The following is a 113,623-nucleotide window of genomic DNA, read 5'->3' on the forward strand; positions in this document are numbered from 1 at the left end:
GCCCGCGACGTGCTCGACCGCGGTGGTCTCCCAGCTCGTCAGTTCGTCGAGGTGGTCTCGGGCCCACGGATCGAGGTCGTCGGGCGTGTCCTTGGCGAGACGTCGCCAGGCGGCCAGTCTCGCCCACTGTTCCGCCAGGGACGGCGCGTCGACGGACACCGTGCTCAGGCCGGCTGCCATCGTCGTAACGACGTCCCGCACCGGTCCCAGGTCGGTGGATCCCGGCGAGAGGTCGACGTGGTGGCCGGGAGAGTGCTCGAAGCCGAGCAGAAGCCAGCCGTCGGCCTCGACGTGCCACAGCAGCCGAGGAGCGACCTCGCGCGGGAGGACCCGGTTGACCGCGGCTTCGTGGCGGTGCATGCGGCCGCGCTTGCCATCCGCGTCGGCGATGCCCTTGCAGAATATGGTGCCGGTCTCGGTGTGAAGGGTGGCGGAGAAGTCGGAGTTGCGGCCTGCGTCGGGGAGTGCGGAGCTGTGTACATGGCCGGTTTCGCGCTCGATCGCGGTTCGCGCCGCAACGGGCAAGGCTTTCCAGGTACTGCGCGGCATCGCCGTCCGTCCTCTTAGGCCGCGACCGGCGGCGGGTCCTCGTGGCAGCCATTGTGACAGCCCGTGCAGCTGCCGAGCGCGGTACGTGGCCACAGCGCCTCGTCGAGGCAGAAGCCGAGCCGCCGCATGGCCGTGGTCGTTCGGGCGAAGACGGCCGCGGGTGACTCCCCATCGTTCCGGCCGTCGGTGGGCACGTGGTGGAGGAACCTGCCGGCGACGCGGTCGCAGAAGGCGGCGTACTCGTGGGTGTCGAGGATGAAGGTGTGCCAGCCGATGTCGACGAGCTCGCTCGGGGCGAGCGGGGCATCGACGTTGGAGCCGCACGCGGCGAGGAACGCCAACGCCTGGCCCAGGATGCGTTCGGCGAGGTCGCGTTCGAAACGTTCGGCCGTGATGATGCGGCTGGTCAGGCGTTGGAAGAGGTCTGCGGAGACCAAGGACCGCCCGGTTCGGTGCGTGCTGATGGTGATCGACATCGAGTTCTCCTCGGGTTCGGAGCGCTGGACAAACCCAGCTTCGGCGGCTCCGCTACTGGGAGGGAGGCCAAGCTCAGGGGCGTCGCAGGGAGGCGCGGGGCAGACCGGGGCAGATCAGCTTCACGCGGTGACTCAATGCACAGGCGTGGCTACACTCGGCGTGACCGGGGAGGGCCCATGCCAGAGCCGAATCGCCTCTTGAGGGCAGCGCGGGAACGACTGCCTTCGCCCAGCATGCCTGGTGAACGCGCGTCCCGGGCCGATGTTGCCGACGGTGTGACCCGCTGGTTGTGGGAGACGACCCGCACTCGGTATCCCTTCGGTCAAGCCGGACAACGCGACCGAGTTCGACAGTTTGATCGCCACCGCGAGCGTCCACACGATGCCGTTCGCCGAGTCGAACCGCGACGCCTACATGGCCGCCAGCGAACACGTTCTGTCCATCGTGGACAAGATGATCGCGGTCTGGGACGGCGGGCCGTCCGGCGGCCATGGCGGCACCGCGGATGTCGTCGAGGCCGCAAGGGATCAGGGGCTGGACGTCACGGTCGTCTGGCCGGAGCACGCTGCCCGAGTCTGAAAGTCCTTCAGCGGCGACCGATCCGATCGCGCCGTGACGGGATTCCCTTCCGTTGCCGGAGGACATCGTCACAGGGCTCGCATTGCTGGTGGACGCGGTCGTTTCGACCCTCACCAGAGAGCTTGAACTCCGCCTCGCCGGATTCGCCGCAGAGCATGGTGACAGCTTCTCCCGGCTGCGGCACCGCGGTGAGGTCCATTCGATGCCACTTGCCGTTGAGAACCGGCTGGATCGTCTGCGGGTCGACGTAGATGACAGCGGCGACCATCACGACGCCCGAGCTTGGAGAGAATCGAGCCAGGACTCGATCGTGACCGGCTTGGCGGAGGCGCGCCCCAGCAGTGCCCTCGCGGTGTCGTGGTACTTGTTCAGCACGTCCTTGTCCGTGCCGTACGTCGTGCAGTGGCTGTGCTTGAGCGCGACGGCGATCGGCCTGGGGCCGTCCTCGAAGAGCGTGAAGGCGGCCGCGGAATCGGGACCGGAGTGGACGATTTGGATCGTGACGTCGAGGCGGCGCCCTGCTTCGCGGAGCTGCCTGATCTGCTCTGCGCCGTCGGGTTTGTCGCGGGCCATGCGCAGGGCCTCGTCGCCGATCAAGAAGACGTACCGGCGTCCACCCTGCTCCATCGTCTGCCGACGACACTGGCGGTGAAACAGCTCCTGGTCATGGCGTTCGGACTGCTCCGTGGCCTCATCCTGAGCCGCGACGGGCGGCGGTGATGGCAGCAGGAGATCCGGGATGCGGAATGGCGCCCACTCCACGATTCGGCTTGAAAGCTGCTCGTATGTCCACAACAGATCGATCAGCGGTGCCGCGGACTGGTCGACGAAGTTCGGGACGTCGACCTGCTTGGCGATCTTCATGATCTGGTCGAATTCGGTACGGCTGACTCGGAGGCAACCGAGGATATGGGCGACCAGCGTGGGCTCGGGGACGTTCGTCCCCAGTTCCACGTTCGACAGCTTCTGTGCGCTGATTCCCAGCATGCGAGCCAACTCGCGGAGTCCGATGTTCCGGCGCTCGCGCGCATCGCGCAGTCCGACGCTCACGGCGAGTACCGCAGGTTTGCGAGTTGCGTTCATCGTTCGGTCCTTGCTTTCACGTTGGCCAGCTGAATAATCTTCGGGAAGGTGACGAAGTCCGTGCAGTACTCGGCTGAGTAACACGTACAGAGCCAGGTCTTCCTCGTTCGGCCATTCGGGACCGCACGCTGGCTCGTCTTTCGATTTTTGTTTCGAGGTCATGGTTTTCAGTTGCCGCCGGTCTTGGGTGGCACCCCTGGTGACCGGGGCTCGCATCGGAGGGGAAGCGAGGCGGTCGACCAGCCACCGGGGTGCCGAAATCGACTTTCGCGGGTCGTTCAGCTGAATCACCAGGGCGTACATCCGGGGCGAATCTGTAGGAGATCTTGCGTACAGCCATCTGACCTGCGGTAATCTAATGACCTCAGGCGGTGATCTAGGGAGTGAATCATGGGAACGCGGCGCCACGGGCTCATCCGGGCTCGTAAGGCAGCTGGCTACACCCAGGAGACGCTGGCCATCGAACTGGGCCTCGACACGACTACCGTCGGGCAGTGGGAACGCGGCAAATCGGAGCCGCTGCCTTACAAGCGGCCGAAACTCGCAAAGGCGCTCGGCGTCACGTCGCGCGGCCTCGAAGAACTGTTGGCCGAAGGCGCCGCCGTGGTATCGCGTCCGAGCGCTGACTACGAAACCTGGGCCGACGACCTTGACCGAGTCGCCGTCTGCCTCGGCCGCCAGGAGTTCGACCTGGCGAAGCTCCTGCTGGATCGCTGGACCGGCCGGCTGGTCCCCAGCGGCGATGACCGCGGGCTCTACCTCTACGGCCGGTCGCTACGGCTTCTCGGTGATCTGCGTCAGGACCAAGGCGTCCTCACCGGACCGATGTCCGCCCGGCAGAGCTACGGACGCGCCATGGCGGTCTTCCGCGAGCTCGGTGCCGACCGGCGGGTCGCGCAGCTCGAACTCCAGCTGGCGGTCCTCGACGAGATGGGCGGCAACCACGAGCCTGCTGCCGAGCAGTACCGGCAGCTGGCCACGGACACCCGCCTCGACGCCCGCGACCGCACCCGCGCCCAGCTCTGGGTCGGGACCGCGCTCAGCAAGGCGGGCCGGAACGTGGACGCCATCACCTTCATCAAGCCCGCCATCCGGCAGTTCGAGGCTCTCGAAGAGCCGCAGGACTGGTCTGTGGCGTTCCAGAAGCTGGCCTTGGCGCACCGTGGTGATGGCGACCTACGCCAAGCCGGCGTCGCCTTCCAGGTGGCGCTCGACCACCGGCCCGGCGACGCACCCATGCAGCGCGTTCGCCTCGATACCGCGCACGGCCACCTCCTGCTGTCCGACCCCGCCACGGCCGATAACGGGCTCAAGCTGCTGGAGGGCGCTGCCGCGACCTCGACGCAGTACGGGATGATGCATCAGTTACAGGCCATCTCGGGCATTCGCCGCGCGTACGAACGCCAGGCGTAAGCCCGCGCACGCGACCCGAGGGAGTACGAACGCGCCGTGACGCGGCAACTTACCGATGTGGAGTGGCACGACGCCGAGCTCGTGTGGGACTTCCACCAGGTCCACCACGAGTTTTCTGCGTGCGACGTCGCCATCGCGCTGGGATGCAACGACATCGGCGTCGCTGAGTACGCGGCCGAGCTGTACCACCGCGGCCTGTTCCAGACCGTCGTCTTCACCGGTGCGACCAGCCGGGACACCGCCGCCATCTTCCCGCGCGGCGAAGCCGTCCACTTCCGCGAGCGCGCCTTGGAGCTGGGCGTGCCGGACACCGCCATCCTGGTCGAGCCTGAGGCCGCGAACACCGGCGCCAACATCTCGCTCTCCCGCGACCTGCTCATCGGGGCCGGGCTGACACCGGACTCCGTGCTCCTCATCTCGATGCCGTACATGGAGCGGCGGGCGTTCGCGACCTGCCGGCGCCTGTGGCCTGAAGTCGCGGTGACGTGCACGTCGGCGCCGCTGACGCTGGAGGAGTACGTCAAGTCGATCGGCGACGCCGCCGAGGTCGTCGACATGATGATCGGCGATCTGCAGCGGGTGATGATCTACCCCGAACGTGGCTTCGCCATCGAGCAGCCGGTGCCGCCCGCCGTGGCCGACGCGTTCAATCGCCTGGTCGCGGCGGGATTCAACAGCCGCCTGCTCTGATCGGCGGAAGTCGATCAAGTCAGTAGCGGACCGTCACGGCCGTGCTGCGATTGGGTGATCTGTCGCTACTTGTGTCCACATGGACACGGAGCGGGCATACCGTGGTTCTTCCAGGTAGGGGGCCTGCCGGGCGAGTTTCGACGGCGGTGGGGAGGGCCGATGACCGAAACCGGATCCCGCGGTTTTGCTGCGGCGCTGCGAGGTCGTGAGTTCCGCGCGCTGTGGCTCGCCGAAGCCTTGTCGGTCTTCGGTGATCAGGTTGCGCGGGTGGCGCTCGCGCTGCTGGTCTACGCGCGCACGGACTCCGCGGCGCTGACGGCACTCACCTACGCCCTGACCTTTGTGCCGGCGATCCTGGGCGGCTTCTTGCTCTCCGGTCTGGCGGACCGCTATCCGCGCCGGACGGTGATCGTCGTGACCGACGTCGTGCGCGCCGTGCTGGCGGCGGCGATGGCTGTGCCGGGGATGCCGCTCTGGATCCTTTGGGCGTTGATCGGCTGCCTGACCATGGCTGCGGCGCCGTTCAAGGCCGCTCAGCTCGCGCTCCTGCCGGACGTGCTTCCGAACGGGCTGTACCAGGCCGGTCTCGGCCTCCGGCAGATCAGCACACAAACGGCCCAGGTGGCCGGCTTCGGGCTCGGCGGCCTGCTCGTGACGAGCTTGAGCACCAGCGGCGCGCTGCTGGTGAACGCCGCGACGTTCCTGGTCAGCGCCGTTGTGGTCGCCGCGGCGGTCCGAACTCGTCCCGTCAGCCGAGCCGAGACCAAGACGACGACGCGGTCAGCTTCGGCGGCCACCGACCCGCGCATGGTCGCCATCTACATGCTGGCCGCGATGATCGGATTTCTTGTCGTACCTGAAGGCTTGGCGGCGCCGTATGCGAAGGCGGTGGGCCTGACGTCGATCGGGGTCGGCGTCCTGATGGCGGCCGATCCCGTCGGCAGCGTGCTCGGCGGCTGGCTGGCCAGCCGGCTCGGGCCCGATATTGCGATCACGGCGAAGCTGGTCGTCGTGCCCGCGGCGGCGTCCGGCCTGCCCTTGATCGCTTGCCTCGCGCTACCAGGCGCTTGGTGGGCCGCAGGGCTCTGGGCGGTTTCGGGTGCGCTGTCGACCATCTACTTGATCCGGCTGCAGGCGGTCGTTGTCGAGTTGGTGCCGGACGCGCGCCGGGGCACCACGATGGGGCGTCTGAGCACCTGCCTCTACAGCTCGCAGGGCATTGCGATCCTCGGCGCCGGCGTGGTGGCCGAGCGGCTTGATCCCGTCTTCGTCGTCGCCGCGTCGGGCGTGGTGGCGTCACTCTCCGCGGTCGCGGCCGGGTTCGTCTGGTGGGCGGCTCGACCTCGGCAGGCGAGAACTGTCGAGGACGAGCCCGCACCGGTGGATTCAGCGCGCTCAGAAGTCCTTGTTACGCATAGTGACCCCCTCCCGGAGCGTCCGGCGGCGGGAGGTGCCGAGGTGCGGCAGCCGGAGCTCGAGGACCTCGGGTCCTCCCCTGGGAACGGAAGCGAGATCAGTATGCCGAACGAGGGGGTCGCTGAGCGCTCCGGTTGGTCACGATGGGCTATCTGGTTGCTACCGCGACCCGCGGCGGGGTTTTTGCTGGTCATCGACGCCATCGCGGTAGCGGCCATCGTCTTCGACGCGAGGGCCCCGATGGCCTGGCGAGATGTCGTGTCCTGCGGGTTGATCGTCGGGCTCGGCATCCTGGCCGCGGAGATGACGCGACGGGTCGAGCGGCGGCGACGGCGGTTTTCGGACACCCCGCACGTCAACTTCTCGTCCGTGTGGACCCTGGCCGCCGCGCTGACCCTCCCGACCGCGTTGGCAGCCCTCGTCGCCGTGCTGCTGTACCTGCACCTGTGGCTGCGCAGCTGGCGAGGCGTCGCCGGGATCCACGCGCACCGAGTCATCTTCAGTACGGCGAACGTGATCCTGTCCTGCCAGATCGCAGGGTGGGCTGCTCGGCAGCTGAACGTCGTGCCGCCCGGTCAGGAAGCCGGTGTCTGGACCGCGGTCGGCTTGGCCTTGGTGATCGCGATCTACTTCGCCGCGAACTCGACGATCGTCGGGGTGGCGATCGCCCTCGCCAGGCGAAGCCTTTCGTTCAAGCGGCTGCTCGGCGCGCTCAACGAGAACATCCTCGAGCTGGCGACGTTGTGCATGGGCGCCCTGACGGCGGTCCTGCTGACGCTGCGCCCATGGCTCGTGATCGTGTTGTTCCTGCCGCTCTATGCGCTGCACCGGAGCGTCTTGATCCGCCAGTTCGAGCACGCTTCGACCACCGATTCGAAGACCGGGCTGCTCAACGCGGCGACTTGGCATGCGATCGCGGCGAAGGAGATCGACCGCGCTCGCCAGCACGGCTTCGACGTCGGTGTCCTGATGATCGACATCGACCACTTCCGCGACGTGAACAACGTTCACGGGCACCTCACCGGGGACAAGGCGCTCGTCCTGGTCGGCAACGCCATTCGCAACGAAGTCCGGAGCGACGACCTCTGCGGGCGCTTCGGTGGCGAGGAGTTTGTCGTCCTGCTGCCGGGCAGCTCGCCGGATGCGATTCACGCCATCGCGGACCGCATCCGGGAGCACGTCGAGCGCACCGTCATCGAGCCGGATTCCGGACCGGGCTTCCACGTCAGCGTGTCGATCGGCGCAGCTGCGTTCCCCGCGGCGGGCAGTTCGCTGGAAGAGGTCCTGATCTCCGCTGACAACGCGCTGTTCGCGGCCAAGGACGCCGGGCGCAATCAGGTCCGAGTCGTCAAGTCGACCGCCTAGCGATGGCCGCGGCTGTCCGCTCGTGTCTGGTCGCGACGCTTGCGACCACGTGGCCAAGGGACGCAACGCGCGCAGAAGCGCACGGCCGTCGGGTGACAGCTTGTACCAGACATTGGAGAAGGCGCTGCCTTCCGCGCGTCGTTCGACGAGCCCGTCCTGCTCGAGCCGCCGGAGGGTGTCGGTCAGCGTGCGAGCCGTCAGCGGCTTCGAATGCGACGTCCAGCCGGAGCGTTCCTCGGCTTCATTCACCTCGTTCCGCAGCTTGGTGAATTCCAGCTCGCCGAGCGCCAAGGTCGCGAGGACGGCGACGGTCCAGTCACCGCGCAGCAGGGCAAGTACCTCGTGCACGCTCTGCCGGTATGGCATGTCCCAGTCATCCACATCAGGAGACCTATCACGAAGTGCCTCCCGGCTTGCCCCAGTCGAGTCCTTGACGTCCTATCGACCGGACACCTTCGTCCGAACGAGTGAAGATCTGCCGACTGAGTCCAGACTCACCCGTCGACTTACCTTGCACTCAGCCGAGGTCAGGCCGCTAAACCGGAAGTCACCCGGGCTCCGGCGCCTGGGAACGGAAGAGGAATCGAAGAGGACGGTGGCCGGCCGTGTCTGGCGAGAAGGCCGGCCGGTCACCGAGATTCACAAGGGGAGGGAAGCTGCAATGACGTCTTGCTCGCTTGAGCCGATCAGTCGGCTACCCGTTCGCGAGGAGCATGGCCGCCAGCGTGCCGGCGATCAGGAATGGCCCCATCGGGATCACGGTCCGACGCCGAGCGAAACGCATGATCGCCACCGCGATTGCGGCGGCCAGCCAGGGCAGCAGACTGCCGAGAGCAAGCGTTTGCCAGCCGAACCACGCAAGCGCCGCCCCGAGAGGAACGGCCAGCTTCACGTCGCCGCCGCCGAGTTGGCCGGGCGCCACGAAGTACACGGCGAGGAAGAACGCGGCGGTCACGGCCGCGCCGGCGACGGCGCGAGCCAGCGAACCGGCCTCGCGGTTGACGACGGCGGTCGTGACGATCGCGGCGCCGACCGAACCGGCGAGTCCGAGAACAAGCAGGTTCGGCAGGCGACGCTGTCGGGCATCGACAAAGGCGAGCGGCACGCCGAACGCCGCCACGCTCGCGGAAACCGCGAACTGCGCCACGTCGGGAACGCGCCAGGCGAGAGCGCCGACGAGTGCGGCCGCGATCACCAGCTGCGCCGCGACCTGCCGGCGGGGAGTACGGAACACGAGCGCACCGCCGATCACGACCGCGATGGCGGCCGTGATGCCGGTCAGGATGGACAGGGGTAGCGGAATGATGTCGACTCCGTCAGGTGCGGTTCGTCCATCATGGACGAAGGTGTCAACCCACGCGATCTTGCTGAGCTTCGCCGCGCTCACGCTCAGCGCGTGCTCCAGCGGCGGTTCTTCAGCACCGTCAGCCTCTGCGTCGAACCCGCCGGTGACCAGCTCGACCTCGGTTCCGCAGCCGACTCCCGCGCCCCAGCTGGCGACCGATGCCTACGTCGGCATGTGGCGGGCGATGGCAAAGGCCGGCGAGACGGCGGACTGGCAATCACCTGAAGTGGCGAAGTACGCGACCGGTGACGCGCTCGGCGTGATCAACCGCAGCCTCTACACCGACCACCTCAACGGCGTGGCGTCGAAGGGAGCGCCGGTGACGAGCCCGAAGGTCACCGAGGAGAAGCCGCCGAGCAAGCCCACGACGATCATGATCTCCGACTGCGGGGACAGCACGAACTGGTTGAAGTACAAGAAGGACGGTTCGCCTTTCACCGACTCGCCGGGCGGGCACCGCGCGATTACCGCGGAGTCAAGAAGCAGGCGGACGGCTCGTGGAAGGTCACCAGGTTCGCGGTCGAGGGGGTGGGCACATGCTGAACCGTGCGGCGCCCGCGGTCGTGCTGGCGGTGGCCATCGTGGTGATCGGCGCCGCGCCCGCGCTCGCCGACGGCTACGGCTACACCGACTGCAGCCAGTACCCGAATCCCGGCTGTGAACTCGGAGCGGGCAAGGGCGGGCAGCAGGGTGGCGACCACGGCAACCAGCCGAACAAGCCCGGAGGCCCAGGGCATCACAACTCCGGCGGCGGACCTTCGGATCCCGGCGGCGACACGATCATTGGCGGCGGCAACCTGGCCCAGTGCGGCTACGAGCGCAGCGGATACGAGGGGCCGCCACCTGGAAGCGCTCAGCCGGTAGCGTTCCATGTCCCGCCGAGGATTGGACCGGCCACGGCGGTGCCCGCTGCCTATCGGCGACTGGCGGGCGCACAGCCGCCGTCCGGCGCCTGGTACGTCTACAAGTGCATTGGGGCCGGCTTCCGGGACACCCTGTACCGGCCACCCGTCTGGATCGCGGACGGTGAACCCGGTCCGGCGCCGCAGCCATCGCCCGCTGAGCTCGCCGCGCAGGCGCGGAACCAGCTGCGTCTGCCCGCACCGAAGATCAAGGCGAATCCGGCTGGCGACCAGCTGGTCACCCTGCCGACCTGGTTGTGGCTGGACCGGAGCAGTTGGGGAGACGTCTCGGCCACCGCGTCGGTGCCGGGGGTCTCGGTGACCGCGGTCGCCAAGCCGACCTCGGTGACCTGGTCTATGGGCGAAGGTGGCTCGGTGACCTGCACCGGCCCCGGCTCGCCGTTTCCCGGAGGCGGTGATCCGAAGGGCGCGTCGCCGGACTGCGGCTACACGTACAAGACGTCGTCGGCCGGCCAGCGCTCGGACGCGTTCCCGGTGACCGCCACGGTGAACTGGACCGTGACGTGGTCGGGCGCAGGCACGGGCGGCGCGTTCCCGAACATGACGACCTCCGCCTCGGCGGCGTTCCGTGTGGCGGAGAGCCAGGGAATCGCCACCGGCTGAGATCCGGCACGCACAACACAACCCCCCGTTGAGAAAGGCACGTCGAACACCCGAGTCGACGCGTCGCGATGGCGTCATGCCTTGAGGAGGTCGGTGGTGACAACTACCGCAAGTTCAACCAGCACGGACGCGAAACCCGCGTCGCTGAACTCGTGGGCGAGCCGTGATGGCAAGACGCCCGCACGCCTGAGTGGCGGGGGCCGGCGCCGCAGCGTGCCCCACCTGCTGCTCGGTGTCCTGCTGGTCGCCGTTTGCTCTGCCGGAGGCGTGTTCGCCGGGATGCAGCTCGGCGACCGCGAAAGCGTCGTCGCGCTGGCTCGTGCCGTTGCCGTGGGCCAGCTTCTCGAGGTTCAGGATCTCAAGCAGGTCAGCATGGCGGTGGACTCTGGAATGGACGTGCTGCCCGCGTCGGCAGCGTCCACTGTGGTCGGCCAGCCGGTGGCATTCAGCCTGCCCGTCGGCTCGTTGGTGACGCGCTCGGTCCTTGGCGTTCCCCAGATTCCTGCGCCCGGCAAGGGTGTCGCGGCGGTGGGGCTGAAGCCGGGACAGTTTCCGCCCGACCTGGCGCCCGGGACTACGGTGGCCGTCCTCGCGACGCCGGGGCAAAGCCCAGCTGTCGGGACGTCGGTCGGCCAGACGTCGTCATGGACCGCGGTGGTGGCCGCCGTCGCTGCTCGGGAGACCGAGCAGATCACCGTGGTCTCCTTGCAGTTGGCCGAATCGGACGCTCGCGCGTTGGCTTCGGCCCCGGCGGGCCAGCTCAGCCTCGTGGCGATTGCCGGGGGAGGACGCTGATGCTGATCGCCGTTTGCTCCCTCAAAGGCTCGCCCGGTGCGACCACCCTGGCGACCGCACTCGGAGCCTGCTGGCCGACCCAGCAGAGTCCGATCGTCGTCGAAACCGACCCGGCCGGCGGCGACCTGATGGCCCGCTTCCGGCTGCCCGACACACCGGGCCTGGTCAGCTTGGCCGCAGCCGCCCGCGGCCGTGGATGTGCCGGCCCGAGCCTGCTCGTCCAGCATTCCCAGCCTCTGCCGGGCGGCTTGCGGGTCGTGCCTGGCCCGGTCGGCGCTGAACAAGCTCGTGCAGCGCTCGCGGTGCTGGCCTCCGGAGTCTCGTCGCCGCTGCGTCGCGCGGCCGACCAGCCGGACACCGTGGTCATCGCCGACTGCGGCCGGGTCGATCCCGGTTCTCCCGCGCTGCCGATCATCCGCGGTGCGGACGCGATGCTGCTGCTTGCACGCCCGCACGACGACGAGCTCGCGCATGTCTCGCTCAAACTGCAAGCCGCCCAGCAGTGGTCACGCCGACCGTGCCTCGTCCTGGTGGGCGACGGCTACCCGACTGCGGAGGTCTCGCAGACGCTGCAGATCCCGGTGATGGGCCGGGTGCCTGCCGACACCAAGGGCGCGGCGATGTTCAGCGGCCAGGGCACGAGCCGGCGAGGGGCGGACAAGTCGGCGCTTGGTCGGGCCGCGGCAGCGATCGCGCTGAACCTCCACTCGCACGGACGCCAGCCGATCCTCACCGAGGGAAGCCGGCCACCGCACCTGCGGCTGGCGGTTGTCAGCGAGTCGATCCCAGGCGTAACCCCGCAGCAGGTCGGCCCGCACATCCGGAACGGTGCGACGCCATGACGCGCCCCGACCTGGCCGTGCCGGTCAACGGCCGCCCGCACGTGCCTGGGCCGACAGACCTTCCGCACCGGCCCGCCGGTGAGACCGCGGCGGTGGAACGGCTGCGGCAGCACCTGCGCGACGAGCTGTCCAGCCAGCTCAGCCACCGCGTCCGAGCCGACGAGTCCGCCGGCCGGCCACCGTTGGACGCACCGGCACGCCGTCGCCTGGCCGAGGCCATCCTGACCAACGCGGCCGAAGCGCACGCACAGGCCGAGCTGCGCAACTCCGCGGCTGGCGGGATGCTCGTGGCCGCCGAGGTCGAGCAGCGCGTGATCCGCCAGGTCCTCGACGAGGTCTTCGGCCTGGCCGGCCTGGAACCGCTGCTCGCCGACACCGATGTCGAGAACATCAACATCAACGGCGACCGCGTCTTCGTCAAGCGCGCTGACGGCGGTCGCAAGCGTTTGCCTCCGGTGGTCGGCTCCGACACCGAGCTGATCGAGCTCATCCGAGACCTGGCGACCCGTTCCGGTGTGGAGGAGCGACGCTTCGACCGCGGCAGCCCGATCGTGAACTTCCAGCTGCCTGGCGGCGAGCGCGTCTCGGCGGTTATGGCGGTGACCGCGCGGCCGTCGGTGTCGATCCGCCGGCACCGGTTCACGAAGGTCACCTTGGCCGACCTGCGCAAGAACGGGACGATTGACCTCGCCCTCGAGAGCTTCCTGAAAGCCCTCGTGAAGGCGAAGCGCAACATCCTCGTCACCGGCGGCACGGCGATCGGCAAGACGACCATGCTGCGCGGCCTGGCCTCGGCGATCCCGCCGTGGGAGCGCCTGGTGACCATCGAGGACGTCTTCGAGCTCGGCCTCGGCGAGGACGCCGAGGTCCACCCGGATGTGGTGGCGCTGCAGGCCCGCGAACCGAACATCGAGGGCCAGGGCGAGATCTCGCTGTCGGACCTCGTGTGGCAGTCCCTGCGGATGAGCCCGGACCGGGTCATCGTCGGGGAAGTCCGCGGCCCCGAGGTCATCCCGCTGACCAACGCGATGTCCATGGGCAACGACGGCAGCATGGGCACCCTGCACTCCTCCAGCAGCCAGGGCGCGTTCACCAAGCTCGCCGCCTACGCGGTGCAGGGGCCCGAGCGGCTGCCGATGGAGGCCACCAACCTCCTGGTCGCCGCCGCGCTGCATTCCGTGGTTCACCTGGAAAAGCCCCGCGACGACCCCAGCAAGCGTGTTGTCTCCTCGATCCGCGAAGTCGTCGGTGCCGACGGCGCCCAGATCATCAGCAATGAGGTCTGGCGGCCCGGCCCAGACCTGCGGGCGGTGCCCGGCGCGCCGCTGCGCACCGACACCGTCGACCTGCTCGTCGAAGCGGGCTATGACCCGGACCTGTTCGAGCGGCGCGAAGGCTGGTGGACGCCATGACCATCGTCTTGCTGGGCGTGCTCGGAGGCGGTGTCGCCGTCGGGGCCCTGCTCATGGTCGCCGGCCTGCGCGGTCGGCCCGCGCGTGTGGTGACGTCGTCGCGGCTGAGCACCTGGCTGGCCGCACGGCACGACCGCAAGCAGGTCGGCCTGCTCGTCGCGGCCGTGCTCGTCGGCCTGGCGGTCGGTGTGGTCACCGGCTGGGTGGTCGGCGGGATCCTGACCGTGGTCGCGGTGGTCGGCCTGCCGCGGATCCTCGGCTCGAACGTCGACCACCAGCGTCAGCTCGAACGCATCGAGGCGATCGCCGGGTGGACGGAGATGCTGCGTGACACCCTCGTCGCCGCGGCTGGCTTGGAACAGGCCATCCTCGCCACCGCCGCGGCCTGCCCGGAGGCGGTCCGCGAGGAGATCACCGAGCTGGCCGTCCGGCTGGAACGCGGCGAACGCCTCGCGCCCTCCCTGCGGCACCTTGCCGACCAGTTTCGCGATCCGACCGCCGATCTGGTGATCTCCGCGCTCGTGCTGGCCGCCGAGCACCAGGCCCGGCAGCTGGCCGACCTGCTCGGCGAACTCGCCGGCGAGGCACGCGAGCAGGCGTCCATGCGCATGCGGGTTGAGGCCGGCCGTGCTCGCACCCGGACCAGCGTGCGGGTCGTCGTGATCACCACGTTGGTCTTCGCGGTTGGGCTGGTGCTGCTCAACCGTGGCTACCTCGCCCCCTACGACTCCGCGTTCGGGCAGATCATGCTGCTGCTCGTCGGCCTGCTGTTGGCGGTCGCCTTCACCTGGCTCGGCCGGATCGTGCGCCAGCGTGACCCCGAGAGGTTCCTGACCGAGCTGAGCGCGATCCGGCAGCACGATGACCTGCTCACCGGGAAGGGAGCGTCATCATGATCGAGGCGTTGCTCTGGGGAGCCGGGCTCGGCGTCGGTTTGTGGGCGCTCGTGGTCTACGTGTTCCCGCCGCGGCCGCCGCTGCGGGCCCTGGTCGACCGGCTGCACGCGGCGCCAGCGCCGCCGCCGATCCTCACCGCGGAATCCGACGGTTGGGCGCTGCGGGTGGGCCGCCCGTTCGTCAAGCCGCTGGCTGCCCTCGGGTTGCCCAACAGCGAGCTACGCAACGACCTCGCGGTCACCGGTAAGGGCATCGAGCACCATCTGGCCGAGAAGGCGTCGCTGGCGCTGGCCGGGGTGCTGTTGCCGACCCTGATGCAGGTGCTGCTCGTCGTGGCCGACATCGGCCTCTCCTGGGGAGCTCCCGCGATCGCCGGGCTGCTCTTCGGGCTCGGCGGATTCCTTCTCCCGGACATCCGCGTTCGAAAGGAGGCCGAGCGGCGCCGTTCCACCTTCCGGCACGCGTTGTCGGCCTACCTGAACCTCATCCGGGTTCTGCTGGCCGGCGGCGCCGGTGTCGACGGCGCGCTGTCGGATGCGGTCGGGATCGGCAAGGGCTGGGCGTTCCAGCAGCTTCGTCGCGCGCTGGTCACCGCCAAGCTGACCCGCACCACGCCGTGGGCCACCCTCGGTCAGCTTGGTGGCGAACTCGACGTGCACCAGCTCGCCGAGCTCGCCGCGTCGGTCAGCCTCGCGGGTACCGAAGGCGCCCGGGTCCGCGCGAGCCTCGCGGCCAAGGCGGCGGCATTGCGTACTCGCGAACTCACCGACGCCGAAGGCGATGCCCAAGCAGCCACCGAACGGATGAGCCTACCCGTGGTGATGCTGTTCATCGGCTTCCTCGTCTTCATCGGGTTCCCCGCCCTTGCCAGCGTGCTGGCTGACTTGTGAGTCCACTTCAGACCGTCGTACCTTGAAGGAGAAGCTGATGCTGAACGAAGTTCAGATTCTGATCGCCCGCGTCCGTGCCGAGCTGGAACAGCTCCGTCATGACGAAGGCGGCTACTCAACCGAAGCCGTCGTGGTGACCGCTGCCTTGGTCCTCCTGGCGATTGCCGTGGTCGCAATCATCGTCGCCAAGGTGACCGAGAAGGCCAATGGCATCACCCTTTAGGCCGGCGACCACGATGCCTCGAAACGTCCTGCGCCGACTTCGCACGGATGAGCGCGGCGCCGGCACGGCCGAACTCGTCATCGCCACCCCGCTGTTGTTGCTGCTGGTTCTGCTCATCGCTCAATTCGCGCTGTACATGCACGCCGCCCACATTGCTCAAGCCGCTGCGTCCCAGGCACTGTCCGCGGCACGAATCTCTGGCGGCAGCTCAACCACGGGCGACACCGAGGGACAACGAGTCCTCACACAACTGGGCAACGGACCGTTGCGGGAGACCTCAGTGGACGTCCAGCGTGGAGCTGCCCAAGTATCCGTGACGGTCACAGGAACCGTGACCAGTCTGATCCCGTTCACCGCCCTCGCGGTCCACGCAGAAGCCGTTGGGCCAGTGGAGAAATTCACCCCGCCGAGCGGAGCCGGGGCGGTGACACCATGACCGCGGCCCGCAGCCTCCTTGCGCTACGGCGGGACGACCGGGGGTCTGCCGCGGCCGAGCTAACCCTCCTGACCCCGGTGCTGATCCTGCTCTTGCTGTTCGTCGTCTTCTGCGGCCGGCTGGCCGATACCAAGCTGCGGGTCAACGACGTCGCCCACCAGGCCGCCCGCGCTGCCACTCTGGCCCGCAGTCCATCGCAAGCCACCGCCAACGCCCAGGCCACCGCCAGCGCGGCCTTGCGCTCGGCCGGGATCGCATGCCAGTCGCTGTCGGTGTCTGCCGAAACCCAGGGGCTCAAACCTGGGGCCACGGTGACCGTCACCGTGACGTGCAGCGTCGGACTCGGCGACCTGACCTCGCTCGGTGTGCCCGGCAGCCGGACGTTCGAGTCCACCTTCTCCTCGCCGGTCGACGTCTGGCGCGGTGTCTCGGAGTCGGGTCATGAGCTGCGGTAGGCGCGCTGCGCTACCGCGGTGGACAGGGTGGCGCAGGTGGTCGCAGACGCGACGCGACTGGTGGCGGCCTGTTGATAAGCAGGCGACCACGCCCGTATCTGTGCTTGCAACCGACATCCTCGCGCTGACGCGAGAGGCCCTCGACGGCGCCCTCGCGCTCGTGACCAAGCTGAAGATCGGCGGGCAAACCAATGCCGACCTTCACGTGCTGCCTTCTGAAGCTGGCGCGGACGCCCAGTGCTACCTCGCCGCCCTCGGCGCATTGGGTGCCTTCACGATCATCCGTGACACACTAAGTCTGATGATCGCCGTCTTCGAGCAAACGCGGAAGACACCGTGTGGAGGGAATCTATTGGTCGCTGGGCGGCCAAAGGTTGGACAATTCCAACTCTTGGCGGGCGCTTATAAGGAATTTGAGCTGGGCTTGCCACATCTTGTCGAAGAATTCTGTTGGAATATCCTGTTCGGTCTTTGTGGCTCGTGCGGCAGCTATTCGTCGAGCGGAATCGACGAGTTCCTTGGCGACGTCAGCTGTTTCGCGGCGCGCCGATACAAGTCGGACGGCCATAATCGTTGCTTCGAGCTTCTCTCGGTAAGGTCGACCGACTTCATCGAAGTAGGGCATCATCTCGTCAGGCTTCCGCGGATGCGGGGAAGCAGAGATGTTGGCATTAGAGTCGAGTGCAAATGCGACGTACTGACGGTATGCGGAGACGAAATCATTGTAGGTCGACAGTCGAATATCGCGCCACTGGCGAGCGTGGTCTCGCTGCCACAATATTTTCTGGTTGCGAGTGGTCAACCATCCGCCCAGCATGACACCCAACAATGTAACTACCGCCGTGGTAGCGCTCGCCACGAAGTTCACAGCCACCGTCCTTGTCGGATCGCCCACTTGGTCTTGAGGACGTTCTGGCAGTCAACAACTATCAGGGGTCACGGATCTACGCGCAATCGAGTGAATCCGCCCCGACAAGTCATTGTGTGCGATCTCGACTTCCGCGATCAGAGAAGACGCGGCTGTTCGGGTAACCGCGTCGCAGGTATTGGCGGGAGGTGTGCAATGGGATTGAGCATGGCGCTGCGCCGCTGGGTGCATCGCCTGCGCAAAGACGAAGGCGGTCGGGTGACGGCCTTCGTTGTCACCATCGTGCTCGCGGCCCTCCTCTTCGCCGGCCTCGTACTCGATGGCGGGCTGGCACTGGCCGCCAAGGTCCGCGCCATCGGCGAAGCGCAGGAGGCCGCACGGGCCGGCGCCCAGGAGATCGATCTGGCTGCGTACCGCGCCGACGGCTCGCTGCGCCTGGTCCCGCAACGTGCGGGCGCCGCGGCTCGGAGCTACCTCGCCGCCGCGGGGCACACCGGCAGTGTGACGGTCACCGGAAACAAGGTCGCCGTAACCGTCACCATCGACCAGCCCACCCAGCTGCTCGGGCTCGTCAGCATCGCCTCGATCACCGTAACCGGAGCCGGACAAGCTGAACCACAGCGCGGAATCTCCGGCGTACTTCCATGAGAGGACACGAAAATGGTTACTACCGAAGAGATCGAACGCCGCATCGAGGAAGCTGACGCAGCCCGCAGCGCGAAGAGGACCGAGGCCGCGCGGCGCCTCGGCGAGCTCGTTCAGCAGCGGACTGAACTGGCCGAGAAGCTCAGCGAGATCGACCGGAAGCTCGGGGACGTCCTCGTCGGAGCGAGCGACGTCATCGGCATCGACGAGCTGGCCAAGTTCACCGATGTCCCGGCTGCCGACCTCGCCCAGTGGCGCGACGGCCGCAAGACGACCCGGGCCAGGCGCAAGCGGCAGACCGCGAGCACGCCTGCTCCAAAGATCAGTCCGAGCGCGCCACCGACGCTCGCCGGACCGCGGACGTCGGCCGCCGATGCGTCCACCCGGGCTCCCGTACCAGTGCCGTGACCGTGCCGGCCCTTTTTCGCCGGCCGCGGGTGTTCGTCGCAGCACTCCGGTGCGCCCGCGGACTGCTCGCGTCCGGCGCCCTGCTCGGCCTCGTGGTTGGCCTGCCCTGGGCTCTGGTGCACTTCGTGGGCTGGCCGCTGCCCGAGCAGCTGCCGACCTGGGACGAGATCCAGGCGACCCTGCTCAACCCGATGAGCGTCCGCTTCTTGCTGGACACCTTGGCGGTGGTCTGCTGGATCGTCTGGTTCTTCTTCGTTCTGGATGTCCTTCGCTGCTCCGTCGACGCGGTGCGCGGTATGACGTGGCCGAGTCGCCGTCCCGGCCCAATGCGCGGGGTCGCCGCGGTCCTCGTCGGGACCATCGTGCTCACCCTCCTCGGCAGCCGAAGCTCGTACTCCGCGCCACTTGCGGGCACCGCGGCGCTCACCGTCGGCCTCCGGCCGGTCACCGTCGTCACATCCCCGGACCCAGGTCCGGCACCACAGGCGACCAGCGTGGTTATCGATCCCGCTGCGCCTGCTCCGGCCGGCATGGTCCAGGTCACCGAGGAAGTCCGACTCCCACACGACGGGGTCTACGACAGCCTGTGGCGCGTCGCCGAGCGCCTCTACGGTGCCGGTGGCGGCAGCCGTTGGCCCGAGCTCTTTCAGCTGAACCGCGGCGTGGAGCAGCCCGACGGACGTGCGCTGACGAACCCCAATCTCGTGCGGCCCGGCTGGAAGTTCACCGCGTGCATCCCGGCGCCCAACCAGGAGCACCCGCCAGTGCCGCCCCGACAACCACCCCCTCCCACGACCACGGCGCCCACCCAGCCCGCTCCGGACCCAACCGCGGCCGGGGAGCACCGCGAAGACCATCCCGACTCTGCCGTGGACCTGGTGACGGGCGTGTTCGTCAGCCTCGGCCTCGCCGGAGCGATTGCCGCGGCCGTGGCGTCGACCAGGACGTGGCGCCGGCGGCGCTATCGGATCGGAAGCGGCTACCGTGCTGACCTCCAGCGCCCGATCGCCCCCGTGGTCCGCGCCCTCTCCGCCGCGCACGACGACGGCGACCTGCGTCCTGCTGAAGTTGCGGAGCTCGTCGACCTGGCATCACCAGGGGAGCCGGAACCTAGCGGCAAGCTGGCCCAGGTACCCACGAAGATCGGCGTTCGAGAACGTCGCGAACTGGCCCTGAACCTCGCCAGCACCCGCGGGCTCGGCCTCGCCGGCGCAGGAGCGACCGCGGCCGCTCGCGCGCTGCTCCTGCACCTGCTTGCCGAGCAGCAACCTGGCAACGGTGTCGGCGTGATCGTGCCCGTTGACGACTTGCGTCTGGTTTTCGACGGCATCGCCGTTGAGGACCTGCCGACCAGCGTTCACGTCGTCGCGACGCTCGATGCCGCGCTCGACGAGATGGAGGCGGCACTGCTGACTCGTACTCGCCACGCGATCGAGGAGACCGGAGCTCGGCTCGCTGTACCTTCGCTCGTACTGCTCGCCAGGCCGACATCTCACGCTGATCGTCGCCTGCAAGCCGTCCTCGACAACGGCTCGACCCTCGGCCTGGCCGGCGTGCTCCTCGGCCAGTGGCGTTCCGGCGCGACTCTGCTCGTCCGCCACGACGGCACCGTCAGCGCGACCAGTCCCGGGATCGACGACGTTCTCACCGGTACGCGCCTGTTCAACGTTCCAGCCGCCGACGCCACCTCTCTCCTCGAAGTGCTTCGAGCTGCAGAGGGCGCCGCCGAACACGCTCGGGAACCGGTTCCCGAGCAGCGATCAACGGAGGTCGAGGCGAGCAGCTCGCTTAAGAAGGAGGAGCAGCACGCCGAGGGCAACCAGCCTGCAACCCGCGAGGAACCGCCGGTCGGCACCAAGCAGCCGCGGCTGTTCCTGCGTGTGCTGGGCCGAGTCCAACTCGCCGTACGGGATGAAGCAGGTGATCGCGAGCTGGGCGGTGCGTTCACGCCGAAGCAGCGTGAAGTGCTCGTCTTCCTCGCGCTGCATCCCCAGGGAGTCCGGCGCGAGGTCCTCAACGAGGCCGTCTGGCCCGACAGCCGTCCACCGCGGCCGTACAACTCGTTCCACAACACCCTCTCGACGTTGCGCCGCGCGCTCGCCGACGCCACCGACGGCCAGACGGGCCACCTCGTCCTCAACGAGGACGGTCGCTACCGGCTCAGCGACGAACACCTCGACGTCGACTTCTGGCAGCTGCAGCGCGTTCTGCAGGCGCAGCGCCCACCGGACGAGCACGGCAGTGCCGGCCTCCGCGACGCGGTCGAGCTGTACCGCGGCGACCTCGCCGAGGATCTGCTCGCCCAATGGATCGAACCCTTCCGGGAATCCGTCCGCCGAGACGTCTTGGACGCGCTCGGCGCGCTTGTCCGCGCCGACGGCGACATTTCCCCGGAGACCGCGCTGGTTCTGCTCGAACGAGCTCGCAAGTTCGACCAGTACAACGAAGGCGTCTACCGCGATATCATTCGTATGCAGGCACGGTTGGGCCAGTACGCGGCTATTCCGCGGACCGTCGCGCTTCTGAACACGACGCTCGCCGAGATCGACCAGCAGGTGAGCGTCGAGACTCTAAATCTCGCGGATTTCCTCCAGCGTCGAGGCAGCGCGCGGTGGAAGGATGCCGCCGGCAGCGCAGCAGCTAGTTGACCGGCGGAGGGTGCTACCTCCGCAAGGTCCTTGCGACGGTCTTCCCGCGGTGCCTGTTAGATCGGTAGCCCCGCCAGCATATGAAGCGCCAGGTCGGAACGCTTATGGTGCCTACCGATGTGACGCCCGACTCGGATGCCGGCAGGCATGTGAACAGTCGGTAGGGGCGCGCTGCCGACAGCTTCGTTGACGTGTTACCGAATTCATTCGAACAAATCCTTTCACTCATTTTCTTGTCTTCACCTCTCGCGCTCTATTTGTCTTGCTCTTTGGTTAATCTTGCCTTTTCCCGTCTATGTCTCGGCGGCGCGCTGACCTGCATGTTTGCTTCCATCTATTGGTCTCTTGGTCTTACTCGACGTGCCTGTGAGGAGCGCATAATTGTCGGGAAATAACCCGTTGAGGGCTTTGATTTCCTGTGGCTCAGGCCTAAAATGGATTGTAGGAGAGAACGGGAGGGCAACCCCAAACTCTCCGGTTCGCTAACCAACACCGCTCATCTGACTGAAGGCTCAGTGATGATCATGCTTGAGGCGTGCGTGTCCCAATTTTCCCTTACCGTCGACGCGGCGGACACCATTCAAGCCCTGGTGGGCAGCTCCGACCACCCTTGGGGCCGACGGCTCCACGATGCGCTGAAGTTCGCCATGTACGCGGAGTGCGCGTACGCCGTTGAGCCGAACGCGCGTATCGAACTCGCGGACTTCCGGCCGGACGCGCCCAAGTCGTCCTAGAGGCGGACGGCCGGTACGCGATCGGCGCCGACTTCGAGTGGGAGCGCGCCAAAAGCTGACAACTCGCGAACTACGAGAACCACGCACAGCCGTGGTGTTCCGGGTCGGCAACCCCGGCACACCACCGAACCACCAACACCGCACGACACCCGTCCGAAGGGATCTGTCATGACGCGCACACCCCGTCGACCGTCCAGGACCGCAACGAAGGCCCGGCGCACGGTTTCGCCCGAAGAACGCGCCGAGCGCCTCGAAGCTGCCCGCGAGCAGCTGCTGGAGGGCGTGGACAAGCTGATGACCGCGGACGGCTGGCAGCAGCTGATCACCTCACGCGCCTGGCTGCGCCGCTACAGCCTCAACAACCTGATCATGATCCTGCAGCAGTGCCCCGAAGCCACCGACGTTCGGCCGCTCTCAGAGTGGAAGCGCGAAGGCTACGGCTTCATGCGCAAGGGCACGCACAAGATCAAAATCTGGAAGCCGTGCTTCCGCAGGACGACCGAAGACGAGAACACCAAACCGACCGAAGGCGCCGAGACGGATCCGGACAAGGCGCCCGCGTTGTCGGGATTCATGCTCGTGCCGGTCGTCGACGTCTCCCAGCTGCAGGGGGATCCGCGGGCCGCGCAGCCGTCCCCGCCGGAACCGATCGCGCTGTGCGGCGACGCGCCACGTGGCCTGTGGGACGGGGTCGCCGCCCAGATCGGCGCATGTGGCTTCACGGTCGAGCGTGGAGACTGCGGCGGCGCCTTCGGCCGAACCGTCTTCTCCGAGCGACGCGTGACCGTGCGCGACGACGTCGAACCCGCGCAGGCCGCGAAGACGCTGACGCACGAGCTGGCGCACATCCTGTGCAACCACGAAACCCGTCTGGCCACCACGCCACGGCATATGCTGGAGGTCGAGGCCGAGTCGGTGGCGTGCGTCGTCGCCGCGGTCTGCGGCATGGACACGCTGGCGTACTCCGTGCCCTACGTCGCCGGTTGGGCGGCCGATCGCGAGACGGCACGCACTTCGGCGGAGTGCGTGCTCCGCGTTGCAGATCGGATCCTGGACCGGCTTGGCCACGCGGCAGCTTCACCCGTGGCGACGACTCTCGAGGATCTGGCTGCTTCGCACGGCGTTCCCGCGGTCGCGTGAATCGGCCGGGGCGCGCGATGACTCCTTCAATCCTGGGCTGCGCCGAGCTCTACGGCCGCCTTCGCTACGTCACCAACCAGGCCGGGGTGCAACGGCGAAGCCATCTGCCCGCTGGCACGTCAACCGCATCCGCCTTCGACGACCACGACCCGCTCGGCTTGCACGGCCACGTCCTGCACGGCCTAGGGGCCGACTCCCGAATATCTCGACGGCTTCACCGGAGCCTCGGCCGGCTATCCGGCGTTCGGATTCCGGCTCACCGAGAAGGCAGCTCGCCTGGCGCGGCTCTCGGAGGAGTTCGAAGCGTCCTGGACGTGGGGTGACGCCATCCGAGCCGCGGCCAGCCTGGCGCACCAGATCGACAACGCCGAGGACGACCAGACGCTCGGCGACATGGCCTTGCTGGCCGTGGCTCGCCACGTCGGGCGTCAGCACCCACCCGAAATGACGCCGTTGCCCGGCTGGTCGCCGCCCGGCACACCGCTATTCCTCGACGGATACCCGGCGACGCTGTTCGGTCACGTGGCCGCAGATCTGCGCGTGGACGCGGTCACCGCGACCTGCACGCGGGAGACCAAGGCGGTCACGCTGTTCCGCTCGCTCGGCTGGCGACTCACTCCGCGGGCCGAAGCCTCGGCCGACGCGGTGCAGCATTACGAAGCAAAAGGGCTTCGCTGGCCCGACGCTATTGCCGCGGCGGCAAAGACCGATGTGACGCATCTCGAGCGGCACAACTGGGACCGCTGAAATCCGATTCCGAATTTGTTAGTAGCGCCCGGCGGGTGAACACCTCCGGAGAGGCGCGGCAACCACCCGCCGGGCTCCAACACCGCACACCCCAGAAGGGTGCGCGAGCCTGCAGTCTAGCGCATGGCTCGTACCTGCGGTGTGATGCCGTGCCGTTCCTCTGATAGCTGGAGGGAACTCCCGTGTCTTCATCCCGTCGTGCAATTTTTATTCCTGTCGATACCGGGCAATTTGCATATAAGATCGCCACGGCGGTTGAGTCCGCTTGGCGCCTAACCTATGGAACCGGCCTGCTTGATATCCCGGTTTCAGTTGTTGCCACGCTTGCCGCCTTGCCGGAGAAAGATTCGTGCGGGCACAACGTCAGCGAATCGGTGCTCAGCTGGGACGCCGACACCTTCCACGACTTCGCCCGGCACACGTGGTCATCGGTCATCCGCCACCGCACCGAAATCACGCATCTTCTTCATCCGATGATCGCGTGGATCTTCGATGATCCTGACCGGGACGTGCGTGGCCACGCGCTGGCCGTCGCGCAGGCCGCGCTGCGTGCCGGGCAAACGCACCTCACCGGCACGGAACGGCGGTTCGACGTCGACCTGCTCGGCACCGTCCTGACGGTTCTTCGTCCCAAGTCGGCTCTCAAGGCTCGCGGTCAGTTCTACACGCCCGCGTCGGTGACAAAGCTCCTCGCCGGCATGTCCGACGTCCGGGAGTGCAGCAACGTGACGGACCCGATGATGGGAACCGCCGGCATGTTCCGCGCGGCGGCGGAGGTTATGCGCGAGCGGGGCCGAGACCCGCGCACGATCCGCTGGATCGGGTGCGACGTCGACTCGCTCGCCGTGGCCTGCGCCACCGTGAACAGCATGATCTGGAACCTCGGAACCGACATCGTGTTCCGCACGGGCAACACTCTCGAGCCGGGCTGGCCGGAGGTGGCGCTGGCGCAGCGGGAGGAACTCCGTCGACTGGGTCGTGACCTCGAGCGCGACCGGGTGGTGTTGTCCTTCCTGAGGTCGCTCTGAACGATGCTCGTTGAATCGTGATTCGCGAATCACTATAGTTCGCTCGTGGTTGAGACAGAGCGCGCTCCGGACCGTCGCGTGTCGGCTGCGGTGTTTGGAAACAAGCACCGCCTGGAGTTGCTGGTCGCGTTGGCCGAGGCAGGCGACGAAGGCGTGAACTTGTCGGAGCTGTCCGAGGTCCGGAACGCGCCTGCGAGCGTGTACTACGGGCCGATCCGAAGCCTGATGAGCGTGGGTTTGGTGGACCGGCTGGGCCGGGTAGCCGGGGACCGCCGATGTTGGTACCGGAGGCGCGAGAGCCGCTTTTGGGACTATGTTGGACCTCTTGCCCGGGACTTGGTGGAGGTGTCGTGAGCCGCGCAGGAGTCGCTGAAGCGGTCCGTGCCGCGATGACCGTTTCGCCGTTGACCGATGAGCTAGTGCGATGTCCGAGCGCTTCGGTCCGGATGTTCGGCGCTGCGGCAGGCGTGGCTTATCGGCCGGATGAGACGGAGCTCATACGGCGAACGACGGCTGGGCTCGGTCCGATTACGCACAGAGGCGTCCTGGACGCACTGTGGAGCTTGCCGACCGGTCTGCGGGTGGCAACCGCCGAGCTAAGCGAGCGAGAGCGGAAGCTGCTTCAGCGTGCGCCGCGTGGAGCGGTCGAAAGCGACGCAAGCCACGTTGTCCGCCTCGCGGTAGCGCCGGTGTCAGTGCGGTTCGCCGTGGTGGCGGCCCGGACGTGGCGCGAAGGGCTCGTGAAGGCGGGCCGGTTCGCGCCGTTCTGCGCACGGGCCATGTTGCTGCCTGCGGCACCGTCCGACCTGGACGATGCACAGGTGCAGGCGGGGTTCTACGGTATCGGGATTTGCGTGTTCTCCTCTGGCAAGCTGCAGATGCTGGCCGAGCCGGAACGGTACGTTCGCCGTCGGCACTCGTCGGCGCAGTGGTGGTTCGCCGAGGAGATCTACCAGCAGCTCACGACGACTGGCGAGGAGCTCGCGGCCGGCGGGTGACCGGGTGGATCGCCGAAAGCCAGGACGGGAGTTCCGCCCACGCCCGCAAGGTTTCCGGGGGCTTGAAGGCTTCGGGCTGGTTGATCCGGGTGTTGACGATCTCGGCGTTCGCCACGGCGTCCACGCATTGGGTGCGCCACCAGGTCGCCCGGTCGGCGAGGGTGCGGCAGGCGTGAAGGCCAGGAATCCAGTCCGCCCAGGTACACAGGCCGTGCCTGTGTGCGGGAATGCTGTCGTCTTTGGTGAGGAAGGTGTTCAGCTCCCGGCCGTCGCAGGATGCGCAGTCGTAGACCGGCGCCTGACTGTCGGCGAACTTCTCGTACAGGGTGGAGCCCTTGAAGAAGGACATCAAGTCACCGAACAGCACGCTGGGCGACTTGTCATCCTTCTTCGACCGACGGATCTGCCCGAGGGGATTCATGTGCCGCAGGCTGCCGCCCGAGCCGATCGACGTGGCGAAAGCGCCGTGGCTCATCACGTCGAAGCCGGTCAGGTCGGTACGCAACACAGCGACATGGCCAGCCTCGGCGACCAGGCGACGCAGGTTGGCCACCGCATCCTTATAGCGCTCCAGAGGGTCGAAGTGGCCGCCGATGAAGACGGCCTTGGGCAGCTCCAGCAGGGCAAGAACCGCGATGAGATGATCGATGTGCTCAGGCTGGAACCAGCCGACGTCCAACGGGACGCTGAACACCACGTCGTCGTCGTCGATTCGACCGGCGGCCCGGACCGCGGCACGTAGCGCGTCGCTGTCCCCGGCGTGCAGGTATCCGGTCGGCGTGAGCGCGACGCACGCCTTGAAGTCGCGCTGTCGTTGCAGTTCCTGCTCCAGCGTCAGCCCAAACAGCCCGCCGTCGGCCGGCCGGAGCACGAACGGATCGTCTTCGGTCGCCGCGGCGACTGCGTAGCCCTCGGGATCGTAGGCGATGGGGCGATCGAATCCGGCTTTGCTCAGGTGCTTGATCCCCGTAGCGGCGCCGGCGCCCCTCAGCACGAGGCCGCCGACGTGCTCCGGGAGGACGGGTAGCAGCTTGCTGCCGGTGTCCCAGCTGGTGTGCAGCAGCACCCGGTCCGTCAAGACGCTGGCTGCTCCGGGCGGGACGGCCGGCGCGGACTGACCGGCCAGTTCCTGAAGTGCCGCTTCCCGCTCGGCCACCTTGTCGCTCGTCGGGCGCGGCTCGGGCAGGTAGTCGGGCGGCGTCGCATCGTCGGTCATCGCGCTGCCTCACCCACGGTCGAGGAGATAGGACGGTGAGCTGCGCCGGCCGCCGGCGGGACGGGGCAGCTCAGGTACAGGTCGACGAACTCGTTCTGGCTCAAGTACGCCGCGGACGCCAGCTCGGGAATTTCGTGGCCCTGCTCCAGTTGCTGGCTGATCATCGAGGTCACGGCGGTCGGGGTCTCGGCGTCGAATGTGCCGGGTTCGCTGGTCCGGTAGCCGAGGCTCGACATCTCGACCGCGAGGGTGCGGTACTGCCAGTCGCTGATGATGCCGAGCGTGTGCGCGCGGCGAAGCAATGCCCACATCGAGACTTTCCACCGAGCCTTCAGGTCGAGGAGCCGTGGAACGCTCAGCGCGCCGCTCGACAGCTCGGCGCGGATCTGGCGGCGGGGCATTAGCAGTTCGGCGGCGAAGGCGTTTGCCTGCTTTTCCTGCTCGGGATGCGGCACCTGGTGCATGACCATGTGCCCCAGTTCGTGCGCCAGCGTGAACCGCTGCCGCTCGGCCGGCGTGCCCGAGTTGAGCAGGACCAGCGGGTCCTCGCCGGCCGGGGCGCAGCTGACCGCGTCCACCGGCACGCTCTCCGCTCCGGAGTCCAAGGGGGCCGGCGCGACCAGGCGACGGCAGGCCACCCAGGCGCCGAGGTCCTCCGCCATCGTCACGACGGACTCCAGGGGCCCCCCGGCGGCGTCCCACTTGGCCCGTACCTGCTTGGCGGCGTCCGCCGCGGTAGTCAGCTCGTCGACAGCGACCTGCGGAATCCCCGTTGCCTCGCGCTTGGGGGCGCCGGCCAGCAAGGCCCGGAGCTGGATGCGTGTCAGGTTGAGCAGGGCGTGGATGCGTTTCAGGTCGCCGGCCGAGGCAGCTTGTTTCTTCCGGTGGTGCACCAGGCCGACCCCCGCCCCGACCTCCTGAGTACCCACGCAGAGCAGCGGGACGGGGTATCCGAGGGCTTGGGCGTAGAGCGCCAGGCGATCACCCGTCACGGCCAAGCGCCCGGCTTCGGCGCGGCTGACGTACCCCTGGCTGATCTTGCTGCCGGGGCCGTCCAGTTCCTGCATGACCTCGGCCAGCCGTCCCTGCGTCATACCCCGCGACTCGCGGGCGATGACGAGCATCCGCGGCTGCGCCGCGTCCGTGTCGACTGACTCCATGGTCACCTCCTCTGATGCCACAAATTATCACCTCAAAATATTCTGCGCAACATGCGTCCGGGCCGGCCGAAACGACCTTAGGACCGGAGGTTGCCAGCCGGCCGGCTCGCCGCCAGGTAGTCGTCGCCGTTCCAGCGGTACGAGCTGACCTGCACCGGCTCGCCGAACGTTGGGGCGTGCACCACCCTCCCGGCCCCGATGTAGACGCCGACGTGGTGGACGTTGCCCCGCGTGCCGTAGAACAGGAGGTCGCCTGGGAGTAGCGGCTGGCCGTCCGGCACCAGCGGGCCGGCGGCGTACTGGGTCCGGGCCGTGCGCGGAAGGGCGACGCCGGCAGCCGCGTAGGCCGCCTTCGTCAGGCCCGAGCAGTCGAAGCCGCTGTCACCGTTCAGCGGTCCGTTCCCGCCCCAGAGGTACGGCAGCCCGAGCTGTCCGCAGGCGAAGTTGATCGCCGTTGCGGTGGCGGCGTTGGGTGCCTGGATGTTGTCGCAACGGCCGGTGCCGACCGCGGCCTTGCTGTACCTCTCGGCCTGGTCAAGGACGTCGTTGACGTACCAATCCGCGTGGTTGTAGGCGAACAGCGCCTTGCGGATGTCGCTGGGAGCGCCGGACTCGCACAGGTAGTACGCCGCCGCGTAGATCGCGTCGTGCTTGTCCCATGGCGACGGCGGGTTCTTGCCGCCAGGTGGTAGCGGATGCCTGGCGACGACTCCGTCGAACGTGGACTGGAGGAACTGCATCGGCCCGCGAGCGCCGAACGAGTTCTCGGTTCCCTCGGCGATGCCGACCAGCTTGCTGCGGCCGTGGTCGCTCTCGACCTTGCCGATCGCCGCGAGGATCGACCAGTCCAGCCCGGGACACACGGCGGCTGCCGCTCGGTAGAGGGCGAGGTAGTCGGCGGGAATGTCGGCGATGGCCTCCTGGCTCGGCTCGGTGCCGCTGCTGCCGAACACGGCCTTCACGACGCCTTGTCCGATGCCGCCGATGAGGATGATGACGACCACGACCGCTGTGTAGGCGAACTTCATGGGCGCCTCCGGAAGCGGCTAGCTGGTGAGGCGGGTGGGAACGGATCTGGAGCGGTCAGGGCCGCCGGACCCTGCTGAACCGAGACCGAGCCTGACGCCGGCACGTCGCCGGGCAGATCCGGTTGCGGCCAGAGCTGGGCGAGCTCGACGAGCCGCAACCGGCCGGGGTGACGCATTGCCGACCCGGCGATCGGCAGCCATCGGGCAGCGGCGGGGTCGCCGGCTGCGTCCGCGGCGGTAGTGGCCAGCGGTACGAGCCTGGGCCGGTCGAGCTGGGACAGGCAGTCGGCGAGCGCTCGGCGGGCGGACGTCTCGCGCCGATGGCTGGGCAGCCAGATGAGGACCGGGGTGGTGATGCCGGTCGCGGCGGCGAGCTTCTCGTAGCCGTAGAGCTTGCGGCTGAGCTTGCCGAGGTCTTCGGTGCCGAAGTCGAATTCGAGGAAGAACTCGAGCTGATGGTCGTCTTCGCGCCACCGGCCGTAGGCGTCGGGACGCACCATGTCGCCGAACAGGCGTCCGCACCGGAGCTCGGACCACCACGCCGTCAGCGACCTTCGAGCCCCCGGACGTCGGCCCAGCGCGACCAGGGCGGTGAAGAAGCCGTTGACGCCGACCGTGTGGGCCAGGCGCAGGGAGTGCGCGATCCCGATCGCGTCTTCGTGCCGGTAGCCGATCGACTTCGGATCGAGCCCGTCTTCGTAGGCGAGGGCGACCGCGCCGGCGACGTCGAGCACGTAGTGCATCGGGGCGGTACCGGTCGTGACGAATGGCTGGAACCGGTCGACAACCCGCCACTTGAACAGGTCAAGTAGCCGGTGGTTGGCCGCGCGCATGCTCGGATAGCAGAGCTCGACGATCTGCTGGGTCGTGAAGACCTTGTGCTCGTACAGCATCCGGGCCAGCCACCGGTCGCGGTGGGTCAGCCGCCCAGCGAGCTGGGCGTGGTGTTCACCGGTGGTGGCCGCTCGCGGCGTGGGGCGCTGGGGCATGTGCCCGCGCAACGCCCGCTGAGGAGTGGGGTTCGAAATCATCGGAGTACCTCCGGTTTCAGGCGGCGCGGCGTGGATCAGCGGTGGGCGCTGCGGCTCCGGGCGTGATGGGCTCGACCTCGGCGACTGGTGGCCGGGTGTTCATCCGGGCTGCTTTGCGGATCGCCCTGGCGCGGCCGGGGACCGCGGGCCGCAGCTTTTCGGTCACCGCGGTGAACGGCGGTGCTTCCTCGCCGCCGAGGACCAGGCGGGCGGCGACGTGGAAGGCGCCCAGGTTGGACAGGTCGTGATCACTCAGCCGCGGCATCGTGTGGCGAGCCAGCCGCTTCGCGTCCTCAGGGGACGCGTTGAAGAAGATCTTCGACCGGGCGTTCGTGCTGATGCCCTCTTCGAGTTCCTTCGGGAGCTGGCCGAGGTACTGGTGGGCCAAGGTCATCGACAGGCGATATCCGCGAGCCTCGGCGAGCATGTCTTCCAGCGGGTACGCCAGGTTCAGGAAGTTGTGGCACTCGTCGACGTAGAGCCCGCAGTCGCGCCGCTGACGCTGCGGGACGCGGGCCCGGCGGGTGGCGGCTTGCCAGGTGCGGGCGACGACGATCGAGCCGACCAGCCGCGCCGTTTCCATCCCCAGCGCGTCGCGGGCGATCCGAACCAGGCAGATGCCGCCGGTGTTGAGCACCTCGTCCATGTCCACCGTGGACTTCCCGCCGGCGATCGCGGCGCGGACGAACGGGCGCAGTAGGAAGCTGCGGACCTTGTTCATCAACGGCGCGATGACCTGCGCCCGGCTCGCTTCGGACAGGGCGTCGTACCAGGGCCAGAACCCGCGCAGCACGTCATCCTCGATCTGGTCGCAGGCCCGTTGCCGGAACGCCGGGATTGTGAGGAGCTTCGGCAGGTCGACCAGGGTCGGCGTGCCGGGCATCGCGGTCAGGGTGAGCAGGCCGGCGCGCAGGATGTCATCGGTGCGCGGACCCCATGAGGAGGCGTAGATCCGGGAGAAGATGCTGACGAGGTTGTCGACCGCGCGGGCCTTGTCCACACCCTCCAGCGGGTTGAGCACTGGTGGCCGGCTGCGGGAGTCGGCGTCGAAGAGCACGACCTTCTCGCCGAGCTCCTCGGGGATGCGCATCAGCAGGTCCGACACGAGGTCGCCCTTCGGGTCGACGACCACCACGCCGCGGCCAGCCTCGGCGTCGTCCAGGATCAGACGGGCCATCAGCTCCGACTTGCCCGAGCCGGTCGCGCCGAGGATGTGCAGGTGATGACGCGCGTCGGCGACGTGCAGGCCGACCGGCCGGGAGTGCCCCGAGTCCGACAAGCCGAGCGGCTTGATCAAGTCGCCAGCCGTGGCGATGCCGGGCGGCGGCGGGACGGCCTTCGCGCCGGCGCGCTGAAGACCGGGCGTGGCTTCGTCGATCGGCAGGTGCGCGAGCGCGGCCAGCTCCGGGATCGAGAGCAGGTCGCCGTTGCCGAAACGGCGTTCGGCCAGCACCTGGACTGTGGCCCGGCGGAGCCGGATCCGGCGGAAGTAGTTGTGCTCGGAGAAGGCGGCGAACGCCGAGGCGATCGCGTGGCCGCGTCCCCGCAGCACCTCCCGGACCGCCTGGATCTCGCCGGTCGTCGCGTGCTCAGGGACCGTGGTGGCGACCGCGTATCGGATGCGGGTCTCGAACTGGTTCTGCCGCAGCTTCCCCACGACGGCGCGGTCCTGCGCGGCGAACTCCAGACTGGTTTGCCGATCGAGCCCCGGTGTCCGCGAACTGGACGACGACTTCGCGGTCTTGCCTGGCGTGACGACGTCCAGCAGCCGGCCGACCAGGTTGACCGAGCTGCCCGTGTGCACTCGCCTCGCCGCGCGCCGTGCCTTGGTCACACGGTGCCCGGCGACGGGACGGGCGAGGATCTGCACGCAGGCCCGCTCGTGGGGGCCGAGCCCGACCGGGGCGCCGAGCAGGGCCCGGATCGGGTCGGCGGGGTGCTCGGTACGGATCGGGAGTGCCTCCGAGCGAGCCAGCCGCAGCTCGCCGCCCACTGCTTCGATTCGCCGGCCCGCCCGCGCAGCCGTGGGGATCGGGGGTCTGGCCGACATTGTGCGGGTGTGCGCGCCGGGCCAGGCCGCCTCGATGGCGCGCTCGACCATGCCCGGCGGCACCACGCCAGGCACCCACAAGCGGATCTGCACGCCGTCGTCGGCGAACGTCAACTCGAAAGCCAGGTGAGGTTGCCCGCCGAAGCGCCGCCGCCAGCCTGGTCGCAGCAGGCCGACCAAATTGGACCACACGGTGATCGCGCCGGACGGGTCGACGGTCGGCGGCGCCAGCACGGTGACCAGCCGGGCGTCGGTTACCAGGATCTCGTGGTATCGGCGGCGCCAGCGGCGTCGAGCGATCACCGCGGCGGTCGTCGCGACCGCCAGTGCCGGTCCGGCGATCGGACCCCAGGTGAAGACGAGATCGCGAAGGTGGGCCAGCACGGTCTGGAACGCACCGAGCGGGTCGCGCAGGTAGTCGTCGGCAGGTGAGGCGAGACAGGTGGACAGGGCAAACGGCCAGGACATCATGACCTCCTGTGGAAGCGGTCGACGAAATTCGAAGGCTGGATCAGGCAGCTCGCGGCTCCCCGCCTTGCTCAGGCGGGGGTCTCGGTGGCGTGCGACTGCAGCGCGCCGGATGGGTGTTGCCAACGACCAGCCGCAGGCGCGTGCGGCGGGCGGAATGTTCGGCGTCGACTTCGGCCTGCCATTCGGAGAACCGGCGTCCAGCCAGGCGCTTGAGGTAAGTTGGAACCCGGTTTGCCAGCGCGCCGATCATCTGCGGGCCGAGGACCACGAGGAGATCGCTGGCTTTCTGCGACGCCCGCGCTGCCTCGACGATCGCCGCTTAGTCCGGGAACACGTCGGCGACGCGGTCCACGGCCGAGTTCGGCGCGGCGTCCTGTTCGTCGCCGTACGAGTGAACCCACAGGAAGTTCGGTGGCGGATCAGGCTCGATGAGGGACCGGAACCGGGAACCTGCTTGGTGTACTCGTAGGTACCGCCGAACTTGGCCGCGCCGAGTTCGGCGACTATCGCGGCTCGCCAACCGGACAGGTCATCGAGGACGATTAGGTTGGCCTGGTGCTGGCGCCGGGCCAGGTACACGTGCCAGTGCTACTGGCAACCTCGGGTGTTAGAACTTGTGGAATTCCTTCGAAGCTCGAGGCTTGTAGGCGCGATCCGGGGAGGCTGAGGTGCGTTTTTTGTGCGACCGACTGAGTTACCTCAACGTTAGTGCCGCCGCGCCTCGCCCGGAAGCTGGACCTCAAGAGGTCTGTTGCCGAGCTCGTGAGGTTGTCCGTAACGTCGTAGACGGATAGATCGACTCCTCGGTTATGGGCTTCATGAAGTGCTTGACTTCGTTCGTGCGCAGTGGGGAATCTCGTGGGCCTAGGCCCCTCTCCATCAGGACGATTGTTGCCTGTGGAGCGATTGTCGTGCTGTGTACGATGCTCGCCGTGGCTCTGCTGCTCTGGCCGGCACCAATGATCAACTTGCGCACCACTAACGATCAGTTCGATGCCTTGCGCACGGTGTTGGTGATAGGCGGAGCTGCGGCGGGAGCGATGACCTTATTGTTGGCCGCCCGTCGGCAGGTGCACAGCGAGCATGTTGCGCAAGATGCGGTGCTAGACGCGGCCGAGCGTCGAATCACCGAACTGTACGTAAAGGCGGTTGAACAACTCGGGTCAGAGAAGGCGCCAGTCCGACTCGGCGGAATGTACGCCCTCGAACGGCTCGCGAATCGGAATCCGGATCATCGACAGACTGTCGTGGATGTCATATGTTCGTATCTTCGGATGCCCTTCAATGTTGAAGTTGAATCCGAGTTCAGCTTACCGGAGGCAATCGGGATACCTGAATGGCGAGACTCCCGGGCTAATCTCACGGCGACAAGTAGAGAGGAGCGAGAGGTTCGAGTGGCCGCACAGGAGATATTGTGTAGGCACTTGCAAGGGGCGTCGCCGCTTCCTATCTATTCTGGTGCCGAGAACTGGGGTCTACTAACCTTGAACCTCAAGGGTGCGACCTTAACTGACTTCAATGCGCAATGCATGGTCATCGGGGAAGCCGGGTTTGACTATGCTCGGTTTCAGGGCTTGACGATGTTCAATGAAAGTCGATTTGCGGCTTATGTGAGCTTCGCTGGATGCACGTTCGAGGCGGGCCTGCTTTGCGAGAGTACGGAATTCTCTCGGGGCGTATCATTCATGGGAACTACTTTCAATGACCTGGCCTACTTTCGCGGATCCAAGTTTGACGGCTCTCACTCGTCAAGATTTCGTGGAGCAGTATTCAATGGTGCCGCGTACTTTCACCAGAGCATCTTCTCGTCGTCGGCGGATTTTCATGGTGCAGACTTCCGGAAATCAACGACGTTCGCCGCGGCTAAACTTAGGGGATCCGGGGAGTTTCAACATTTCCGGTTGGCTGATGACCCATATGAGAACGGAACAGCTTCTGGTTCCGCGGAGTTTGTAAAGGCGCAATTCAATGGCGACGTATCCTTTGAGGGTGTAAGTCTCGTCGGTCAGGTCGGGTTCGAAGGTGCACGATTTCACTCAGGGGTAACTTTCAAAGGTATTGATGACGACTCATTGGTGCTCTTGGGTGGCGCGTATGCGCGACTCGATGTGCCGGAACAGTGTGGACGATGTTGGCCTTGTGACTGGGGTCAGTCATCTCAAGTTGCAAGCATGGATGGATTTCCTGAGAATGGCGAGTGGGGACAATTGATCGACTCGAAGTCGATTGAGGGGCAGGAATAAACGCGACGGCCGACTCGTGGATAAGATCCTGCGCAGGATGCCATTAATGTCGAGTATCAAAATTATGGAATTTATCCAGGTGGGCGGGCGGTCTGTTGTGCCGTGCGTCTCCATTGGCTTAGGGCTCTTTGGCTCATCTTCGATCGATGCTCGGTAAGTTGCGGCGACTGGTAGTTAGCTGTGTTCGAAGAGCAACGTCTCGATGTTGCTTACGGCAGTGGCAACCACACGTCGGCGATCGTCCGACGGGTGCGTCGGCGCAGAACGTGCCCTAAGTCTCAGGGGGTCGTAGGGTATAGCTCATGAAGCCTCCTTCGTTCGACAGCTGGCTCTCCCATGGGTGGGGTATTCAGGTGAACACGCCACATGAGCTGTTCAGGATCATCAGCCATATTGCCCTGTTTGCGCAGGATCGAACGTACGCCTGGAGGGGGCAGAACGATGCGTCTTGGGACCTCAGTGCATCCCTGTTCCGAGAGATTCGGAGCGACGGTAGCGAGGTTACGGAGGAACGGGTCCGCGCTCGCGAGCTCGAAATACTCGAGGAAGCGCGCCGTTGGGGGCTCGGCCGTGACCTCGGGTCGTCGGCTACTGACCTGCACATGCTTGCTGTCTTACAGCACCATGGCGTTCCGACCCGCCTGCTGGACGTGACGGCAAACCCGATGACGGCACTCTGGTTTGCGACCGAGGAGCACAGGCCGACCGAGTCTGGCGGTGTCCGTCGAAGTCCGGGTGTACTGTTCGCCATCGACGTCACCAAAACGGCATGGTATGAGACCTTTCAGCATGGCGAGCAGAGTCAGACGTGGGAGCATATGTCGAACCCCCTCGGTGCTCTCTATAGTCAGGCGTTGAAGAGATCTGCTGCCGGGCGGCAGATGTTTAGAGCCTTTCCTGCGCTTCCTGACGAACGGATGAAAGCGCAGGAAGGATTCTTTATCGGCAGTGCTGTACCGAAACGCCACAAGGCGCCGGGTGTCCTGGGTGTGAATCCCATTGGGCAGGCTCCAGGTGCCGAGAAGTTGAGCAAGCTGCTCTCTGCCGAGAAGGGTCCTGGGCGTCCGGCGAGCCTTCCTTTCTGTGCGATCGTAATCCCCGCTGCTGTCAAGGATAAGCTCAGAGATCCGCTAAAGCGTACATACAACCGACGTCGACGCGTGTTGTTCCCTGACGTTGACGGATTTCGAGAGGCGCTTATTCGCGGGCAGCTCGACTAGTTTCCGCCCAATGTCTACTTGCGTCAGCAGGAGTAGGCCGGTCATTGGGGCGACGAAGAAATAGTTATCCCCTGTTGTGTTTTCGTACTGCGGAAGATCAGGCAGCGTCGAGGTCGACGAAGGAGTTCTCGATCTCCGCGGAGGTGTCGGAGTACTCGGCCAGCTCAGCGGGGTTCGACGTGACGAGCTGGTGCTCGACCGGCGACGCGATGGACTGGAACGCCACTCGTTGCGTGCCGGTGCTGAGCAGTCCTTGGCCGCGGTCGGCGGTGAGGAGGAACTGCCGTTCACCCTGCGAGAGGTCGAAGATCCGGCAGATTTCGTCGATTGCCTGCGGTGCCTGGCGCAGCAGGATTTGCGTCGCCGCGTTCGCGATGATCGCCTTGCCCAGGTCGGTGCTCGTCACGTCGGGGGCGTCCTGGGTCGCCACCGTGACGCCGCCCCACCACTTGCGGGAGCCCTTGGACATCCGGAGGAGGAACTCGCCGCCGGCCGGATCCTTCATCAGCAACCAGGCTTCGTCGACGACGACCTGCCGGGGTTTGCGGATGGCGGGATTGGACACTTGGCGCCACACCGCATCGAGCGCGAGAAGTGTGCCGATCGCCTTGAGCTCGCTGGGGAGGTCGCGCAGCGAGAACACGACGAGGTGGCCCTCGGGCCGTGTCGTGGTCGGACCCGAGAACAGCCCGGAGAACGCGCCCGTGGTGAACGGCTGTAACCGCGCCGCGAGGTCCGCCCCGTCTTCCTCAGCCAAGACCTCCGCAAGGTCGGCCAGCAGCGGCGCCGGCCGAGTCCAGGTCCGCGCATCCGACGTGATTCCGGCCCGCTGGTAGGTCGCGGTGATTGCCCGGTCCAGCGCGGCCCGCTCGGCCGCGGCGAGCTCGTTGCCCAGCAGCACCGAGATGACGGTGTGCAGGAACAGGCTGCGCCGGATGAGCGCGTCGCGGGGAGCTGTCCGGCGTCCGTCCGGCCGGGTGTGGATCGGCAAGTCCATCGGGTTCAGCCGGACCTGCTCGGCGCCGAGGTGGACGTAGGTGCCGCCGACCGCGGCGGCGAGCCGGGCGTACTCGTCCTCTGGGTCGATGATGTGGATCTCGATGCCGCGATACAGGCTGCGCAGGAGCTCGAGCTTCACCAAGTACGACTTGCCGGCGCCGGACCGGCCGAGGATCACGCTGTTGTGGTTGTCGAGGGCGAACCGGTCGTGGTGGACGAGCCCTTGGCTGCCGACGTTGAAGCCGTAGAGCACGCCGCTCGGGGCGCCGACCGAGGTCGGGTCCGGCGGCGGCAGGTCCGGTGACGTGAAGGGGAACGCCGCCGACAGCGCGCTGGTGTCGAAGGTGCGGCGCATCCCGACCAGGTCCAGGCCCATCGGGAGGCTGGTGATCCAGCCCTGCAGGCTTCGGTACGTGGTGGGCTTGCAGTCCAGCAGGAGCGATGCCGCGAGCGACCGGATCGCGGCTACCTCGTCGCCGAGCGCCTCCTCGGTCGCGGCGTGCACGGTGAGGTAGAGGCCGAGCCGGTAGAGCTTGCCCTCGCCGCGGGCGACTCGCGCGGACAGGTCGTAGGCGTCCTCGGTGGCTGCCTCGACCTGGGGGTCGATCAGCCGTCCCTTGTCGCTGGTGTGCCGGCGACCCGACTCCAGTTTCGACAGCTGCTTCTTCAGCCGGTTGGCCGCGGTGACGGGGTCGATCGGCTCGATGTGCAGCGAGACGTCGACCCGTCCGGGATAAGTCAGCAGGGGCTGCAGCCAGCCGGGATGAACCTCGCGCGGGTAGCCGGTGACCGCGAATGACGCGACCCATTCGCCTCCGACTTCGAGCGCTCGGGGACGCACAGAGATGGCGTCCGGGGTGAACGCGCCGGCCTGCCCGACGGGTGCCTGCCTGCTTGCGGCGTCGCGGTGCCTGGTCATCTTCATCGGCGGTCCCTCCTTGCGACGTCGTCGTAGTCGTCGGGGTCTTCGTCGTCCTCCCACCCGGGCTCGGCAGCGCCGAACGCGTCTTCGGTGGCGAACGCGGTGCGGCCGAACGCCGTGTCGTTCCAGCTCTCGTCCGGGGCGGTGGTGATGACCTCGTCGGAGCCGGCGAGGTCGGAGTTCGGCGGGATCAAGCTGTCGGGGTTGCACGCCGCGGCGAGGACCGCGGTGGCCTGGCCGGCATCCAGCGGGGTGACCACGATCCCGGACGGCGAGAGCAGTTCCACCGCCTCGCCCAGCCGACGCACCAACCGCGCTTCGGCGGCGCGTCGGGCGGCGTCGTCGATCGACGCGGCCTGCCTCGCTGCCCTTCGTCGCGCTGACAGCGCGGCCAGCGGCGAGGCACCGCCGAGCCCGTCGGTCGGCCCGCTGGTCCGCAGCGGCTCTCGCAGGATCAGCAGGATCTGGCGCCGCAACAGGTCGGTCGCGCGGCCGAGCTGGTCGAGGTACTCAGCGTGCTCACGCGCAGCCCGTTCCAGCGCAGGGTGCGGCAGCCCGCCGGCCTGTTCGCGAAGTTCCGCGATCTGCCCCGACAAGTCCAGCCGTTCCGCCCGGATGAGCACCTGGACCGGCGCGGTCAGCGAGTGCAGGTACCGGCCGAAGGAGGTGACGAGCGCCTCCTGCTCGGCGGGCGTGCGCAGGCCGAAGTTGATCGTGGAGCAGACCGCGACCACGGCGGCGCCGTCCTTGCCGAGATCGATGACGCCGGTGTCGGTGATGCCTTCGGCGGGCAGCCGCAGCGCGGCCGGTGAGACCGCCGACGCCGAAGAACTGGTTGTGCTCGCGGTCTGCCCGATCCACTCGGGTGTGGGCCGGACGCCTTCCGGCGCGGCAACCCGGTACTGCGGGCTCATCCGCTGGCGCAGCGCCGCCAGCACGAGCCGGTCGAGGGAGATGCCGTCGCGCTGACCCAGCGCGAGGAACGCGGCGGTGACGCCGATCGGGATGGCGACTACGAGGAACACCGCCAGCGGGACGAACGCGCGGGTAATCGTGTACGTCCCGTACAGCACGATTCCGGTGACGGTCAGGATGAGCAGCTGTCGCGCGGTGAGTGGACCGATCACCCGGTCTTCGCGGTCGACATCGGCGGGAATCCGGACGGGTTGGCTCATTTCGCTTCACCTCGTGGGGCTGGCTTCGGCGCGCGGAACATCGGCGGCGGAGCGGACTGGGTGCGGCGATGGGCATCACCGAGGCGGGGTTCCGGGCTTGCCTGTCGGAATTCCGGCGCGGCAGGTGCGGAGGTCGGTCTGGCTAGGTGGGGTTGTGGTACGGGCGACGTTGCCGGTCGGAACTGCAACTGCAGCGGCACCAATGCTGTGCGGATGGGGCGCGCCGATGGCGTTGCGGCGCTGCGTCGACGCGGGCCGCCGGGGGCTTGAAACTGCGGAGTGGCCGACCGTGGCCTTCGTCGTGGCGTGGGCACTGCAGGTGTCGGCGCGGAACTGAATTCGGGCATGGTCGGTCCCTGACTCGCCGGGATCACGGCGGGGTCGTGGGTGGTGTCTTGGGGCGAGGGCTGCAAGAACCGCGGCGCTTGCGAGGGCCGCGACGGCCGCCGGGCCGCGCGGGCGCGCTCGGCGTCGTGGGCCGCCTTGACCCGCCGGTTGACGACTTCGGGACTGGGCGCGCGACGTGGCTGCGCCGGCCACGGTGGATCCGCCGCACCGCCGCCGCGTCCGGCGTTCTTCGTCGCACTGGCGGTGCCGGCCTTGCCGAACGCACCGGTCTTGCCGGCGACCATGCCGAAGGTTTTCGCCGCGATGTACGCGCGAGCCAACCCGCCGAGGAAGGAACGGCCGGAGCCGACCTTGACTGCCTTCAGCATCCAGAACGGAATCTTGAACAGGACGAAGAACAAGGCGATCGCGGCGATCAGCGTGCCGAGCGCGGACAGTGTCGAGCCGAACAGGTGCACGCCGCCGGACAGGAACGTGCGTACCGCGGTGATCAGCACCAGCGCCTGGGCGAACTGAACCCCTGTCGTCACGGTGATCGCCTTCCACCACCAGTGCGCCAGCGGCTCGGTGTGGGGCAGCCCGTGGCACATCAGGAAGAACGGCGCGCTGATGATCAGGACGAGGGTGATGACGATCCGGACGACGTAGACGACCAAGAGACCGAGGCCGAGCACCACCAGCACGAGCGCGACCAAGATGATGAACAGCCCGCCGGTCTGGATGCCTTGGACGGCCTCCTGCAAGGTGTTGCCCAGCGAAGGCGCGTTGACTCCGTCTCCAAGGACACCCAGAGTCAGGCCGTTGGCCAGCCGGATGAGCTTGTCGGCGAAGAAGAGCGAGAGCGCCGAGGCGATGAACGCGATCGGGATCCGCGGCCCGATCTCCTTGATCGAGTAGCGCGTCTGCACGGTCTCGTGGCCCATCAGCAGGATGCCGCCCAGCAGGATGAGCAGCCCGTAGGCGGCGACCACGATCTCCCAGGAGCTGTTCCAGAGCTCGCCGATGCCGGGCAGGTCGCTGATCGTCGGCGTGGACAGCGCGGTGTGGCCGATCAGCTCGAGGATCGGATCCAGCGCGTCGTCGACGACACTGCGGAACGCCGAGTTGATGGCCTCGGTGATGCACGCGCCGACGTCGGTGATGCCGCAGTCCGAGTCGCCGTCGCCGCTGCCGGTGCCCGGCTGCTGCGGATTCGTGCTCGGCGCCGGCGGAGTCGGCTGCGGGATGCAGTCCTCGCCCGTGCACGGCTTGCTCGGCGTTGTGCTCGGCGTTGTGCTCGGCGTCGGCGAGGTGCAGCCGAGCTGACCGGGGAAGCTGCACGTCGTGGGCGTGGGCAGCGCGGTCGGAGGAGGCAGCGGCGGGTCCGCCGGCGGCTGCCGAGGCACGGCCGGCGAGGCCCACGCGTTGACCGCGAGGATGCCGGCCAGGAGCACGACGGTCAGCACCAGCAGCCAGCCCGCTCGCCGGCGCCGCCGTCGGATGGAGACCTGCTGGCCGGCGTCGCTGACGGGGGCGAGCATCGGTCGATCCGCCGCGGCAGCGGTCTCGGACGGGCTGCCGGGCCGGCGGTACGGGCGAACCGTGGGCAGGGTGCTGACGGCCATCGGTCAGGCCCCCACGATCCCTTTGAGGATCTCCACGACCAGCGGCGCGAGCGCCGCCAAGCCGTAGCCCCACCCCGCGGACTTGAAAGCCGTCTTGGCCTTCTCGACCTCGCCGGGGTCGCCGCCGCCCATCACGTAGCGGACGCCGCCGATGGACAGAAACACCGTGGCGAGGCCGGCCAGGATGCCCATGATCCAGTTGCGGACGTTGTTCAGGACGTCGGTGACCGACCCGGCGAGGGCGACGACCATCGTGTCGGCGTGTCCCGCCGACGCCGAGGCCAGCAACGCGATGGCCGACAGCTCGACCACCAGCACCACGTGCGACCACCGTCGGCGGCGTCCTGGCCTAATGGTCGGAGCATTCGAGAGCGTCGAGCTCGTTTCCATGGTCCGGTCCGGCGGCTGGAGGCCGCCGTCGAGACGAGCGCTACGCGGCCCGCTCTCGGCATCGATCACGCGCATTGGGGCACCTCCGAAGTTCGGGCTGAGCGCGGGTTCGTCCCGCAGCCCTGAACTCCGGAATCCGCGTCCGTTTTGGACACGCGGCGCCGAACTTTCCGCTCCGACTCGCCGTTGGTGTCGGACACGGAAGGTGACAACTGTGGCGTTTCGTGAGCGGGTGTGACGGGGCGTGCCAGGGCCACCGCGGCGGCCACCTGGTCGATCAGCGGGTCGGCCGGATCGGCCGTGGCCGCGCCCTCGCGCAGGTATTCGGCAAGCCGGCGTTCGGCGCGTTTGCGCGTCTTATAGGCGGCCCACTCACCGGTTTGGTGCTGCGCGGCCCAGTCCGTCACCGGCATGTTTTCCAGCCGGGTCGCGCCGATGAGCGCGGCCTCGGTCTGGGTCAGGACTACGTCCGCGACGGCGCGAGCGAGGACGAGATCCGGGTGTCCCCACGGCGCGTGCGGCGGGGTGGATCGGAAGCCCGGTGCGACCGGAGTCGGACCCGCCAACGCTTCGGTCAGCGCGTCGTAGCCGGCCCGGTAGGCGGCCCACCGCAGCCGCAGCATGATCCGCGGCGGCCGGAGGTCGATCGTCGACAACGCGGTCAGGAAGCCGCGCAGCACCTCCGCGTGAACGTCGGCCGGATCGCCGGCGAACCGATGGGACAAGGTGGCCGCTGCCGACGTCAGTGCGGGCAGCGCCACACCCACGGCGGCGACCGTCCAGGTCGCTCCTTCGGTTCGCGAGCGCAGCACCAGATGCGCCCACACCGCGTCGCGCGTCGCTTGCGGGCACTTGCGCGCCAGCAGGCGGTCGCGGACCTCGTCGAGCGGGACGTGCCGGTCCGGGAGGCCGGCGAAGAGCCGGCCGTTCAGCGACACCGGATGCGGTCCCGTCACCAGCCAGGTGAACGTGTTCCGGGCGATGTCCAGAGAGTTCGGGGTGGCCTCGTCGTGACGGCGACGAAAAGTGGATTGAGGTGCCATGTCGTGACTCCCGCGGCGTCGATGTGAACAACAACGACGCCATGAATCCACGACCGGTACCACGGAAATACCGCGCTATTGCTTGATGTCTACTAGTAGCTGGCTTTGCGCTGCTAGAGGTCTACTATTCGGCCCGGCGGTCGTCCGAACTGAAGATCGACTAGTTGAAGTTGAAAATGATGACTGACCTGTGTTTGTAGTAGTTCTCTAGTAGGCGGCGCGGTGTCCTCGTTGAGGTGCCCGGCAATTTCTTTGAATTGTGTCCAAAATCGGACCTTCAGCCGGAGTTAAGGGGTGTCAGAACACGCAGCACCCTTCCGTCGGAGGAGATCCACGATGACCCCGGCATACGACAACGAACGTCCAGAGGATGGCTCGCCGCAGCACGCTCCCGCCGACCCGCCGACCGTGCCGATCCTGCTTCCGCAGCGTCGGCGAGCGCGGCGTCTGCGCACCGTGCGCCGTTCGCGAACGGTCCGGCCGAGCACCGTCTGGCGGTGTGCGCAAGACGAGCTCCTCGGAGGCACCGGGCTGCTCGCGAGCTGGTTGCTGACTGCGGTCGTGAAGATCGTCACCGCCTACACGCAGCCGGGCCAGCGGGTGCTCCTGCTCGCGCCTGCGCCCTACCTCGGGCCGTCCACTTCGTCCTCGCCGATCGGCGATCGACACCGGTCCCGGCCCGGTCCGTACGGCGGGCTGCACGAAGCCAGCTGGACGGTGGTCCGACTCGGTCGTCGTGTCCAAACCCAGACCGCCGTCGCGCCCCAGGACCCGATCAGCGAACACCACGGCGAGGCGTTGGCCAAGTCCGGGTCCGGACTCCGACCCGGCTCGGGCGGTCCGATCGGCGTCGGGGTCGTTGCGCCGCCTGCGCGCGATCGGTCCGGACCGGACACGACCGCGACCGGGGCCGGTCCGGACCGCTACGACCTCATCATCACCGCGTCCGGACCGCGGCCCGGCGACTGGTTCCGACCGGCCGATTGGGCCGATGCGCTCCACCCGACCGGCATACTCGCCGTGATCACGCATGGTGATCGAGTGGAGGGTCGGCTCATCGACCCCGCAAGTTCGCTCGTGCGCGCCGCGCACGGCGCCGGCCTGCTCTATCTCGATCGCATCGCCTTGCTGCGCGCGCCGGTTCGTAACGGGGCGCTCGCTGCCGCGGCACCGGCCGCGCCGCCCGCTATGCCGCCTGCGCGGCACGCCCGCGTGCACGACGACCTCTTGATCTTCGCCCGCAAGCCGGTCTCCAAGGCCGCCGTGGCAGGGGAGAAGACCTCCGATGAATGACCAGCTGAAATCACTTGGGTCGTCGGTCGACGGGCTGCCTCTTTCGGTCTGGCCAACCGGGCAGCGGAGCCCGCTTGAGCAGCTGCGCGACGCCGGGTGTGTGCCTGGCACCCAGATCGACGACGAGCGGATTCCTCCTGCCGTCGCCGCGCACGCGATCGCCGTCTACAGCCGGCTCGGCGACCTCGTTCTCGATCCTGATTGCGGTGCGGGGACCGTACTGACCGCAGCGCTGAGCGCCGGCCGGGACGCGCTCGGCTTGACCGGCCGCACCCGGTGGTGGTCCCTGGCCCGCGCCAACGTCACCGCCGCCAAGACCGCGGGCGCGTGGCGCGACGGCTCGGTCTTCGATGCCCGTCCGAAGGTCCTCGCGACCGCCCGAGCCGCTGGCTTGATCGGGAGAGTCGGACTCGTGCTGACCGCCCTGCGAATGGAGCCGGAGCCTACGAACGGTCCAGACCGCGACCCGGTCGAGTCCGCGCTCGCTGACGCCGCCGCGACGATGCTCTACGGCGAATCGCTGCTGCGCTCAGGCGGCCACTTCGTCATCGTTGCAAGACCGCGCCGGCGTCCGGACAGCACGTTGGCGGACCTGGCTACCCCGCTCATCGCCGCCGCGACCACGGCCGGGCTGGCGCTGGTCGAGCGGTGCGTTGCCCTGACCGCCGGACTGCGCGGCAGCCAGCTGGTCACCCGCGCCTCGCTCCCTGCCCGTCGGGCTGCTGCGCGAGCTCGTACCGTCGGTGTGCCGACCGCACTCCCGGCGCACCACGAGGTGCTCGTCTTCGGACTCGCCCACGACGTCGAGCTTGCCGCCGCGGCGGCAAGCGGCGTTCCGCGGCGGCCTCGGCTGGACGCTGCTGGCGCCGTCCGCGCTGGATGGGGGCGAGCCGCATGACGACTCGCCGTTCCGTCGGTGAACGCACTGGCGCATCGGTGGCCGAGACCCGTCCACAGCGCTGGTCTCGGCTGTGGGCAAACCCGTGGACAAAACGATCTTGCATCGCCGAGGAGGGCCGGGAAGCGCTCGCCTTGCACCACGCCGAAACAACCCGCCGCGCACGCGATGCGATGATCGAAATCGTCCGCGCTGGCTACCAGATCGGGCCTCCGCCCTACGGCTACCGCGCGCTGCGCATCCGCGTCACCGACCCCAGCGGGCGCAGCAAGCTGCGGGCGGTCCTGGTCCCTGACTGGCAGACCGCCGCGGTCGTAAAGCAGATCTTCGTGTGGCGAGCCGACGACGGCTTGACGTTCGCCGCCATAGCGGCACGCTTGAACGCCGACCTTCGCCAGTACCCGGCGCCGAGCGGGCGGTGGACGGCGAAAGCTGTCCAGCGGATCGTCACCAACGTCAAGTACACGGGGCGCCAGGTCTGGGCTCGCACCGCGGCCGGTCGTGCTGCTCCTGCCGAGCAGTGGGTGACCTCGGCGCCGAACGCGCATGAGCCGTTGATCGACGAGCGACGTTTCGAGCTCGCCCAGCTGCGGGCGGGGGCGGGGCTGTGAGCCTGACGATCGTGCCCGTCACCTTCCGCGGAGCGTGCCAGTTCATCGAAGCTCACCACCGCCACCACCGGCCGCCCCGCGGGATGAAGTTCGCAATCGGCGTGATGAGCGATGACGGACTGGTCGGCGTCGCCACGGCGGGGCGTCCCGTCGCGCGCCACCTCGACGACGGCGTCACGATCGAAGTCACGCGGACCTGCACCGTCGGCGAGCCGAACGCGAACTCCAAGCTGTACGGCGCCGCTTGGCGAGCGGCGCGAGCGATGGGCTACCGCCGTCTGATCACCTACACGCAGGAAGGCGAGAGCGGTGCCAGCCTCCGCGCGGCCGGCCTGCAGCCCGTCGCGGAACTTCGGCCGCGATCGGGGTGGACAACCGCGTCCCGGCCACGGAACTCGCACGGCGTCGATGGCGTCCGGCGAACTCGCTGGGAAGTCTGCGCGAAGCCGGCGGCGTTCGTTCCTGTACCCGGTGAATCGTCTTGTCGGACAGCTGTTTCAGCTGGTACAGCTGGCGAAGATCGATGACCGGCGACGAATCGTTCGTCGCCGCCGACGGAACTCAGGTCGATTTCGAGCTTCGCGTCGTGACCGGCGCCGAGGGTGCGCGTCTCGCGAGAGCGCAGGCACGCGCAATACAGGAGGTACTGGCATGGCTCACGGCCCAGAGGCAATCCGAGCATGGGCCGGACCGCGCCGCGTAGACCGCGTCAGCGCGTTCATCGGGCAGTCGCCGGTCGCTGTGCAGCTTGAACCCGCGATCATCCGAGTTGCCTTTCTTGGCCGGACGTCGACGTACGACCAGCAGGACCCGACGCTTTCGGTCCCCCGCCAGTACCGCAACTGCGCCTCGGCGCTGCCGGAGAACGCCACCATCACCGCCCACTTCTACGACATCGAGTCCGGGCGGAAGGAAGCCGACGTGCGCAGCGGGAGCCGCGCGCACGAGATGTTCGACATCGACATCCCGCGTGACGGCGGCATCCAGGAACTCCTCGACGAGGCCGCGCGTCCGGGACGCCGGTTCGACGTCGTCATCTGCGAGGACATTTCGCGGATCACACGGCGGACGTACATCGGCACCCGGATCGAGCACCAGCTCGAACAACTTGGCGTCCCGTTGTTCGCGGTCGACGAAGGCGTGCGGATCAGCGAGCCGGGGAAGAGGACGAAGACCGCGACCCAGATCCTGACCCGGCGCGTCAAGCAAGGCGTCGCAGAGTGGTACGTCACCGAAATGCTCGAGAAGAGCTGGGACGGGTTCGAAACGCACACCGATCAGGGCTACAACGTCGGCAAGCCTTGCTACGGCTACCGCGCCGACCACATCAAGCACCCGGTGCCGGCCAAGCGCGCCAAGGGGATGAAAAAGACCAAGCTGAAGGTGCACGAGGTCGAGGGCGCCGTCGTCCGCAAGGTGTACGAGTGGCGCGTGTCGGAGCGTCTCGGGTACCAGGCGATCGCCGACCGGCTCAACAAGGACCTGACGACGAACCCACCGCCGGTGCCGGTCGACCCGACCCGCGCCGTCGGGGTCTGGACGTACTCCAGCGTGCGCGAGGTGCTCACCAATCCGAAGCACACCGGGCACATGGTCTGGAACCGGCGGGCTCGGAAGGGGAACGGCAAGAACAAGCTGAACCCGCCGACCGAGTGGGTGTGGTCGCCGAAACCGGCGCATGAGGCACTTGTCGACCTGGACACGTTCGTCCTGGCGCAGCAGGTCGCGCCGCAGCGCGAGCGCTCGCGGACTTCGCCAGGCAAGAGCCGGGATCCTCAGGCCAAGGTGGTGTATCCGCTCCGCAGCTTCGTGTACTGCGAGCTGTGCGGCCGCCGGATGTGCGGCAACAAGCCGACGGCGCTTCGCTACTACGCCTGCGCGCCCAAGCGCGCGTGGCGGCCGGAGGGGCACCCGACGATCTGCCGTGTCCGAGAGGACTCGCTGCTCGAAGCGCTCGAATCCTTCCTGGACTCGCGACTCTTCGGGGCGTACCGGCAGGACCTCCTGGACCGGAACCTAAAGGATCTCGACCACGCCGGCCGCCGAGACCGCGTCGACCGCATCCGTGCGCTGGAGCGCGCGCTCGCCGAGAACGCGACGAAGAGCAAGAACCTGCTCCGGACCCTGGAGGTCGCTGACGACGTCAACAAGGAGATGGTGCGGGACATCAACGAGCGGCGCACCGAGCTCAAGGTCGAGAAGGCGAGCCTCGAAGCCCAGCTCGAAGAGGCCGAGGAGACGGCTCGCCAGGCGCCGAACACCGAACTGCTGCACGAGCTACCGCTCGGCTCCGTTCGGCTGGAAGGCCTGCCCGACGAGCTGTCCCGTCAGCTGTTCGAGGCTCTTCGCCTCGAGATCCGCTACGACCACGCGACCCAGAAGGCGACGTGCCGGGTCACCCTCGTGGGCGAGAGCCTGGCCGCGGTGTCGCAGGTGCTCAACCGCTCGAATGTCGTCCCGCTGCCGGTCGAGATCGCAGACAGTTCCGCCACGTCGAAGGAGGGCCAGCTGATGGCCAGCTCAAGCACGTCTTCTTCGATGATGGTTTGCGTGGCATCCCGTCGGGGGCACCACGCAAACGATCATCTTCCGAACAGCCTGAACACTTCGACCCCGGCGGGGTGCGGGCGACCGATCTCTCGAAACTTTCGGGCCGGCACAAACAGAACATCGACGAGCTGGAGTCGCTCGGGTTCGTCTGGCGGGTCCTGGCGGTGCAAACGGCGGCTCATCGACGTCACCGGGCACCAGCGCACCCACGCCGGCGACGGCAGCCGCCCACCTGGCCTGGTTGGATACCCGCTCACCGGTGTTGTCCGCGGCAAACGATTTACGCTACGGTGACCTGGGAGCGCTCCCAGTTCTCGGGACCCCGGCGTGAGCGCCCTGCTCGCAAGGAGGCGACGCATGGCTCTACGCGCGAAGAACCCGACCCGGATCGCCGGCATCGTCGTGCTGGTGGGCCTGGGAGCCGTGCTTCCTTCGCCCGCCGCGTCGGCTGCCACCGTTGACACCCAGGCCTCCTACGTGCTCGTCAACCGCAACAGCGGCAAGGCGCTCGAGGTTTCCGGCGGGGCCACCTCCGACGGCGCCCGGATCACCCAGCGCACCCGTGACGACCGCGGCCCGCAGCAGTGGCAGTTCGTCGACTCCGGCGGCGGCAGCTACCGCATCAAATCCAAGCACAGCGCCCTGGTGCTGAGTTTCCCCTCTACCGCCGACCGGGCCGGCCTGGTGCAGAGCGCCGACGCCGGGCGCGGCGGGCAGCAGTTCCGCCTGGCCGACTCCGCCGGCGGTGACGTGCGGCTGCTCAACCAGGCCAGCGGCAAGGCCGTGGACGTGCTCTACTCGTCCACCGCCGACGGCGCGCGGATCGTCCAGCTGCCCGACACCGGCCGCGCCAACCAGCGGTGGCAGCTGGTCAAGCTCGCCGCCGACACGACACCCCCGACCGCGCCGGCCGACCCCCGCGCCGCCAACCTGACGTGCTCCGGGGTCGACTTCTCGTGGTCGGCGTCGTCCGACGACGTCGGGGTGACCTTCTACGACGTCTACCACGACGGGCAGCTCATGACGTCGGTGCCGGGCACGGCCCTGTCGGCCCGGTTGACCGTCGTGCCGGGGGCCAGCTGGGGCCTGTACGTCAACGCGCGCGACGCCGCGGGCAATGTCTCCCAGGCCAGCACCACCGTCCCCATCAGCGTGCCGCAGTGCCAGGCCGACACCGAGCCGCCCACCACCCCCACCGGCGTGACGGCGACCGCGTCGGGCACCACCGTCACCGTGAGCTGGACGGCGGCCACCGACAACGTCGGCGTCACCGGCTACGAGATCCTCCGCGACGGCATCGCCGCCGGCTCGACCGCCGGCGCGGACTCGACGTCCTTCACCGACAGCGCCCTGACGGCGAACACCCGCTACCAGTACCAGGTGCGGGCACGCGACGCCCAGGGCAACCGGTCCGCCCTGAGCACCTCGATCGCGGTCACCACCGGGGCCTCCTGCGCCACGGCGTTGTGCTCGGTCACCCGGGTCACCACCGAAACCGACCTGCCCTGGGGGCTGACGACCCTGCCCGACGGGCAGGTGCTCTACAGCCGCCGCGACCTCTTCGAGATCGTCCGCCTCGACCCCGCCACCGGCCAGAAGACCGTCGCCGGGCGGATTCCGGACGCGGCCGGCACCGACGGCGAGGGTGGTGTCCTCGGCATCGCCGTGGCCGCCGACTTCGCGGCCGATCCGTGGCTGTACGTCATGCACACCACCGCGACCGACAACCGGGTGGTCCGCGTCCGCTACACCGGCGGCGTGCTCAGCGGCACCCCGCAGGTGCTGCTGACCGGCATCCCGCGCAACAAGTACCACAACGGCGGCCGGCTGCGCTTCGGGCCCGACGGCAAGCTCTACCTCTCCACCGGCGACGGCCAGAACAGCGCCTGGGCCCAGGACCTCACCAGCCTCGCCGGCAAGGTGCTGCGCATCAACCGCGACGGCAGCGTCCCCTCGGACAACCCCTTCGGCACGCCGGTGTGGAGCTACGGCCACCGCAACCCGCAGGGCCTGGCCTTCGACGCCCAGGGCCGGCTCTGGGAACAGGAGTTCGGCAACTCCGTCATGGACGAGACCAACCTGATCGTCCGCGGCGGCAACTACGGCTGGCCCGCCTGCGAAGGCACCACGGGCAGCTGCGGCAACTCCGGCTTCGTCGCGCCCAAGCACACCTACCCCGTCGCCGAGGGGTCGTGCAGCGGCATCGCCGTGGTCCGCACCGGCCTCTACATCGCCTGCGAACGCGGAACCCGGCTCTACCGGGCCGAAATCTCCGGCGACAGCCTGACCGACGTCCAGCAGTACCTCAACGGCAGCTACGGGCGGCTGCGCACCGTGGAACCGTCCGCCGACGGCGGCCTGTGGCTGACCACCAGCAACTACGGCGACAAGGACAGCGTCCCGGACAACAGCAACGAAAGCATCCTCAAGGTCGAGCTCGGCCGCTGAACCCGGCACCCGGAAGGAGACCCGGCATGGCTCACAGGACCCGGCCCCACCGTCGCAAGTGGACGGTGACGGCGGCGGCGCTCGTGCTCGCGGGTGCGGTGGCACCCGCGGCGTCCGGTGCCACCCCGGACCCCTCGTGCCCGGCCACCGGTTCGCCGTTGCCGAGCCCGGCGGTGGCGGCCCAGCTCATCCGGGGCGGGTTCACCTTCCTCGAAGGCCCCACCTGGGACCGGCGGACCGGCACCCTGCTGGTGTCGGACATGCGGAGCCCCACGGGTCCCCAGGGCGTGCAGCCGTCGGCGATGCTCCGGTACACCCCGCCGGCCACCTTCGAGACGTTCATCGCCGACGCCGGGAGCAACGGCCTGGCGATCACCGCCGACGGCACGCAGGTGCTCGCCGCCACCCACGACAACCGCACAGTCTCGGCCTACCGCCTGAGCGACCGCAGCCGCACGACCGTGGCCGCCGGCTACCTCGGGCACGCGTTCAACTCGCCGAACGACCTGACCACCGGCCAGGACGGCACCACGTACTTCTCCGATCCCAGCTACCAGCGGGGCAACCGCGCCGACGAGCAGGGCGGCCGGACCAGCGTCTTCCGGGTGCGCGACGGCGTGGTGAGCCTCGTCGACGACACGCTGCCGCAACCGAACGGCGTCGTCCTGTCCCCGGACGGCACGACGCTCTACGTGGGAGCGACCGGCGCCGACGTGATCATGAAGTACCGCGTCCACCCCGACGGCTCCACCAGCGATCGCGCGGTGTTCGCGAACATCCGGACCCCGGACGGCGCGACCGTCGACTGCGCGGGCAACGTGTACTGGGTTTCCAACGGCGAAGGCCTCGTTCACGTCTTCTCCCCCTCGGGGGCCCGGCTCGGCACCATCTCCGCCGGCCGCACCAGCACCAACGCGGCGTTCGGCGGGCCGGACGGCCGGACCCTGTACATCACCTCCAGCGTCGCCGGTGGCGGGTACGGCCTCTACCAGACGCGCCTCGCCCTGCCCGGCAATCCTTATTAGACGGACGAAGGAGTTCGCATGGGGCAAGCGTTCAGCCGGCGCACCGCGCTCGCCGCCGGCGCGGCCGTCACCGCCGGCCTCGCCGTGCCCGGCGTCGCCCGCGCCGGGCAGAGCGGCAGCGTGCGGTTCACCCTCGACGCCGAGACGCTCGACGGCGGCGAGCAGGTCACCGCCGTCACCCTCCGGACCGGGCCGGTCGACCCCGCGAGCCTGACCCCCGGCATGTTCAGCGTGCACGCGAAGGCCACGAGCCCGATCGGCACCGGCGGCCAGGACATCGGCTACGACCTCGACCGGCCCGTCACCGCCGCGCGGCTCGACCACCGCGGCGACGTCGTGCTCGAGCTGAGCCACGCCGAAGGGCAGCCCGGCGGCAGCACCCTCGGCTACCTCGAGGGCCGGGGCCGCAACGTCCGGCTCGACCTGGTCTACACCATTACGCAGAACGCGCCCGTCCGCCTGCGGCACGGGCGGCCGGTCACCTTCCCGTCGTTCACGCAGGGCGGGTTGCGCAATCCGGAAGCCGACGCTTTCACGTACCACACCTCACGTTCGGGGATGAAGTACCGGCTGTACTCCCCGGCGTCGCACCACGGCGAGCGCCCCCTGATCGTCTGGCTGCACGGCGGCGGCGAGGGCGCCTCCCTCCCCGACGGCTACTACGACAACGAGACGACGCTGCGCGCCAACCGGGGCGCGCTGGGTTTCGCCACCCGGGAAGCACAGTCCATCTTCGGCGGCGCGTACGTGGTCGTCCCGCAGAGCACGTCCGCCTGGATGGACGACGGTCCCCGCTTCGCCCCGCTCATCCACGAGATCATCCGCGAGGTGCTCCGCACGCGCCCCGCCGACGCCGGCCGCGTGCTCGTCGCCGGCTGCAGCAACGGTGGCTACATGAGCCTGAAGATGACGACGGTCTACCCGGAGACGTTCGCCGCCTCGGTCCCGATCTGCGGGGTGGTCGCCGCCCGGGAACCCGGCGGCCCGCCGTTGCTCCCGGACGCCGAGCTGGCCGCGATCAGCACCCCGACGTGGCTGGTCACCTCCCGGGACGACGACACGGTCGACCCGGAGGCGAACACCGTCCACGCGCACGAGCTCATCCCCCGGTCGAGGTTGACGCTGTACGACGAGGTGGTCTGGAACGGCCACCGGTTCCCGGGCCACTGGTCGTGGATCTACGTGGCCCGCAACGACCCCAGTAGCGGCGGCACCCACGTCTGGCCGTGGATGGCGCGCCGGGGACGAGCTTCGAGGGAGCCGAAATGACGGCAATCGCCTGTGTTCGTGGCCGTGAGGTGCTCGACAGCCGGGGCAACCCGGCCGTCGAGGTCGACGCCCTCCTCGAGGACGGCTTGCTCGGGCGGGCCGCCGTTCGGTGAGGCCGTCGCCGCGGTGAACACCGAGCTCGCCGGCGTGGTCGTGGGGCTCGCCGCCGAAGCGCAGGCCGAGGTCGACATGGCTCACTACGGCTGCCGGACGCGCCGATCGTCCAAAAGCGACAGTTCGTCCGCCACGTCACACAGGAACGCGGTGTCGCTGTCCAGGTCCGGTCCGCCGGAGACGGGTTCCGTCCTCGCCGGCTCGACACCCCTCGCGCGGGCCTCGATCGCCGCGACGATCACCGCGGCTTCGAGCTCCGCCGGGCGGGCCGACCGCTCCCGAGCCGCCGTGGCGACGTCGGCGTCCCGGTGTGGTTGCAGGTCGAGGACGCCGTCCCGGATCTCGATCACCCGCCGGTACACCCGCAACCGCATGTTCCACCAGCCCACCCGCGGGTTCAGCGCGATCGACGGATCGCCGGCCGACAGGAGCTCCCAGAGCGGGCGCAGGCGGGTGTACTGGCGGTACCGGCGCCACCAGCCGGCCGCGGCGGGCGTGGCGGCCCCGAGCAGCACGAGGGCGTGAGCCACATTGGGCAGCACCGCGCTCACCCAGAACACGAACCCCAGCGGGTACCGGTAGCCGAACCGGCTGGCCCCGACGCGGACGACCCGGTTCACCAGGTACACCAACGCCAATGCCGTGCCGCTGACGATCATGTGCAGGCCCGCGCGCACCGCCCGGTCCGAGGTGCTGCGCGCGAACCGCAGCCCGAGGCGGATCACGTTCGCGAACGCGGGCGTGAGCGTGAGCAGGTAGGCCACCCAGTACTCGAACACCCACGGGGCCTGGGGCAGCAGGCTCGGCGTCAGCTCGAACAGCACGCACATCGACGCGAACATGCCGGCCGTCCACCACTTGCTCCAGCGGCTGCGGCGCAAACCGTTGAGGTGCGCCAGGAAGTCGTGCGCCGACCACGCCACGAGCACCATGCCCGCGTGCCCGAGCAGCCGCGCGAGGTTGTTGCCCGGGGTCAGCCCCGCCATCGCCGTCTGCACGGCCGGGGTCAGCGCGGTCAGCGACACCGCGAGCCCCAGCAGCGCCCGCCGGATCGCGTCGTCCTGGTTGCGCCAGCTGAGCACCAGCAGCCACGCGGCGCCCGGCGACGTGTAGCGGAGCAGCACTTCACCCATGGAAACCGTCGAAGGCGTTGCGGAGCCGGTCGCTCAGCGTCGTCCCGGTGTGCACGCGCTGGCGGATCAGCGTGGCCAGCATCTCCGCTTCCCGTTCCTCGTCCGTGGAGTACCCGGTGCGGCCGAGTACCCGTCGCACCAGGGCGGGGTCGAGGCTGGGCAGCAGCTCCTGCGCCTGCGCGGCCAGGTCCATCGACACCGGGTAGTGGTCGCACAGCAGGTGGCTCAGCTCGTGCAGGAGGATGTGCTCCTGGTGGGCCGGCGGGGTGCCCTGTTCGTGGAAGATGATGTCCGCGGCGTCCGTGGCGATCCACAGGCCGCACACACCGGTGAGTCCCGTGACGGGCATCAGGTGGATCGGCCGCCCGCGGTGCGCGGCGATGCGCCCGGCGAAGGTCCGGACGTCGAACGGCACCGGGACGTCCAGGCCGCGCACCAGCTTTCGCAGGCGGCGGGTGTTCACGGCGTGCCGTCGCCCTGGGGCAGGCCTTCGAGCTCGCGCACGCGCTCGACCATGTCGGCGATGGTGGCCAGGCTCTTCTCCGACAGCCCCTTGGCGCGCAGGGCGAGCTGGCGCACCGGAACGTCCCGCAACGCGTTGAGCAGTGCCAGTTCCGCGTTGATCCGGGTGGCCTCGGCGTCGTCGAAGAAGTACGCCGGTGGCACGCCGAAGAATTCGGCCAGCGCCTCGACGTGCCGCTTGGTCGGGTTGTCCCGCACGCCCTTGCGCAGCTGCCACAGGTACGTGGCCGAGATCGTCGGGCCGCCTTTGGCCCGGATCGCCTTGGCGACCTCCTCGAAGGTGTACTCGCCGCCGTCGTCCGCCCGCACCGTGCGGAACAGGTGGTCGACCCGCGCGGCCAGCACTCCTTCGTCTCCGGTCATGCGCGACATCATATCGGCCGCCATCAACTGTGGTGGCATCCGAGCGAGCTGCTTCGTTCACGCTGGTTGACATCGCCTGGACATTTCAGTTTACTTCAGGACGGCACCGCATGAACTGGGATAAATGGTGCCGAGGGGGAGGGAAATCATGTCTCGTATCAGGCGACTGCTCATGGTCGTGGTGCTCGCGGTTTCGGCTGCGGCCGTGCCATCGGTGGCGTACGCGAGTGCCGCTGATCTGCACGACTGTCCCGACGACTACTTCTGCGTCTGGGAGGACGTCAACTCGACCGCTCCTTACAACCCCTACGGTCCTTTCGCCAAGTTCCAGGCCGGCTCGTCCGACCTGGCGAAAGCCATCAGCGGTCACGTGTTCAACGACCGGATCACGTACGTGTGGAACCGGACCACGCGCCTGTGGTGCCTCTTCAAGGACGCGCACTACGTGGGCAATCCGCTGCGCATTTCGGTCGAGTGGCAGGGCCCGCTCGGGCCACGCTACGGCTTCGACAACATCGTGAGCTCGCTTCAAGCATGTGACCTGAGCTAGCAGTTACGAGGGGACGCAAAAAGATGAAGAAGGTTCTCAAGAAGGCCGCGGTGCTCGGGGCCGCGTGCGCAGCCGTGGTGGCGCTCGCTCCGGCGGCGTCGGCGTCGGAGCCACCGGCCGCGGGACGAACCTGCCAGTTCGTCAACGAGGTGGGGAAGGTCGTCGCGGGTGCGTACCTGTACGTGGACAACGTGTCGGTCGGGGTGGCCGCGGTCTGCCGTGACGACTCGTACAACTACTGGGGGTACGTCGGGTTCGTCGAGAAGCTCACGGTCAGCCAGTGGGGGCAGGCGACGCTGTACCGGCACCGTGACGGCGCCCCCTCCGGCACGGTCACCTGCGACAGCAACGGCGGGAACGGGAGGGTGATGCCGAACCAGCGGGTCTGCTGGACCCCCAAGGTGAGCGGGCTGAGCGGTCACTACTCATTCCTCGCGATGGGCGAGATGTACAGCAGCCACACGGGCAAGCTCCTGGTCATCGGTACGACCGGCGAATTCGCGCGCTGACCGGCCGGCGGCGCCGTCGGTGAAACAGGCCACCGGCGGCGTCCGTCACCCCGGCGGGGTGAGGTCGGGGCCGCCCGCTCGGGGAGCACGTTGCGACACGGACGGCACGCCCGGAATGCGGCAGGATGCCTGCTATGACACTGCCTGCCCTTCCCGAGGAAACCTTCCACCGCGTGCTCTGCGTCGTCGCGCACCCGGACGACATGGAGTACGGCATGTCCGCCGCTGTCGCCCGGTGGACGTCCCGGGGGATCGAGGTCGGCTACCTCCTGCTCACCCGGGGTGAAGCCGGGATGCCGAACCCGCCCGAGGAGACCGCCCGGCTGCGGGTGGCCGAGCAGCGGGCCGCCTGCGATGTCGTCGGTGTCGAGCGGCTGACCGTTCTCGAACACCCCGACGGGGTGCTCGTCTACGGTCTCGACCTCCGCCGGGACATCTGCCGGGAGATCCGGCGGTTCAAGCCCGATGCCGTCTACGGGTCCGCCTTCGACGTCGAGACCGGGTTCGGCTTCGACCAGGCCGATCACCGGGCGGCCGGGCTGGCCACGCTCGACGCCATCCGGGACGCCGGCAACCGGTGGGTCTTCCCCGAACAGGTCACCGACGAGGGGCTCGAACCGCACTCCCCGCGCTGGTACCTCCAGCCCGGCTTCGCGAACGCCACCCACGGCGTCGACGTGACCGGTGAGCCGCTGCGGCGCGGTGTTGCCTCGCTCGAAGCGCACGCCGAATACCTGGCCGCCATCCCCGACCACCCCGTTCCGGGGGACTTCATCCCGCAGTTCGCCGCGATGAGCGGGAAGCACATGGGCGTCGAGCACGCCGTCCTGTTCCGCGCCCACGACCTGCAGGCGCCGCCGGACTTCGACGCCGAAGCCTGACGCCGGCGGTCTCTGCGAAAACCGTGGCCGTTCCCGCGAACCGCTGCCGACAATGACGGTATGGCGTTCACCGAACCACCCGATCCCGGTCACGCGCGGAGCCTGGCCGAGCTCATCGCGCAGCTGCGGCTGCTCAAGGCGTGGGCGGGCGGCCCGTCGTACGCGCAGATCGCCGAGCGGGTGAACCGGCTCTGGACCGCCGCCGGGCGGCCGGCCGCCGAGCGCACCGCGCGGACCACCGTGGCCGACTGCTTCAAGGTCGGGCGCGCGCGGCCGAACACCGACCTGCTGCTGGCCGTCGTCGAGGTGCTGCACCCGGACCCGGGTTACGTCGCCGGCTGGCAGGACGTGCTGCGGGTGGTGCGCGGCCGCGCCGAGGCGGCGACCTTCGTGCAGGCCCAGCTCGGCCTGCCCGAGGCCGTCCCGCACTTCACCGGGCGCCGGGCGGAACTCGCGCGGCTGGCCGCGGTGCTCGCCGGCGGTCAGGTGGCGGCGATCGCCGGCATGGCCGGGGTCGGCAAGACCGGGCTGGCCGTGCAGGCCGGGCACGAGCTGCTGCGCACCGGGCGGTTCGACAACGCGCTTTTCGTGAACCTGCGCGGGTTCCACCCCGATCCCGGCCAGCCGCCGGTGGACCCGGCCGCGGTGCTCGACTCCTTCCTGCGGTTGCTCGGGGTGCCCGGGCACGCCGTGCCCGCCGACCTGGCCGGCAAGACGCGGCTGTACCAGGAACGGTCGGCCGGGCGGCGGCTGCTCGTCGTCCTCGACAACGCGCGCGGCGAAGACCAGGTCCGGCCGCTGCTCGGCGGGGCCGTCCTCGTCACCAGCCGGATGGCGCTCACCGGCCTGTCCGGCGCCGCGCACCTGCGGCTGGACGCGCTGAGCCCGGACGAAGCCCTGGCCTACCTGCGGCGGACCGTCGGCGCCGAGCGGGTCGACCAGGCGCCCGGCGTGGCCCGGCGGATCACCGCCGAACTCGGCCGGCTGCCGCTCGCGCTGACGCTGGCCGCGTTGTGGATGACCGCGCCCGCCCACCGGTCGTGGCTGCTGGCCGACCACCTGGAGCGGCTCGAGCAGCGGCGCGCGCACCTGCGTCTCGACAACGCCGTGGACGCGTCGATCAGCCTGTCCTACGACCAGCTCGGCGAGCCGGAACGGCGGGCCCTGCGGCTGCTCGCCCTGCACCCGGGCGCGGACCTGGACGCCTACGGCATCGCCGCGCTGGCCGGGACCGGGCTGGCGGAGGCGACCCGGATCGCGGACCGGCTCGTCGCCGCGAGCCTGGTGCGGCGCGGCGAGGGGGACCGGTTCGAGCTGCACGACCTCGTCCGCGCTTTCGGGATGGCGCGGGCCCAGGACGAGGACGCCCCGGCCGGCCGGAAGGCGGCGCTGTCGCGGCTGCTCGACTACTACGTGTTCGCCACCGCGACCGCGATGGACCACTATGCGCCGCGCACGCGTGGCCACCGCCCGCACGTCCCCGACCCCGGGCTGCCGATCCCGCCGCTGACCGGCCGCGAGCCGGCGGCCGCCTGGCTGGACGCCGAACGCGCCAACCTGGTCGGCGCCGGCGTCCACGGGGTGGCGTCGGGGCACGCGGGGCTGCTGTCGCGGCTGGTGTTCCGCTACCTGCAGACCGCCGGCTACATCCGCGAGGCGCTGGCCCTGCACACGAGCGCGGCGGAGTCGGCGGACCCGGTCGCCCGCGGGCACGCCCTGACCAGCCTCGCGGCCACGCACAGCCAGGTCGGCCGCTACGAGGTGGCGACGCGGTACGCCGGACAGGCGCTGGCTTGCTTCCGCGGCGCCGGAGACCGCTCCGGCGAGTGCCGCGTGCTCGGCACGCTGGGCGCGATCGCCTCCTGGAACGGCGACTTCCTGCGTTCGGCGGAGTTCCTGGGCGAGACGCTGACCCTGGCCCGCGAACTCCGGGACCGGGTCGCCGAACGCACCGCGCTGACCAACCTCGGCTACGTCTACGGCCGGCTCGGCTGGTACGCCGAGGCGCTGGAGATCCACGGGAAGGCGCTCGTCATCGACCAGGAGACCGGCGACCTCTGCGACACCGGGCGGACGCTGCTCAACATCGGCGACACGCACCTGCGGTCCGGCAGCCACGAGGAAGCCTGCGCCCACTTCCGCCGCGCGACGGCCATCGCCGAGCGGGCGGGCGACCGCGACCTGCACGTGGAAGCGTTGCTGTGCCTCGCGGACGCGTCCTTGGAACTCGGCGACCCCGGCCCCGCCCGGACGACGCACGAGTGCGCGCTCGCGATCGCGGAGGAGCTGGGCAGCCTGCACGCGGCGGCCCGCGCGCACGCCGGCCTCGCCCGGGCCCTGACCGGGCTGGGCGACGGGGAGCGGGCGCGGCACCACTGGCTCGCCGCGCGTGACCACCACCGCGAGCTGGGCCTGCCGGAACCGGCGGAGATGACGGCGGGAATCGGCCGATCGGTGCCGGCCGGCGGCTGACGAGCCGGGCCAGGCCGAGCCGGGCCAGGCCGAGCCGGGCCAGGCCGAGCCGGGCGCGTCCGGGTTCGTCCGGGATTGCTGCTCGCGGCCGTGGCGCACCGCAATGCTCGCAGCCGGTGCGGGCGGCGGGGAACCGCTTCCCGCACCGTGGACACCACCGTCGAAGGGAGACACCATGGGGCGCCTGATCGACCGCGTGCTGAACCGGATCGTGCCCACCGCCCAGGCTTCCGCCTGCAGCGGCGGCTACTTCTGCAACGCACAGGGCCACCCCGGCTACTGGTACCGGTTCTGCTGCCCGCAGACCGGCTGCGAGTGGTCCAAGGTCCGCAGCAGCTGCTGAGCCGGCCGGGCGGTGTCCGCCGCCTTCCCCGCGGACACCGCCCCGCGTCGAGGGGAGTGACATGGAGTACCTCCGGGCCGCCGCCGCGGCGCTGATCGCCGTGGTGTTCGCGGCCTCCTCGGTGGCGAAGCTGCGGGACTTCCGCGGCTTCGCGCGTTCGGTGCCCGCGCTCGTGCCGATGCGCGCGAGCCGGGTCACGCCGGTTTCGGCGGCCGTCGTCGTCGCCGAAGCGGGCAGCGCGGTCCTCGTCGTCGTGCCGGCCACGGCCGCGGCCGGCTTCCTCCTCGCGTCGGCGTTGTTGCTCGCCTTCACTGCCGCCATCGCCGCTTCGCTGCGACGCGGGCGGCCTGCGCCGTGCCGCTGCTTCGGCGTGTCCGAAACCCCGGCCGGACCGCGTCACCTGGCCCGCAACGGCGTGCTGCTCGGCCTCGCCGTCCTCGGCGCGCTCGCGCCGGAGCAGCTGCCGCCGCTCGCCGGGGCCGCCGTCGCGGTCGCCGCGGGGGTGGTCGTGGCCGTGCTCGTCATCGCGATGAATGACATCGCCGTCGTGTTCGCAAGGAGTTCCTGATGCCCTTCGTCGTCGCCGCCCTGGTGCTGCTCGGCCTGCTGTGCCTGCTGAACCTGCTCCTCACCGTCGGGATCCTGCGCCGGATGCGGGCACAGCCGGCGGCCGGGACGCCCTTCGCGCTGCGCCCCGGTTCGGCCGTCGGCGAGTTCACCGCCACCACGACCGACGGCGAGCCGCTCACCGCCGCCACGCTGGACGGCACCCTCGCCTTCTTCTCCGCCGACTGCCCCGCCTGCCACGACTCCCTGCCGGACTTCCTCGCCTACGCCCGCGAACAGGGTCGTGACAACGTCTTCGCCGTCTTCGGCGGCGACGACCCGGACACCGTCCGCGCGCTGGCCGAAGTCGCCCACGTCGTGGCGGCGGACCTCGACGGCGGCCCGGTCGCCGCCGCGTTCCGCAACACCTGGACCCCCGCGCTGTACGTGGTGACCGGCGGGCGGGTGGTCGCGACCGCGGGCCGGGTGCACGAGCTGCCCGTCCCCGCCGGGCGGTAACCGTGGGGGAGACGCGGATCGGCGCGGCCCAGGTGCGCGCCGCGGCCGCGGCCGCCACCGTCCTGCTGTGGCGCTCCGGCCCGGCGCGGCTGCTGGGGCTGCTGCTCATGACGGCGGCCGCGGCCACCGCCCCGATCGCCACCGCCTGGCTGACCAAGCTCGTCCTCGACCGCCTCGTCGAGCGCACCGGCGCGGTCGGCGGCCTGGCCGTGGCGCTGGTGCTCACCGGGCTCGCCGTCGCCGCGCTGCCGGTGGTGGTCCACTACGTCCGCGCGCAGATCGGCCGCGCGGCGAGCACGGTGGCCACCGACGGGCTGTTCGACGCGCTGGGCCGGCAGGTCGGCTTGCGCACCTTCGAAAACCCCGCCTACCAGGACCGGCTGCGGCTGGCCCAGGAGAGCTGCGGCCGGATGCCGGAAATCGTCGACGGCGTCGGCGGCACGCTCAGCGGGACCCTGTCGCTGGCCGGCTTCCTCGGCTCGCTGCTCCTGCTGAGCCCGGCGATGACCGGGGTCGTGCTGGCCGCCGCGGTCCCCGCGCTGCTCGCCGAGCTGCTGCTGGCCCGGCGCCGCGCGGCGGTGGAGTGGCGCGTCGAGCGGTTCGCCCGGCGCGAGTTCTTCTACAGCCAGCTGCTCACCGGCATCGCCGCCGCGACCGAGATCCGGCTGTTCGGCGTCGGGGCGTTCCTGCGCGCCCGGATGATGGCCGAGCGCCGCAGCGCCAACGACGCCCAGCGCCGCATGGACGAGCGGGAACTGTGGACGATGGGTGGCCTGACGGCGCTGAGCGCGGCGGTCGCCGGCGGCGGGCTCTGGTGGGCGATCACCTCGGCGCGTGACGGGTCGCTCAGCGCCGGCGACGTGTCGATGTTCGTCGCCGCGGTCGCCGGCGTGCAGGCCGCGCTGGGCACGCTGGCGTCGTCGATCGCCAACGGCCAGGCCCGGCTGCTGTCGTTCACGCACTACGTCGCCGTGGTCCGGGCCGCGCCCGACCTGCCGAGCGCGGCGGCCGGCGAGGCACCGGCGTTGCGGCGGGGCATCGAACTGCGGGACGTCTGGTTCCGGTACAGCGACGAGCACCCGTGGGTGCTCCGCGGGGTGGACCTCACCATCCCGCACGGCACGGCGGTCGCCCTGGTCGGCCTCAACGGCGCGGGCAAGAGCACGCTCGTGAAGCTGTTGTGCCGCCTGTACGACCCGACGCGCGGGCAAGTCACGTGGGACGGCGTGGACCTGCGCGACATCCCGCCGGCGTCGCTGCGCGACCGGATCAGCGCGGTGTTCCAGGACCACATGAACTACGACATGACCGCGGCCGACAACATCGCGCTCGGCGAACTGTCCGCGGTGGACGATCGCGCCCGCCTGGTCGACGCGGCGACCCGCGCGGGCGCGCACGACCGGATTTCGGCCCTGCCACAGGGGTACGACACCCCGCTGACCCGGATCTTCGAGATCGGCACGTCGACGGGCGTGGTCCTGTCCGGCGGCCAGTGGCAGCGCCTGGCGCTGGCGCGATCGCTCGTCCGCGAGGGCCGCGACCTGATGATCCTCGACGAACCGAGCTCCGGCCTCGACCCGGAGGCCGAACACGAGGTGCACGCCCGCATCCGCGAGCACCGCGAGGGCCGCACGAGCCTGCTCATTTCCCACCGGCTGAGCGCGGTGCGCGACGCCGACAGCATCGCGGTCCTGGACGAAGGCCGCGTCACGGAGCTGGGCACGCACGAAAGCCTGCTGGCCGCCGGCGGGGGTTATGCGCGCCTGTTCCGCCTGCAGGCCGACGGCTACCAGGCGGTGCCGTGAGAGCGTTGGTACTGGTGGGTTTCCTGGCTCTGTTCGCGGCCCGCCGCCTGCTGATCCTGACCACAGTGGACGGTCCGAGCATGGCCCCCGCCCTGCGGTCGGGCGACCGCGTCCTGGTGCGCCGAACCCGCCACCCCCGGCGCGGTCAGGTGGCCCTGCTGCGGTTCCCGCAGCTGCCGAGCGGAGCCCCGACGGGAGACCAGCTGCTGCTCAAGCGCGTGGTGGCGGTGGCGGGCGACCGCCTCCCACCGTCCTGGGCCGACCCGGACATCCACGGCCTGGCGGGAGCGGTGGTCCCGCCAGGCTGCACGGTGGTACTGGGCGACAACCGGCCGACCAGCTGGGACTCGCGGCACTACGGGTTCGTGCCGCGGGAGCAGCTGGTCGGCGTGGTGGTGCGGCACGTTTCCCGGGGGTAGGCCGTTCGCGGCGTGCCGCCCCTGGACGGCATGACGCGATGTCGTCGCTCCTGACTGACCTGCTCCAGGCACACTGGCGTCGTGGCTCTGCACGAACTCGGGACCGCCGTGCGCTGGTTGCGCGAGAACACCGACCCCACCGCCGTCGGACTGCCCGTCACCGGAACCAGACGCGTCCGCGGGCTGCGCCGCGAGGAGCTGGCCGAACTGGCCGGTGTCTCCGCCGACTACGTCCGGCGGCTGGAACAGGGCCGCCGGCAGCCCTCGGCCGGGGTCGTCAACGCCCTGGCCCGTGCCCTCGACGTCCCGCGGGCCGAGTACGAACGCCTGTGCGCCCTCGCCGGGTACGCCGCCGACAGCGGAGACGTTCCGCGTCAAGCCGGCGCTGCCGCTCTTCGGCTGCTCGAGCGGTTCGACGACACCCCCGCCTTCCTGACCGACGCCGCGTGGAACGTCATTGCCGTCAACGGGGCCTGGCTGGCGCTGCAGGCCGGGGCGCCCGCGCAGCACGCGCGGGACTGGAACGTCGCCTGGCGGACCTTCCGCAACGCCCTCGGCGGCATCAGCCGGACCGACGATCGCGCCGCCGGGTTCCGGGCCATGCTCGCCGCCCGGCTGCGGGACACCGCCCTGCGCTATCCCGGCGACGAGGCGCTCGCCGGGCTCGTCGACGAGCTGCGCCGCACCAGCCGGCCCTTCGACACGCTGTGGCGCTGGCCGGAAACCGTGACCGCTCACGAAAACCGGGCCGTCTTCCGGCATCCGGACGGCACCGATGTCACGCTCGACGGCAACCTCCTGCACGTGCCGGGGGACGACCTGATGGCCGTCGTCCTCACCGCGGCACCCGGGTCGGCCGATGCGGCGCGGCTCGGTGAGGTCGTCCGCGCCGCCGGGGCGCCGGTCGTCGTGAAGGTGGGCCAAGCCGGCCCAGGCTGATCTCGGCGGCCGCCGCGATCCTGGTGCCGGTGGATCAAGGGCGAGAGGAGGTCAGGGCCCGTCCTTGCGGCGGCGCGGCGCGGCCGAGCGCGGCGCGGCCGAGCGCGGCGGTGTCGAGCGCATGTGCTCGCGCACCGGCGTCAGCAACCCGGCCAGGGCTTCGACCTGGTCCCGCGAGAGCGGGTCCAGCAGCAGGCTGCTGACCACCTCGATGTGCCCGGGCAGCACCTTGCCGAGCAGCGCGCGCCCGGCGTCGGTGATGGTGACCGTGACGCTCCGCTCGTCGTCCGCCGACGGGCCGCGGACGACCAGGCCCGCCTTCTCGAGCAGCCCGGCCTGGTAGGTCAGGCCGCTGCGGCTGTAGACGACGCCGTCGGCCAGGTCGGTCATCCGGTGGCGGCCCGCCGGGGCGTCCCCGAGCCGGGCCAGCAGCTGGAACTGCACGTAGCTGAGGTCGCCGGCCTCGCGCAGCTGCTGCTCGACCGCGTGCCGCAGCAGGGCGGCCACCTCGATCAGGGCGAAGTAGGCACCGAGCTGCACGGGGTCGAGCGACGCGGGTGAGTCAGGCATCCCCGCAGTCTACTGCTTCGAATTCGAAGGGTTGTCAAGGTGAGTCACCTCACTTGCTTCAAATTCGAAGCAGCGCTACTGTCGTCCGCAGTTGCTTCGAATTTGAAGCACAACCCCGAGTGAGAGCAGAAGTCCGATGAAGGCAGTGCGTTTCCACGAGTACGGCGAACCCGGTGTCCTGCGCTACGAAGACGTCGAGCAGCCGGTCCCCGGCGCCGGCCAGGTCCGCCTCCGCGTCGCCGCGACGTCGTTCAACTCCGTCGACGGCAACATCCGCGGCGGCTTCATGCAGGGCCCCATCCCGGTCGAGCTGCCGCACACCCCCGGCCTCGACGTCGCCGGCACGGTCGACGCGCTGGGCGAGGGGGTGACCGGGCTCGCGGTGGGCGAGCAGGTCGTCGGCTTCCTGCCGATGGACAAGAGCGGGGCCGCCGCGGAGTACGTCGTCGCCCCGGCCGAGGCCCTGACGCCGGCGCCCGAAAGCGTCCCGCTGGCCGACGCCGCCGCTCTGCCGCTGGTCGGCCTGACCGCCTACCAGGCCCTGTTCGACCACGCCGGGCTGCAGGCCGGGCAGCGCGTGCTGGTCAACGGCGCCGGCGGTGCGGTCGGCGGCTACGCCGTGCAGCTGGCGCACCACGCCGGCGCGCACGTGATCGCCACGGCCGGCCCGCGTAGCGGTGACGCGGTCAAGTCCGCCGGCGCCGACGAGGTCGTCGACCACACCGCCACCGACGTGACCGAGGCGGTGACCGAGCCGGTCGACGTCGTGCTCAACCTCGCCCCGGTCGCCCCGGAGCAGCTGGCCGCGCTGGTCGCCGTGGTCCGCCCCGGCGGTGTCCTGGTCAACACGACGGTGTGGATGCCCGCCCCCGCCGACGAAGCGCGCAACGTCCGCGGCATCGACCTGTTCGTCCGCAGCGACGCCGGGCAGCTGGCGAAGCTGGTGGCGCAGGTCGACCGCGGCGAGCTGCACGTCGCCGTCGCCGAGCGGGTGCCGCTGGCCGAGCTGCCGGCGCTGCACGCCCGGGCCGCCGAGGGCGCGGTGCACGGCAAGGTCATCGTCGTTCCGGCCACCGAGTGACCCGAGCGGCGACGGCCGAGATCCACAGCATCGCCGCGATGGCGCCGGCGGCGAGCGTCAGGGAACCCGCCGGACCGCCCGCCATCGCCCACGCGTCGCCGAGCAGCAAAGCAGTACCCGCGACGAACGACAGTCCCGCGGCCCGCCGGTCGCCCGCCCGGGCGAACCGGCGGCCGAGGACGTAGCACGCGGCGATGAGCGCGACGAACGAAACGCTGCCGGCCGCCAGGTGGCCGTACGCGTGCCACGACACCTCCGTCGGCACGGCGTCGGAAGTGCCTGCGGGGAACCCGTTCCCCGGGTCCGGCGGGAAGCTGCCCGCCGCGATCATCCCCGCGCCGTAGGCCGCGAGCAGCCGCGGCAGGGCTCTCCCGCCGAAGCGGAACCTGCTCGCGCCGATCAGGATCAGCACGCCCGCGACGACGAAGCCGGTGACCTGGATCCACCCGAGCGAGCCGGTGCTGAGGGCGCTGAGCGGGTGGCGGGTCAGGTCGAAGCCGTCGCGGCTCGCCGCCTGGGCCAGCGAAACCGTGGCCCACAGCGGGGCCGCGACGGCGAGGCAGGTCAGGCGCGCGGACGCCGTCGGAGCGGGCCGGGTAAGGGTCGTGGCCATGAGAAGTTCCTTTCCGGGGCGGGAGTTCAGAAGGTGACGCCGGCCTGGGCGGCTTCGGCGTCGTCGAGGAAGTCCTGCTCGATGCGCGGCGACGCGTGGATGCACAGCATCCGCAGCGGCTCGGGGCCGGCCGCGCGGAACGCGTGGGCCGTGCCCGCGCCGACCACCACGACGTCGCCCTGGTGGGCCGTCACGTCGCCGTCGGACGTGCGGACGAGCGCCTCGCCCGCCAGCACCACCCAGGTTTCCGAATACGGGTGCACGTGGGCGGCCGGCCCCTGGCCTTCGACGTTGTGCACGTGGAAGAACGAGACGCCGGAGCCGTACGCCTCGCCTTCGAACCGGGCCGTGCGGCCGGTACCGATGCGCAGGTCGTCTTCCTTCGCGATGACCACCATGGGAGATCCCCTTTCCGGGAGCGTTCCGGTCTGGGGGAAATCCTGGGGCGGCGACCCCGTCCCGGACATCCGTGGTGACCACGGAACGCACCACGGAGATCCGGTACGGACCCGGCGACCAGGCACGCTGCGGCATACTCGGTGCCATGCCGACCGCGCCGACGATTTCGCCGCGCGAGCGCGAGGTCCTGCTGGCCGTCGCCGACCACCTCACCAACGCCGAGATCGCCGACCGGCTCTACGTCTCGGTGCGGACCGTCGAAAGCCACGTTTCCGCGCTGCTGCGCAAGCTCGGCGCCCGCGACCGCCGGGAACTGGCCGCGCGGGCGCCCGGGCTCGCCACGGCCGGCGCGCCGGCCGGGTTCGTGGTCGGCGCGCCGCAGCTGCCCACCAGCTTCGTCGGGCGGACGGCCGAACGCGACGCCGTCGTGCGGCTGGTGGGCGAAAGCCGGGTGACGACCGTCCTCGGCCCCGGCGGGGCCGGGAAGACGCGGCTGGCCCTGGCCGCGACCGAGGCCGCCGCCGCGGGGTTCCCGGACGGCGCCACCTTCGTCAACCTCGTGCCGGCCCGGCCGGGTTCGGTGCTCGAGTCGGTCGCCGCCGGGCTCGGCGTCCTGCCGCGTCCGCAGCAGCCGCTGCCCGACGTCGTCGCCGGGCAGCTGGCCGGCCGGGCCCTGCTGGTGCTCGACAACTGCGAGCACGTCGCGGACGACGTCGCCGACGTCATCACCGCCCTGACCACCGCGAACCCGCGGCTGAGCGTGCTGACGACCAGCCGCGAACGGCTCGGCGTGCCGGGGGAGACCGTGCTGCAGCTCGGGCCGCTGCCCGCCGGCGGCGAGGCGGTGGCCCTGTTCACCGACCGGGCGAAGGCGGTCGACCCGGCGTTCGACGCCGATCCCGCGCAGGTCGCCGAGCTCTGCCGCGAGCTGAACGGCTCGCCGTTGAACATCGAACTCGCCGCCGCGCGGGTCGCGTCGCTGGGCCTCGACGGGCTGCGGGCCGGGCTGGCCGACGACCCGCTGCGCGTGCTGGCCGCTGCGCGCGGCGAACCGCGGCACCGGTCGCTGCGCTCGGTCATCGAGTGGAGCCACCGGCTGCTCGGCGACGAAGAACGCACCGTACTGGCGCGGGTTTCCCGGTTCCGCCACGGATTCGACCTCGACGGCGCGGCGGCGTTGTCGCCGGACCTGTCCGTCGGCGCGGTGTCCGACGTGCTCGGGCGGCTGGTCGACAAGTCCCTGGTCACCGTGCACCGCGAAGCGGGCACGTGGTCGCTCTTCGACGGCGTCGCCCGGTTCGCGCGCGAGCAGCCCGGGCCCTCGGCCGAGGTCGCCGCCCGGTACCGGCGGTGGGCCGCGGGCCGCGCGCGGGAGCTGACCGGACGGCTCGGCGGCGACTGGCGCGACGAGTTCGACCGCGTCGCCGACGACCTGCGCGCCTGCGTCGCCGACGAGCCGGAACACGCCCTCGCCGCGGATCTGGCCCGGTTGACGTACGCGCGCGGCTTCCTCGCCGAAGCCGCGGCGCACTGGCGCACGGCCGCGGACCGGGCCCCGACGCCCGCGGCCACCGCCGCGGAACTGGCCCGCGCGGGCAGCTGCGTGCACCTGCTCAGCCACGCCCGCGACCACTACGACCTGCTGCTCGTCGCGGCCGAACGGGCGGACGGCGACCCCGCCGCCCGGGCCGGCTGCCTGGCCGCCGCGGTCGTCCTGGCCGAACGGTTCCGCGGCGCCGGCTTCATCACCGACCCGGTGCCGCCCGCCGAACTCGACCGGATGCTCGCGGAGGCCGCCCGGCTGGCCGGGAACTCGGCGCAGGTCGCCGTCGCCCGGGCCTGGCACTCCGGCCCAGGCCCGCAGACGGTCACGGCCGAGGCGGCCGAGCACGCCGTCGCGGCGGCGGCCGGCGATCCGCTGCTGCTCAGCGCCGCCCTGGACGCCCGGTGCACCGCCGAGGCCCTCGCCGGCCGTCCGGACCTGGCCCACCGCACCACCCAGGAGCGCGTGGACCTCGTCACCAAGGCGGATCGCACCGACCCGCACGCGGCGCTGGAGGTGCTGGACGCGTTCCGGTCCGCGATCACCTACGCCGTCGCCACCGGCGCGCTGGCCGACGCCCTGCGCGTGAGCCGGCGCGCCGCCACCGATCCGGCGCTGGCCGGGCACCCGTACTGGGGCCGCGGCGGCCTGGTCACCACCCTCGCGCTGACCGGCCGGTTCGCCGATGCCCTCGCGCTCGCCGACGAGCTGTGGCGCGCCACGGCGGGCACCGGTACACCGCGCAACGCCACCCTCGGTGTGCCGCTGCTGGCGGCCGCGCTGGCCGCCGGCCTGTCCGGCGACGAACCCGCGATGATCCGGTGGCGGACGCGCGCGGCCGACGTCGCGGGCGTCGCGCACCTCGCCGGGTCCGCCAACCTCGCCCCGCTGGACGCGTTCGTCCGGGCCAGGGTCGCCCTGCACACCGGCACCGGTTCGGCGGAGCTGCTCGCCGAGGCCGGCGCGGAGTTCGCCCGGGGCCGGTTCGACGGGTACGCCGCCGGCGTGACCGCCGAACTCGCCGTCGTGCTCGACGCGCCCGACGCCGAGCACCACCTAGCGCGAGCCGGGCAGCACGCGGCGCACAACCGCTGGACGGCGGCGGTCCTGACCCGCGCGCACGCCCGCCGCCGGAACGACGCCGGGCTGCGGCGGGAAGCCGCGGACCGGTTCGCCGAGCTCGGTGCCGGTTTCGAAGCCGAAGCGACGGCTACCGCGGTGCCGGCAGCCGGATCGTGACGAGCAGGCCGCCGCCCGGGCGCGGCGTCAGCTCCAGCATCCCGTCGTGCGCCCGGACGATGCTGTGCACGATCGCCAGCCCGAGGCCGACACCGGTCTGCTCGCCGACGCGGGTGCGTTCCGTCCCGCGCTGGAACGGCTCGACGAGGGTCGGGACCAGCTCCGGGGGGAGCGGCGGGCCGGTGTTCTCGACCTGCAGCACGCTCGCGTAGCGCCGCGGTTCCGTGTGGACGGTGATCGTGCCGCCGGCCGGGAGGTTGTGCACGATCGCGTTCTGGACGAGGTTCGTCACCATCCGCAGCAGCAGCGCCGCGGACCCGGCCGTCCGGGCCGGCTCACCGGTGACCTCGAGCGTGATCCCGCGCTGTTCGGCCAGCGGCAGCAGCGTTTCGGCGGCTTCTTCGGCGGCGAGGGAGAGGTCGACGGGCTCACGGGTGAAGTTCCGGCCGTCGGTGCGGCTGAGCACGAGAAGCGCCTCGGTGAGGTCGATCGCGCGCGCGTTGACGCTGTGCAGCCGTTCGACGAGTTCTCCGCGGTCGTACTCCGGATCCTTGCGGGCGACGTCGAGCAGCGCCTGCGAGATGGCCAGCGGGGTGCGCAGTTCGTGGGACGCGTTCGCGGCGAACCGCTGCTGTTCGGCGACGCGGGATTCGAGCCGTTCGAGCATCGCGTCGAACACGTCGGCGAGCTCGCGGAATTCGTTGCCCGGGCGGCCGCCGAGCCGGATCCGGTGCGCCAGCGAGCCGCCGGCGACCAGCCGGGCCGCGTCCGTGATCCGGGTCAGCGGCGCCAGCATCCGGCCGGCGAGCAGCCAGCCGCCCAGCAGGCCGGACCCCAGCAGGAACCCCAGCGCGGCGCCCGCGGCGGGGGTGAACACGCGCACCAGGAGGAACCGGTTCGGGGAGATCCCGAGCAGGCCCTGGTCGTTGTCGGGCACGTACCGCAGCAGGTACACCCACACCACGGCCAGCAGGACGGCGCCCGCGAGGAGGAGGAACCCGGCGTAGCTGAGGGTGAGCTTGAGCCGGGCGCTGCGCATGGCCGGAGCCTAGGCCGCGGGGGTTATCGCGGGCGTATGCATCGGGGGCGCGCGGTACCTCCGCCCGGGGCAGCCGCCTGCGGTCGTTGGCCGAACGCGCCGGACGCTGTTCGCCGGAATCGGGCGCGTTATCGCCGTTGGTGATTGACAACCCGGGGCCGGGCAGCGACGGTGTGGACGGCGTCTGGGAACGCTCCCAGACGGTCCGCCGCCAGTGTGCACAAGGGAGTGCCGATGTGGGGAAGAGCCGGAAAACGTCCTGCCGCGCTTGCGGTCGCGGGTCTCGCGGCCGCGGCCGCGTGCGTCGTCACGTCGACGACGGCCGTGTCGGCGGCGAATGACCTGGGTGCGGCCGCCGCGGCGTTCGCCTGCAAGGTCACCTATTCGGCCAACGACTGGGGAAGCGGTTTCAGCGTCACCGTCGGCATCGGCAACGTCGGCGCCTCGGCGGTCGACGGCTGGACGCTGACGTACTCCTACGCCGGGAACCAGACCCTGCAGCAGGGCTGGTCGGGCACCTGGACGCAGTCCGGCAAGCGGGTCACCGTGACCAACGCGAGCTGGAACGCCACCATCCCGACCGGCGGTTCCGTCAACGCCGGCGCCAACTTCTCCTACAGCGGCGCCAACAGCACACCGGCCGACTTCGCCGTCAACGGCGCCGCGTGCACCGGAACCCCGCCGACCACGGCCACCACGCCGAGCACGAAACCGACGACGCCGACCACGACCACCACCACGACACCGCCGCCGCCCGGGCCGGCGCCCGCGCTGCACGTGTCGGGCAACAAGCTGCTGACCGCCGACGGCCGGACCTACCGCCTGCTCGGCGTCAACCGGTCCAGCGGCGAGTTCGCCTGCGTGCAGGGCAAGGGGATGTGGGACAGCGGCCCGGTCGACCAGGCTTCGGTCGACGCGATGAAGGCGTGGAACATCCACGCGGTCCGGATCCCGCTGAACGAGGACTGCTGGCTCGGCCTGTCCGGCTCGCCCAGCGGCGCCGCCTACCAGCAGGCCGTCAAGGACTACGCGAAACTGCTGGAGGCCAACGGGATCAACCCGATCCTCGACTTGCACTGGACGCACGGCGCGTACACCGGCAACTCCTCGGCCTGCACCGACGTCAACGCGACCTGCCAGAAGCCGATGCCCGACCGGCAGTACGCGCCGGCGTTCTGGACCCAGGTGGCCACCGCGTTCACGGGTGACAACGCCGTCGTGTTCGACTTGTTCAACGAGCCGTACCCGGACGCGGCCGCCAACTGGTCCGACGCGGCCGCGGCGTGGAAGTGCCTGCGCGACGGCGGCACCTGCACCGGGATCGGGTACACCGTGGCGGGGATGCAGGAACTCCTCGACGCCGTCCGCGCGACCGGCGCCACGAACGTGGTGATGACGGCCGGCCTGACCTGGACCAACGACCTGACCCAGTGGCTGGCCTACCGCCCGGCCGACCCGGCGGGCAACGTGGTCGCGTCCTGGCACTCCTACAACTTCAACGCGTGCGTCACGGTGTCCTGCTGGGACAGTCAGATCGGGACGGTCGCGGCGCAGGTTCCGGTGCAGGCCGGCGAAATCGGCCAGAACAGCTGCGCGCACGACTACACCGACCAGGTGCTGGCGTGGCTGGACGCGCACAACCTCGGGTACACCGCGTGGACGTGGAACCCGTGGGGCTGCAGCGGCGGCAACGTGCTGATCGAGGACTGGGCCGGCACGCCGACGAAGACCTACGGCGAGGGGTTCAAGGCTCACCTGCTGTCCGTGAACCCGTGAAACCCGGGGTGCGGCGGGCGCCTGCTCGCCGTACCCCGGCTGCCCGTGCGAGTCTTCCGGGTGGGAACAGCCACTCGGACCGGGAGACTCCATGGGCAAGCTCGTGCTCGTCGCGCTGCTGGTGGCGTTCGCACTGGCCCCGCCGGCGCGCTCCGGGCCGGCCGGGCCCGCCGGTCCCACCGGACCGGCCGACCCGTTCGGCCCGGACCTGCGGGCGCGGATCGTGCGGGCGCAGGCCTACGCCGACAGCCGGCCGGGTGACACCGGGATCGTGCTGCGGGACCGGTGGACCGGGGCCGTCTACCGCAGCCGGGCGGCCGGGACGCTGATCTGGGCGTGCTCGACGCCGAAGCTGGCGATGGCCGTCGACCTGCTGCTGCGCCAGGACTCCGGCGCGGTCACGCTGACCGCCGAAGACCGCGAGCTGGTGCACCGGATGCTGCACTCCAGCGACGACGCGGCCGCCCACGTCCTGTGGACCCGGTTCGGCGGCGAGGCCGAGTTCGCCGCGCGGTTCCCGGCGTACGGGATGACCGACATGCGGTTCAGCGACCGGCACCCGCACCACTGGGGCTGGATCCGCACCACGGCGGCCGACCTGGACCGGCTGATCGGCTACGTCCTGACGCGCCTGCCGCCGCGGCACCGCGACTACCTCGTCCGGGAGCTGCGCACCGTCGACGTCAACCAGCAGTGGGGTGTCTGGGGCGCCGGCCCGGCCGCGCGGCCGGGGAACAAGAACGGCTGGTCCGACGACAACGACGACGGTTCCTGGATCATGAACTCGGTCGGTTTCGCGGGTCCGCAGGAGCGCTACACCCTCGCCCTGATGAACGACACGAAGGTCGTCGAGAACGGCGAAGAGACCGGGCGGGAGACCACCACGCGGATCGCCGGAATCCTGTTCCAGGGGTATTTCGGGGGCTGAAATCCGTACCCCGTTCTGTCGCTTTCCCGGGTGAATCCGTGTTTGGAGGGGCACCCTGCGTAGCCCCTGTGGGGTCTGTGTAAGCTCCGGTGTCGCTTGACCGGGTGATCACTCACCCGAATCAGTGGCCGCCGTGGTCGGGGATTGCTCTCGCGCGGCCCCTAACGGTGTGGTTCGGGCTCGGATAGGAGATTTATGCAGGTCAGGTCAGCTTTCGTGCGTGGCGGGATCGCGGTGCTCGCCGCGGCCGCCGCGGTCATGGTCGGTGCCCCCTCGGCCCTCGCGGACGACGGCGCCGCCCGCGGCCGGGTCAGCGAAGACGCGGGCACGGTCGGCTATCGGATCAACCTCGACGGCGGTGGTGACTACATCACCAAGCTGTTCGGCTTCAAGCTGTCGGACGGCAAGTCGCTCAAGCTCTACTGCGTGCAGATCACCGTCGGCATGCGCACCGACGTGGACATGGTCGAGCGGCCGTGGAACTCCTACCCCGCCGCGAACTCGCCGTTCCAGAAGAACAGCGACAAGATCAACTGGGTGCTGCACCACGGCTACCCGGGTCTCAAGCTGGACGCGCTCGCGGAGGCCCTCGGCAAGCAGGGCGTCCAGGCGCACGACGGCATTTCCGAGCGCGAGGCGATCGCCGCGACGCAGGCCGCGGTGTGGCACTTCAGCGACGGCGTGAACCTGAACCTCCAGAAGCCGCTGGCCGAGGCCAACCCGGCCGAGGCCAACGCCGACGTCGCCGCGCTGTACAGCTACCTGATCGGCGACCAAAACAAGGGCCTCGGCGCGCAGCCGAAGCCGACCCTGAACATCGCGTCGCCGAAGGGTGACGGCAAGGCCGGCACCAAGATCGGCCCGTTCGAGGTCGCCACCTCCGGTGACATCACGGCGCTGACCACCGAGCTGCCCGACGGCGTCAAGGTCACCGACGCCGACGGCAAGGAGCTGAAGACCGCGGACGTCAAGGACGGCAGCAAGCTGTTCGTCGACGTCCCGGCCGCCACCAAGCCGGGCAACGGTTCGTTTTCGCTGAAGGTCACCGGCGAGCTGGACACCGGCCGCCTGTTCGTCTCCGAGAACTACGCGAGGCAGCCGGCGCAGTCGCTGATCGTCGCCGACTCGGAGAAGACCCAGGTGGCCGCGAAGGCGACCGCGAGCTGGACCGAGGCGGGCGCCCCGGCCACCAGCCCGGCGCCGACGACTACCCCGGGTGGCGCGCAGTCCGGTGGCGGCGAGCTGGCCAACACCGGTGTCGACGCCGTGGTTCCGTTCACCGTCGGCGGCCTGCTGCTCGGCGGCGGCGCGCTGGTGCTGCTGCTGAATCGGCGCCGCAGCCGCGCGTAAGCAACCCGCACCGAAACGGGGCCGGTCCACTGTGGACCGGCCCCGTTCCGCTGTCCGCACCCGACTAACGGATTGCGATCTTCGGGGCAAAAGCGGCGAACCGCACCCGAATTGGTCTAGACTTTTCGGCCATGCGCGGTACGACCGTTCCGCTCGGTACGCCCTGCCTGCCGCCTCGGGCGGGGGAACTGCCGATGCACCGCCTGGAGGTGCCGGCTCCGCACGCGCCGCCGTTCGCCATCGGCACGTTCGACGCGCTCGGGCCGCTGTCGCGCGCGGAGTTCCCGCACCGGCACACCTTCTACGAGCTCGTCCACGTCACCGGCGGCAGCGGCGCGCACGTCGTCGACAGCGCGCGCTGGCCGCTGCGGCCGCCGCACCTCGGCGTCATCGCGCCGGGGCAGGTGCACCAGTGGGCGGACGTGCGGGGCCTCACCGGTCACGTCGTGCTGTTCACCGACGACTTCCTCCTCGACCACCCGGCCGACCGCGAGCTCCTGCGGCGGCTGAGCGAACGGCCGTGGCTGCACCTGGACGCTTCCGCCGACGCCGGTGTCCGGCGGCTGGTCGCCGACCTGGAGGAGGAGTACCGCCGCGGCGGCGACGGCACCGAGTCGGTGCTGCGGGCCCTGGTGCACGTCCTGGTCGTGCGGGCGGGCCGGCTGCTGGGCTCCTCGCCGCCCACGCCGATCGGCGCGGTGGCGGCCGAGTTCGTCCGGCTCGCCGGCCGGCCCGGACGGGGGCCGTGGTCGGTCAGCGAACACGCCGAACGCCTCGGCGTCACCCCGGGGCACCTCACCGAGGCGGTGAAGGCCGCGACCGGCCGCACGGCCGCGCAGCTGCTGCGCGAGGCCCGGACCCGGGAGGCCCAGCGGTTCCTGCTCCGGACCGACCTCACGGTCCGGCAGGTCGCCACCCGCGTCGGCTTCGCCGATCCGGCCTACTTCTGCCGGTTCTTCCGCCGGGAGACCGGGCTCAGCCCCGGCGACTTCCGGCGCGGCGGGGAGAAGCACCACGACTGACCGGTCCAGTCCATCGTCGGCCACCGGGTGCGCTGCCTACGTTCGAGGGGATCCCCGACCTCCCCACGAGGAGCAGGCATGGACGAAGAAACCAAGCTCAGCCGCAAGACGGTGCTGAAGGCCGCGCTCGCCGCGGGCGTCGCCGCGCCGGTCGCCCTGATCGGTGGCCCCGCGCTCGCCCGCACGAACGCCGCCGGCGGCACCGCACCGGAGCTCACGCCGTCGTGCCACGACGGCGACGAACCGACGATCGAGCAGACCGAGGGGCCGTACTTCAAGCCGAACTCGCCCGAACGGACCAGCCTCGTCACCCCCGGCACCCAGGGCACCCGGCTGACCGTGACCGGCTACGTCTTCGGGCGTGCCTGCTTGCCCGTCAACCGGGCCCTGCTGGACTTCTGGCAGGCGGACGTCAACGGCGCGTACGACAACACCGGCTACACCTTCCGCGGCCACCAGTACACCAACGCCCAGGGCGCGTTCACGCTGTCCACGATCGTGCCGGGGCTCTACCCGGGCCGCACCCGGCACATCCACGTGAAGGTCCAGGCCCCCGGCCGGCCGATCCTGACCACGCAGCTCTACTTCCCGAACGAGCCGCGCAACAACACCGACACGATCTTCGACGCGCGGCTGCTGATGACCGTGCGGGACAACGGCTCCGCGAAGGAAGCCGCGTTCGACTTCGTGCTCGACGTGCCGCAGACGCCGACGTCGACGTCGAACCCGCCGACGTCGAGCACCACCGGCGGGCCGACCTCGACGCCGCCCGGGGACACGTCCTGGGCGGCGGGCACCGCCTACGCGGCGGGCGCCCGGGTCACCTACGGCGGCCGGGCCTACGTCTGCCTGCAGGCCCACACCGCCCAGGCCGGCTGGGAACCACCGGCCGTTCCGGCGCTGTGGCGGGCCGCGTGAGGCGTTCCGCCTGAGGAGGGAGGGAGAACCGGCAGGCCCCGGCCGCATCCCGGGGCCTGCCGTCCCGCCCCCACACTGCGCACGTTAGGGGTCGACGCGGGCGGGGGCGGCCTGCCAGATTGGGGCCATGACGACTTCCCTCGACGCTTCGCAGTGGGTCCGGCGCTTCCACCCGGCGCCGTCGGCCGCTGCGCGGCTCGTGTGTTTCCCGCACGCCGGGGGAGCGGCGAGCTACTTCCACCCGGTTTCGGCGGCGCTGGCGCCCGCGGTCGAGGTGCTGGCCGTGCAGTACCCGGGCCGCCAGGACCGGCACACCGAAGCCCCCGTGGACGACCTGTTCGTGCTCGCCGACCAGGTGGCGGACGTCCTCGCCGGGGAGACCACCGGCCCGGTGGCGTTCTTCGGCCACAGCATGGGCGCCAGCCTGGCCTTCGAGGTCGCGCGCCGGCTCGAGGCGCGGGGCACGCGGCTGCTCGCCCTGTTCGTCTCCGGCCGCCGGGCGCCGTCGACGGTCCGCGACGAGCGGATCCACGAAAAGGGCGACGAAGCGCTGCTGGCCGAGGTCAAGCGGCTGGGCGGCACGGACACGTCGGTGCTGGACGACGAAGACATCCGCGACATGGTGCTCCCCGCGCTGCGCAGCGACTACAAGGCGGCGGAGCTCTACCACTACCGCCCCGGCCCGGACGTCAGCTGCCCGATCGTGGCGCTGATCGGCGACAGCGACCCGAAGGTCACCGAGGAAGAGACGCGCCCGTGGGCGGAGCGCACGTCCGGGGAGTTCGAGCTGAAGACGTACCCGGGTGGCCACTTCTACCTCAACGACCACGCCGGAGCGGTTACCCGGCTGATCGGCGACCGGCTCGCCGGCCTCGCCCGCTGAGCAACGGGCGGGGTGCGCCGCGATCCGGCGCACCCCGCCCGTCAGCAGGTCAGTGAGTCAGCAGGTCAGCAGTAGAGGTTGGCGCCGGGGTCGACGCCGAGGATCGAGCTGATCTGGCGGTACTTCGAGACGCGGCTCTCGACCTGCGCCGGGTTGCCGCCGTTGCACTCGATCGAGCCGTTGATGCTGCGGATGGTCTCGCCGAAGCCGCGGCCGTTGACCATGGCGTTGTGCGGGGTCATCGTGCCGGGGCCGCTCTGGGTGTTCCAGTACCAGAGCCCGGTCTTCCACGCGACGGCCGAGTTCTGCTCGACCTGCCACGGGTTGCCGAGCAGGTCGATGCCGAGCGCGTCACCGGCGGCCTTGTAGTTGAAGTTCCAGCTCAGCTGGATCGGGCCGCGGCCGTAGTAGGCGGCCTGTCCGGCGGGGCAGCCGTAGGACTGGTTCCAGTCGCAGTAGTGCGGGTAGTTGGCGGTGTTCTGCTCGACGATGTAGACGAGCCCGCCGGTTTCGTGGTCGACGTTCGCGAGGAAAGCGGCGGCTTCCTGCTTCTTGACCGTGTCGCTGCCGGTGGTGGCGAAGCCGGGGTACGCGGACAGGGCCGCGGTCAGGCCGCTGTAGGTGTAGAAGGAGTTCCGGCCCGGGAAGATCTGGTTGAACTGCCCTTCGCTGACCACGAACGCGCCGGGGTTACCGGGGTTGCCGGGGTCGGTGCCGCCGCCGCAGCTGTAGGGCTCCCAGTACCAGGTGCTGATGACCGGGTCGTAGCCCGGATTGGCGTTCTTGGCGCGGTAGTAGCCACCGTTGGTGTAGCGGACGACGGCGCCGACGTCGTACCACTGGCCGGCGACCCAGTTCGGGTAGCTGCAGGTGCCGGGGTCGGTGCCGCCACCGCAGCTGTAGGGCTCCCAGTACCAGGTGCTGATGACCGGGTCGTAGCCCGGATTGGCGTTCTTGGCGCGGTAGTAGCCACCGTTGGTGTAGCGGACGACGGCGCCGACGTCGTACCACTGGCCGGCGACCCAGTTCGGGTAGCTGCAGGTGCCGGGGTCGGTGCCGCCACCGCAGCTGTAGGGCTCCCAGTACCAGGTGCTGATGACCGGGTCGTAGCCCGGATTGGCGTTCTTGGCGCGGTAGTAGCCACCGTTGGTGTAGCGGACGACGGCACCGACGTCGTACCACTGGCCGGCCACCCAGTTCGGCGCGCTGCACGCGGCGGCGGCCGCCTGCGGCGCGTGCCCGGTGGCGGCGGGCACGCCGAAAACGAGCCCGGCAACGGCGGCGACAGCGGACAGGACCGCGACAAGACGTCTTCTCAAGACTGGCTCACTCCTTCGGCCACGACGGGGTTCCGGGCGCGCGAGGCGGAAGCCCGGTGTCGGGGTTGGGGGGTGCTCATCCGGCCGAGACGAACGTGACAACGGTCACTAGAGCAGATTGGTCTAGTCCAGTCAAGAACGCCGGGGGTCGCGGGCAACGGTTCTGCGCGATCGTCCCTCGGGGTCGTGGCGCGGGTTTGCGGGGGAACGGCGGGGGAAGTCGACCGGGTTTGCGCCGGCGTGGCCGCCGGTCGGGTTCCGGTGCCCGCCGTCCGGGCGGCCGTCGTTCGGTTGCCCGGCAGGCGAAGTCCCGTTCCGCGGGGCGGGCGACACAGCGCGGGAGCAGCCGCGTGGCCCGCCGGCCCGTCACCGCGCCTGCGGAATCCGCACCTGCGCGGCCGGCGCGAGGAGCAGGATGCGCTGCAGCCTTGCCCGGCCCAGCCGGTGGAGCATCTCCCCGAGCTCCTCCGGCGCGATGCTCCCTTCGAGGTCGAGCCGCGTCGTCCGGACGACGCGATCGATCTCCGAGGCGGGGAGCCGCCCCGCGAACTCCCCGGCCAGCCACACCCCGACCTCGTCCACGACGTCGTCCGCCCGGTGGCTCCGTACGGTCATCGCTCTCCTCGTTTCGGATCGCCTTGTTGCCCAGGTCGAAGCCGGGAAATCCCGGTCCGACGCCAGTCCGACGAGCGAGCCGGGGAGCCATGACGCCGAATCGGCGAAGTTCGTGGCACAAAAGCTTTGGGTGATCGAACCGGTGAGTTCAGTGACGGCCGACGTCACTCACATGGGCTGTCCGCCGCCCGAAGTTGTCGGCCGTTCGGGTAGAAATCCGCGGAACCCGCCCGGTGGCGCGTCCGGCTCAGGACCCTGGAGGCGTCCGACAGAGCGGGCGTTCCACGCGGGACGCGGAACGGAGACGCGATCCATGGGCCGGTACGACCGGACCGACCTCGGGGCGTACAGCCTGGGGTTGCTCGACGCGGCCGAGACGGCCCGGGTGGAGCGGCACCTGGCGGCGTGCCCGGACTGCCGCCAGGAGGTCCGGGAGTTCGAAGCCGTCCGCGGCATGCTGGACCACCTGGTCGACGTCAAGTCCACTTAGGACAGCCGGGACGCGGCCGCCTTGACGGTCCGCAGCACCGGCGCCGTCTCCAGGGTCCGGATGGCGTCGAGGGCGCCGAGCCGGTGGGTCAGGTAGTGGTGCAGCGCCGCCGCGTCCGGGCAGAGCGCCTGCGCCACCAGGTTGGCCGGTCCCGTCGTCGCCGCGACGATCGCCAGCTCCGGGTGCTTCGCCAGCGTCTTCGCCACCCGGTCGAGGTGCGCCGGCGCCACCGCCATCCACAGCAGCGCCTGCGTCGTCGCCCCTAACAGCGCGGGGTCGATCTCCAGGTCGAAGAACACCGTGCCGCCGGCCTGGAGGTCGGCGAGCCGGCGCGCGACGGTTGCCGCCGACCAGCCCGTGGCTGCCGCCAGCTCGGCCGGCCCCGTCCGGCCGTCGCGCTGCAGCGCCGCCACCAGCGCGGCGTCGTCGCCGGTCAGCGGCTTGCCCGGGCCCGCGTGCGCCGGGGTGAGGGCCGCGATCTGTGCCGCGTCGAGGGAGTTCGCGCGCCCGAGCCACGCCGTCGGGCCGCCGAAGTAGCGGTGCAGCAGCTGGTGCGCCGACACCGCCGTGACGCTCGCCGTGCGCGGGATGTCCCGCAGCAGCAGCGAGTGGTCGCTCGCGGCCGGCGTCTGCACGTTCACGCAGATCTCCGTGCCGCCGGACATCAGCTTGATCCACGCCGTGTCGGCGCGCCGCGCGAGCGCTTGGGCGAGGTCCTGCGCCGCGTGCGGGGTCGCGGTCAGGCGGACCATCCACTCGGCCTGCCCGGCGCGCTGCGGGTCCGGCAGGCCGACGACGCGAAGCGACGCCTCCGCGCGAAGCCGCCGGTAGCGCCGCGCCACCGTCTGGGTCGAGACGCCGAGGACGTCGCCAAGCTTCGTGAACGGCGCCCGCCCGTCGATGTGCAGCGCGTGGATCAGCGCCCGGTCGACGTCGTCCAGCGTGGTCATATCCCTCATTGAAGCGCAAAGTGTGGAACAAATCTGCTGTCTCAGGCCAGTAGCTGGAACACGTGCCGGTCCGGCAGCCAGGGTGGGCGCCGACCGGAAGGAGGCACACCCGTGCCCACCATGACGCGTGACCGGCGACGCTGGGCCGCACTGGCCGTGCTGCTCGTCGCCGAAGCGATGAACCTGCTCGACGCGACGATCGTCCAGGTCGCCGGCCCCGCCATCCACGCCGAGCTGGCGGGTCCGGCGGCGGCCATCCCGTGGTTCAGCGCGGCCTACACGCTGCCGTTCGCCGCCTTCCTGATCACCGGCGGCCGGCTCGGCGACATCCTCGGCCGGGCCAGGGTCTTCCGGATCGGCGTGGCGGGCTTCGTGCTCGCGTCGCTGGCCTGCGCGGCCGCCCCGGCGGCCGGCCTGCTGATCGGGGCGCGCGCGGTACAGGGCGCGGCGGCCGCGTTGATCATCCCGCAGACCATCGGCCTGATCCGCGCCCTCTTCGACGGCGACGAGCGCGCGAAGGCGCTGGGCACCATCGGGCCGGTGATGGGCCTGTCCGCGGTCACCGGGCCGCTGCTCGGCAGCCTGCTGACGCAGTCGGTGTCGTGGCGGGCGGCGTTCCTGGTGAACGTCCCGCTCGGCCTCGCGGTGCTCCTCGCCGCGCGGTTCCTGCGCGAGGACCGGGCCACCACCCGCCCCCGCCTCGACCTCGCCGGCACCGCGCTGGTGGCGGCCGGCGCCGGACTGCTCGTCTACCCGCTGATCGAGCCGGCGGGGACGAACTGGGGCCTGCTCGCGGCCGGCGCCGTGCTGCTGGTGGCGTTCGGCTTCCAGCAGCGTCGCGCGGCGGCGCCGCTGGTCGAGCCGAGCCTGTTCGCCCGCCGCGGGTTCCCGGCCGCGCTGGCCGGGTCGCTGCTGTTCTTCGCGGTGATGACGGGCCTGATGCAGGTCGTGCCGATGCAGCTGCAGCTGGGCCTCGGCGCCGACGTCCGCACGGCGGGCCTGACGCTGCTGCCGCTCTCGGCCGGCCTCGCGGTGTCGTCGTACGTCGCCGGCGCCCGGCTGGTGCCGAGGTTCGGCGCCCGCGTGATGTTCGCCGGCCTCGCCCTGCTGACGGCGGGCCTCCTCGCCGCGCTCACCTTCGGAGTGGGCGCGTACCCGTGGGCGCTCGCGCTGTGCGGGTTCGGGATGGGCGCGTTCACGGTGCCGTTCTTCACGGCGGCCCTGGACCGGGTCCGCCCGCACGAGACGGGCTCGGCCGCCGGGCTGCTCAACGCGGTCCAGCAGCTCGGCGGCACACTCGGCGTCGCCCTGCTCGGTGGCCTCTACCTGGGCACCGGCACGGCGGCCGCGGCGCTCGGCCTGGGGGCCGCGCTCGCCGTGGCCGCCGCCGTGGCGGTGGTTCCGCTCACCAGTCGTCGGGGGTCCGGGTCAGCGCCCCGGACGGCTCAGTAGTCGTCGCGGCCGGTGAACTGCTGTTCCAGCAGCTCGGCCGCGCCCGCGACCAGCTCGAGGGGGTCGATGAACTCGTTGATGTCGAGGTTGATCAGCGGCAGCGAGTGGCGGAGCACGACGTGCTCGCCCATCACCGCGATCCCGCCGACCACGATCGCCTCGCCGACCTCGGTCAGCACCTCGAGGAGGTCGACCTCCTCGTGCCGGGCGAACGGCGTGGCGATCTGGACCCAGTCCTCGCGCTGGTCGAGGATTTCGCGGGCGATCACGACGATCTGCGCCCGCTGCTCGGTGTCGGGATCGTCGCCGAACACCAGGCGGATGCGCAGCTCGTCGGGCTCGTCGCGCACCACCCGGTACGACTGCCTGATGTAAGCGACCAGATCGCCCCACTCCGCCACGCTCGACTCCGTCCTCGTGCCTGTCCGAGCGCTCAGCGTAGCGATCAGGCGGCGCCGATCCGGTCGAGATCCGCGAGAACGTCCGCGGGCAGGTCGAGCTCGGCGGCGGCGAGGTTCTCGCGCAGGTGCGCCGGCGACGACGTACCGGGGATCAGCAGCATCGACGGCGACCGCTGCAGCAGCCAGGCCAGCGCGACCTGCATCGGCGTGGCGCCGAGCCGGGCGGCGCAGTCGTCGAGCAGCCCCGACTGCAGCGGGCTGAACCCGCCGAGCGGGAAGTACGGCACGAAGGCGATCCCTTCGGCGGCGCACTTGTCCACCAGGTCGTCGCTTTCCCGATGGGCCAGGTTGTACTGGTTCTGCACGCACACCACCGGCGCGATCGACTTCGCTTCGTCGAGCTGCTCCGCGGTCACGTGGCTGACGCCGAGGTGCCGGATGAGCCCCTGCTCCCGCAGGTCCGCGAGCACCCCGAACGGTTCGGCGAGCGACATCGCCACGGGGTAGCCACCGGTGGCGTCGCTGAGCCGCAGGTTGACGACGTCGAGCGCGTCGACACCGAGGTTCCGCAGGTTGTCGTGCACGGCCTGGGTCAGCTCCTCGGCCGACAGCGCGGCCGGCCACCCCTTGTCTTCACTGCGCCGCGCCCCCACCTTCGTCACGATGACGAGCGGCTCGGGGTAGGGGTGCAGGGCCTCCTTGATCACCGCGTTCACGGTGTGCGGACCGTAGTAGTCGCTGGTGTCGATGTGGGTGACACCCCGTTCGACGGCCTCCCGCAACACGGCAACGGCGGCATCGTGATCCCGAGGCGGCCCCCACACCCCGGGACCGGCCAGCTGCATGGCGCCGTAACCCATCCGCGTCACGGGGAGTTCGCCGCCGAGGGAGTACGTGCCGCCGAGGTTCGCCATGCTGCTCCTTGTATCGGGGTGCCTGCCCGGAAGTCTAGGAGCGGCAGGCGAGGCATCGCAGCCCGAGCACGATGGTGGCTCCGGCCGCCGCGGCCGCCTGGCCGACCTTGCTGGCTCCGGCCGCCGCGGCCGACCTCGCTGCTGCCGGCCGCCGCGGCCGCCCGGCCGACCTCGCTGCCGCCGGCCACCGCGGCCGCCCGGCCGCCCACGCTTTGCCTGCCCACCTTCGCCGCGACCCGACCACCAGAAGGTCGACCGCATACCGGACAGCGCCCGGACGCGGTCACCCGGCTTTCGCGCCATCCGGTTTTGTCGGTGCCCTCCGGTAAGCTGGAAATCGGGGGATGCTCGCGCGGGTTTCCTTGTGCCGCAACGAAAATCGACCGCCGTGTTTCACCCGGTTCAGCGATGATCTTCGCACGTGTGTTCGGTAGCGTCGGTGGTGATCGCGAAAGGAGATCGCCGTGAAACCCTCAACCGCACAGCCCCTTGCCCCGCAGCACCCGCGTCACCGATTCCTGCACCCGCGCCGGTGGCAGCTCCCCGGTCTGCACCGCCTTCACCAAGCGGTCGAGCACCACGTCCACCCGGCCCCCGGAGGACCACAAGGCCTCGTCCGCGCCGGCCTGCAACGCCTTCAGGACGGCTTCCGGCAGCGAATACTGCGCCGTGATCGCCTTCATCGCGCCGAGATCGTCCGTCACGATCGGTCCGGTGAAGGCGAATTCGCCGCGCAGCAAGCCGTACGCGGCCGAAGACAGGGAGGCCGGCACCCCGCCGGTCAGGTCCGGCACGTCGAGGTGGCCCATCATCACCGCGACCGGGCCGTAGTCGGCCACGCCGCGGTACGGCACCAGGTCGACCGCCCGCAGCCGCGCCAGCGGCGGCGTGACCACCGTGCCCTTGTGGGAGTCGCCCGAGCCGTGGCCGTGGCCCGGGAAGTGCTTCAGCACGGGCTGGATGCCCGCGTCGCGGAGCCCGGCCGCGAACGCGGTCGCGTACGTCTTCACCCGCGCCGGGTCCGGGCTGAAGGACCGGTCGCCGATCACGTCGTCGTCCGGCGCGTCCGTGACGTCGGTGTCCGGGGCGAAGTCCACCGTCACCCCGCGGGCGTGCAGCTGGCGGCCGCGCTCGGCGGCCAGTGCGCGAACCTCGTTCGGCGACTTCGTGGCGGCCATCGTCCGGGCCGAGGGGATGTCGCCGTCGAGGTCGTCGATGCGCTGGACGCGGCCACCTTCCTCGTCGACCGAGACCGCCACCGGCACCTTGGCCGCGGCCTGCACGGCGGCGAGCGCGCGATCTTTCAACAACGCTGTTGCGTTACCGCCGATGAAGATCCCGCCGACCTGGTGGTCCCGCACCAGGGCCACCGTGGCCGCCGGGTTGTCACCGGAGACGCCGACGACGACCAGCTGGGCGACCTGGCTGCGGACGTCGAGGCCGTTGACCAGGGAGGCGCAGTCGCCCGGCCGGGCGAGCCGCGAGGTGGGGGCCGGGGCGGAGGCGGGCGGAACCGGCGCCGGAGCCGCCGGAGGGGCGTCCACGGGCAGCGCGAGCCCGGACACGGTCCGCGGCTGCAGCCCGGCGACCAGCGAACACCCGGCCACGATGGTGAATGCCGTCCCGAAGGCGGCAAGGAGTCGGCGGTTCATCGGTCCCTTCACTCGTCCGTGTATCCCCCGACGGTAGTCGACGGCCAAACTTCACGGCGTGAAGAACGGCTTCGGCCGCCCTAGAGATTTCGTGAAGGCGCCCTCAGCAGACTGACGTCGTCAGGGATCGACGTGGGCTGAGGAGGGGTCGATGGACCAGGTGCGAGTGGCGGCGTGGGCGTCCGACCCGATCGCGCTGACCGGGTTGATCAACCACCTGAAGGCGCGCCCCGAGCTGCTGGTCCTGCCCCGCGCCCGCCGAGGCGAGGCGAGCGTGCTGGTGTTCGCCGTCGGGGAGGTCGACCGGGAGGCCGTCGCCGCGCTGCGGGCCGCGGCCGCCGAGTCGCCCGCCGCGATCGTACTGGTCGCCGGGCACGTCGACCCCGCGCACGTGAACCTGCTCGCCGACTGCCACGTCTCCGCCGTGCTGCCGCGGACCGCGCTCGACCGGCTCACCGCGAGCGTGCTCGCGGCCGCGCGGGGCCGGTCGTCGTCGCTGCGCGAGCAGGTCGCGGCGCTGGCCGACGAGGCCGGCGCGGCGGCGCTGACGCCGCGCGAGGTGGATGTGCTTCGCCTGATGGCCGAAGGCTGGGACACTGCCGAGATCGCGGGCAAGCTCTGCTACTCGGAGCGGACCGTGAAGAACGTCATCTACGCCATGACCAACCGGCTCAACCTGCGCAACCGGCCGCACGCGGTCGCGTACGCCGTGCGGGCCGGTGTGATCTGAGGAAGCCTGTTGCGCACGATCGCCCGCCGGACCGCCCTCGTGGTCGCCGCGTTGATCCCGCTCGCCGCCTGCAGCCCGGCTGACACCGGCGGGAAGACGAAGCTCACCATCGCGACCTTCGGCGAGTTCGGTTACGCGCCCCTGATCGCCGAGTACGAGAAGCTGCACCCGGACATCACGGTGCAGAACCGCGTCACCGACTTCGACACCCACCACAAGGGGCTCGCGACGCAGCTCGCCACCGGGCACGGCGCGGCCGACGTCGTCGCGATCGAAGAGCAGTACATGCCGCAGTACCGGAAGGCGAAGGACAAGTTCGCCGACCTCGCGGCCTACGGCGCCCGCGACCTCGAACACCAGTGGGTGCCGTGGAAGTGGGCGCAGGGCACCGACGGCGCCTTCGTGCTGGGCCTCGGCACGGACATGGGCAGCCTCGCCCTCTGCTACCGGCGTGACCTGTTCGCGGCCGCGGGCCTGCCGACCGACCGCGAAGAGGTCGCGAAGCTGATGCCGGACTGGGCCGCGTACGCCGCCACGGCGGAGCGGTTCACCGCCAGGACACCGGGGGTGAAGTTCGCCGACTCGGCCGGCACCGTCTACACGGCGATGCTCAACCAGTCGCCCGAGAACTACTTCTCACAACGGGACGACTCGTTAATCGCCGACCGCAACCCGAGCGTCCGCAGCGCTTTCTTCCTGGCCGGCGGCATCGCCGCGAAGGGGCAGACCGCGGCGGCGACCACCTTCACGCAGGCGTGGAACGTCGCGATCAGACAGGGTTCCTTCGCCACCGTCGCCTGTCCGGCGTGGATGCTCAGCCAGATCAAGGAAGCCGGCGGTGACGGCAACCGGGGCAAATGGGACGTCACGACCGTGCCCGGCCGGAGCGGGAACCAGGGCGGCTCGTTCCTGACCGTGCCGAAGCAGAGCGAACACCCGAAGGAGGCGTACGAACTCGCCCGCTGGCTGACCGCCCCGGAACAGCAGAAGAAGCTCTTCCTCTCCGACGGCATCCTGCCCAGCGAACCCGCCGTCTACCAGGATCCACAGGTCGTCGCGCACACCGATCCGTACTTCGGCGACGCGCCGGTCGGGCGCCTGTTCGCGGCCTCGGCCGAGCAGCTGCGGCCGAACTACCGCGGCCTGCGCGACGCCGACGTCCGGCCGGAGTTCGGCCGCGCGCTCGGGCGGATCGAGGACCGCACCGCGGACGTCGACCAGGCCTGGGCGCAAGCCGTCCAGCAGGCGCAAGCCGTCCTGAAGTAGCCGCGCGTGCAGCACCGGCTCGCCCGTTTCGACCGCAAGGTCACGCCGCTGCTGCTCGTGGCGCCCTTCTTCGCGCTGTTCGTCGTCTTCGGCGCCTTCCCGCTGCTGTACACGGCGTGGGTTTCGCTGCACGACTGGAACCTCCTCGAAGGCGACCGGGGTTCCGTCGGCGTCGCGAACTACGGCGACCTGCTCACCGACCCGAACTTCTACAACGCCCTGGTCAACACCGTGAGCATCTTCCTGCTCGCCGCGATCCCGGAGTTCCTGCTGGCGCTGGGCATCGCGGCGCTGCTCGACCGGCCGCTGCGGGCCGCGACCTGGTGGCGCACCGGAATCCTGCTGCCGAACGTCGTGTCCGTCGTCGCCGTCGGGCTGGTGTTCGGGCAGCTGTTCAGCCGGGACTTCGGCGTCGTCAACGAGGTCCTCGGCTGGTTCGGCGTGGCGCCGGTCAACTGGCAGGCGACGACCTGGTCCTCGCACTTCGCCGTCGCGAGCATGGTGCTCTGGCGCTGGACCGGCTACAACGCGCTGATCTACCTGGCCGCGATGCAGGCCGTCCCCGGCGACCTGTACGAGGCCGCCGAGCTCGACGGCGCCTCGCGGTGGCGGACGTTCTGGTCGATCACCGTGCCGGGGATCCGGCCGGCGCTGGCCTTCACCGCCATCGCCGGCACCGTCAACGGCCTACAGCTGTTCGCCGAGCCGCAGCTGTTCGACGGCGGCGGCTCCGGCGGGACCGGCGGCAACGACCGCCAGTTCCAGACGCTCGTGATGTACCTGTACGAGAAGGGCTTCACGCACCTCGACGCCGGCTACGCGGCCGCCCTGACCTGGGTGATGTTCGTGATCTGCGCGGTGTTCGCCCTGATCAACTACCGGCTGGTGCGCCGGTTCGTGAGGTCGGCGTGACGGCCCGGCGCCGGCCCGGCGGCTGGGTGTACGCGGCGCTGACCGGGGTGCTCGGCGCGTCGGTGTTCCCGCTGTACTGGTCGTTCGTCGTGGCCACGCGGGACAACTCGGCGATCGGGGAGACGTCGCCGCTGCTGCTGCCGGGCGGGCACCTCGCCGAGAACGTGCGGCGCGTCTTCGGCACCGTCGACTTCTGGCTGGCCATCGGGAACTCGCTGATCGTCGCGGGCACCGTCACGGTGGCCAACGTCGTGCTGGCCAGCCTCGCCGGGTTCGCCTTCGCGCGGCTGCGGTTCCGCGGCCGCAACACGCTGTTCCTGCTGGTCGTCGGCTCGGCCATGGTGCCGGCGCAGCTGGGCGTCATCCCGCTGTACCTCGTCGTCGGCGACCTCGGCTGGTACGGGCGGCTCGAGGCGGTGATCGTGCCCGCGCTGGTCAGCGCCTTCAGCGTGTTCTGGATGCGGCAGGCGTGCGAGAACGCGATCGACGCGGACCTCGTCGACGCCGCGACCGTCGACGGCTGCTCGATCCTGCGCACCTACCGGCACGTGGCCGTTCCCGCCCTCCGGGCGCCGGCCGCGGTGCTCGCGATGCTCACCTTCATGGCCACCTGGAACGACTACTTCTGGCCGTTGGTGGTCCTCGACCCGAACGAGACACCGACCGTGCAGGTCGCCCTGTCGCAGCTGGCCAGCGGCTACTACACGGACTACGCGCTGATGCTCACCGGCGCGACCGTCGCCGTGGTGCCCGTCATCGCGCTGTTCCTGCTGCTGGGCCGCCACCTCGTGCGAGGCATCCTGAAAGGGGCACCGGTATGACCTTCCCGGCCGGCTTCCTGTGGGGCGCGGCGACCGCGTCGTACCAGGTCGAGGGCGGTGTCACCGAAGGCGGCCGCGGGCCGTCCGTCTGGGACACCTTCGCGGCGACCGAGGGCAAGGTGCTGGGCGGTGCGACCGGCGCCGTCGCCTGCGACCACTACCACCGCTACCGCGAGGACATCGGCCTGCTGGCCGGCCTCGGCCTGAACGCCTACCGGTTCTCGGTCGCGTGGCCGCGGGTGATGCCGGACGGCCGGACGACGTCCGCGGCCGGGCTCGCCTTCTACGACCGGCTGGCCGACGAGCTGCTGAGCCACGGCGTCGAGCCGGTGCTGACGCTCTACCACTGGGACCTGCCGCAGGCGCTCGAAGACGCGGGCGGCTGGCCCGGGCGCGACACGGCCGCCCGGTTCGCGGACTACGCCGCGGTCGTGCACGCCGCGCTCGGCGACCGCGTGCGCCACTGGACGACGATCAACGAGCCGTTCTGCGCGGCCTTCCTCGGCTACGGCAGCGGCGTGCACGCACCGGGCGTCCGGGACCACGACACGGCGCTGGTCGCGGCCCATCACCTGCTGCTCGGGCACGGCTTGGCGACCCGCGCGCTCAGAGCACAGGCCCGGCCGGGCCACGAGTTCTCGCTGGCCCTGAACTTCGCCCCGGCCATCCCCGACGGCGACACCCCGGCCCACCGCGAAGTGGCCCGGAAGTTCGACGGCATCCACAACCGGTTCTTCCTCGACCCGGTCCTGGGCCGGGGCTACCCGCAGGACGTCGTGGCCGACGTGGAGCACCACGGCGGCCGCTTCGCCGCGGCGGTGCGCGACGGCGACACCGAGATCATCGCCGCGCCGATCGACTGGCTGGGCGTGAACTACTACGCGCCCGCGCGCGTCACCCCGCTCGACGACCCGCTCGCCCCGGGCAACTGCCCGCTGCCCGCGTTGCGCGGCCTGGACGTCCTGCCGGCCCCGCCACCGCTGACGGCGTTCGGCTGGGAGCAGGCCCCGGGCACGCTGACCGACCTGCTGCGCTGGATCGGCACCCGGTCCGGCGGCCTGCCGCTGGTGGTGGCCGAAAACGGCGCATCCTTCGCGGACGAAGTGGTCGACGGCCGCGTGTACGACGCGGCACGCGTGAACTACTTCATGGAGCACCTGCGCGCGGTCCACGACGCGATCCGGCTCGGCGCCGACGTGCGCGGGTACTTCGCCTGGTCGTTGCTGGACAACTTCGAGTGGGCGATGGGCTACACGCAACGGTTCGGCCTGGTGCACGTCGACTTCGAGACCCAGCGGCGGACGGTCAAGGAGTCGGGTCGCTTCCTCGGCCGGGTCGCGCGGGCCAATGCGCTATGGCCGCCGGCGGAAGGCGTCGGCGACGCCCGAACGTGACGGCGTCTCCAGCTTGCCCAGCAGCCGGGCCACGTGGGCCTGGACCGTCCGCCGCGGCAGCGACAGCTCCGCCGCGATGTCCGGGTTCGACCGGCCCTCCGCGACCAGGCCGGCGATCCGGACCTCGATCGGCGTCAGCGAATCCCAGCCGTGGCCCGGCCGGATCGGCGAGAACAGCGCACCCCGGCGGACGCCGAGGCGGCGCAGCCGCGTTTCCGCGCGCCGCAGGTCCCAGCGCGCCGCCAACGTCGTGTACAGCTCGGCGGCCTGCTCGAACGCCGCGTGCGCCGCGTCCAGCCGGCCCGTGCGGGCCAGCAGCACCGCCGCGTCCTCCAGCGCCGAGGCCAGTTCCGGGCGGCGGCCGGCCGCGCGGAAATGCTCGGCCGTCGCCAGCACCGGGGCCGGGTCCTCCTCGATCAGGCCGCGGCACCACGACGCCGCCGCGTGCGCTCGCGCCGGACGTCGCTCCTTCGCCGCCTCCTCCTCGCACACCGCCAGGGCCCGGCGCGCGCGGACGACGTCGTCCTGCTCCATCGCCAGGCGCACGAACGCCGGGAGCCACTGGTGGCGCAGCATCATCTGCGCGTACGTCGGGTTCAGGATCGGCTCGAGGACGGCCATCGCGCCGGCGCGGTCGCCGCGCTGCTCCGCGGCCAGGGCGTCGGCGACCAGCAAGAAGTCGAAGCTTTCGCGCTCGGCGCCGGTCGCCGGGGCGTACTCCTCCGCCGCGTCCAGGTGCGCCGCCGCCTGGGCCCGGTCGTCGCGGCGGCCCGCGATCAGCGCCGCGACGCCGTGCAGCAGCAGCGCCGCCGGGCCCGGCTCGCGCAGGCCGTTGAACGTGATGGCCGGGCCGTCCTCGATGACCGTGTCCAGCTCGACCAGGGCCTCGTCCCAGCGGCCCTCCCAGTACCGGTGCACCGCGGCCGACACCTGCAGCCCGACCGGCAGCGCGTGCCGCGCGGCGACTTCGCCCGCGGCCCGCAGCGCGTCGCCCGCCTCGGCCAGCCGGTCCAGGTTCTGCAGCGTGAAGACGCGGTTGTCGAGCAGGTCCAGGTGCAGGTCGGCCAGCTCGTGCTCGTCGCCGACGGCCTCGATCGCCGCGTCGACGTGGCCGAGCGCGCGGTCGTGCTCGCGGCGCACCGAATCGACCAGCCACAACGACTGCAGCGCGTGCGCGGTCAGGTAGCGGTCGCCGCCGGCGAGTGCCTTCGTCTCGTGCGCCGTCCGTTCCGCACTGTCCAAATCGGATAGATCGCCGCGGCGGAAGTTGGCCAGCAGCTGCCGGTGCTTGACGCGCCAGAGTTCGGGCACGCCCGGGTCGTCGATCGACGCGGCGAGCGTCGCCACCGCGCCGTCGGTGTCCCCGCGGCGGTGGCGCATCGCCGCGAGCACGTGCCGCATCTCCTCGACGGCGTCCGGCTCGACGGCGACGTCGATTGCCTGCCGCGCCAGTGCTTCCGGGCTGCGTTCCAGCCGGAACAGCACCTTGACCAGCGCGACCAGCAGCGTCTCCCGGCGCGGGTCGGTGGCGGCGCACGCGGCCAGCGCGCGTTCGAGCAGCTCGACGGCGATCAGCGGCGCCCGGGTCGACACCGCGGCGTGGTGCGCGGCGAGCCAGTCCAGCACCCACTCGTCCACGGTGGCCGGGGCCGCCACCAGCTGTTCGGCGACGCGCTTCACCGGCGCGCCGATCCCGGCGAGCGCCTCGGCCGCCTGCCGGTGCAGCGCCGCCCGCGTCCCGGCCAGCAGCCGGTCGTAGAGCGCTTGGCGCAGCAGGGGGTGCCGGAACGCCAGCTGCGTCCCGGTGTCGATGAGCACGTTCGCCGTCACGGCTTCTTCCAGCGGCTCCAGCAGGTCCGACGGCCGGCTGCCGAGCACCGCGGCGATGTCGCCGACGGCGAACTCCATGCCCAGCAACGCGCCCCAGCGCAGCACTTCCTGCGTCCGCGCGGTCAGGAAGTCCAGCCGCCGGTCGACCGCGGCGACCAGGGACCGCGGCGCCTCGAACTCCGCCGGATCGTCGACGTCGGCCTCGCCGCCGCTCACCGCGACCGCGCCGGCGCGCTTCAGGACGTCGACCATTTCCTTGACGTACAACGGGTTTCCCGCGCCACGGGCGGCGAGCTCGCGCAACCCCGGCCCGGGCGGCGCCCCGAGCTGGTCCTCGATCAGCCGGCCGACGTCGTCGCCGGTCAGCGGCGCGAGGTCGAGGACGACGCCGTCCCGCGCCTGGACGCCGCGACGCAGCTGAGCGAGCTCGGCGCGGTCCGGCGCCGGGCGGGTCGCGGCCACCAGCAGCAGCGGCAGCTGCCGGGTCGCCGCGCAGAGCCGGTGCCAGACCAGCACGGACGCCTCGTCGGCCCACTGCAGGTCGTCGAGCACGAGCACCTGCGGTGACTGCGCGCACAGCTCGTCGACCAGGGCCAGCAGCCGGTCGACGGCGCCGAGCACCGGGTCGGCCGGGCCCCAGCTGCGCCGCGCCGGGCTCTCGCCGGCGAGCTCCTTCGCCACCCGCGCGCGCCGCGGATCGGGCGAGTGCACGTCGATGGCGAGGCACTCCAGCACGACCTGCAGCGGGAACCGGGTGCTCAGCTCGTCGGCGGCGGCCGAAAGCCGCTGGAAGCCGGGGCCGTCCGGCAGCGAGCTGGCGAGCAGCTCGGACTTCCCGATCCCGGCGTCCCCCTCGATCCAGACGGCCCGCCCCCGCCCGGCCCGGACGTCGGCGACGAGCTCGGCGAGCTTCGTCGTCTCGGCCTCCCGGCCGAACAACCGGTGCCGGCTGAGAGTGACCGGAGGCGTGGGCGCGTCGAGGCTGGGGTCTTGGGCGAGGATCTGCTGCTGAAGCCGTTGCAGCGCGGGCCCGGGTTCGACGCCGAGCTCGGCGACGAGCGTGGCCCGGGCGTCGCGGAAGACGTCGAGGGCGTCGGCGGGCCGCCCGCTGCGGTAGAGGGCGAGCATGAGCGACTCCCGCAGCGATTCGCGCAGCGGGTGCTCACCGGCGAGCACCGCCAGCTCGGGCGCCAGATCGAGGTGCCCGCCGAGGGCGAGCAGCGCTTCGGCCCGCCGTTCGAGGGTGTTCAGCCGCAGCTCGGCGAGGTATTCGCGGTGCCGCTCGGCGAACCCGCCGGGCACGCCGGACAGGGCCTCGCCCTGCCAGAGCGCGAGCGCGGCGTCGAGGTCGGTGATCGCGGCCCGCGGATCCCCCTGACCGAGGTGCCGTTGCGCGCGTTCGCGGTGCCGTTCGAACAGGGCGGCATCGAGCGCGTCTTCGCCGAGCAGCAGCGAGTACCCCGCCGGATCGGACACCAGGACACTGGCGGCGGACCAGCGCGAACGGTCCGGTTCGAGCGCCCGCCGCAGCCCGGAGACGTAGGTGTGCACGCTGCCCTCGACGCTGGCGGGCGCGGAATCACCCCAGACCCCGGCGATCAGTTCGGCGCGCGGAACGGGCCGCCCGGCGTTGACGGCGAGCACCGCGAAAACGGCGCGCTGACGAGCGGGGCCGAGGCCGATTTCGGCCGCCCCGCGCCAGGCCCGCAGCGGGCCGAGGACGCCCACCCGCAGGCCGGTGTCCGCATCGCCTGGCATGTCGTTGCCGTCCCCTCTGGGGCGCAGGCCCCAGACCCCATTCCCCCAGGGACATCTAGCTACCGACTACTCCGGTGACCTTACCGACGCGCTGCCGGGGGGCAAGGTTGCGCATTCAACCCCAGCATCTCGGCAACCGGCGGCCGAGGAACCAGGAGCGGCAGGCGAGGTCAGCGGGGCGGACACGGCGCGACAAGGCAGCGGCGGGCGGCGCTTAGCGGGCCGGCTGCCGCGGGCGCGAAAGCCCCTTCCCGAGCACAAAGCCCCCTCCGCGGGCGCGAAAGCCCCTTCCCGAGCACAAAGCCCCCTCCGCGGGCGCACAAAACCCCCGCGAAGCAGCGCTCATTCCCCCGCAACAGCCCGCGACCGCACCGCATGCGCCCGCCGGATGCCGAACGGCTGCATTCGCCCCTCCGCGCGCCGGACGTCCCACACCGCGCCCATCCCCGTGTACGCCGTCAACGCCGCCCGGAACGCCGTGCGTGCCTCCGTCAGCTCGCCCGCCTCCGCCAGCAGGATCGCCGCGTCCTCGGTCGCCTTCGCCTGCTTCAGCAACCTTCCGGCCGCCCGGTAGTGCCCGGCCGCCGTCAGGACCGGGGCCGGGTCGCCCGTCACCAAGCCTCGGCAGTGCGCCGCCGCTGCTGCGTGGGCCGGTGGGACTTCGCCGTCCGGTTCGAGGAGGCGCAACGCCTCCGACGTGCGCGCCCGGTCGCCGAGGGACAACGCGATCCGGACCAGGTCCGGGAGCCACTGGTGGCGGGCCGCCGGGGGGTGGTTGTCCGCCAGCAACGGCAGCAGTGCCGCCAGCGCCGCTTCCGGGCGGCCCTCCTGCTCTGCCAGCAGGGCCCGGGCCGCCAGCAGGAAATCGCCGCCGTCGGGTTCGAGGCCCGGTGGCCACTGCCGGCGGTCGGCCGCGTCCAGGTGGGCGCGGGCCTGGGCCGGCTCGCCGCGGTGCCCGGCGATCAGCGCGCCGACGCCGTGGACCAGCAGCGCCGAACCCGGGCTGCGCAGCACGTAGGACGCCGTTTCGGCGCCGTCGCGGATGACCGCGTCCAGCTCGGCCAGTGCCTCGGGCCAGCGGCCCAGCCAGTAGTAGTGCACCGCGCCGGCCAGGTGCATCTCGCCCGGTACCGCGCGGGTGGCGGCGATCCGCCGGGCGGCGTCGAGGGGCTCGGCGGCCTCGTCGAGGCTGTCCAGGTTCGGCACGGTCAGCGCCGCGTCGTCCAGTGGGTGCAGCCCGGCGGGTGCCAGGGCCGTCTCTTCGCCGAGCTTCTCCAGCGTGGCCAGCAGCGACTCGTGCCGCCCGCGCCACATCTCCGGGACGTCGGCGTCGTCGAGGGTCCGCTTGAGCTCGGCGGTCGCTTCGGAGAAGTCGCCACGGCGGTAGTAGACGTAGGCCAGGATCCAGCGCATCTCGGCCGCGCGCCGGCTGTCGGACGTCCGCGCGACCACCGAGCGCGCCTCGGCTTCGGGTTCCCGGCCGAGCCAGAACAGCAGCCGGGCCAGGGTCGCGGTCAGCGTCTCCCGCGCGTCCGGCGGCAACGTGCCCTGCGTGACCGCGTGCCGCAGCAGGTCCACGGCGACCCGCGGCTTCTCGGTGGCGACCGTGCCGATGTGCTCCAGCAGCCACGCGGTCACCCACGGGTCCACCTGCGCGGGCGCGGCGGCCAGCTGCTCGGCGACGCGCTCGGCGGGCACGCCGGCGGCGGCGAAGGCCTCCGCCAGCTGCCGGTGCAGCGCGACCCGCATCGCCGCCGGCGTCTTCTCGTAGAGCACGCGGCGCACCAGCGGGTGCCGGAACGCCAGCCGGTCGCCCGACTCGACGAGCACCCCGGACGCGATCGCCTCGTCCACCGCACCGACCAGCGCCGTCGGCGGCCGCTCGGTGGCGACGGCGATGTCCGCCAGCGAGAACTCCCCGCCCAGCAGCGCGGCCCAGCGCAGGGTGTCGCGCGTCCCGCTGGACAGGTAGTTCAGGTACAGCGTGATCCGCGAGCCCAGCGGCGACGGGATGGTCTGGCACGAGTTGCCGTCCAGGTGCGCGTGGACGCCGTCGAGCACGATCATCGCCTGCGCGAGCAGCGTCTCGACGATTTCCCGGACGTAGCGCGGGTTTCCGGCCGCGTAGGACACCAGCAGCTGCAGCCCCGGCCCCGGTGGCGCGCCGACCAGCTCGGTGGCCAGTTCGCGGGTGGCCGTTTCGGCCAGCGGCGACAGCGTGAGCAGGGTGATGTCATCGTTGTCGAGCTCGGCTCGCAGGTCGTCGAGCGCGGCCGGCCGTGGCACCGGACGGCACGCACCGACGAGCAGCAGCGGCAGCTGCCGCGTCTCCCGGCTCAGGTAGCGCCAGACGCGCAACGTCGTGTCGTCCGCCCAGTGCAGGTCGTCGACCACGAGCACCAGCGGTGCTTCCGCGCACAGCTCGCGGACGAGCGCGAGCACGCCGTCGACCGGGTCCTCGACGGACGGCCCGGCGAGCGCGGCCCGGCGTTCGTCGGTGGCGCGCGGGTGCACGCCGAGCGCGTCGAGCAACGGCCGCAGGGAGAACCGCTGGTCCAGCGCGTCCGCGGCGGCGAAGGCCGGGTTGTGGTCGCGGGCCATGGCGAGCAGCTCGGCGAGCAGCGCCGTCCGGCCGCTGCCCGGTTCGCCTTCGAGCCACACCGACCGGCCCACCCCGGCCTCGAGGCCGTCGACGGCTTCGCGCAGCCGCGCCAGTTCGGCGTCCCGCCCGACGAAGATGTCCGCCTGCTCCGGCAGCGCCGCGGCCGGAAACCGCGCCGGACGCGGCGGCGGCGGCGGTGGCGGGGCCGGCGCCGGCGCCGCCGGTTTCTCCAGCAGCTCGTCGTGCAGCCGCCGCAGCGCCGGCCCGGGTTCGGTGCCCGAGGCCTCGACGAGCCGGTCGCGGACGTCGGCGTACACCGCGATCGCTTCGGTCCGCCGGTCGGCTCGGACCAACGCGCGCATGAGCAGCCCCCGCAACGTTTCGCGGAACGGGTGCTCGCGGGTCAGCGCGGTCAGTTCGGCGACGAGTTCGGCGTGCCCGCCCGATTCCAGCACGACTTCGGCGCGCCGCTCGACCGTCGCCAGCCGCACCTCGCTCAGCCGCGCACGCTGCGCCGCGGCGAACGGCCCGGGCAGGCCGGACAGCGGAACGCCGTGCCAGAGCCCCAGCGCCTCGTCGAGCGCTTCGCGCGCGCCGCGCAGATCGCCCGCCGACTGGCGGCGTTGCGCCTGCTCGCGCAGCGCTTCGAACCGGTGGACGTCGATCGCGCCGGCGTCGAGGCGAAGGCAGTAGCCGGAACCGATCGACGCGAGCAGCTGCGGGCCTTCGCCCTTGGCGCGCCCGGGTTCGAGCGCGCGCCGCAAGCCGGAGACGTAGGTGTAGATGGAGCCCTGCGCGCTTTGCGGCGGCGCTTCGCCCCAGACGGCGTCGATCAGCTCCTCGCGCGAGACCGTGCGGTTCGGGTGCATCGCCAGTGCGGCGAGGACCGTCCGCCGGTGCGCGGAACCGAGGTCGAGCTCCACATCGCCCTGGAAGGCCTTCATGGGGCCCAGCAGCTGGAGTCTCACGGACGCGGTCGGGGGGTCCAGGGGGGCTTGCCCCTCGGCTGGGGTCTGGGGCTCGGCCCCAGAAGGGGGCAGCGCGGAGCCGTCCGCGGCCGACATCGGTCTCCCTTCGTGCGCGACGAACCGTCACGCGCCGGATGCCTGCCGTGAGCATACGCGGAAGCGGTGAACCGGCAGGCAAGGATGGCGGACATTCGGGCAACGCGCGGGCGGGCGGGTTCCGCGCCGGGCCCGCGGTGCGCCACGCTCGGGAAGCCCGAGAGGAGCCGCGGATGCCGACCGAAGACATGCAGCGGGCCGCCGCCTGCTTCGCGCACGCCGTCGAAGCGGCCCGTTCGCGGCTTCGCGACGTCAACAGCGAGATGGCGGTGGCGCAGGCGTCGTGGCGCGGCGACGCGTCGGTGCGGTTCGGCCAAGCGATGCGCGACTGGGAGCAGGAGTACGACGTGATCCTGTCGCGGCTGGCGGAGCTGCTGGAGGCGACCGGCGGCCCGATGCCGCGGCCGCGGCTGCCGTGACCCGGCTCGACTTCAGCTTCGCCGACCTGGTCCTCGACCGGATGGGCGGCATCACCGGGGAGCTGGGCGAACTGCTCGCCGAGCTGGAGTCCCGGGTGGAGCCGGGGCTGGCCGGCTGGACGCCCGAGGCGAGGGAGGCGTACCTGCGCGCGCGGCGCGACTGGGCCCGCGCGGCCGAGCGGATGCCCGGCTGCCTGGAGCGGGCGCGGGCGGCGTTCGGCGAGCTGTCTTCACGGGCGTGAAGACGGAATAGGGACGGCGTGAAGACGGCCCGGTCACACTGCGGGCATGAAGCCCGTCGAAGTGAGCGTCCTCGCCTCGGACCCGATCACGCACGCCGGCGCGGTGAGCCTGCTGGACGCGCATCCGGACGTCCGGCTGACCGACCTCGTGCCGGACGTGCTGCTGGTGATGGAGGACCACGTCACCGAGACCGTGCTGGGCGAGATCCGCGCGGCCAAGGCGTCCCACGTCGTGCTGGTGGTCGAGCACTTCCGCGAGAGCGACCTGATGGCGGCGCTGGAATGCGGGGTGGTGGCAGTGCTGCCGCGCCGCGAAACGGGCGGCGCCGAGCTGGTGACGGCGGTCCTCGCGGCGGGTGACGGCACGGCGAATCTGCCGCCGCGGCTGCAGGGCGCGCTGCTCGCGCAGGTGCAGCGGATGCGCAAGGACGTCCTGGAGCCCAACGGGCTCACGCTGTCCGGGCTCGCCGCCCGCGAGTGCGACGTGCTGCGGCTGGTCGCCGAAGGGTTCGGGACGGAGGAGATCGCGGCGAAGCTGTGTTACTCCGAGCGGACGGTGAAGAACGTCCTGTACGGCCTGATGACGCGCTGCGGGTTGAACAACCGCGCCCACGCCGTCGCCTACGCGCTGCGGGCGGGCGCCATCTGAGACGTTTTCTTTGCCACTGTCACCTTTTCGTGGGCTAGGGTCGCGATCATGGTGCTCACGGCAGTGGAGATCGCGGCCTCCGTCCGGGCCGGGAAGCTCGATCCGGTGCGGGTGACCGAGGAAGCGCTGGAGCGGATCGCCGCGGCGGACGGCGTGATCGGCGCCTTCCGGCGGGTGCGCGCCGAGGCGGCCGTGAAGGAGGCCGCGGAGGTCGCCGCGCGGCCGGAGCTCGCCTCCCTGCCGCTGGCCGGGGTGCCGGTGGCGGTCAAGGACGTCACGGAGCTGGCGGGCGAGTACGCGTCGCACGGTTCGCAGGCCGGTCCGTCCGCGCCGGTCGAGGCGGACGGCGTGATCGCGGCGCGGCTGCGGGCGGCGGGCGCGGTGGTCATCGGCCTGACGCGGGTGCCGGAGCTGTGCATCTGGCCGATGAGCGACACCCCGGACGGCATCGCCCGCAACCCCTGGGACCCGACGTACGCGGCGGGCGGCTCGTCGGGCGGCAGCGCGGCGGCGGTGGCGGCCGGTCTCGTCCCCTTGGCCCACGGATCCGACGGAATGGGCTCGGTCCGCCTGCCGGCGGCGATGTGCGGGCTGGTCGGGCTGAAGCCGGGCGCGGACCTGCTGAGCGAAGGCGGCTGGTTCGGCATGTCGGTCCACGGCCCGCTGGCCACGACGGTCGCCGACACGGCGTTGCTGCTGTCGGTGCTGGCTGCCGAGCCTTCGCTGGCTTCGGTGCCGTCGCCGTCCGGGGTCCGTATCGGTATGTCGACAACGGTGCCCGTGCTGCGCACACCGGTCCCGAAGGAGCTGGTGGCGGCGGTCTCGACGGCGGCGGGCCACCTGGCGACGGCGGGCCACGCGATCGAGCCGGCGGCCCCGCGCTACCCGGCGACGATGGTCCTGGGCATGACGGCCCGCTGGCTGGCCGGCCCGGCGGCCCAGGCCCGCAGCTTCGACGTTTCGCGGTTGCAACGCCGGACGCGAGCCCACGTCCGGGCGGGCCGGCTGGTCGAGCGGGCGGGCTTGATCCGCGCGCGCACGCGCGACCGGTGGGTCGCCCGGGCAGAGGAGTTCTTCGCGGAGCACGACGTGCTGCTGACCCCGACGCTGTCGCACTGGCCGGTGAAGGCGGCCCGCTGGCACGAGCGCGGCTGGTTGACGAACGTCCTGCCGTCGACGCGCTTGGCGGGGTTCACGGGCCAGTGGAACTTCGCGGGCTACCCGGCGATCACGGTCCCGGCGGGCCGCTCGAAGGTGTCGGGCCTGCCGACCTCGGTGCAGCTGGTGGCGCGCCCGGGCGAGGAGTCCCTGCTGCTGGGCTTGGCGGCCCAGCTGGAGTCGGCCAACCCCTGGCCACGCACGGCCCGCAACTGACGCACCCCAATGTGGCGTTGGGTGCGTCCCACGCAGCCCATGTGGCGTTCGGTGCGTTGGACGCACCCAATGTGGCGTTCGGTGCGTTGGACGCACCCAATGTGGCGTTCGGTGCGTTGGACGCACCCAATGTGGCGTTCGGTGCGTCCGACGCAACCAACGCCACATTGGGGCGCTTGAGGGCAGCGCCGGCCGGCCCGGAACTGTCGGTGCCCGCCGGTAGCGTGGAAAACGGGGGCTGCTCAGGCACGGATGCCCGGCGCGCCTCAGCACTGCCGGAAAGCAGCAAAGGCCGCCTCGATCACCCGAGGCGGCCTTCACGAAAGAGTTTTCAGGCTCCCGGTTTGCCCGCCGCGGGCGTCAGCGGCTTCGCGCCGCTCCCGTTCGCCGGCTTGGTCGCCGGGCCGTTCTGCTTCGCCGGTGCGTTTCCCGGCTTGGCCTGCTGAGCCGCCGGTTTCGGGGCCGGCTTCGGCGCCGCGGCCTTCGGGATCGACGGCTGGACCACCGGCACCACCGGGGCCGACGGGGTCGTCGCCGACTCCGGGTCGTCGCCGCCCACCAGCTTCGAGGCCTGCGGGATCACCGCTTCCTCCGGCAGGGTCGCCAGCTGGGTCTCGCTCCGGTTGAGGATGTCCTCCGCCATCGCCAGGCTCTTGCGGGCCTGCTCGCGGATCTCCGCCAGGCGCTCGACCTTCCGGTTCGCCGCCGTCGTGCGCTGGGCGGCCTGGGTCGTCGCCTCGTCCAGGCGCCGCTTGGCCTCCGCCGTGGCCTCGTCCACACGCCGCTTGGCCTCCGCCGTCGCCTCCGCGAGGCGGCGCTCGGCCTGGTTTTTGCTCGCCGTGCGCTGGTCCGCGACGTGCTTCTCCAGCGCCGCCTTCTGGGCCGCCAGGGACGCCTCGAACTCGCGCTCCAGCTTCCGCCGCTTGCGCTCGGCCTCGTTGTCCAGCAGCTCGCGCCGCTGGGCCGCCTCGATCGTCAGGCGCTGGACCTCCGCGCGCGTCTCGGAAAGCGCGGTCTCGTGCTCCGAGTGCAGCAGGTCGGCCTGCTTGTCCAGTTCCGCGACGAGCTTCGTGTACCGCTCACGCAGCTTCGTCGACGCCTCCGTCGAGCCCGCCCACGTCTTCTCCGCGGCCGCCTCGGCGCGCTTGATGATCTCGTCCGCGCGGGCCTGCGCGAGCGTGACCGTGCGCTGCATCCGCTCGTCCAGGTCCTCGAGCCGCTCCGGCGGCTTCTTCAGCTCCTCGACGCGGGCTTCCAGCGTGGCGACCTGCTGCCGGACGGACTCCACGTCGCGGGTCGCCGCGGCGGCCCGCGCCACCGCGGCGTCGCGCTCGCTCAGTACCCGGCGCAGCTGGGCCTCGACGTGGTCGAGGTACTGCCGCACCTCGTTGCGGTCGAAGCCGTGCCAGGCCTGGGTGTACTCACGACGGAGGGGGAGGAGGCCGTTGAGGGCGGTTGCGGCGGGGTCGCGCTCAGGAACCATGCGCCCGACCGTACCCGGGCACCCGCCGCCTCCGCCGTCCGGCTTAACGAATCACCAACACGTGTCGCCGCGTCGCCGGAATGGCCTCACCCCGGAAACGCTGGGTTACCAGTGGAACCCGCGCGAAAGCCGGGCCAGCGCCATCGCCGCGCGCGACAGGTGTTTCTCGCCACGTCCGATCTTCAGCTCGCCCGAACCGCCCGCCGCGGTCGAATCCGGGAAGATCCGGAAACCCTGGTACGCGACGGCGTCGGTGAGGCCCGGCGTGAGCGTGTAGGCCAGCCCGATCGCCTGCCCGGCCGGGGTTCCGATGTGCTTCGGCCGCTCGACGAGCGCCTTCATGACCATGTCCGCGGCCTGCTCCGGCGACTTCGTCGGGAACGCGTCGTAGATCTTCGTCGGCCGGATCATCGGCGTGCGCACCAGCGGCATGTGGATCGTGGTGAAGGTGATCCCGTCGCCGTGCGTCTCGGTCGCCGCGATCCGCGAGAAGTAGTCCAGCGCCGCCTTCGACGCCGCGTACGCCGAGAAGCGCGGCGCGATGCCCTGCACGCCGATCGACGACACGTTCACGATGTGCCCGAACTTCCGCTCCGACATGTGCGGCAGCACCGCGAGGATCAGCCGGACCGCGCCGAAGTAGTTGATCGCCATCGCGCGCTCGTAGTCGTGCATCCGGTCGTACGACAGCTTGATCGACCGGCGGATCGACCGGCCGGCGTTGTTGACCAGCATGTCGATCCGGCCGTGCTCGGCCAGCATCGCGTCGACGGCCTTGCGCACCGAGTCCTCGTCGGTCAGGTCCGCCGGGTACACCGACGCCGTGCCGCCGGCGGCGACGATCTCGTCGCGGACCTCCTCCAGCTCGTGCTGCCGGCGCGCGACGAGCAGCGGGATGCCGCCTGCCGCGGCAACTTTGAGCGCGGTCGCCCGGCCGATGCCCGACGACGCGCCGGTGATGATCACGCGGCGGCCGTCCAGCTCGCCGCGCGGGCCGTGCTTGCGGGCGCGGAACGGGTCGAGGTGCTCGCGCCAGTAGCGCCACAGCGTCGGCGCGTACTCCTCCAGCCGGGGGACCTCGACCGTGCCGGCCAGCGCCTTGCGCGTCTCGGCCGAGGAGAACACCGACGGGAACGCCATCGTGTCGAGCAGCACCGGCGGGATGCCGAACCGTTCCATCACGGCGTCGCGCGCGATGGTGACCCCGGGGATGTGCTCGGTCAGCTTGACCAGCCCGACGATCCGCTTCGAAAGGCCTTCGCCGAGCTGCACGGTGATCGTCGGCGCGCCCGCGGCCCGCGCGAAGGCGTTGTACACCGACACGACCGGCTGCGGCTCCGGGTCGACCAGGTGGAAGGCGTGGCCGTCGAGACCCGGCTTGACGACCAGCTCCAGCAGCGCCTTGGCGACGTAGTCGACCGGCACGATGTTGGTGTCGCCGAGGTCCGGGCCGACGATCGGCAGCACGTCCGGCAGCCCGGCGAGCCGGTTGATCGCCGGGAAGAGGTAGTACGGGCCGTCGATCTTGTCCATTTCGCCGGTCTCCGAGTGCCCGACGACGACGGCGGGCCGGTACACCCGCCACGGCACCCGGTCCTGCTCGCGGACGATCTTCTCGGCCTCGAACTTCGTCCGGTGGTACGGCGTGACCAGCCGCTGCCCGGCGTCGAACATCTCCTCGGTGAAAACGCCTTCGTGGTCGCCCGCGACGGCCACCGAGGACACGTGGTGCAGGCAGCCCGCACGCAGGTCCGCGGCGAGGTCGACGACGGCCTGCGTGCCTTCCACGTTGGCCTTGATGCTGGCTTCGTCGTCGGCGGTGAGGTCGTAGAGGGCGGCCAGGTGCACGATGTGGTCGACGCGGCCGCGCAGCTCTTCGCGGTCGGTGCCGGACACGCCGAGCAGCGGCTCGCCGAGGTCGCCGGTGACCAGCGTGACGCGGTCGGAGTGCGGCCACTGGTCGACCAGTGCGGCCAGCTTGGCCCGCGAGGACGCCCGCACGACCAGCGCGACGCGGTCGTCGTCGGGGCGGGAGAGCAGCAGCCGGGTGAAGTGACGCCCGATCAGTCCGGTCGCCCCGGTCACCAAGAACGTCGCCATCTGACTCACACCTCTCGCCGCACGCCCTGACCCTGGGCATTCTGCTGCATGCCGTAGCCCGCGACCACCGTATCCAAACGTGATGTTACCCACGAGTAACTTAGCTGGGGTCCGCGATGACGACGCGGTTCTCCTCATAGCCGTCCGAGCCGCCGACCCAGCGGCCGCCGCACGTCACCAGGACCACGCGGTGCGGCCCGGACGGGCCGAACAGGTAGTCCGCGCGCGCCGGCAGGTCGCTCTTGTGCACCGTGACCAGCTGCGAGATCCGGTACCGCCACGTCCGGCCCGCGCTGTCCACAATGGTCACCTCGGCGCCGATCCGGGCGGACCACAGCTCGGCGAACGGGCCGGTCGCGCCCCGCCAGTTGACGTGGCCGGCGAACACGCTCGCCCCGCTTGCCGCGTCGAGTGACGCGCCCCACCACGTCGCCTGCCCGAGGTCCGCGGGGATCGGCAGCTCGCCGTCCGGGCCGAGGTCCATGCGCACCAGCGTCGCCGTCCCGCCGCCGGGCAGCCGGACGGTGCCCGGCCGCTGCCGGGACGGCGGTGGCGCCGCCGTCGAGGACGTCTGCGCGGCCGGAGCGGCCGGAGGCGTCGAGGTCGTCGCAACCGGGGACGGGGAAGGTGGCGGCGCCGGAGCCGCGACGCCGGCCGCGCCCGCGGCGGGCAGCGCCGTGCCGGCCACGACGGCCGCGGGGGACGCGGTGACCACGGAGGAGCCGAACTCCACCGCGAGCACCGTCGCCGCGCCGAGCGCGAAGCCGGCGAGCAGCCGGCCCCGGCCGCGCTTCGGCGCGGGCGGCTCCGGCCCGCCGGCGGGCGGCTCGTCGTCGGCGGCCGCCCAGCCGGTGCCCCGGTGCCATTCGTCGGTGAACCAGTCCTCGCCCTGCCAGCCGCCGCGGTGCGCCACGCCGTTACCGCCGGGACGCCCGCCGCGCGGCGGCGCCGGCCAGCCCGGCCGCCAGCAGCACCAGCAGGCCGAGCCCGGCCAGGCCCAGCCCGGAGTAGTGCGTTTCGACGACGCCTCGGGCCAGCGCCACCGGCTGGTCACCGGCCGGGATCGCGCGCGGGACCTCGTTCGGCTTGTTCGTCACCGTCAGCGCGAGGGTCTCGCCCGGCTGCACGGTGCCGCACGCCGACGGCGGGTTCTGCGGGTCGTAGGCGTTCGTGTAGCCCGGTGGCGGGCTCGCCTCGACGACGCAGATCTCCTGCGGCGCGCGGAGGTTCTCCACCGTCACGCCGCCGGTCTTGCCGTCGGTGGTGACGACCGCGGGTTTGCCGTCGGCCCCGGTGAGCGGCTTGCCGTCCCGGCCGAGCGCGGCCGATGTCCGGTCCTTGCCGGTGATCCGCAGGACGGCGCCGCCGACGCCCTTGCCGGTGTTCGCGTCCGTCTTGGTCACCTGGACGGTGCCGGGCTTGGCGACGCCGACGACGCCCTGGGCGGTCAGTTCCCGCTCGCCGCCGGTGGAGACCACGCGCTGCACGTCGGTGTCGACCGGCAGCCGGACGTAGGGCCGGTCGGCGGGCGCTTTCAGCGAGGCCGCCAGCTTCGGCTTGTCACCGGTCGGGGTCAGCTTCACGGTCACGGTGCCGTCGGCGCCGGTCTTCAGCGTGACGTCCTTCGCGGCGGCTTGCGGGCTGGCGTTCCCCGCGGCGCTGTCCACTTTCCCCACGTCGAGGGTGGCGGCGGTCGCCGTCAGCTTCACCGGGACGCCCGGGATGCCGTTGCCTTGGGCGTTCTTCACGGTCGCGGTCCACTCGGCCGCTTCGCCGAGGTGCTGGTCGCCCTTGGGGGTGAGCACCGAAGCGGTCCACGGCCCGCGGTTGGTTTCGGCGTCCGTCTCCAGCCGCTCGACGGCGTCGGCCGCGGCCCGGAAGTGCTCCTGCATGAAGGCGAGGTGCCCGGCGGCGTCGTAGGCGATCTCGTCCTTGGCCAGGCTCGGCTCGAGGTCTGCCCGGGTGCGCGGCGCCGCGGTCCACGAGTGCAGCAGGTGCGCGAGTGCGGTCGCCTCGTCCGGGTTCTTCGTGTCGCCGTAGCGCAGCAGCAGGTACGAGATGTTCGCGGCCTGGTCGGCGGGCAGCTTCGTGCCCCACTTCGTGAGCAGCTCGTCGCCGGGCCGGTACTGCTCGTCGGTGTCCGGCGCTTTGAGCAGGAAGCTCACGCAGAACACCTGCTGCCCGCCGACGACGTACGACCCCAGCCAGACCGGGCCGAAGCCCTTCTGGCCGCCGACGTCGTGCCCGATGCCCTCCTGGGTCGCGGCCGCGGCCGGCGCGGCGCCGGCCGTCGCGGACAACGTGCCGAGCAGGACCGCGGCGACGAAGCCGGTGAGCGCGCGTGCACCCGCGCGCGGGTGTGTCGACCACCCCATGGGTAAACGCCCTTCGTCCGGCGCACGGCGATGCCCGGCGCCTCTGCAGGTCACACGACTGATCAAGTCCCCGACGCGCGTTCGGTGAACAACCGGGCACGCCAGGTGAGCGTTGCGCCCGGGGCGGGAACTGTGTACCGCTCATCAGGTGGCTGTCGCCGAACGGTCGTGACCTTCGTCGCCTACCGTGTCGACCGAGGTCAACGAACCGCGATCGAGTAAAGTCCTCTTTACTCGACGGGAACCCCCGGTCCCCGGTGGTCGTTGAACCCGATGCAGCGACGAAAAACGAAGCAGCAGATCCAGGAGGATCAGGTGCGTTCCAGTAGCAACCCGGCGTTCCGCAACCTGCCCGGCGGCGGAACCCAGACTTACGGGCAGTACGGGCCCCCGGTGGGCTTCAACCAACCCCAGGGCGGCGTGCCCGGGTACGGCCCGGGCCGGGCCACCTCCGGCGAGGGCGACCGGCCGATGACCGTCGACGACGTCGTCGTCAAGACGGGCCTGTCCCTCGGCACCGCGCTGCTGTTCGGGGTGATCACGGCGATCTGGGCGCAGGTCCAGCTGGCCGAGACCGGCAAGCTCTCCGGCGCGCTCGTCGGGGCGATGATCGGCGGCCTGGTCGTCGGCCTCGTCATCTCGCTGGTGATCATTTTCCGCCAGAAGCCCAGCGGCGCGCTGACCCTGACGTACTCGGCGGCCGAAGGGCTCTTCCTCGGCGCGCTGAGCGGCGTGTTCGAGGTGATCTACCCCGGCATCGCGCTGCAAGCGATCGTCGGCACCGTCGGCGTCTTCATCGGCATGCTGGTCGTCTACAAGACCGGCGCGGTCAAGGTCACGCCGAAGCTGACCAAGTGGATCGTCGGTGCCGTCGTCGGCGTCGCGATCCTGATGCTGTTCAACCTGATCAGCTCGCTGTTCTTCGGCTTCAACCCGCTGCGCGACGGCAGCCCGCTGGCCATCGCCTTCAGCATCCTCTGCATCGGCATCGCGGCCTTCAGCTTCCTGCTGGACTTCGACCAGGCCGACCGGATGATCCGCGAGGGCATGCCGTCGAAGTGGGCCTGGTACACCGCGTTCGGCCTGATGACGACGCTGGTCTGGCTGTACCTGGAGATCCTGCGGCTGCTCTCGTACCTGCGTGAGTAACCTGGCTCACCGTCCCGCAGTGAAGGCGCTCCGTAATCGGCGGGGCGCCTTTTCTGTGGGTGATTCGTGCATTTGTGGACCCCGCTGCAGACCGTGCTCACCCTGCGTGTTTGATGTGCCGGACGGTTCTTCTCTTCACATGTGTGAGGTTCACAGTGAGCGTTCCCCCTCCGGCCCCCGGGGGCCAGCAGCCGGTGGGTCAGCCCGATCCCTACGGTCCGCCTCCGGGCGGGCAGCCGCAGCAGCCGTACGGCCAGCAGCAGCCCGGTCCGTACGGCCAGGCGCCGCAGGGCCAGCCCGGCCAGTTCGGCCCGCCGCCCGGCCAGTTCCCGCCCGGGCAGTTCCCGGCCGGCCAGCCGGGCTTCCCGCCCGCGCCGCCGGCCCCGCCGAAGCGCTCGTGGACCAAGGGCCTGATCATCGGCGGGATCGGCGCGATCGTGGTGATCGCGCTGGTCGTCATCGGGATCGTCTCGTTCATGAAGTCGCCGGCCACCTCGAACGCCGGTGACTGCCTCACGATCACCGAGTTCACCCAGGGCGGCGACGACCCGGCGAAGGCCGACTGCAACGACCCGAAGGCGAACGTCAAGATCGCCAAGAAGCTGGACAGCGCCTCCGACGACTGCCCCGGCGGCTCCACCGCCGGCTACGACACCTACTCGGTCAGCGGCCGCAGCTCGTACAAGCTGTGCCTGATGATCAACGCCAAGCAGGGCGACTGCCTGGCGAACTTCACGTCGCAGACCAAGGGCTACCTGAAGGTGCCGTGCAGCGACCCGACCAAGGACGGCGAACTCGTCAAGGTCGTCGCGGGCCAGGCCGACAAGAACGTCTGCGAGGGCACCGACGCCACGCGCGTGGCGGTGTACCCGGAGCCGGCCACGACGATGTGCGTGAAGACGAACGAGTAACCACGGCTCTCCCGAAGGCCCTCTCGCCGACCGCGAGGGGGCCTTCGCCGCGTTCAGGAGAATCCGGGTTTCTCCGTTCGTCCCACGGAGTGCGACGGGCTGCGCCCGGGCCGCGGCGGCTCGCGCTGTTCCGTTCGGGGTTCGGCTTCATCTCGGCGGGGCGGCAGCTGATCGCCGTCGGCAACGGGCAGGGCCTGCGAGCCCACCCTCTCCTGCTCGGCACCGCCGCGGCTCCTGGCCGGTGCTCGTGGGCGCGGTCGTGCTGGGCGTGCCGGCCGGCCCGGTACTGCGCGACAAGAACAGCCTCACCGGCATCGGCATCATGATCGGCACGGCGGTGGCCGCGGCGGCCGCGGGCGCGTGGAAGATCCACAGTTCGATCCCGTGGCGCACGGCGGTGGCGGCCCTGCTCGGCGGCGTCCTGATGGGCATCAGCGCGCGCATGGCGGGCGGCTGCAACATCGGCGCGTACCTGGGCGGCATCTCGACGGGCAGCCTGCACGGCCGGCTGTGGGGCGTGTTCGCGCTGGGCGGCACGTGGCTCGGCCTCCGGCTGCGGCCGCTGTTCGGCCTGGCGAACTCGGCGCCGTCCGTCAGCAGCTGCTGACGACGAAGGCCCCCACCAGCGGAACCCGCGGGTGGGGGCCTTCGTCAAGCGATCAGGAAAGGCGCTCGATGATCAGCGCCATGCCCTGGCCGCCGCCGACGCACATCGTCTCGAGGCCGAACTGCTTGTCGTGGTGCTGCAGGGAGTTGATCAGCGTCGAGGTGATCCGGGCGCCGGTCATGCCGAACGGGTGGCCGACCGCGATCGCGCCGCCGTTGACGTTCAGCCGGTCCAGGTCGATGCCCAGGTCCCGGTAGGACGGGATGACCTGCGCCGCGAACGCCTCGTTGATCTCGACCAGGTCGATGTCGCCGATCGACAGCCCCGCGCGCGAAAGGGCCTGCTTGGACGCCTCGACCGGGCCGTAGCCCATGATCTCCGGCGAAAGCCCGGTGACACCCGTGGACACGATCCGCGCCAGCGGCGTCAGGCCCAGCTCGCGGGCCTTCGTGTCGGACATGATCACCAGGGCCGCCGCGCCGTCGTTGAGCGCGCAGCAGTTGCCCGCGGTGACCCGGCCGTCCGGGCGGAACACCGGCTTCAGGCCGGAGACGCCTTCCACGGTGACGCCGGCGCGCGGGCCGTCGTCCTTCGAGACGACCGTGCCGTCCGGCAGCGTCACCGGGGTGATGTCCTTGGCCCAGAAGCCGTCCGCGATGGCCTTCTCGGCCAGGTTCTGCGAGCGGACGCCGAACTCGTCCATCTCCTCGCGCGTGACGCCCTTCAGCCGCGCCAGGTTCTCCGCGGTCTGGCCCATCGCGATGTAGACGTCCGGGACGTTGCTCTCGGTGCGCGGGTCGGTCCAGGTGCCGGTGCCGGACTCCGCGGTCGCCTTGGTGCGCGCTTCCGCGTCGGCGAACAGCGGGTTGTGCGTGTCGGGCCAGGAGTCCGAGCTGCCCTTGCCGAACCGCGAGACGGTCTCGACGCCGGCCGAGATGAAGACGTCGCCCTCGCCGGCCTTGATCGCGTGGAACGCCATCCGGGTCGTCTGCAGGCTGGAGGAGCAGTACCGGGTGATGGTGCAGCCGGGCAGGTGGTCGTAGCCCAGCTCGACGGCGACCGCGCGGCCCATGTTGAACCCGGACTCGCCGCCCGGCAGGCCGCAGCCCAGCATCAGGTCGTCGATGTCCGCCGGGTCCAGCTGGGGCACCTTGGCCAGGGCCGCCTGGACCATCTGCACGGTCAGGTCGTCGGGCCGCATGCTGACCAGCGAACCCTTGTTGGCGCGCCCGATCGGCGAACGCGCGGTGGAGACGATGACGGCTTCAGGCATGACGTGACACATCCTCGTATCGCGAGCTAAGCAGTTGCTCACCATACTGCCGGGTACGGCGTCCGGGTCAAAGCCGAACGCGACCAAGGCAACACTGCCGCGCGTAGCGCGTCCGTTGCGGGCGGAGGTGGGGGCATGGATGGACACTCCTGGCAGGATCGGGTGCCGTGCCGAACGACGTCGAACGGGTGCTGCGGACCAGGACAATCCTGCTGTGGGGAGCCGGGCTGCTGGTGGTCGCCGCGCTCGCCGCCGCCCTGCTGCTGACGCTGCTGGGCGGCGGCCGTCCGGAGGACTCGGCACGGCTGGACGCGCTGAAGACCGCGGCCAACATCGTCGTCGGCACCGGCGGGGCCGCCGCCCTGCTGCTCGCCGCCCGGCGGCAGCGCTCGGCCGAGCTGGACCTGGTGCAGAAGAACCACGACGCCACCGAGCGCCGCGTCACCGAGATCTACGGCAAGGCGGCCGACCAGCTCGGCAGCGACAAGGCCCCGGTCCGGCTCGCCGGCCTGTACGCCCTCGAGCGGCTCGCCGGCGGGTACGCCGAGCACCGGCAGACCATCGTCAACGTCCTCTGCGCCTACCTCCGGATGCCCTTCGACGACCCGGAGCGCGACCTCGAGGAGCTGCAGGTGCGCAAGACCGCCCAGCGCATCCTGCACCTGCACCTGCGCCCCGGGTCGGCGGAGCAGCCCGGCGAGGGCTTCTGGCCGGACATCGACCTCGACTTCTCGGGGGCGCATCTCGTCGGCCTGACGCTCACGCACTGCTCGATCCGGTCGATCAGCTGCCACGGCACGGTGTTCTCCGAACTGGCGGCGTTCCGCGGCACCGAATTCCGCACCAAGGCCGTTTTCAACCAGGTCCGTTTCAACGATCGCGCCGATTTCCGCGGAACGGTTTTCACCGGCGGCTGCGAGTCGTTCAACGGCGCCGTTTTCGCAGGTCCCGCCAATTTCGGCACGAAGTCGGCCGCGCGGCTCGCGGGCGCGAAAGCCAAGCAGGGCTTCACCCGCACCTGGCCACCGGGCTGGGAAGAACGGCCGGACGCAACCGAACCCGGCTGGGCGGAATTGACTCGAAAGGGTGAACCAGGGCAACCGGCGGACCGATAGGATCGTCGCACCAGGGAAAGAGTCGCCACACCCACAGGAGGTGAACCGGCGATGATTACCACCCGGGCCGCCTGCTGGGCGTCCAAGGCCTTACGGACGGGCTGCCGCACGGTGTTCGACGCCGGGCGGGACCTCCGGGACGGGATGACGGCTCAGTGTGCAGCGGCCCTCGGGCCGGTACCGGTACGGACAGGCGGCTTGGTGGCGGTCTGAGGTCCGGGCCGGACGGCCCGACCTCGCGCCCACTGACCCACCATCACCGACGCGCACCCGGAGTCCGCTCGGGGTCCGATCGTGCACGACTGGACAGCTCTGCCGGCCGGCTGGTTACCGATCCGGCCAAAAGCAGGCCGCCCCCCGGGCCGCAGGTGACCTGTGCCCCGAAGTCATCCGGCCGTGGCTGTGGCCGGATCGGTAACGATCGGCACAGTAGGCTGGCGGTCGTGGAGTACGCAGAGCACATCGCAGACCTCGTGGGCAACACCCCGCTGGTCAAGCTGAACTCGTTGACCAAGGGGCTCAAGCCGCTCGTGCTGGCCAAGGTCGAGTACCTGAACCCGGGTGGCTCGGTCAAGGACCGCATCGCGCTGCGCATGATCGAGGCCGCCGAGGCCTCCGGTGAGCTGCGGCCCGGCGGCACGATCGTCGAGCCGACGTCCGGCAACACCGGCGTCGGGCTGGCCATGGTCGCGCAGCGCAAGGGCTACCAGTGCGTCTTCGTCTGCCCGGACAAGGTGAGCGAGGACAAGCGCAACGTGCTCAAGGCGTACGGCGCCCGCGTCGTGGTGTGCCCGACGGCGGTCGCGCCCGAGCACCCGAGCTCCTACTACAACGTCTCCGACCGCCTGGTCCGCGAGATCGACGGCGCCTGGAAGCCCAACCAGTACGCCAACCCGCAGAACCCCGAAAGCCACTACCTCTCGACCGGCCCCGAGCTGTGGACGCAGACCGAGGGCAGGATCACGCATTTCGTCGCGGGCGTCGGCACCGGCGGCACGATCTCCGGCACCGGCAAGTACCTCAAGGAGGTCAGCGACGGCCGCGTGCAGGTGGTCGGCGCCGACCCGGAGGGCTCGGTCTACTCCGGCGGCAGCGGACGCCCGTACCTGGTCGAAGGCGTCGGCGAGGACTTCTGGCCGGACACCTACGACCGGACCATCGCCGACGAGATCATCCCGGTCTCGGACGCCGACTCCTTCCAGGTCACTCGCCGGCTCGCGCTCGAGGAGGGCCTGCTGGTCGGCGGCTCCTGCGGGATGGCCGTCGCCGCCGCGCTCAAGCTCGCCGAGCGGCTCACCGAGGACGACGTCGTGGTCGTGCTGCTGCCCGACGGCGGCCGCGGCTACCTGACCAAGGTGTTCAACGACACCTGGATGTCCTCCTACGGCTTCCTGCCGCCCGACTCCTCCGGCGCGACGGTCGCCGACGTGCTGACCAAGAAGAGCGGGCACCTGCCGGCGCTGGTGCACTCGCACCCGAACGAGACGGTCGCCGAGGCCATCGCGATCCTCTCCGAATTCGGCGTCAGCCAGATGCCCGTGGTCAGCGCGGAGCCGCCGGTGATGGCCGCCGAGGTGGTCGGCGCGGTCAACGAACGCGACCTGCTCGACGCCCTGTTCACCGGCAAGGCGCAGCTGGCCGACCGGCTCGAGCAGCACATGTCCCCGCCGCTGCCGACGATCGGCGGCGGCGAGCAGGTGAGCTCCGCGATGACGGCGCTGGAGGGCGCGGACGGCGCGCTCGTGCTGGTCGACGGCAAGCCCGCCGGGGTCGTCACCCGGCACGACCTCCTGGGCTTCCTCGCCGGTCGCTGAGCGGGAGCTGTGAAAGTACTTGATCGGCGAACCCGGCCGGGGCGTTACGAGCGCCCGGCCGGGTGATCCGATAGCGTGAGCGCGAGTACAGAACTTTCGCGTCCTCGTCAAGGGGGTTCAAGACCCACATGAGTGCACCGCAGCCACCGAACCAGCCGTGGGGTGGCGGCCAGCCACCTCAGGGCCCGCCGAGTGGCCCCCAGCCGCAGCAGGACCCGTTCGGCAGCCCGGAGCCGACCCAGGTCGTGCAGCCCGCCCAGCACGAGGGCGGCTCGCCGTTCGGGGAGACGCCGGAGCCGACCCAGGTCGTCCAGCCCGCCCAGCCGGGTGACGGCGGGGCGGGCGCGACCCAGGCCATGCCGCCGTTCGACGCGAACGCGACCCAGATGGTGAACCCGGCCGGCGGCGGTGACGCGCCGGTCGCGGACTCGACGCAGCTGGTGCCCCCGGGCTCTCAGCCGCCGGCGATCCCGTACACCCCGCCGCCGAGCGCGGCCGACAACCCGGCTGCGGCCTTCGGCCAGCAGCCGGGTGGCTACGGCCAGCAGCCGGGCGGGTTCGGGCAACCGGGTCAGCCGGGTGGGTTCGGCCAGCAGCAGGGTGGCTTCGGGCAGCCGGGCCAGCCGGGTCAGCCGCCGCAGGGCTTCGGCGGTCCCGGGTTCGGCGGCCACCCCGGCTTCGGCGGTCAGCCGCCGCAGTTCGGCGCACCGGCCGCGGGCGGCAACCGGCAGCTCTTCGGCTACATCGCCGGGGGCCTGGTCACCCTGTTCGCCCTCATCGCGCTGATCTACTCGTTCATCTACATGGGCGACGCGAGCGACTACTCCGGCTTTTTCGACCGCGCGCCGGACCAGGCGTCGATCG

The 113,623-nt window shown here is 70.8% G+C and carries 103 protein-coding genes and 3 pseudogenes (2 of these 106 cut by a window edge); 67 read left to right on the forward strand and 39 right to left on the reverse strand.

Translation table 11 applies throughout. The annotated features are described in order from the left end of the window. A protein-coding gene (locus tag C2L59_RS44545; protein ID WP_233224029.1) for a phosphotransferase family protein crosses the window boundary here: on the reverse strand, window positions 1-642 show its 5' portion. 339 nt of this gene lie to the left of the window's left edge; the window shows 642 of its 981 coding nt (coding positions 1-642); its start codon is at window positions 640-642; its stop codon lies off the left edge, out of view. Continuing rightward, window positions 564-1,025, reverse strand: coding sequence for a hypothetical protein (locus C2L59_RS44550; protein ID WP_103355618.1), 462 nt, complete (start codon window positions 1,023-1,025; stop codon window positions 564-566). Before C2L59_RS44550 ends, C2L59_RS44545 begins: the two co-directional genes overlap by 79 nt. A 382-nt stretch (window positions 1,026-1,407) precedes the next feature. Here C2L59_RS44550 and C2L59_RS44555 point away from each other — a divergent pair, with 382 nt between their 5' ends. Continuing rightward, the gene (locus C2L59_RS44555) at window positions 1,408-1,605 is read left to right on the forward strand and encodes a hypothetical protein (protein ID WP_233224030.1); all 198 of its coding nucleotides are present in this window, start codon (window positions 1,408-1,410) and stop codon (window positions 1,603-1,605) included. Between the two features lie 7 nt (window positions 1,606-1,612). Here C2L59_RS44555 and C2L59_RS44560 read toward each other — a convergent pair whose 3' ends face one another. Together C2L59_RS44560 and C2L59_RS44565 are read right to left on the reverse strand one after the other, a co-directional pair. Beyond that, complete coding sequence (locus tag C2L59_RS44560) at window positions 1,613-1,873, reverse strand: hypothetical protein (protein ID WP_103355730.1); 261 nt, start codon at window positions 1,871-1,873, stop codon at window positions 1,613-1,615. Beyond that, entirely contained in the window at window positions 1,873-2,991 is a 1,119-nt protein-coding gene (locus C2L59_RS44565; RefSeq protein ID WP_146060521.1) for a Scr1 family TA system antitoxin-like transcriptional regulator, read from the reverse strand. Before C2L59_RS44565 ends, C2L59_RS44560 begins: the two co-directional genes overlap by 1 nt. Window positions 2,992-3,078: 87 nt before the next feature. On the opposite strand from C2L59_RS44565, the gene C2L59_RS49640 reads away from it, so the two are divergent. The 3 genes from C2L59_RS49640 to C2L59_RS44580 all read left to right on the forward strand — a co-directional run bounded on the left by C2L59_RS49640 (window position 3,079) and on the right by C2L59_RS44580 (window position 7,572). Next, complete coding sequence (locus C2L59_RS49640) at window positions 3,079-4,101, forward strand: helix-turn-helix transcriptional regulator (RefSeq protein WP_103355620.1); 1,023 nt, start codon at window positions 3,079-3,081, stop codon at window positions 4,099-4,101. Window positions 4,102-4,137: 36 nt separating this feature from the next. Further along, window positions 4,138-4,791, forward strand: a complete 654-nt coding sequence (locus C2L59_RS44575) for a YdcF family protein (protein ID WP_103355621.1) — start codon at window positions 4,138-4,140, stop codon at window positions 4,789-4,791. Between the two features lie 159 nt (window positions 4,792-4,950). After that, window positions 4,951-7,572: an MFS transporter gene (locus C2L59_RS44580; RefSeq protein WP_103355622.1), complete on the forward strand. Its 2,622-nt coding sequence runs from the start codon at window positions 4,951-4,953 to the stop codon at window positions 7,570-7,572. 45 nt (window positions 7,573-7,617) lie between these two features. Here C2L59_RS44580 and C2L59_RS50535 read toward each other — a convergent pair. From C2L59_RS50535 to C2L59_RS47660, 3 genes and pseudogenes are all read right to left on the reverse strand, one after another. Further along, window positions 7,618-7,938 (reverse strand): annotated as a pseudogene (locus C2L59_RS50535) (winged helix-turn-helix transcriptional regulator); the annotation flags it as partial. A gap of 328 nt (window positions 7,939-8,266) precedes the next feature. Next, window positions 8,267-8,959 carry an A24 family peptidase gene (locus C2L59_RS44590; RefSeq protein WP_158263153.1) on the reverse strand — a complete coding sequence of 231 codons (693 nt, stop codon included), beginning with the start codon at window positions 8,957-8,959 and terminating at the stop codon, window positions 8,267-8,269. 234 nt (window positions 8,960-9,193) lie between these two features. Continuing rightward, window positions 9,194-9,355, reverse strand: coding sequence for a hypothetical protein (locus tag C2L59_RS47660; protein ID WP_158263154.1), 162 nt, complete (start codon window positions 9,353-9,355; stop codon window positions 9,194-9,196). 134 nt (window positions 9,356-9,489) lie between these two features. On the opposite strand from C2L59_RS47660, the gene C2L59_RS44600 reads away from it, so the two are divergent. The 9 genes from C2L59_RS44600 (at window position 9,490) to C2L59_RS44640 (ending at window position 16,392) form a co-directional block, all read left to right on the forward strand. Further along, the gene (locus C2L59_RS44600) at window positions 9,490-10,443 is read left to right on the forward strand and encodes a hypothetical protein (protein WP_233224031.1); all 954 of its coding nucleotides are present in this window, start codon (window positions 9,490-9,492) and stop codon (window positions 10,441-10,443) included. Between the two features lie 96 nt (window positions 10,444-10,539). After that, window positions 10,540-11,238: a flagellar biosynthesis protein FlgA gene (locus C2L59_RS44605; protein ID WP_103355625.1), complete on the forward strand. Its 699-nt coding sequence runs from the start codon at window positions 10,540-10,542 to the stop codon at window positions 11,236-11,238. Then, window positions 11,238-12,080 (forward strand): chromosome partitioning protein, encoded by an 843-nt coding sequence (locus C2L59_RS44610; protein WP_103355626.1) that lies wholly within the window; start codon window positions 11,238-11,240, stop codon window positions 12,078-12,080. Before C2L59_RS44605 ends, C2L59_RS44610 begins: the two co-directional genes overlap by 1 nt. Next, window positions 12,077-13,492: a CpaF family protein gene (locus C2L59_RS44615; RefSeq protein WP_103355627.1), complete on the forward strand. Its 1,416-nt coding sequence runs from the start codon at window positions 12,077-12,079 to the stop codon at window positions 13,490-13,492. Before C2L59_RS44610 ends, C2L59_RS44615 begins: the two co-directional genes overlap by 4 nt. Then, window positions 13,489-14,388 (forward strand): type II secretion system F family protein, encoded by a 900-nt coding sequence (locus C2L59_RS44620; RefSeq protein ID WP_103355731.1) that lies wholly within the window; start codon window positions 13,489-13,491, stop codon window positions 14,386-14,388. The genes C2L59_RS44615 and C2L59_RS44620 overlap by 4 nt, the downstream gene beginning before the upstream one ends. Continuing rightward, window positions 14,385-15,278 (forward strand): type II secretion system F family protein, encoded by an 894-nt coding sequence (locus C2L59_RS44625; protein ID WP_103355628.1) that lies wholly within the window; start codon window positions 14,385-14,387, stop codon window positions 15,276-15,278. Before C2L59_RS44620 ends, C2L59_RS44625 begins: the two co-directional genes overlap by 4 nt. A 22-nt stretch (window positions 15,279-15,300) precedes the next feature. Beyond that, window positions 15,301-15,501 carry a hypothetical protein gene (locus C2L59_RS44630; RefSeq protein ID WP_233224032.1) on the forward strand — a complete coding sequence of 67 codons (201 nt, stop codon included), beginning with the start codon at window positions 15,301-15,303 and terminating at the stop codon, window positions 15,499-15,501. A 13-nt stretch (window positions 15,502-15,514) separates the two neighbouring features. Beyond that, window positions 15,515-15,937 (forward strand): TadE/TadG family type IV pilus assembly protein, encoded by a 423-nt coding sequence (locus C2L59_RS44635; protein WP_103355630.1) that lies wholly within the window; start codon window positions 15,515-15,517, stop codon window positions 15,935-15,937. Further along, entirely contained in the window at window positions 15,934-16,392 is a 459-nt protein-coding gene (locus C2L59_RS44640; protein WP_103355631.1) for a TadE/TadG family type IV pilus assembly protein, read from the forward strand. The genes C2L59_RS44635 and C2L59_RS44640 overlap by 4 nt, the downstream gene beginning before the upstream one ends. 349 nt (window positions 16,393-16,741) lie before the next feature. On the opposite strand, the gene C2L59_RS47280 is transcribed toward C2L59_RS44640, so the two are convergent. Further along, complete coding sequence (locus C2L59_RS47280) at window positions 16,742-17,260, reverse strand: hypothetical protein (RefSeq protein ID WP_146060522.1); 519 nt, start codon at window positions 17,258-17,260, stop codon at window positions 16,742-16,744. Window positions 17,261-17,455: 195 nt separating this feature from the next. Here C2L59_RS47280 and C2L59_RS44645 point away from each other — a divergent pair, with 195 nt between their 5' ends. The 9 genes from C2L59_RS44645 to C2L59_RS44685 all read left to right on the forward strand — a co-directional run bounded on the left by C2L59_RS44645 (window position 17,456) and on the right by C2L59_RS44685 (window position 25,608). After that, on the forward strand, window positions 17,456-17,908 hold the full coding sequence (locus tag C2L59_RS44645; RefSeq protein WP_233224034.1) for a pilus assembly protein TadG-related protein: 453 nt from the start codon (window positions 17,456-17,458) through the stop codon (window positions 17,906-17,908). Between the two features lie 12 nt (window positions 17,909-17,920). Beyond that, on the forward strand, window positions 17,921-18,313 hold the full coding sequence (locus C2L59_RS44650; protein ID WP_103355632.1) for a hypothetical protein: 393 nt from the start codon (window positions 17,921-17,923) through the stop codon (window positions 18,311-18,313). Further along, the gene (locus tag C2L59_RS44655) at window positions 18,310-20,961 is read left to right on the forward strand and encodes a hypothetical protein (protein WP_103355633.1); all 2,652 of its coding nucleotides are present in this window, start codon (window positions 18,310-18,312) and stop codon (window positions 20,959-20,961) included. Before C2L59_RS44650 ends, C2L59_RS44655 begins: the two co-directional genes overlap by 4 nt. A 518-nt stretch (window positions 20,962-21,479) precedes the next feature. Beyond that, window positions 21,480-21,695: a hypothetical protein gene (locus tag C2L59_RS44660; RefSeq protein WP_103355634.1), complete on the forward strand. Its 216-nt coding sequence runs from the start codon at window positions 21,480-21,482 to the stop codon at window positions 21,693-21,695. Between the two features lie 168 nt (window positions 21,696-21,863). Then, window positions 21,864-22,835 (forward strand): hypothetical protein, encoded by a 972-nt coding sequence (locus C2L59_RS44665; protein ID WP_199199735.1) that lies wholly within the window; start codon window positions 21,864-21,866, stop codon window positions 22,833-22,835. A 393-nt stretch (window positions 22,836-23,228) separates the two neighbouring features. Continuing rightward, window positions 23,229-23,582, forward strand: coding sequence for a hypothetical protein (locus C2L59_RS44670; protein ID WP_103355635.1), 354 nt, complete (start codon window positions 23,229-23,231; stop codon window positions 23,580-23,582). Window positions 23,583-23,764: 182 nt separating this feature from the next. Further along, complete coding sequence (locus tag C2L59_RS44675; RefSeq protein WP_146060523.1) at window positions 23,765-24,610, forward strand: N-6 DNA methylase; 846 nt, start codon at window positions 23,765-23,767, stop codon at window positions 24,608-24,610. 45 nt (window positions 24,611-24,655) lie between these two features. Then, window positions 24,656-24,964 carry an ArsR family transcriptional regulator gene (locus tag C2L59_RS44680; protein WP_146060524.1) on the forward strand — a complete coding sequence of 103 codons (309 nt, stop codon included), beginning with the start codon at window positions 24,656-24,658 and terminating at the stop codon, window positions 24,962-24,964. A 341-nt stretch (window positions 24,965-25,305) separates the two neighbouring features. Next, complete coding sequence (locus C2L59_RS44685; RefSeq protein WP_146060525.1) at window positions 25,306-25,608, forward strand: hypothetical protein; 303 nt, start codon at window positions 25,306-25,308, stop codon at window positions 25,606-25,608. Here C2L59_RS44685 and C2L59_RS44690 read toward each other — a convergent pair. From C2L59_RS44690 to C2L59_RS47665, 6 genes and pseudogenes are all read right to left on the reverse strand, one after another. Continuing rightward, complete coding sequence (locus tag C2L59_RS44690) at window positions 25,571-26,824, reverse strand: hypothetical protein (protein WP_103355639.1); 1,254 nt, start codon at window positions 26,822-26,824, stop codon at window positions 25,571-25,573. The genes C2L59_RS44685 and C2L59_RS44690 overlap by 38 nt on opposite strands. Then, window positions 26,821-27,984 (reverse strand): ImmA/IrrE family metallo-endopeptidase, encoded by a 1,164-nt coding sequence (locus C2L59_RS44695; protein WP_199199743.1) that lies wholly within the window; start codon window positions 27,982-27,984, stop codon window positions 26,821-26,823. Before C2L59_RS44695 ends, C2L59_RS44690 begins: the two co-directional genes overlap by 4 nt. Before the next feature lie 77 nt (window positions 27,985-28,061). Continuing rightward, window positions 28,062-29,012, reverse strand: a complete 951-nt coding sequence (locus C2L59_RS44700) for a bifunctional lytic transglycosylase/C40 family peptidase (protein WP_103355640.1) — start codon at window positions 29,010-29,012, stop codon at window positions 28,062-28,064. Continuing rightward, on the reverse strand, window positions 29,009-30,043 hold the full coding sequence (locus C2L59_RS44705) for a replication-relaxation family protein (RefSeq protein ID WP_103355641.1): 1,035 nt from the start codon (window positions 30,041-30,043) through the stop codon (window positions 29,009-29,011). Before C2L59_RS44705 ends, C2L59_RS44700 begins: the two co-directional genes overlap by 4 nt. A gap of 16 nt (window positions 30,044-30,059) precedes the next feature. Next, window positions 30,060-32,561 (reverse strand): helicase HerA domain-containing protein, encoded by a 2,502-nt coding sequence (locus tag C2L59_RS44710; RefSeq protein WP_233224035.1) that lies wholly within the window; start codon window positions 32,559-32,561, stop codon window positions 30,060-30,062. A 43-nt stretch (window positions 32,562-32,604) separates the two neighbouring features. Then, window positions 32,605-33,084, reverse strand: a pseudogene (locus tag C2L59_RS47665) (hypothetical protein). 412 nt (window positions 33,085-33,496) lie between these two features. Between C2L59_RS47665 and C2L59_RS44715 the strand changes: the two are divergent. Both C2L59_RS44715 and C2L59_RS44720 read left to right on the forward strand, forming a co-directional pair. Next, window positions 33,497-34,807 carry a pentapeptide repeat-containing protein gene (locus tag C2L59_RS44715; RefSeq protein ID WP_158263155.1) on the forward strand — a complete coding sequence of 437 codons (1,311 nt, stop codon included), beginning with the start codon at window positions 33,497-33,499 and terminating at the stop codon, window positions 34,805-34,807. Window positions 34,808-35,109: 302 nt separating this feature from the next. Next, on the forward strand, window positions 35,110-36,027 hold the full coding sequence (locus C2L59_RS44720; RefSeq protein WP_103355643.1) for an FRG domain-containing protein: 918 nt from the start codon (window positions 35,110-35,112) through the stop codon (window positions 36,025-36,027). A 97-nt stretch (window positions 36,028-36,124) separates the two neighbouring features. On the opposite strand, the gene C2L59_RS44725 is transcribed toward C2L59_RS44720, so the two are convergent. The 5 genes from C2L59_RS44725 to C2L59_RS44745 form a co-directional block, all read right to left on the reverse strand. Then, the gene (locus tag C2L59_RS44725) at window positions 36,125-37,951 is read right to left on the reverse strand and encodes a VirB4 family type IV secretion system protein (protein ID WP_103355644.1); all 1,827 of its coding nucleotides are present in this window, start codon (window positions 37,949-37,951) and stop codon (window positions 36,125-36,127) included. Further along, entirely contained in the window at window positions 37,948-39,123 is a 1,176-nt protein-coding gene (locus C2L59_RS44730; RefSeq protein ID WP_103355645.1) for a PrgI family protein, read from the reverse strand. Before C2L59_RS44730 ends, C2L59_RS44725 begins: the two co-directional genes overlap by 4 nt. Beyond that, complete coding sequence (locus C2L59_RS44735) at window positions 39,120-41,075, reverse strand: hypothetical protein (RefSeq protein WP_103355646.1); 1,956 nt, start codon at window positions 41,073-41,075, stop codon at window positions 39,120-39,122. Before C2L59_RS44735 ends, C2L59_RS44730 begins: the two co-directional genes overlap by 4 nt. Before the next feature lie 3 nt (window positions 41,076-41,078). Next, window positions 41,079-41,396, reverse strand: a complete 318-nt coding sequence (locus C2L59_RS44740) for a pilin (RefSeq protein WP_233224036.1) — start codon at window positions 41,394-41,396, stop codon at window positions 41,079-41,081. 134 nt (window positions 41,397-41,530) lie between these two features. After that, window positions 41,531-42,508, reverse strand: coding sequence for a hypothetical protein (locus C2L59_RS44745; protein WP_103355647.1), 978 nt, complete (start codon window positions 42,506-42,508; stop codon window positions 41,531-41,533). A gap of 336 nt (window positions 42,509-42,844) precedes the next feature. Between C2L59_RS44745 and C2L59_RS44750 the strand changes: the two genes are divergently transcribed. The 8 genes from C2L59_RS44750 (at window position 42,845) to C2L59_RS44785 (ending at window position 52,602) form a co-directional block, all read left to right on the forward strand. Further along, window positions 42,845-43,801: a hypothetical protein gene (locus C2L59_RS44750; RefSeq protein WP_103355648.1), complete on the forward strand. Its 957-nt coding sequence runs from the start codon at window positions 42,845-42,847 to the stop codon at window positions 43,799-43,801. Further along, the gene (locus C2L59_RS44755; protein ID WP_103355649.1) at window positions 43,794-44,699 is read left to right on the forward strand and encodes a DNA methylase; all 906 of its coding nucleotides are present in this window, start codon (window positions 43,794-43,796) and stop codon (window positions 44,697-44,699) included. Before C2L59_RS44750 ends, C2L59_RS44755 begins: the two co-directional genes overlap by 8 nt. Then, the gene (locus C2L59_RS44760; RefSeq protein ID WP_158263156.1) at window positions 44,696-45,310 is read left to right on the forward strand and encodes a recombinase family protein; all 615 of its coding nucleotides are present in this window, start codon (window positions 44,696-44,698) and stop codon (window positions 45,308-45,310) included. Before C2L59_RS44755 ends, C2L59_RS44760 begins: the two co-directional genes overlap by 4 nt. Beyond that, the gene (locus tag C2L59_RS44765) at window positions 45,307-45,837 is read left to right on the forward strand and encodes an XF1762 family protein (protein WP_233224038.1); all 531 of its coding nucleotides are present in this window, start codon (window positions 45,307-45,309) and stop codon (window positions 45,835-45,837) included. Before C2L59_RS44760 ends, C2L59_RS44765 begins: the two co-directional genes overlap by 4 nt. Next, window positions 45,782-48,154: a recombinase family protein gene (locus C2L59_RS44770; RefSeq protein ID WP_158263157.1), complete on the forward strand. Its 2,373-nt coding sequence runs from the start codon at window positions 45,782-45,784 to the stop codon at window positions 48,152-48,154. The genes C2L59_RS44765 and C2L59_RS44770 overlap by 56 nt, the downstream gene beginning before the upstream one ends. Window positions 48,155-48,217: 63 nt before the next feature. Next, entirely contained in the window at window positions 48,218-50,308 is a 2,091-nt protein-coding gene (locus C2L59_RS44775; RefSeq protein ID WP_103355652.1) for a PQQ-dependent sugar dehydrogenase, read from the forward strand. 26 nt (window positions 50,309-50,334) lie between these two features. Continuing rightward, window positions 50,335-51,333: an SMP-30/gluconolactonase/LRE family protein gene (locus tag C2L59_RS44780; RefSeq protein WP_103355653.1), complete on the forward strand. Its 999-nt coding sequence runs from the start codon at window positions 50,335-50,337 to the stop codon at window positions 51,331-51,333. Window positions 51,334-51,351: 18 nt separating this feature from the next. Next, window positions 51,352-52,602, forward strand: a complete 1,251-nt coding sequence (locus C2L59_RS44785; protein ID WP_103355654.1) for a prolyl oligopeptidase family serine peptidase — start codon at window positions 51,352-51,354, stop codon at window positions 52,600-52,602. Between the two features lie 197 nt (window positions 52,603-52,799). On the opposite strand, the gene C2L59_RS44795 is transcribed toward C2L59_RS44785, so the two are convergent. From C2L59_RS44795 to C2L59_RS44805, 3 genes are read right to left on the reverse strand one after another with little or no spacing between them, the layout of a single operon-like run. After that, window positions 52,800-53,849, reverse strand: a complete 1,050-nt coding sequence (locus C2L59_RS44795) for an MAB_1171c family putative transporter (RefSeq protein WP_103355655.1) — start codon at window positions 53,847-53,849, stop codon at window positions 52,800-52,802. Further along, a complete protein-coding gene (locus tag C2L59_RS44800) occupies window positions 53,842-54,312 on the reverse strand; it encodes a hypothetical protein (RefSeq protein WP_103355656.1) in 471 nt (156 codons plus the stop codon). Before C2L59_RS44800 ends, C2L59_RS44795 begins: the two co-directional genes overlap by 8 nt. Then, window positions 54,309-54,734 carry a helix-turn-helix domain-containing protein gene (locus C2L59_RS44805; RefSeq protein WP_103355734.1) on the reverse strand — a complete coding sequence of 142 codons (426 nt, stop codon included), beginning with the start codon at window positions 54,732-54,734 and terminating at the stop codon, window positions 54,309-54,311. Before C2L59_RS44805 ends, C2L59_RS44800 begins: the two co-directional genes overlap by 4 nt. 148 nt (window positions 54,735-54,882) lie before the next feature. On the opposite strand from C2L59_RS44805, the gene C2L59_RS44810 reads away from it, so the two are divergent. From C2L59_RS44810 to C2L59_RS44850, 10 genes are all read left to right on the forward strand, one after another. After that, a complete protein-coding gene (locus C2L59_RS44810; RefSeq protein ID WP_158263158.1) occupies window positions 54,883-55,284 on the forward strand; it encodes a peptidase inhibitor family I36 protein in 402 nt (133 codons plus the stop codon). Window positions 55,285-55,307: 23 nt separating this feature from the next. Continuing rightward, a complete protein-coding gene (locus C2L59_RS44815; RefSeq protein ID WP_103355658.1) occupies window positions 55,308-55,793 on the forward strand; it encodes a hypothetical protein in 486 nt (161 codons plus the stop codon). A gap of 125 nt (window positions 55,794-55,918) precedes the next feature. Beyond that, window positions 55,919-56,674 carry a PIG-L deacetylase family protein gene (locus tag C2L59_RS44820; RefSeq protein ID WP_103355659.1) on the forward strand — a complete coding sequence of 252 codons (756 nt, stop codon included), beginning with the start codon at window positions 55,919-55,921 and terminating at the stop codon, window positions 56,672-56,674. 60 nt (window positions 56,675-56,734) lie between these two features. Further along, a complete protein-coding gene (locus tag C2L59_RS44825; RefSeq protein ID WP_103355660.1) occupies window positions 56,735-59,146 on the forward strand; it encodes a tetratricopeptide repeat protein in 2,412 nt (803 codons plus the stop codon). A 175-nt stretch (window positions 59,147-59,321) separates the two neighbouring features. Then, entirely contained in the window at window positions 59,322-59,489 is a 168-nt protein-coding gene (locus C2L59_RS48395; RefSeq protein WP_199199745.1) for a hypothetical protein, read from the forward strand. 61 nt (window positions 59,490-59,550) lie between these two features. After that, entirely contained in the window at window positions 59,551-60,057 is a 507-nt protein-coding gene (locus C2L59_RS44830; protein WP_103355661.1) for a MauE/DoxX family redox-associated membrane protein, read from the forward strand. Then, window positions 60,057-60,554 (forward strand): TlpA family protein, encoded by a 498-nt coding sequence (locus C2L59_RS44835; protein WP_103355662.1) that lies wholly within the window; start codon window positions 60,057-60,059, stop codon window positions 60,552-60,554. The genes C2L59_RS44830 and C2L59_RS44835 overlap by 1 nt, the downstream gene beginning before the upstream one ends. A 2-nt stretch (window positions 60,555-60,556) precedes the next feature. Continuing rightward, complete coding sequence (locus C2L59_RS44840) at window positions 60,557-62,359, forward strand: ABC transporter ATP-binding protein (RefSeq protein ID WP_103355663.1); 1,803 nt, start codon at window positions 60,557-60,559, stop codon at window positions 62,357-62,359. Window positions 62,360-62,373: 14 nt separating this feature from the next. Continuing rightward, entirely contained in the window at window positions 62,374-62,778 is a 405-nt protein-coding gene (locus C2L59_RS44845) for a S26 family signal peptidase (RefSeq protein WP_233224039.1), read from the forward strand. A gap of 81 nt (window positions 62,779-62,859) precedes the next feature. Continuing rightward, window positions 62,860-63,717, forward strand: a complete 858-nt coding sequence (locus C2L59_RS44850) for a helix-turn-helix domain-containing protein (RefSeq protein WP_103355665.1) — start codon at window positions 62,860-62,862, stop codon at window positions 63,715-63,717. Window positions 63,718-63,768: 51 nt separating this feature from the next. Here the strand turns inward: C2L59_RS44850 and C2L59_RS44855 are convergent, their stop codons facing one another. Beyond that, window positions 63,769-64,287 carry a MarR family winged helix-turn-helix transcriptional regulator gene (locus C2L59_RS44855; RefSeq protein ID WP_103355666.1) on the reverse strand — a complete coding sequence of 173 codons (519 nt, stop codon included), beginning with the start codon at window positions 64,285-64,287 and terminating at the stop codon, window positions 63,769-63,771. A 136-nt stretch (window positions 64,288-64,423) separates the two neighbouring features. Between C2L59_RS44855 and C2L59_RS44860 the strand changes: the two genes are divergently transcribed. Further along, window positions 64,424-65,368, forward strand: coding sequence for an NADP-dependent oxidoreductase (locus tag C2L59_RS44860; protein ID WP_103355667.1), 945 nt, complete (start codon window positions 64,424-64,426; stop codon window positions 65,366-65,368). On the opposite strand, the gene C2L59_RS44865 is transcribed toward C2L59_RS44860, so the two are convergent. After that, a complete protein-coding gene (locus C2L59_RS44865) occupies window positions 65,343-65,981 on the reverse strand; it encodes a DUF998 domain-containing protein (RefSeq protein WP_103355668.1) in 639 nt (212 codons plus the stop codon). The two genes, C2L59_RS44860 and C2L59_RS44865, sit on opposite strands and share 26 nt — an antisense overlap. Window positions 65,982-66,007: 26 nt before the next feature. Further along, entirely contained in the window at window positions 66,008-66,379 is a 372-nt protein-coding gene (locus tag C2L59_RS44870; protein WP_103355669.1) for a cupin domain-containing protein, read from the reverse strand. Between the two features lie 146 nt (window positions 66,380-66,525). On the opposite strand from C2L59_RS44870, the gene C2L59_RS44875 reads away from it, so the two are divergent. After that, window positions 66,526-69,162 (forward strand): LuxR C-terminal-related transcriptional regulator, encoded by a 2,637-nt coding sequence (locus tag C2L59_RS44875; RefSeq protein ID WP_146060528.1) that lies wholly within the window; start codon window positions 66,526-66,528, stop codon window positions 69,160-69,162. Here C2L59_RS44875 and C2L59_RS44880 read toward each other — a convergent pair. Further along, window positions 69,134-70,201 (reverse strand): HAMP domain-containing sensor histidine kinase, encoded by a 1,068-nt coding sequence (locus C2L59_RS44880; RefSeq protein ID WP_103355671.1) that lies wholly within the window; start codon window positions 70,199-70,201, stop codon window positions 69,134-69,136. The genes C2L59_RS44875 and C2L59_RS44880 overlap by 29 nt on opposite strands. Window positions 70,202-70,435: 234 nt before the next feature. Between C2L59_RS44880 and C2L59_RS44885 the strand changes: the two genes are divergently transcribed. The 6 genes from C2L59_RS44885 (at window position 70,436) to C2L59_RS44910 (ending at window position 77,078) form a co-directional block, all read left to right on the forward strand. Next, window positions 70,436-71,977 (forward strand): cellulase family glycosylhydrolase, encoded by a 1,542-nt coding sequence (locus C2L59_RS44885; protein WP_103355672.1) that lies wholly within the window; start codon window positions 70,436-70,438, stop codon window positions 71,975-71,977. Window positions 71,978-72,068: 91 nt separating this feature from the next. After that, the gene (locus C2L59_RS44890; protein ID WP_103355673.1) at window positions 72,069-72,905 is read left to right on the forward strand and encodes a serine hydrolase; all 837 of its coding nucleotides are present in this window, start codon (window positions 72,069-72,071) and stop codon (window positions 72,903-72,905) included. 195 nt (window positions 72,906-73,100) lie between these two features. Beyond that, window positions 73,101-74,255: a Cys-Gln thioester bond-forming surface protein gene (locus C2L59_RS44895; RefSeq protein ID WP_103355674.1), complete on the forward strand. Its 1,155-nt coding sequence runs from the start codon at window positions 73,101-73,103 to the stop codon at window positions 74,253-74,255. A 194-nt stretch (window positions 74,256-74,449) separates the two neighbouring features. After that, a complete protein-coding gene (locus C2L59_RS44900) occupies window positions 74,450-75,277 on the forward strand; it encodes an AraC family transcriptional regulator (RefSeq protein ID WP_103355675.1) in 828 nt (275 codons plus the stop codon). Window positions 75,278-75,355: 78 nt separating this feature from the next. Further along, window positions 75,356-76,195: a carbohydrate-binding protein gene (locus C2L59_RS44905; RefSeq protein ID WP_103355676.1), complete on the forward strand. Its 840-nt coding sequence runs from the start codon at window positions 75,356-75,358 to the stop codon at window positions 76,193-76,195. Window positions 76,196-76,322: 127 nt separating this feature from the next. After that, window positions 76,323-77,078, forward strand: coding sequence for a thioesterase II family protein (locus tag C2L59_RS44910; RefSeq protein WP_103355677.1), 756 nt, complete (start codon window positions 76,323-76,325; stop codon window positions 77,076-77,078). A gap of 65 nt (window positions 77,079-77,143) precedes the next feature. On the opposite strand, the gene C2L59_RS44915 is transcribed toward C2L59_RS44910, so the two are convergent. Together C2L59_RS44915 and C2L59_RS44920 are read right to left on the reverse strand one after the other, a co-directional pair. Beyond that, the gene (locus C2L59_RS44915; RefSeq protein ID WP_370444837.1) at window positions 77,144-78,004 is read right to left on the reverse strand and encodes a glycoside hydrolase family 19 protein; all 861 of its coding nucleotides are present in this window, start codon (window positions 78,002-78,004) and stop codon (window positions 77,144-77,146) included. A gap of 759 nt (window positions 78,005-78,763) precedes the next feature. Beyond that, window positions 78,764-79,012: a hypothetical protein gene (locus C2L59_RS44920; RefSeq protein WP_103355678.1), complete on the reverse strand. Its 249-nt coding sequence runs from the start codon at window positions 79,010-79,012 to the stop codon at window positions 78,764-78,766. 313 nt (window positions 79,013-79,325) lie between these two features. On the opposite strand from C2L59_RS44920, the gene C2L59_RS44925 reads away from it, so the two are divergent. Continuing rightward, entirely contained in the window at window positions 79,326-79,502 is a 177-nt protein-coding gene (locus tag C2L59_RS44925) for a zf-HC2 domain-containing protein (protein ID WP_103355679.1), read from the forward strand. Here C2L59_RS44925 and C2L59_RS44930 read toward each other — a convergent pair. After that, a complete protein-coding gene (locus C2L59_RS44930) occupies window positions 79,499-80,452 on the reverse strand; it encodes an Lrp/AsnC family transcriptional regulator (RefSeq protein WP_103355680.1) in 954 nt (317 codons plus the stop codon). The genes C2L59_RS44925 and C2L59_RS44930 overlap by 4 nt on opposite strands. Before the next feature lie 111 nt (window positions 80,453-80,563). Here C2L59_RS44930 and C2L59_RS44935 point away from each other — a divergent pair, with 111 nt between their 5' ends. After that, a complete protein-coding gene (locus C2L59_RS44935; RefSeq protein ID WP_103355681.1) occupies window positions 80,564-81,904 on the forward strand; it encodes an MFS transporter in 1,341 nt (446 codons plus the stop codon). Here the strand turns inward: C2L59_RS44935 and C2L59_RS44940 are convergent. From C2L59_RS44940 to C2L59_RS44950, 3 genes are all read right to left on the reverse strand, one after another. Further along, window positions 81,898-82,305 (reverse strand): hypothetical protein, encoded by a 408-nt coding sequence (locus C2L59_RS44940; RefSeq protein ID WP_103355682.1) that lies wholly within the window; start codon window positions 82,303-82,305, stop codon window positions 81,898-81,900. The genes C2L59_RS44935 and C2L59_RS44940 overlap by 7 nt on opposite strands. Window positions 82,306-82,349: 44 nt before the next feature. Continuing rightward, window positions 82,350-83,219, reverse strand: a complete 870-nt coding sequence (locus C2L59_RS44945) for an oxidoreductase (protein WP_103355683.1) — start codon at window positions 83,217-83,219, stop codon at window positions 82,350-82,352. Between the two features lie 473 nt (window positions 83,220-83,692). After that, complete coding sequence (locus tag C2L59_RS44950; protein ID WP_103355684.1) at window positions 83,693-84,871, reverse strand: glycoside hydrolase family 3 N-terminal domain-containing protein; 1,179 nt, start codon at window positions 84,869-84,871, stop codon at window positions 83,693-83,695. Window positions 84,872-85,022: 151 nt separating this feature from the next. Here C2L59_RS44950 and C2L59_RS44955 point away from each other — a divergent pair, with 151 nt between their 5' ends. The 5 genes from C2L59_RS44955 to C2L59_RS44975 are packed head-to-tail and all read left to right on the forward strand — an operon-like array spanning window position 85,023 to window position 89,994. Then, window positions 85,023-85,601 carry a LuxR C-terminal-related transcriptional regulator gene (locus C2L59_RS44955; protein WP_103355685.1) on the forward strand — a complete coding sequence of 193 codons (579 nt, stop codon included), beginning with the start codon at window positions 85,023-85,025 and terminating at the stop codon, window positions 85,599-85,601. A gap of 9 nt (window positions 85,602-85,610) precedes the next feature. Continuing rightward, window positions 85,611-86,867, forward strand: a complete 1,257-nt coding sequence (locus C2L59_RS44960) for an ABC transporter substrate-binding protein (RefSeq protein WP_103355686.1) — start codon at window positions 85,611-85,613, stop codon at window positions 86,865-86,867. A 6-nt stretch (window positions 86,868-86,873) separates the two neighbouring features. Next, window positions 86,874-87,779 (forward strand): carbohydrate ABC transporter permease, encoded by a 906-nt coding sequence (locus C2L59_RS44965; RefSeq protein ID WP_103355687.1) that lies wholly within the window; start codon window positions 86,874-86,876, stop codon window positions 87,777-87,779. Then, a complete protein-coding gene (locus C2L59_RS44970; RefSeq protein ID WP_103355688.1) occupies window positions 87,776-88,600 on the forward strand; it encodes a carbohydrate ABC transporter permease in 825 nt (274 codons plus the stop codon). The genes C2L59_RS44965 and C2L59_RS44970 overlap by 4 nt, the downstream gene beginning before the upstream one ends. Further along, window positions 88,597-89,994 (forward strand): GH1 family beta-glucosidase, encoded by a 1,398-nt coding sequence (locus tag C2L59_RS44975; protein WP_103355689.1) that lies wholly within the window; start codon window positions 88,597-88,599, stop codon window positions 89,992-89,994. The genes C2L59_RS44970 and C2L59_RS44975 overlap by 4 nt, the downstream gene beginning before the upstream one ends. Here the strand turns inward: C2L59_RS44975 and C2L59_RS44980 are convergent. Together C2L59_RS44980 and C2L59_RS44985 are read right to left on the reverse strand one after the other, a co-directional pair. Beyond that, window positions 89,953-93,582, reverse strand: a complete 3,630-nt coding sequence (locus tag C2L59_RS44980) for a BTAD domain-containing putative transcriptional regulator (RefSeq protein ID WP_233224043.1) — start codon at window positions 93,580-93,582, stop codon at window positions 89,953-89,955. The two genes, C2L59_RS44975 and C2L59_RS44980, sit on opposite strands and share 42 nt — an antisense overlap. Before the next feature lie 342 nt (window positions 93,583-93,924). Further along, window positions 93,925-97,128: a BTAD domain-containing putative transcriptional regulator gene (locus tag C2L59_RS44985; RefSeq protein WP_199199752.1), complete on the reverse strand. Its 3,204-nt coding sequence runs from the start codon at window positions 97,126-97,128 to the stop codon at window positions 93,925-93,927. A 293-nt stretch (window positions 97,129-97,421) separates the two neighbouring features. Here C2L59_RS44985 and C2L59_RS44990 point away from each other — a divergent pair, with 293 nt between their 5' ends. From C2L59_RS44990 to C2L59_RS45005, 4 genes are read left to right on the forward strand one after another with little or no spacing between them, the layout of a single operon-like run. Continuing rightward, a complete protein-coding gene (locus C2L59_RS44990) occupies window positions 97,422-97,667 on the forward strand; it encodes a WXG100 family type VII secretion target (RefSeq protein ID WP_103355691.1) in 246 nt (81 codons plus the stop codon). After that, on the forward strand, window positions 97,664-97,909 hold the full coding sequence (locus C2L59_RS44995) for a hypothetical protein (RefSeq protein ID WP_103355692.1): 246 nt from the start codon (window positions 97,664-97,666) through the stop codon (window positions 97,907-97,909). The genes C2L59_RS44990 and C2L59_RS44995 overlap by 4 nt, the downstream gene beginning before the upstream one ends. 46 nt (window positions 97,910-97,955) lie before the next feature. Continuing rightward, window positions 97,956-98,558 (forward strand): response regulator transcription factor, encoded by a 603-nt coding sequence (locus tag C2L59_RS45000; protein ID WP_103355693.1) that lies wholly within the window; start codon window positions 97,956-97,958, stop codon window positions 98,556-98,558. Between the two features lie 48 nt (window positions 98,559-98,606). Beyond that, window positions 98,607-99,932 carry an amidase gene (locus C2L59_RS45005; protein ID WP_103355694.1) on the forward strand — a complete coding sequence of 442 codons (1,326 nt, stop codon included), beginning with the start codon at window positions 98,607-98,609 and terminating at the stop codon, window positions 99,930-99,932. A gap of 331 nt (window positions 99,933-100,263) precedes the next feature. On the opposite strand, the gene C2L59_RS45010 is transcribed toward C2L59_RS45005, so the two are convergent. The 4 genes from C2L59_RS45010 to C2L59_RS45025 all read right to left on the reverse strand — a co-directional run bounded on the left by C2L59_RS45010 (window position 100,264) and on the right by C2L59_RS45025 (window position 105,890). Continuing rightward, on the reverse strand, window positions 100,264-101,415 hold the full coding sequence (locus tag C2L59_RS45010; RefSeq protein ID WP_103355695.1) for a cell division protein DivIVA: 1,152 nt from the start codon (window positions 101,413-101,415) through the stop codon (window positions 100,264-100,266). Between the two features lie 105 nt (window positions 101,416-101,520). Then, window positions 101,521-103,515 carry an SDR family oxidoreductase gene (locus tag C2L59_RS45015; protein WP_103355696.1) on the reverse strand — a complete coding sequence of 665 codons (1,995 nt, stop codon included), beginning with the start codon at window positions 103,513-103,515 and terminating at the stop codon, window positions 101,521-101,523. A gap of 100 nt (window positions 103,516-103,615) precedes the next feature. Then, window positions 103,616-104,428, reverse strand: coding sequence for a class F sortase (locus C2L59_RS45020; RefSeq protein WP_103355697.1), 813 nt, complete (start codon window positions 104,426-104,428; stop codon window positions 103,616-103,618). A gap of 4 nt (window positions 104,429-104,432) precedes the next feature. Continuing rightward, window positions 104,433-105,890 (reverse strand): collagen binding domain-containing protein, encoded by a 1,458-nt coding sequence (locus C2L59_RS45025; RefSeq protein WP_103355698.1) that lies wholly within the window; start codon window positions 105,888-105,890, stop codon window positions 104,433-104,435. A 315-nt stretch (window positions 105,891-106,205) separates the two neighbouring features. On the opposite strand from C2L59_RS45025, the gene C2L59_RS45030 reads away from it, so the two are divergent. The 3 genes and pseudogenes from C2L59_RS45030 to C2L59_RS45040 all read left to right on the forward strand — a co-directional run. Further along, a complete protein-coding gene (locus C2L59_RS45030; protein WP_103355699.1) occupies window positions 106,206-107,039 on the forward strand; it encodes a Bax inhibitor-1/YccA family protein in 834 nt (277 codons plus the stop codon). 194 nt (window positions 107,040-107,233) lie between these two features. Next, a complete protein-coding gene (locus C2L59_RS45035; RefSeq protein ID WP_103355700.1) occupies window positions 107,234-107,950 on the forward strand; it encodes a hypothetical protein in 717 nt (238 codons plus the stop codon). Window positions 107,951-108,164: 214 nt separating this feature from the next. After that, window positions 108,165-108,557 (forward strand): annotated as a pseudogene (locus C2L59_RS45040) (YeeE/YedE thiosulfate transporter family protein); the annotation flags it as partial. A gap of 52 nt (window positions 108,558-108,609) precedes the next feature. Here C2L59_RS45040 and C2L59_RS45045 read toward each other — a convergent pair. Continuing rightward, on the reverse strand, window positions 108,610-109,830 hold the full coding sequence (locus C2L59_RS45045) for an acetyl-CoA C-acetyltransferase (RefSeq protein ID WP_103355701.1): 1,221 nt from the start codon (window positions 109,828-109,830) through the stop codon (window positions 108,610-108,612). Window positions 109,831-109,997: 167 nt separating this feature from the next. On the opposite strand from C2L59_RS45045, the gene C2L59_RS45050 reads away from it, so the two are divergent. The 3 genes from C2L59_RS45050 to C2L59_RS45060 form a co-directional block, all read left to right on the forward strand. Beyond that, on the forward strand, window positions 109,998-110,945 hold the full coding sequence (locus C2L59_RS45050) for a pentapeptide repeat-containing protein (RefSeq protein WP_103355702.1): 948 nt from the start codon (window positions 109,998-110,000) through the stop codon (window positions 110,943-110,945). Between the two features lie 443 nt (window positions 110,946-111,388). Next, on the forward strand, window positions 111,389-112,759 hold the full coding sequence (locus C2L59_RS45055; protein ID WP_103355703.1) for a cystathionine beta-synthase: 1,371 nt from the start codon (window positions 111,389-111,391) through the stop codon (window positions 112,757-112,759). A 128-nt stretch (window positions 112,760-112,887) separates the two neighbouring features. Beyond that, window positions 112,888-113,623 carry the 5' portion of a hypothetical protein gene (locus tag C2L59_RS45060; protein ID WP_233224045.1) on the forward strand. Its footprint extends 800 nt past the window's final position, so only the first 736 of its 1,536 coding nucleotides appear in the window; its start codon is at window positions 112,888-112,890; the stop codon falls past the right edge of the window.

The organism is Amycolatopsis sp. CA-128772, from assembly GCF_002904295.1.
GTDB lineage: Bacteria > Actinomycetota > Actinomycetes > Mycobacteriales > Pseudonocardiaceae > Amycolatopsis.

Coding starts and splice junctions, on each gene's coding strand:
- C2L59_RS44550 (WP_103355618.1), bottom strand. CDS start 1,025: ATGTCGATCACCATCAGCACGCACCGAACCGGGCGGTCCTTGGTCTCC.
- C2L59_RS44555 (WP_233224030.1), top strand. CDS start 1,408: ATGCCGTTCGCCGAGTCGAACCGCGACGCCTACATGGCCGCCAGCGAA.
- C2L59_RS44560 (WP_103355730.1), bottom strand. CDS start 1,873: ATGGTCGCCGCTGTCATCTACGTCGACCCGCAGACGATCCAGCCGGTT.
- C2L59_RS44565 (WP_146060521.1), bottom strand. CDS start 2,991: ATGTACGCCCTGGTGATTCAGCTGAACGACCCGCGAAAGTCGATTTCG.
- C2L59_RS49640 (WP_103355620.1), top strand. CDS start 3,079: ATGGGAACGCGGCGCCACGGGCTCATCCGGGCTCGTAAGGCAGCTGGC.
- C2L59_RS44580 (WP_103355622.1), top strand. CDS start 4,951: ATGACCGAAACCGGATCCCGCGGTTTTGCTGCGGCGCTGCGAGGTCGT.
- C2L59_RS44610 (WP_103355626.1), top strand. CDS start 11,238: ATGCTGATCGCCGTTTGCTCCCTCAAAGGCTCGCCCGGTGCGACCACC.
- C2L59_RS44615 (WP_103355627.1), top strand. CDS start 12,077: ATGACGCGCCCCGACCTGGCCGTGCCGGTCAACGGCCGCCCGCACGTG.
- C2L59_RS44620 (WP_103355731.1), top strand. CDS start 13,489: ATGACCATCGTCTTGCTGGGCGTGCTCGGAGGCGGTGTCGCCGTCGGG.
- C2L59_RS44625 (WP_103355628.1), top strand. CDS start 14,385: ATGATCGAGGCGTTGCTCTGGGGAGCCGGGCTCGGCGTCGGTTTGTGG.
- C2L59_RS44635 (WP_103355630.1), top strand. CDS start 15,515: ATGCCTCGAAACGTCCTGCGCCGACTTCGCACGGATGAGCGCGGCGCC.
- C2L59_RS44640 (WP_103355631.1), top strand. CDS start 15,934: ATGACCGCGGCCCGCAGCCTCCTTGCGCTACGGCGGGACGACCGGGGG.
- C2L59_RS44645 (WP_233224034.1), top strand. CDS start 17,456: ATGGGATTGAGCATGGCGCTGCGCCGCTGGGTGCATCGCCTGCGCAAA.
- C2L59_RS44650 (WP_103355632.1), top strand. CDS start 17,921: ATGGTTACTACCGAAGAGATCGAACGCCGCATCGAGGAAGCTGACGCA.
- C2L59_RS44660 (WP_103355634.1), top strand. CDS start 21,480: ATGATCATGCTTGAGGCGTGCGTGTCCCAATTTTCCCTTACCGTCGAC.
- C2L59_RS44665 (WP_199199735.1), top strand. CDS start 21,864: ATGACGCGCACACCCCGTCGACCGTCCAGGACCGCAACGAAGGCCCGG.
- C2L59_RS44670 (WP_103355635.1), top strand. CDS start 23,229: ATGGCCTTGCTGGCCGTGGCTCGCCACGTCGGGCGTCAGCACCCACCC.
- C2L59_RS44690 (WP_103355639.1), bottom strand. CDS start 26,824: ATGACCGACGATGCGACGCCGCCCGACTACCTGCCCGAGCCGCGCCCG.
- C2L59_RS44695 (WP_199199743.1), bottom strand. CDS start 27,984: ATGGAGTCAGTCGACACGGACGCGGCGCAGCCGCGGATGCTCGTCATC.
- C2L59_RS44700 (WP_103355640.1), bottom strand. CDS start 29,012: ATGAAGTTCGCCTACACAGCGGTCGTGGTCGTCATCATCCTCATCGGC.
- C2L59_RS44705 (WP_103355641.1), bottom strand. CDS start 30,043: ATGATTTCGAACCCCACTCCTCAGCGGGCGTTGCGCGGGCACATGCCC.
- C2L59_RS44710 (WP_233224035.1), bottom strand. CDS start 32,561: ATGTCCTGGCCGTTTGCCCTGTCCACCTGTCTCGCCTCACCTGCCGAC.
- C2L59_RS44720 (WP_103355643.1), top strand. CDS start 35,110: ATGAAGCCTCCTTCGTTCGACAGCTGGCTCTCCCATGGGTGGGGTATT.
- C2L59_RS44725 (WP_103355644.1), bottom strand. CDS start 37,951: ATGAAGATGACCAGGCACCGCGACGCCGCAAGCAGGCAGGCACCCGTC.
- C2L59_RS44730 (WP_103355645.1), bottom strand. CDS start 39,123: ATGAGCCAACCCGTCCGGATTCCCGCCGATGTCGACCGCGAAGACCGG.
- C2L59_RS44735 (WP_103355646.1), bottom strand. CDS start 41,075: ATGGCCGTCAGCACCCTGCCCACGGTTCGCCCGTACCGCCGGCCCGGC.
- C2L59_RS44745 (WP_103355647.1), bottom strand. CDS start 42,508: ATGGCACCTCAATCCACTTTTCGTCGCCGTCACGACGAGGCCACCCCG.
- C2L59_RS44750 (WP_103355648.1), top strand. CDS start 42,845: ATGACCCCGGCATACGACAACGAACGTCCAGAGGATGGCTCGCCGCAG.
- C2L59_RS44755 (WP_103355649.1), top strand. CDS start 43,794: ATGAATGACCAGCTGAAATCACTTGGGTCGTCGGTCGACGGGCTGCCT.
- C2L59_RS44760 (WP_158263156.1), top strand. CDS start 44,696: ATGACGACTCGCCGTTCCGTCGGTGAACGCACTGGCGCATCGGTGGCC.
- C2L59_RS44775 (WP_103355652.1), top strand. CDS start 48,218: ATGGCTCTACGCGCGAAGAACCCGACCCGGATCGCCGGCATCGTCGTG.
- C2L59_RS44780 (WP_103355653.1), top strand. CDS start 50,335: ATGGCTCACAGGACCCGGCCCCACCGTCGCAAGTGGACGGTGACGGCG.
- C2L59_RS44785 (WP_103355654.1), top strand. CDS start 51,352: ATGGGGCAAGCGTTCAGCCGGCGCACCGCGCTCGCCGCCGGCGCGGCC.
- C2L59_RS44795 (WP_103355655.1), bottom strand. CDS start 53,849: ATGGGTGAAGTGCTGCTCCGCTACACGTCGCCGGGCGCCGCGTGGCTG.
- C2L59_RS44805 (WP_103355734.1), bottom strand. CDS start 54,734: ATGACCGGAGACGAAGGAGTGCTGGCCGCGCGGGTCGACCACCTGTTC.
- C2L59_RS44810 (WP_158263158.1), top strand. CDS start 54,883: ATGTCTCGTATCAGGCGACTGCTCATGGTCGTGGTGCTCGCGGTTTCG.
- C2L59_RS44815 (WP_103355658.1), top strand. CDS start 55,308: ATGAAGAAGGTTCTCAAGAAGGCCGCGGTGCTCGGGGCCGCGTGCGCA.
- C2L59_RS44820 (WP_103355659.1), top strand. CDS start 55,919: ATGCCTGCTATGACACTGCCTGCCCTTCCCGAGGAAACCTTCCACCGC.
- C2L59_RS44825 (WP_103355660.1), top strand. CDS start 56,735: ATGGCGTTCACCGAACCACCCGATCCCGGTCACGCGCGGAGCCTGGCC.
- C2L59_RS48395 (WP_199199745.1), top strand. CDS start 59,322: ATGGGGCGCCTGATCGACCGCGTGCTGAACCGGATCGTGCCCACCGCC.
- C2L59_RS44830 (WP_103355661.1), top strand. CDS start 59,551: ATGGAGTACCTCCGGGCCGCCGCCGCGGCGCTGATCGCCGTGGTGTTC.
- C2L59_RS44835 (WP_103355662.1), top strand. CDS start 60,057: ATGCCCTTCGTCGTCGCCGCCCTGGTGCTGCTCGGCCTGCTGTGCCTG.
- C2L59_RS44855 (WP_103355666.1), bottom strand. CDS start 64,287: ATGCCTGACTCACCCGCGTCGCTCGACCCCGTGCAGCTCGGTGCCTAC.
- C2L59_RS44860 (WP_103355667.1), top strand. CDS start 64,424: ATGAAGGCAGTGCGTTTCCACGAGTACGGCGAACCCGGTGTCCTGCGC.
- C2L59_RS44865 (WP_103355668.1), bottom strand. CDS start 65,981: ATGGCCACGACCCTTACCCGGCCCGCTCCGACGGCGTCCGCGCGCCTG.
- C2L59_RS44870 (WP_103355669.1), bottom strand. CDS start 66,379: ATGGTGGTCATCGCGAAGGAAGACGACCTGCGCATCGGTACCGGCCGC.
- C2L59_RS44875 (WP_146060528.1), top strand. CDS start 66,526: ATGCCGACCGCGCCGACGATTTCGCCGCGCGAGCGCGAGGTCCTGCTG.
- C2L59_RS44880 (WP_103355671.1), bottom strand. CDS start 70,201: ATGCGCAGCGCCCGGCTCAAGCTCACCCTCAGCTACGCCGGGTTCCTC.
- C2L59_RS44885 (WP_103355672.1), top strand. CDS start 70,436: ATGTGGGGAAGAGCCGGAAAACGTCCTGCCGCGCTTGCGGTCGCGGGT.
- C2L59_RS44890 (WP_103355673.1), top strand. CDS start 72,069: ATGGGCAAGCTCGTGCTCGTCGCGCTGCTGGTGGCGTTCGCACTGGCC.
- C2L59_RS44895 (WP_103355674.1), top strand. CDS start 73,101: ATGCAGGTCAGGTCAGCTTTCGTGCGTGGCGGGATCGCGGTGCTCGCC.
- C2L59_RS44900 (WP_103355675.1), top strand. CDS start 74,450: ATGCACCGCCTGGAGGTGCCGGCTCCGCACGCGCCGCCGTTCGCCATC.
- C2L59_RS44905 (WP_103355676.1), top strand. CDS start 75,356: ATGGACGAAGAAACCAAGCTCAGCCGCAAGACGGTGCTGAAGGCCGCG.
- C2L59_RS44910 (WP_103355677.1), top strand. CDS start 76,323: ATGACGACTTCCCTCGACGCTTCGCAGTGGGTCCGGCGCTTCCACCCG.
- C2L59_RS44920 (WP_103355678.1), bottom strand. CDS start 79,012: ATGACCGTACGGAGCCACCGGGCGGACGACGTCGTGGACGAGGTCGGG.
- C2L59_RS44925 (WP_103355679.1), top strand. CDS start 79,326: ATGGGCCGGTACGACCGGACCGACCTCGGGGCGTACAGCCTGGGGTTG.
- C2L59_RS44930 (WP_103355680.1), bottom strand. CDS start 80,452: ATGACCACGCTGGACGACGTCGACCGGGCGCTGATCCACGCGCTGCAC.
- C2L59_RS44945 (WP_103355683.1), bottom strand. CDS start 83,219: ATGGCGAACCTCGGCGGCACGTACTCCCTCGGCGGCGAACTCCCCGTG.
- C2L59_RS44950 (WP_103355684.1), bottom strand. CDS start 84,871: ATGAACCGCCGACTCCTTGCCGCCTTCGGGACGGCATTCACCATCGTG.
- C2L59_RS44955 (WP_103355685.1), top strand. CDS start 85,023: ATGGACCAGGTGCGAGTGGCGGCGTGGGCGTCCGACCCGATCGCGCTG.
- C2L59_RS44975 (WP_103355689.1), top strand. CDS start 88,597: ATGACCTTCCCGGCCGGCTTCCTGTGGGGCGCGGCGACCGCGTCGTAC.
- C2L59_RS44980 (WP_233224043.1), bottom strand. CDS start 93,582: ATGCCAGGCGATGCGGACACCGGCCTGCGGGTGGGCGTCCTCGGCCCG.
- C2L59_RS44985 (WP_199199752.1), bottom strand. CDS start 97,128: ATGAAGGCCTTCCAGGGCGATGTGGAGCTCGACCTCGGTTCCGCGCAC.
- C2L59_RS44990 (WP_103355691.1), top strand. CDS start 97,422: ATGCCGACCGAAGACATGCAGCGGGCCGCCGCCTGCTTCGCGCACGCC.
- C2L59_RS45000 (WP_103355693.1), top strand. CDS start 97,956: ATGAAGCCCGTCGAAGTGAGCGTCCTCGCCTCGGACCCGATCACGCAC.
- C2L59_RS45005 (WP_103355694.1), top strand. CDS start 98,607: ATGGTGCTCACGGCAGTGGAGATCGCGGCCTCCGTCCGGGCCGGGAAG.
- C2L59_RS45010 (WP_103355695.1), bottom strand. CDS start 101,415: ATGGTTCCTGAGCGCGACCCCGCCGCAACCGCCCTCAACGGCCTCCTC.
- C2L59_RS45015 (WP_103355696.1), bottom strand. CDS start 103,515: ATGGCGACGTTCTTGGTGACCGGGGCGACCGGACTGATCGGGCGTCAC.
- C2L59_RS45025 (WP_103355698.1), bottom strand. CDS start 105,890: ATGGGGTGGTCGACACACCCGCGCGCGGGTGCACGCGCGCTCACCGGC.
- C2L59_RS45045 (WP_103355701.1), bottom strand. CDS start 109,830: ATGCCTGAAGCCGTCATCGTCTCCACCGCGCGTTCGCCGATCGGGCGC.